The organism is Blautia liquoris (assembly GCF_015159595.1).
In the GTDB taxonomy this organism is placed as follows: Bacteria; Bacillota; Clostridia; order Lachnospirales; family Lachnospiraceae; genus Novisyntrophococcus; species Novisyntrophococcus liquoris.
Window position 1 is genome coordinate 2825686 of record NZ_CP063304.1, and the last position, 115343, is coordinate 2941028.

The 115343-nt window shown below is 41.7% G+C and carries 110 protein-coding genes, 1 tRNA gene and 8 pseudogenes (2 of these 119 only partly in view); 18 read left to right on the forward strand and 101 right to left on the reverse strand.

The window, feature by feature from the left end:
* Together INP51_RS12655 and INP51_RS12660 are read right to left on the reverse strand one after the other, a co-directional pair.
* Nucleotides 1-655: the 5' portion of a carbohydrate ABC transporter permease gene (locus tag INP51_RS12655; RefSeq protein ID WP_193735201.1), read on the reverse strand. 227 nt of this gene lie to the left of the window's left edge; only the first 655 of its 882 coding nucleotides appear in the window; it begins with the start codon at nt 653-655; its stop codon lies beyond the left edge, outside the window.
* 113 nt (nt 656-768) lie between these two features.
* Entirely contained in the window at nt 769-2112 is a 1344-nt protein-coding gene (locus INP51_RS12660) for an ABC transporter substrate-binding protein (RefSeq protein ID WP_193735202.1), read from the reverse strand.
* Between the two features lie 285 nt (nt 2113-2397).
* On the opposite strand from INP51_RS12660, the gene INP51_RS12665 reads away from it, so the two are divergent.
* Both INP51_RS12665 and INP51_RS12670 read left to right on the forward strand, forming a co-directional pair.
* Complete coding sequence (locus tag INP51_RS12665; protein ID WP_193735203.1) at nt 2398-2808, forward strand: relaxase family protein; 411 nt, start codon at nt 2398-2400, stop codon at nt 2806-2808.
* 86 nt (nt 2809-2894) lie between these two features.
* Nucleotides 2895-3704, forward strand: coding sequence for a hypothetical protein (locus INP51_RS12670; RefSeq protein WP_193735204.1), 810 nt, complete (start codon nt 2895-2897; stop codon nt 3702-3704).
* A 168-nt stretch (nt 3705-3872) separates the two neighbouring features.
* On the opposite strand, the gene INP51_RS12675 is transcribed toward INP51_RS12670, so the two are convergent.
* From INP51_RS12675 to INP51_RS12685, 3 genes and pseudogenes are all read right to left on the reverse strand, one after another.
* Nucleotides 3873-4382, reverse strand: a complete 510-nt coding sequence (locus tag INP51_RS12675; RefSeq protein ID WP_193735205.1) for a helix-turn-helix domain-containing protein — start codon at nt 4380-4382, stop codon at nt 3873-3875.
* A 252-nt stretch (nt 4383-4634) separates the two neighbouring features.
* A pseudogene (locus INP51_RS12680) lies at nt 4635-4997 on the reverse strand (lysine--tRNA ligase); the annotation flags it as partial.
* A complete protein-coding gene (locus tag INP51_RS12685) occupies nt 4925-5533 on the reverse strand; it encodes an IS110 family transposase (RefSeq protein ID WP_329602303.1) in 609 nt (202 codons plus the stop codon). The gene INP51_RS12685 and the pseudogene INP51_RS12680, both read right to left, overlap by 73 nt.
* 421 nt (nt 5534-5954) lie before the next feature.
* Between INP51_RS12685 and INP51_RS12690 the strand changes: the two genes are divergently transcribed.
* Complete coding sequence (locus INP51_RS12690; RefSeq protein ID WP_193735206.1) at nt 5955-6275, forward strand: DUF6618 family protein; 321 nt, start codon at nt 5955-5957, stop codon at nt 6273-6275.
* Between the two features lie 171 nt (nt 6276-6446).
* Here the strand turns inward: INP51_RS12690 and allB are convergent, their stop codons facing one another.
* From allB to INP51_RS12725, 7 genes are all read right to left on the reverse strand, one after another.
* Nucleotides 6447-7823, reverse strand: coding sequence for an allantoinase AllB (allB, locus tag INP51_RS12695; RefSeq protein WP_193735207.1), 1377 nt, complete (start codon nt 7821-7823; stop codon nt 6447-6449).
* Between the two features lie 35 nt (nt 7824-7858).
* A complete protein-coding gene (locus tag INP51_RS12700; RefSeq protein WP_193735208.1) occupies nt 7859-8599 on the reverse strand; it encodes an SDR family NAD(P)-dependent oxidoreductase in 741 nt (246 codons plus the stop codon).
* Nucleotides 8600-8607: 8 nt separating this feature from the next.
* A complete protein-coding gene (locus INP51_RS12705) occupies nt 8608-9531 on the reverse strand; it encodes an ABC transporter permease (RefSeq protein WP_193735209.1) in 924 nt (307 codons plus the stop codon).
* Nucleotides 9528-10607 carry an ABC transporter permease gene (locus tag INP51_RS12710; protein WP_193735210.1) on the reverse strand — a complete coding sequence of 360 codons (1080 nt, stop codon included), beginning with the start codon at nt 10605-10607 and terminating at the stop codon, nt 9528-9530. The genes INP51_RS12705 and INP51_RS12710 overlap by 4 nt, the downstream gene beginning before the upstream one ends.
* Nucleotides 10604-12142 (reverse strand): ABC transporter ATP-binding protein, encoded by a 1539-nt coding sequence (locus INP51_RS12715; RefSeq protein WP_207736879.1) that lies wholly within the window; start codon nt 12140-12142, stop codon nt 10604-10606. The genes INP51_RS12710 and INP51_RS12715 overlap by 4 nt, the downstream gene beginning before the upstream one ends.
* A 24-nt stretch (nt 12143-12166) precedes the next feature.
* A complete protein-coding gene (locus INP51_RS12720) occupies nt 12167-13234 on the reverse strand; it encodes a BMP family ABC transporter substrate-binding protein (RefSeq protein WP_193735211.1) in 1068 nt (355 codons plus the stop codon).
* 187 nt (nt 13235-13421) lie between these two features.
* On the reverse strand, nt 13422-14585 hold the full coding sequence (locus tag INP51_RS12725; RefSeq protein WP_193735212.1) for a sialidase family protein: 1164 nt from the start codon (nt 14583-14585) through the stop codon (nt 13422-13424).
* Between the two features lie 218 nt (nt 14586-14803).
* Between INP51_RS12725 and INP51_RS12730 the strand changes: the two genes are divergently transcribed.
* Both INP51_RS12730 and INP51_RS12735 read left to right on the forward strand, forming a co-directional pair.
* Nucleotides 14804-15700 (forward strand): NAD-dependent epimerase/dehydratase family protein, encoded by an 897-nt coding sequence (locus INP51_RS12730; RefSeq protein WP_193735213.1) that lies wholly within the window; start codon nt 14804-14806, stop codon nt 15698-15700.
* Between the two features lie 223 nt (nt 15701-15923).
* Entirely contained in the window at nt 15924-16718 is a 795-nt protein-coding gene (locus INP51_RS12735; RefSeq protein WP_193735214.1) for an FCD domain-containing protein, read from the forward strand.
* 98 nt (nt 16719-16816) lie between these two features.
* On the opposite strand, the gene INP51_RS12740 is transcribed toward INP51_RS12735, so the two are convergent.
* From INP51_RS12740 to INP51_RS12760, 5 genes are all read right to left on the reverse strand, one after another.
* On the reverse strand, nt 16817-17200 hold the full coding sequence (locus tag INP51_RS12740; RefSeq protein WP_193735215.1) for a PfkB family carbohydrate kinase: 384 nt from the start codon (nt 17198-17200) through the stop codon (nt 16817-16819).
* A 373-nt stretch (nt 17201-17573) separates the two neighbouring features.
* Nucleotides 17574-19826 (reverse strand): alpha-xylosidase, encoded by a 2253-nt coding sequence (gene yicI, locus INP51_RS12745; RefSeq protein ID WP_193735216.1) that lies wholly within the window; start codon nt 19824-19826, stop codon nt 17574-17576.
* Between the two features lie 58 nt (nt 19827-19884).
* Nucleotides 19885-20712 carry a carbohydrate ABC transporter permease gene (locus INP51_RS12750; RefSeq protein ID WP_193735192.1) on the reverse strand — a complete coding sequence of 276 codons (828 nt, stop codon included), beginning with the start codon at nt 20710-20712 and terminating at the stop codon, nt 19885-19887.
* Entirely contained in the window at nt 20712-21590 is an 879-nt protein-coding gene (locus INP51_RS12755; RefSeq protein ID WP_193735217.1) for a carbohydrate ABC transporter permease, read from the reverse strand. The genes INP51_RS12750 and INP51_RS12755 overlap by 1 nt, the downstream gene beginning before the upstream one ends.
* A gap of 103 nt (nt 21591-21693) precedes the next feature.
* Nucleotides 21694-23028 carry an ABC transporter substrate-binding protein gene (locus tag INP51_RS12760; protein WP_230406798.1) on the reverse strand — a complete coding sequence of 445 codons (1335 nt, stop codon included), beginning with the start codon at nt 23026-23028 and terminating at the stop codon, nt 21694-21696.
* A 337-nt stretch (nt 23029-23365) separates the two neighbouring features.
* On the opposite strand from INP51_RS12760, the gene INP51_RS12765 reads away from it, so the two are divergent.
* From INP51_RS12765 to INP51_RS12775, 3 genes are all read left to right on the forward strand, one after another.
* Entirely contained in the window at nt 23366-25120 is a 1755-nt protein-coding gene (locus INP51_RS12765) for a cache domain-containing sensor histidine kinase (protein ID WP_230406799.1), read from the forward strand.
* A 4-nt stretch (nt 25121-25124) separates the two neighbouring features.
* A complete protein-coding gene (locus INP51_RS12770; protein WP_193735219.1) occupies nt 25125-25910 on the forward strand; it encodes a response regulator transcription factor in 786 nt (261 codons plus the stop codon).
* Nucleotides 25911-26236: 326 nt separating this feature from the next.
* Nucleotides 26237-26491, forward strand: coding sequence for a helix-turn-helix domain-containing protein (locus INP51_RS12775; protein WP_193735220.1), 255 nt, complete (start codon nt 26237-26239; stop codon nt 26489-26491).
* 89 nt (nt 26492-26580) lie between these two features.
* Here the strand turns inward: INP51_RS12775 and INP51_RS16535 are convergent, their stop codons facing one another.
* The gene (locus INP51_RS16535; RefSeq protein WP_230406951.1) at nt 26581-26850 is read right to left on the reverse strand and encodes a transposase domain-containing protein; all 270 of its coding nucleotides are present in this window, start codon (nt 26848-26850) and stop codon (nt 26581-26583) included.
* Nucleotides 26848-27555 (reverse strand): annotated as a pseudogene (gene tnpC, locus INP51_RS12780) (IS66 family transposase); the annotation flags it as partial. The pseudogene tnpC and the gene INP51_RS16535, both read right to left, overlap by 3 nt.
* A gap of 203 nt (nt 27556-27758) precedes the next feature.
* Between tnpC and INP51_RS12785 the strand changes: the two are divergent.
* The 5 genes and pseudogenes from INP51_RS12785 to INP51_RS16610 all read left to right on the forward strand — a co-directional run.
* Nucleotides 27759-28493, forward strand: a pseudogene (locus tag INP51_RS12785) (IS91 family transposase); the annotation flags it as partial.
* 279 nt (nt 28494-28772) lie between these two features.
* Nucleotides 28773-29552, forward strand: a pseudogene (locus INP51_RS12790) (transposase); the annotation flags it as partial.
* 94 nt (nt 29553-29646) lie between these two features.
* On the forward strand, nt 29647-30258 hold the full coding sequence (locus INP51_RS16205; protein ID WP_230406952.1) for an IS110 family transposase: 612 nt from the start codon (nt 29647-29649) through the stop codon (nt 30256-30258).
* Nucleotides 30236-30613, forward strand: a pseudogene (locus tag INP51_RS16210) (transposase); the annotation flags it as partial. The gene INP51_RS16205 and the pseudogene INP51_RS16210, both read left to right, overlap by 23 nt.
* A 481-nt stretch (nt 30614-31094) precedes the next feature.
* Nucleotides 31095-32408 (forward strand): annotated as a pseudogene (locus INP51_RS16610) (IS30 family transposase).
* A 562-nt stretch (nt 32409-32970) separates the two neighbouring features.
* Here INP51_RS16610 and INP51_RS12805 read toward each other — a convergent pair.
* The 5 genes from INP51_RS12805 to INP51_RS12825 are packed head-to-tail and all read right to left on the reverse strand — an operon-like array spanning nt 32971 to nt 39395.
* The gene (locus INP51_RS12805; protein ID WP_193735221.1) at nt 32971-34491 is read right to left on the reverse strand and encodes a response regulator; all 1521 of its coding nucleotides are present in this window, start codon (nt 34489-34491) and stop codon (nt 32971-32973) included.
* Nucleotides 34488-36266 (reverse strand): sensor histidine kinase, encoded by a 1779-nt coding sequence (locus tag INP51_RS12810; RefSeq protein ID WP_193735222.1) that lies wholly within the window; start codon nt 36264-36266, stop codon nt 34488-34490. The genes INP51_RS12805 and INP51_RS12810 overlap by 4 nt, the downstream gene beginning before the upstream one ends.
* Before the next feature lie 6 nt (nt 36267-36272).
* Nucleotides 36273-37109, reverse strand: coding sequence for a carbohydrate ABC transporter permease (locus tag INP51_RS12815; RefSeq protein WP_193735223.1), 837 nt, complete (start codon nt 37107-37109; stop codon nt 36273-36275).
* A gap of 12 nt (nt 37110-37121) precedes the next feature.
* Nucleotides 37122-38033 (reverse strand): carbohydrate ABC transporter permease, encoded by a 912-nt coding sequence (locus tag INP51_RS12820; RefSeq protein WP_193735224.1) that lies wholly within the window; start codon nt 38031-38033, stop codon nt 37122-37124.
* A 57-nt stretch (nt 38034-38090) separates the two neighbouring features.
* A complete protein-coding gene (locus INP51_RS12825; protein WP_193735225.1) occupies nt 38091-39395 on the reverse strand; it encodes a sugar ABC transporter substrate-binding protein in 1305 nt (434 codons plus the stop codon).
* 327 nt (nt 39396-39722) lie between these two features.
* Between INP51_RS12825 and INP51_RS12830 the strand changes: the two genes are divergently transcribed.
* Entirely contained in the window at nt 39723-40898 is a 1176-nt protein-coding gene (locus INP51_RS12830) for a Gfo/Idh/MocA family protein (protein ID WP_193735226.1), read from the forward strand.
* Between the two features lie 332 nt (nt 40899-41230).
* On the opposite strand, the pseudogene INP51_RS12835 reads toward INP51_RS12830, so the two are convergent.
* The 3 genes and pseudogenes from INP51_RS12835 to INP51_RS16575 all read right to left on the reverse strand — a co-directional run.
* Nucleotides 41231-41578, reverse strand: a pseudogene (locus INP51_RS12835) (trimethylamine methyltransferase family protein); the annotation flags it as partial.
* A 305-nt stretch (nt 41579-41883) separates the two neighbouring features.
* Nucleotides 41884-42171: an IS66 family insertion sequence element accessory protein TnpB gene (tnpB, locus tag INP51_RS12840; RefSeq protein WP_193735227.1), complete on the reverse strand. Its 288-nt coding sequence runs from the start codon at nt 42169-42171 to the stop codon at nt 41884-41886.
* Nucleotides 42168-42398 (reverse strand): annotated as a pseudogene (locus tag INP51_RS16575) (hypothetical protein); the annotation flags it as partial. The pseudogene INP51_RS16575 and the gene tnpB, both read right to left, overlap by 4 nt.
* Nucleotides 42399-42631: 233 nt before the next feature.
* Here INP51_RS16575 and INP51_RS12845 point away from each other — a divergent pair.
* Both INP51_RS12845 and INP51_RS12850 read left to right on the forward strand, forming a co-directional pair.
* Nucleotides 42632-43093 (forward strand): IS66 family transposase, encoded by a 462-nt coding sequence (locus tag INP51_RS12845; protein ID WP_268885831.1) that lies wholly within the window; start codon nt 42632-42634, stop codon nt 43091-43093.
* 252 nt (nt 43094-43345) lie between these two features.
* Nucleotides 43346-43597 (forward strand): hypothetical protein, encoded by a 252-nt coding sequence (locus INP51_RS12850; RefSeq protein ID WP_193735228.1) that lies wholly within the window; start codon nt 43346-43348, stop codon nt 43595-43597.
* Nucleotides 43598-43750: 153 nt separating this feature from the next.
* Here the strand turns inward: INP51_RS12850 and INP51_RS16580 are convergent, their stop codons facing one another.
* The 30 genes from INP51_RS16580 to INP51_RS13000 all read right to left on the reverse strand — a co-directional run bounded on the left by INP51_RS16580 (nt 43751) and on the right by INP51_RS13000 (nt 77878).
* The gene (locus tag INP51_RS16580; protein WP_408610554.1) at nt 43751-43933 is read right to left on the reverse strand and encodes an SDR family NAD(P)-dependent oxidoreductase; all 183 of its coding nucleotides are present in this window, start codon (nt 43931-43933) and stop codon (nt 43751-43753) included.
* 141 nt (nt 43934-44074) lie between these two features.
* Nucleotides 44075-45481 (reverse strand): lipopolysaccharide biosynthesis protein, encoded by a 1407-nt coding sequence (locus tag INP51_RS12860; protein ID WP_193735229.1) that lies wholly within the window; start codon nt 45479-45481, stop codon nt 44075-44077.
* Nucleotides 45482-45566: 85 nt separating this feature from the next.
* The gene (gene menD / locus INP51_RS12865) at nt 45567-47312 is read right to left on the reverse strand and encodes a 2-succinyl-5-enolpyruvyl-6-hydroxy-3-cyclohexene-1-carboxylic-acid synthase (protein ID WP_193735230.1); all 1746 of its coding nucleotides are present in this window, start codon (nt 47310-47312) and stop codon (nt 45567-45569) included.
* A 48-nt stretch (nt 47313-47360) separates the two neighbouring features.
* Entirely contained in the window at nt 47361-47939 is a 579-nt protein-coding gene (locus tag INP51_RS12870; protein ID WP_193735231.1) for a 4Fe-4S binding protein, read from the reverse strand.
* A 14-nt stretch (nt 47940-47953) separates the two neighbouring features.
* A complete protein-coding gene (locus INP51_RS12875; RefSeq protein WP_193735232.1) occupies nt 47954-49063 on the reverse strand; it encodes a polysaccharide pyruvyl transferase family protein in 1110 nt (369 codons plus the stop codon).
* Nucleotides 49060-50364: an O-antigen polymerase gene (locus INP51_RS12880; protein ID WP_193735233.1), complete on the reverse strand. Its 1305-nt coding sequence runs from the start codon at nt 50362-50364 to the stop codon at nt 49060-49062. Before INP51_RS12880 ends, INP51_RS12875 begins: the two co-directional genes overlap by 4 nt.
* 23 nt (nt 50365-50387) lie before the next feature.
* Complete coding sequence (locus INP51_RS12885) at nt 50388-51296, reverse strand: glycosyltransferase (protein ID WP_193735234.1); 909 nt, start codon at nt 51294-51296, stop codon at nt 50388-50390.
* 14 nt (nt 51297-51310) lie between these two features.
* Nucleotides 51311-52306, reverse strand: coding sequence for a glycosyltransferase (locus INP51_RS12890; RefSeq protein ID WP_193735235.1), 996 nt, complete (start codon nt 52304-52306; stop codon nt 51311-51313).
* An 11-nt stretch (nt 52307-52317) separates the two neighbouring features.
* A complete protein-coding gene (locus INP51_RS12895) occupies nt 52318-53178 on the reverse strand; it encodes a glycosyltransferase (RefSeq protein WP_193735236.1) in 861 nt (286 codons plus the stop codon).
* 18 nt (nt 53179-53196) lie between these two features.
* Nucleotides 53197-54354 carry a glycosyltransferase family 4 protein gene (locus tag INP51_RS12900; RefSeq protein WP_193735237.1) on the reverse strand — a complete coding sequence of 386 codons (1158 nt, stop codon included), beginning with the start codon at nt 54352-54354 and terminating at the stop codon, nt 53197-53199.
* Complete coding sequence (locus tag INP51_RS12905) at nt 54354-55505, reverse strand: glycosyltransferase (protein ID WP_193735238.1); 1152 nt, start codon at nt 55503-55505, stop codon at nt 54354-54356. The genes INP51_RS12900 and INP51_RS12905 overlap by 1 nt, the downstream gene beginning before the upstream one ends.
* A 16-nt stretch (nt 55506-55521) precedes the next feature.
* The gene (gene glf, locus INP51_RS12910) at nt 55522-56634 is read right to left on the reverse strand and encodes a UDP-galactopyranose mutase (RefSeq protein WP_193735239.1); all 1113 of its coding nucleotides are present in this window, start codon (nt 56632-56634) and stop codon (nt 55522-55524) included.
* Between the two features lie 511 nt (nt 56635-57145).
* On the reverse strand, nt 57146-58561 hold the full coding sequence (locus INP51_RS12915; RefSeq protein ID WP_193735240.1) for a sugar transferase: 1416 nt from the start codon (nt 58559-58561) through the stop codon (nt 57146-57148).
* 55 nt (nt 58562-58616) lie between these two features.
* Nucleotides 58617-59363 (reverse strand): immunoglobulin-like domain-containing protein, encoded by a 747-nt coding sequence (locus tag INP51_RS12920; RefSeq protein WP_193735241.1) that lies wholly within the window; start codon nt 59361-59363, stop codon nt 58617-58619.
* Nucleotides 59363-60070: a polysaccharide biosynthesis tyrosine autokinase gene (locus tag INP51_RS12925; RefSeq protein ID WP_193735242.1), complete on the reverse strand. Its 708-nt coding sequence runs from the start codon at nt 60068-60070 to the stop codon at nt 59363-59365. The genes INP51_RS12920 and INP51_RS12925 overlap by 1 nt, the downstream gene beginning before the upstream one ends.
* Nucleotides 60071-60076: 6 nt before the next feature.
* A complete protein-coding gene (locus INP51_RS12930) occupies nt 60077-60808 on the reverse strand; it encodes a YveK family protein (RefSeq protein WP_193735243.1) in 732 nt (243 codons plus the stop codon).
* Nucleotides 60809-60817: 9 nt separating this feature from the next.
* Nucleotides 60818-61543, reverse strand: coding sequence for a CpsB/CapC family capsule biosynthesis tyrosine phosphatase (locus tag INP51_RS12935; RefSeq protein WP_193735244.1), 726 nt, complete (start codon nt 61541-61543; stop codon nt 60818-60820).
* Nucleotides 61544-61860: 317 nt separating this feature from the next.
* Nucleotides 61861-63276 (reverse strand): group II intron reverse transcriptase/maturase, encoded by a 1416-nt coding sequence (gene ltrA, locus INP51_RS12940; RefSeq protein ID WP_193734929.1) that lies wholly within the window; start codon nt 63274-63276, stop codon nt 61861-61863.
* Between the two features lie 503 nt (nt 63277-63779).
* The gene (locus INP51_RS12945; RefSeq protein WP_193735245.1) at nt 63780-64772 is read right to left on the reverse strand and encodes an ABC transporter permease; all 993 of its coding nucleotides are present in this window, start codon (nt 64770-64772) and stop codon (nt 63780-63782) included.
* Nucleotides 64765-65865 carry an ABC transporter permease gene (locus INP51_RS12950; protein ID WP_193735246.1) on the reverse strand — a complete coding sequence of 367 codons (1101 nt, stop codon included), beginning with the start codon at nt 65863-65865 and terminating at the stop codon, nt 64765-64767. The genes INP51_RS12945 and INP51_RS12950 overlap by 8 nt, the downstream gene beginning before the upstream one ends.
* Nucleotides 65856-67385 carry an ABC transporter ATP-binding protein gene (locus tag INP51_RS12955; RefSeq protein ID WP_193737372.1) on the reverse strand — a complete coding sequence of 510 codons (1530 nt, stop codon included), beginning with the start codon at nt 67383-67385 and terminating at the stop codon, nt 65856-65858. Before INP51_RS12955 ends, INP51_RS12950 begins: the two co-directional genes overlap by 10 nt.
* 61 nt (nt 67386-67446) lie before the next feature.
* Complete coding sequence (locus tag INP51_RS12960; RefSeq protein ID WP_193735247.1) at nt 67447-68619, reverse strand: BMP family ABC transporter substrate-binding protein; 1173 nt, start codon at nt 68617-68619, stop codon at nt 67447-67449.
* 283 nt (nt 68620-68902) lie between these two features.
* Nucleotides 68903-70198 carry an MFS transporter gene (locus tag INP51_RS12965; RefSeq protein WP_193735248.1) on the reverse strand — a complete coding sequence of 432 codons (1296 nt, stop codon included), beginning with the start codon at nt 70196-70198 and terminating at the stop codon, nt 68903-68905.
* Nucleotides 70199-70217: 19 nt separating this feature from the next.
* A complete protein-coding gene (locus INP51_RS12970; RefSeq protein ID WP_193735249.1) occupies nt 70218-71219 on the reverse strand; it encodes a uroporphyrinogen decarboxylase family protein in 1002 nt (333 codons plus the stop codon).
* A 268-nt stretch (nt 71220-71487) separates the two neighbouring features.
* Complete coding sequence (gene hydA, locus INP51_RS12975; RefSeq protein WP_193735250.1) at nt 71488-72888, reverse strand: dihydropyrimidinase; 1401 nt, start codon at nt 72886-72888, stop codon at nt 71488-71490.
* 195 nt (nt 72889-73083) lie between these two features.
* Nucleotides 73084-73254 carry a hypothetical protein gene (locus tag INP51_RS12980; RefSeq protein ID WP_193735251.1) on the reverse strand — a complete coding sequence of 57 codons (171 nt, stop codon included), beginning with the start codon at nt 73252-73254 and terminating at the stop codon, nt 73084-73086.
* Nucleotides 73255-73466: 212 nt separating this feature from the next.
* Nucleotides 73467-74294, reverse strand: coding sequence for a carbohydrate ABC transporter permease (locus INP51_RS12985; protein ID WP_230406806.1), 828 nt, complete (start codon nt 74292-74294; stop codon nt 73467-73469).
* A gap of 17 nt (nt 74295-74311) precedes the next feature.
* Nucleotides 74312-75244: a carbohydrate ABC transporter permease gene (locus INP51_RS12990; RefSeq protein ID WP_193735252.1), complete on the reverse strand. Its 933-nt coding sequence runs from the start codon at nt 75242-75244 to the stop codon at nt 74312-74314.
* A 13-nt stretch (nt 75245-75257) separates the two neighbouring features.
* A complete protein-coding gene (locus tag INP51_RS12995; RefSeq protein WP_193735253.1) occupies nt 75258-76568 on the reverse strand; it encodes an ABC transporter substrate-binding protein in 1311 nt (436 codons plus the stop codon).
* Between the two features lie 23 nt (nt 76569-76591).
* The gene (locus INP51_RS13000) at nt 76592-77878 is read right to left on the reverse strand and encodes a Gfo/Idh/MocA family protein (RefSeq protein WP_193735254.1); all 1287 of its coding nucleotides are present in this window, start codon (nt 77876-77878) and stop codon (nt 76592-76594) included.
* Between the two features lie 254 nt (nt 77879-78132).
* Here INP51_RS13000 and INP51_RS13005 point away from each other — a divergent pair, with 254 nt between their 5' ends.
* Nucleotides 78133-79059: an AraC family transcriptional regulator gene (locus INP51_RS13005; RefSeq protein ID WP_193735255.1), complete on the forward strand. Its 927-nt coding sequence runs from the start codon at nt 78133-78135 to the stop codon at nt 79057-79059.
* 2 nt (nt 79060-79061) lie between these two features.
* Here INP51_RS13005 and INP51_RS13010 read toward each other — a convergent pair whose 3' ends face one another.
* The 4 genes from INP51_RS13010 to INP51_RS13025 are packed head-to-tail and all read right to left on the reverse strand — an operon-like array spanning nt 79062 to nt 82651.
* Nucleotides 79062-79961 (reverse strand): 1-acyl-sn-glycerol-3-phosphate acyltransferase, encoded by a 900-nt coding sequence (locus tag INP51_RS13010; protein WP_193735256.1) that lies wholly within the window; start codon nt 79959-79961, stop codon nt 79062-79064.
* Complete coding sequence (locus INP51_RS13015; RefSeq protein ID WP_193735257.1) at nt 79958-80962, reverse strand: glycosyltransferase family 8 protein; 1005 nt, start codon at nt 80960-80962, stop codon at nt 79958-79960. The genes INP51_RS13010 and INP51_RS13015 overlap by 4 nt, the downstream gene beginning before the upstream one ends.
* Nucleotides 80919-81851 carry a glycosyltransferase family 8 protein gene (locus INP51_RS13020; RefSeq protein WP_193735258.1) on the reverse strand — a complete coding sequence of 311 codons (933 nt, stop codon included), beginning with the start codon at nt 81849-81851 and terminating at the stop codon, nt 80919-80921. Before INP51_RS13020 ends, INP51_RS13015 begins: the two co-directional genes overlap by 44 nt.
* A 20-nt stretch (nt 81852-81871) precedes the next feature.
* Nucleotides 81872-82651: a lysophospholipid acyltransferase family protein gene (locus INP51_RS13025; RefSeq protein WP_193735259.1), complete on the reverse strand. Its 780-nt coding sequence runs from the start codon at nt 82649-82651 to the stop codon at nt 81872-81874.
* A 159-nt stretch (nt 82652-82810) separates the two neighbouring features.
* Here INP51_RS13025 and INP51_RS13030 point away from each other — a divergent pair, with 159 nt between their 5' ends.
* Nucleotides 82811-83803: an aldo/keto reductase gene (locus tag INP51_RS13030; RefSeq protein ID WP_193735260.1), complete on the forward strand. Its 993-nt coding sequence runs from the start codon at nt 82811-82813 to the stop codon at nt 83801-83803.
* A gap of 80 nt (nt 83804-83883) precedes the next feature.
* Here INP51_RS13030 and INP51_RS13035 read toward each other — a convergent pair whose 3' ends face one another.
* The 40 genes from INP51_RS13035 to INP51_RS13230 all read right to left on the reverse strand — a co-directional run.
* Complete coding sequence (locus INP51_RS13035) at nt 83884-87087, reverse strand: FtsX-like permease family protein (RefSeq protein WP_193735261.1); 3204 nt, start codon at nt 87085-87087, stop codon at nt 83884-83886.
* 364 nt (nt 87088-87451) lie between these two features.
* A complete protein-coding gene (locus INP51_RS13040) occupies nt 87452-88240 on the reverse strand; it encodes a hypothetical protein (RefSeq protein WP_193735262.1) in 789 nt (262 codons plus the stop codon).
* 389 nt (nt 88241-88629) lie between these two features.
* On the reverse strand, nt 88630-88938 hold the full coding sequence (locus tag INP51_RS13045) for a phage holin family protein (protein WP_193735263.1): 309 nt from the start codon (nt 88936-88938) through the stop codon (nt 88630-88632).
* Between the two features lie 2 nt (nt 88939-88940).
* Complete coding sequence (locus INP51_RS13050) at nt 88941-89183, reverse strand: hypothetical protein (RefSeq protein ID WP_193735264.1); 243 nt, start codon at nt 89181-89183, stop codon at nt 88941-88943.
* Nucleotides 89184-89259: 76 nt separating this feature from the next.
* On the reverse strand, nt 89260-90075 hold the full coding sequence (locus INP51_RS13055; protein ID WP_193735265.1) for a hypothetical protein: 816 nt from the start codon (nt 90073-90075) through the stop codon (nt 89260-89262).
* Nucleotides 90076-90098: 23 nt separating this feature from the next.
* A complete protein-coding gene (locus INP51_RS13060) occupies nt 90099-90356 on the reverse strand; it encodes a hypothetical protein (protein ID WP_193735266.1) in 258 nt (85 codons plus the stop codon).
* Nucleotides 90343-90588 (reverse strand): hypothetical protein, encoded by a 246-nt coding sequence (locus INP51_RS13065; RefSeq protein WP_193735267.1) that lies wholly within the window; start codon nt 90586-90588, stop codon nt 90343-90345. Before INP51_RS13065 ends, INP51_RS13060 begins: the two co-directional genes overlap by 14 nt.
* A 14-nt stretch (nt 90589-90602) precedes the next feature.
* The gene (locus tag INP51_RS13070; RefSeq protein ID WP_193735268.1) at nt 90603-93266 is read right to left on the reverse strand and encodes a phage tail spike protein; all 2664 of its coding nucleotides are present in this window, start codon (nt 93264-93266) and stop codon (nt 90603-90605) included.
* A complete protein-coding gene (locus INP51_RS13075; RefSeq protein WP_193735269.1) occupies nt 93267-93983 on the reverse strand; it encodes a hypothetical protein in 717 nt (238 codons plus the stop codon).
* A gap of 2 nt (nt 93984-93985) precedes the next feature.
* On the reverse strand, nt 93986-97387 hold the full coding sequence (locus tag INP51_RS13080) for a phage tail tape measure protein (protein ID WP_230406807.1): 3402 nt from the start codon (nt 97385-97387) through the stop codon (nt 93986-93988).
* Nucleotides 97388-97439: 52 nt separating this feature from the next.
* On the reverse strand, nt 97440-97613 hold the full coding sequence (locus tag INP51_RS13085; protein ID WP_193735270.1) for a hypothetical protein: 174 nt from the start codon (nt 97611-97613) through the stop codon (nt 97440-97442).
* Nucleotides 97614-97622: 9 nt separating this feature from the next.
* Complete coding sequence (locus tag INP51_RS13090) at nt 97623-98282, reverse strand: bacteriophage Gp15 family protein (protein WP_193735271.1); 660 nt, start codon at nt 98280-98282, stop codon at nt 97623-97625.
* Nucleotides 98279-98692: a DUF6673 family protein gene (locus tag INP51_RS13095; RefSeq protein WP_193735272.1), complete on the reverse strand. Its 414-nt coding sequence runs from the start codon at nt 98690-98692 to the stop codon at nt 98279-98281. Before INP51_RS13095 ends, INP51_RS13090 begins: the two co-directional genes overlap by 4 nt.
* Nucleotides 98693-98795: 103 nt before the next feature.
* Complete coding sequence (locus INP51_RS13100; protein WP_193735273.1) at nt 98796-99296, reverse strand: hypothetical protein; 501 nt, start codon at nt 99294-99296, stop codon at nt 98796-98798.
* Between the two features lie 4 nt (nt 99297-99300).
* Nucleotides 99301-99726, reverse strand: a complete 426-nt coding sequence (locus INP51_RS13105) for a hypothetical protein (RefSeq protein WP_193735274.1) — start codon at nt 99724-99726, stop codon at nt 99301-99303.
* A gap of 4 nt (nt 99727-99730) precedes the next feature.
* The gene (locus INP51_RS13110; RefSeq protein WP_193735275.1) at nt 99731-100114 is read right to left on the reverse strand and encodes a minor capsid protein; all 384 of its coding nucleotides are present in this window, start codon (nt 100112-100114) and stop codon (nt 99731-99733) included.
* Nucleotides 100114-100536, reverse strand: a complete 423-nt coding sequence (locus tag INP51_RS13115) for a hypothetical protein (RefSeq protein WP_193735276.1) — start codon at nt 100534-100536, stop codon at nt 100114-100116. Before INP51_RS13115 ends, INP51_RS13110 begins: the two co-directional genes overlap by 1 nt.
* Nucleotides 100505-100915, reverse strand: coding sequence for a head-tail connector protein (locus tag INP51_RS13120; RefSeq protein ID WP_193735277.1), 411 nt, complete (start codon nt 100913-100915; stop codon nt 100505-100507). Before INP51_RS13120 ends, INP51_RS13115 begins: the two co-directional genes overlap by 32 nt.
* A gap of 97 nt (nt 100916-101012) precedes the next feature.
* The gene (locus INP51_RS13125) at nt 101013-101999 is read right to left on the reverse strand and encodes a phage major capsid protein (protein ID WP_193735278.1); all 987 of its coding nucleotides are present in this window, start codon (nt 101997-101999) and stop codon (nt 101013-101015) included.
* A gap of 7 nt (nt 102000-102006) precedes the next feature.
* Nucleotides 102007-102594, reverse strand: a complete 588-nt coding sequence (locus INP51_RS13130; RefSeq protein ID WP_193735279.1) for a hypothetical protein — start codon at nt 102592-102594, stop codon at nt 102007-102009.
* Between the two features lie 82 nt (nt 102595-102676).
* Entirely contained in the window at nt 102677-102952 is a 276-nt protein-coding gene (locus tag INP51_RS13135; protein WP_193735280.1) for a ribosomal-processing cysteine protease Prp, read from the reverse strand.
* 52 nt (nt 102953-103004) lie between these two features.
* Nucleotides 103005-103184, reverse strand: coding sequence for a hypothetical protein (locus tag INP51_RS13140; protein ID WP_193735281.1), 180 nt, complete (start codon nt 103182-103184; stop codon nt 103005-103007).
* Complete coding sequence (locus INP51_RS13145; RefSeq protein ID WP_193735282.1) at nt 103177-104706, reverse strand: phage minor capsid protein; 1530 nt, start codon at nt 104704-104706, stop codon at nt 103177-103179. Before INP51_RS13145 ends, INP51_RS13140 begins: the two co-directional genes overlap by 8 nt.
* A gap of 6 nt (nt 104707-104712) precedes the next feature.
* Nucleotides 104713-106134 (reverse strand): phage portal protein, encoded by a 1422-nt coding sequence (locus tag INP51_RS13150; protein ID WP_193735283.1) that lies wholly within the window; start codon nt 106132-106134, stop codon nt 104713-104715.
* Nucleotides 106135-107895: a PBSX family phage terminase large subunit gene (locus INP51_RS13155; RefSeq protein WP_230406808.1), complete on the reverse strand. Its 1761-nt coding sequence runs from the start codon at nt 107893-107895 to the stop codon at nt 106135-106137.
* Nucleotides 107896-107953: 58 nt separating this feature from the next.
* Nucleotides 107954-108205 carry a hypothetical protein gene (locus tag INP51_RS13160; protein ID WP_193735284.1) on the reverse strand — a complete coding sequence of 84 codons (252 nt, stop codon included), beginning with the start codon at nt 108203-108205 and terminating at the stop codon, nt 107954-107956.
* A gap of 44 nt (nt 108206-108249) precedes the next feature.
* Nucleotides 108250-108636, reverse strand: coding sequence for a hypothetical protein (locus INP51_RS13165; RefSeq protein WP_193735285.1), 387 nt, complete (start codon nt 108634-108636; stop codon nt 108250-108252).
* A 131-nt stretch (nt 108637-108767) separates the two neighbouring features.
* Nucleotides 108768-108838 (reverse strand) — tRNA-Ala (locus INP51_RS13170).
* A 210-nt stretch (nt 108839-109048) separates the two neighbouring features.
* A complete protein-coding gene (locus INP51_RS13175; protein WP_193735286.1) occupies nt 109049-109477 on the reverse strand; it encodes a hypothetical protein in 429 nt (142 codons plus the stop codon).
* Nucleotides 109452-109730, reverse strand: coding sequence for a hypothetical protein (locus INP51_RS13180; RefSeq protein WP_193735287.1), 279 nt, complete (start codon nt 109728-109730; stop codon nt 109452-109454). The genes INP51_RS13175 and INP51_RS13180 overlap by 26 nt, the downstream gene beginning before the upstream one ends.
* 13 nt (nt 109731-109743) lie before the next feature.
* Nucleotides 109744-110046, reverse strand: coding sequence for a hypothetical protein (locus INP51_RS13185; protein ID WP_193735288.1), 303 nt, complete (start codon nt 110044-110046; stop codon nt 109744-109746).
* On the reverse strand, nt 110043-110486 hold the full coding sequence (locus INP51_RS13190) for a hypothetical protein (RefSeq protein WP_193735289.1): 444 nt from the start codon (nt 110484-110486) through the stop codon (nt 110043-110045). The genes INP51_RS13185 and INP51_RS13190 overlap by 4 nt, the downstream gene beginning before the upstream one ends.
* Nucleotides 110487-111200, reverse strand: coding sequence for a Rha family transcriptional regulator (locus tag INP51_RS13195; protein WP_193735290.1), 714 nt, complete (start codon nt 111198-111200; stop codon nt 110487-110489).
* Between the two features lie 12 nt (nt 111201-111212).
* Nucleotides 111213-111773, reverse strand: coding sequence for a hypothetical protein (locus INP51_RS13200; protein ID WP_193735291.1), 561 nt, complete (start codon nt 111771-111773; stop codon nt 111213-111215).
* A 12-nt stretch (nt 111774-111785) separates the two neighbouring features.
* Nucleotides 111786-112658, reverse strand: a complete 873-nt coding sequence (locus INP51_RS13205) for a DUF4373 domain-containing protein (RefSeq protein WP_193735292.1) — start codon at nt 112656-112658, stop codon at nt 111786-111788.
* A gap of 28 nt (nt 112659-112686) precedes the next feature.
* A complete protein-coding gene (locus INP51_RS13210) occupies nt 112687-113004 on the reverse strand; it encodes a putative PDDEXK endonuclease (protein ID WP_193735293.1) in 318 nt (105 codons plus the stop codon).
* A 50-nt stretch (nt 113005-113054) separates the two neighbouring features.
* Nucleotides 113055-113786 (reverse strand): hypothetical protein, encoded by a 732-nt coding sequence (locus tag INP51_RS13215; RefSeq protein ID WP_193735294.1) that lies wholly within the window; start codon nt 113784-113786, stop codon nt 113055-113057.
* Between the two features lie 13 nt (nt 113787-113799).
* Complete coding sequence (locus tag INP51_RS13220; protein ID WP_193735295.1) at nt 113800-114222, reverse strand: hypothetical protein; 423 nt, start codon at nt 114220-114222, stop codon at nt 113800-113802.
* A 100-nt stretch (nt 114223-114322) separates the two neighbouring features.
* Complete coding sequence (locus INP51_RS13225; protein WP_193735296.1) at nt 114323-115294, reverse strand: recombinase RecT; 972 nt, start codon at nt 115292-115294, stop codon at nt 114323-114325.
* Nucleotides 115295-115297: 3 nt separating this feature from the next.
* A protein-coding gene (locus INP51_RS13230) for a DUF1351 domain-containing protein (protein ID WP_193735297.1) crosses the window boundary here: on the reverse strand, nt 115298-115343 show its end. 851 nt of this gene lie beyond the right edge of the window; only the last 46 of its 897 coding nucleotides appear in the window; the start codon falls outside the window, past its right edge; the stop codon is at nt 115298-115300.

The window sequence follows — 115343 nt, forward strand, 5'->3', positions numbered from 1 at the left end:
TCAGATTATATGTTGTTCCGCGGACTAATGGTATTGTAATACTCTTCAATATCTGAAATCCACTTGCACCATCAATCTTAGCCGCCTCATACATATCATTTGAAATTCCCATCATCGCCCCATAATAGAGTGTTACAGAATATCCTGTCCACTGCCAGATATTGATAATAATAATCACAAAAAATGCGGTCTTCGGATCTGACAGCCATGCCCCTGCAAGAAAGTCCAAACCTACAGCTTTAAAAAATGAATTCAAATAGCCTACATTAGGATCCATAATACGGAAAAATATCTGACCAATAATAACGGATGAAAGAACTGCCGGCATGAAGACAATTGCCTTAGCTATGTCTCTTCCAAAAAACTTCTTTCGAAACAGATTTGCAATCAAAAGCCCGAGAACACATTGAACACCAACTGTAAAGACTGCAAATAAGGCAAAATTCTTCAATACTGTTTTAAAAATAGGATCACGGAAAAGCTCAATATAATTCTGCAGTCCAATAAATGTTTTTTCGACCTCAATTCCATTCCAATCATGGAAACTATTCTGTATGTTATAAATAATCGGATAGACCATAAAAACAAATACAAACACGCACAGTGGTATCACAAACAAATAACCTAGTTTTTTACTATTTCTATAGTTAATCATAAATCTCACCTCTTGTTTTTTATAATCTTTCGGGAAGAATAAAGAGATCCCCGAAAACAAGTCTTTCCTGCTTTCCTGACCTCTTCACAATTTTCAAAATTTAAATTTCAGAACTATTTTAACGCTTCACAAGCAGTATCCATTGCCAAAGTAGCCTCTTCAGGTGTAGTTCCGCCTGTTGCCAATAATTGTAGATTATCATACAGTGCGTCACCCATTTCCGGATAGAGTGCTTCTCTGAATCCCACTGTGTTACCACTTGCAATGATAGCTACAATGGCATCATATGCTTTTTGATATGCCTCTGTTGTTTCCGTTGTCATAGCCGGAGCATCTTTTAGAACACTGAAAAATCCCAGACCATCTACTACTGACTGCTGCATATCGTCACACATCCACTTTACAAACTCCCACGCAGCATCTTTCACTTCACTGGAGCCACTGATTGCCCATGATACATCAGGTGCTGTAATTGCCATACTGTCTTTTCCTTCTATTGCAGGAAGTGCAGATACTCCGATATCACGTGCTGCATAAGTTTCATAAAAGCTGTTGTTACTGTTCAATGACCCCAAATCCCATGAACCATTGAAAATCATCGGTACAACGCCCTCACCATTATCATCTTTCCACAGAGAATATCCTTCATTATAAAGTGGTGTTGTTGTTGCTCCATCCTGCACAATACCATCTGTATATAATTTCTGATAATATTCAAATGCTTTAATTACATCTTCCTGATTCCATTCTTCCTCTAATGTAAACACCTTATTGCAGACATCCTTATTCAGGCTTGCCAGAAGTGTGATAAACATATCATAATTCTGCCATGTATCTTGTCCGCCGAATTCCAATGGAATACTTCCATTCTCTCTTAATGTCTTTGTTGCATCTTCTAGCTCATCCCATGTAGTTGGCATAGACTCCACACCGCCGGCCTTCAGCTGCTCACCTGCATACCAAACTGTGCCTGCTACCGACATCGCACTTGGGAATGCATACGTCTCATCTCCTGACATTCTGATATTTGTAAATGCATCAGGAGCAAATTTGTCTAACCAATTTTCTCCCCATTCTTCCTCTGCGTATGGTGCTAGCGGTTCCAACTGACTCTTGAATTGCTCCAGCGTTGCCCCCGCTGCAATACCAATAACATCTGGCGCTGTTCCTGCTGGAAAATCAACTTTTAATTGATTATAATGATCTTCCTGACGTGTCAAAATAATTTCTACATCAATATTCGGATGGCTCTTCTCGAACTCTTCCTCGATAGCCTTTTCGATATCATCATCTTCACTGAAACCTTTATAATTTCCTAACGCATACTGCCATGACTGTACCTTTAATTTAACTTTTTCACCTTCTGCTGATTTTTCCTCTTTTGATGTCCCGCTTCCACATCCAACAAGTGATGCGGTCATGCACAGAACCAATGCCAATGCCATCTGCTTTTTCATACAATATTCCTCCTTGAGACTCGAATTGATTAAGTTGTGAAATCACTTTATTTTCCGGATTTGTTATTAAACATATTACTCTCTTTTACAAGTAATATGAAGAGTTTATTTCTTGTTTTTATAGGGGGTTTTTTTTGGGTCCAACACTTATTCTTCGTTTTTCTTTTTATGAACTGTTATTCAGCCAATTAGTAACATGTGCATCTACCGCCGCATCCGAAGTATCAGTGATAAACTGTGTCAGGAGCATAGTCTATCCGTCATACCGGAGAATCCAATCGGAAAATGAAATACAAAGAATGGCAGGCAAATAAGACTGCGAACAGTTGGAAAACACAGCTTCGTAAGGACATTAACCAAATCATCAAGATCACTTCCACCTATACAGAATTTCTTGCCATCATGCGAGCAAAAGGCTACGAAATAGGCAATGATGCTCTGGACGAAACGGGTGGAAAATACATCACTTTTCTTCCAGTTGGCAGAGAACGTGTAATCGGGGGAAAGGAATTTAAAAAGAATAAAAACATGGACGAAAAGAAACTGATAGACAGTAGAAAATATTTTATTTTCAAAATACGTGATTTAGTCAACAAATTGAACTGTTTGATATGTGGCAGGGAACTAAAAACTGCATTCGTGATGACTTATGGTACTTCTGGCAAGAAAAATCCTATTATCACAGAATCAGTCTGAACAGCATCAATAATGCGAAAATGCTGAATTATATCGACATAAACTATAAGAAACAAATGGAACGTTTCCTGCAGCTAAGAAATGGTATGGGAAATGAAAATACCAGAACCTTAGAACGTGTACTTTATACACTAAATTCTGCCAAATCCTTCACTGTCCAGAATCGTTTTCTTAACTTTTGGTCTTCCCTTGAATATATTTTGCATCCATTTCCACGCTTCACTATTATAGAAAAAGCAAGGGTTGTGGTTCCTGAAGTTTTTGGATTGTTTTACTTGAAAAATAAAATGAATATCTTCTGGGCACGCCTTACTTACTGCATAGAAAAGAAAGGATATTCTGAAAAATATCCTACTTTACAATCATTTGTAACGGATTGCCAAGACAAAAAGGACTATTCCACTCCAAAGATGATTTCATATCTGTGCAGTGATGAAAAGTATAATGATATTTTATCTGAACTTTCTTTCCATATTGTATTGGAACGAGAGTGTCGTGAACTAATTATGCTTTTGACTGAGCCTGCAAAGGCAAATAAGGCAATACAAGAATATTTTGACAGCATTAAGCATGACCTAAACTATATTTATCGTCTTCGCAACCAGTTAATTCACTCTGCGAAAGACATTGACGAATCATTGGAATATATCAGTTTTCGTCTATATCGCTATGTTAATTCTGTTCTCTCCACAATTCTGTATTATGAAGAAAAGAACAGTTTATACAATATTACAGATATATTGGGGTCGATAGATGCCACCTATCAGGATTACAGTGCAAAATGGTCAGAGGATAGCAAAAAGAAAAAAAACAATTCTTCTGAGACTCCGAAAAAAACTGTTTCCACAACAGAAATTTACCGTATTGTAAGACCCAAATACTTGTTTATCGAGTAACATATTAACACTCTTTATCTTTCCCTATGCCTGATCCATTGACAAATCAGGTATAGGCTTTTTATTAAAAGCAAAATGCTCCTTTACTCTTTATTTTCTTGAACCAAATCACGCACTAGTGTGCGTGATTTGGTTCAATACTTAATAAGTGTCAAAGACAGAAATATACTATTTTTTCTTTCGTGTCCAGATAAGTCCAATAACGGCTCCAATCAGGATAACTGGTGCGATTCTGACAAACAGCCACTCTAATGCGTGAAAGCCAACTCCGACAACTGCGGTTTCAGGGACACTATAATCCCAACCTAAATATGGACTTTTCAATACAGTTAAGACCGCAAAAACAATTACTATAATCGTACACAAGGCGATGCAAAAACCGTGAAGTGTTCTTCGTCTTGTTTCTTTCCTTTGTGCGAGCTGTAAGTTTATAATCTCAAGCTTTTCGGAAATTACTTTTAAATCATCAATCTTCGACTCAGCAATTGTTTCTCCAAGCAAGGTGCTTACGGGTGTTTCCAGCACTTCCGAAATGGAAATCAGCATATCAGAATCGGGTACCGACAATCCTTGCTCCCATTTAGAGATTGTTTGCCGTACCACATTCAATTTAATAGCGAGTTCTTCTTGTGAAAGTCCTTTTGATTTTCTGATAGCTTTCATATTTTCGTTTAGCATTATGGATAATCTCCTTCCTATCAATCGTTACCCTTATTTTATGTGGAACTACTCGTTGCTGCAAGCAACGCAAATTAACATTCAGGGCTTTAGCCGTGATTTGCTGTTGAAGAAGGTAAAAAGTTTGTTGTAAAGCAAAAAGGACGATGTCCACATATTCAGACACCGCCCTTATAAATCTTATTGTATCGCCTACACTCCGAAATATGCGATTTTCCACCTCTACACTCTTTTTAAAAAATGCAGTACATTTTAATACAACTTCGAACCCGCCGGAATCCGGTCATCCACCATCAGAAGATTCAGTCCTTCGTGACCGTCAGCCTCATGAACAGCACTAATCAGCATACCGCAGGAATCAATGCCCATCATCGGTCTCGGCGGCAGGTTTGTGATTGCAATACAAGTCTTTCCTACCAGTTCTTCTGGCTCGTAATACTCATGAATACCGCTTAAAATCACCCGATCCATGCCTGTTCCGTCATCCAGTACGAACTTTAAAAGCTTTTTGCTCTTCTTTACTGCTTCACATTCTTTGACCTTTACTGCACGGAAATCTGACTTGGAGAATGTGTCAAAATCAACCATTTCTTCAAAGAGTGGCTCGATTTTGACTTCTTTCCGCCATTCTGAATCTTCTTCTCAAGATAGGCCTTCTCTCTTGTAATGCATTCAGCCAGATGAAGCCGGTGTCTGGTCAATCGTTTTAGTGCAAGGAACTGGCTGCCGCGCCATGCCTCACATTTTTTAATGCGGCCGACTCTTGCGAAATCAGCGATCAAATAGGCATCCATGGGATCGGTCTTGTCCATTGCCACGTAAGACTTGCGATAATTGGCCGTTGCTTTCGGGTTTAGGCAGAAAACATAGGCCTTATAAGGCATAAGTGACTCACAGGTAGACAGATAATTGGCGATATGTATGCTGTAAACGGAAGTAGATTCCAGAGCAGCAACAATCATATTGAGATTGGGATGATCTTTCATACAGTCCTGGATCATCCCGGCAAGTTCATCAGCCCCCGGCTGATTGTTACGAAATGAGGGTGACAGCAGCTTGTTTTCATCGAAATCCATGGCATAAACAACGTTGGATTTTGAACTTACATCAATACCAACAAACAAAGTGGACATATAGTTGATCTTAATCATGTTATCACGCTCCTTTCCGATCTGGATTTATGAAGTCTTAGGTGAAGGTTGATCCTCTGCTGCATATGGTGACCGAAACCTCGCGTAATGAGCATTCACCCAGTCAGCCTTTTTTGCTGGTGCTACGGCTGGGGATGCAACTTCTGTGTTAGCGGAATGTGCCATATGTGCCAGACTGGATGCTCCGGAAGCAGTCACGGACTAAGCCGGCTGAAAGGTGAAAAAGCAGTGCCTTCGGACATCAGACTCTGCTGATATCATACCACAGGATTGACCTTATAAAAAATGTAACTGAAGGCTGTATAGATGGTAATAGAATGAGGGGAGTCCCTCTTAGATGTTCTTACCACTATACTAAAAAGAAATAAGTCTGTAAGCGGATTATTGATGCTTACAAACTTATTATACGAGGTGAAGGCGTATGATCCGTTATCGAGTTGACAGTCAGAATAAACGGATGGATCCGAGCACCTGGGAAGGAAGCATTAATTACATCTATGACAAAGGTTTTTATGAATGCGGGGTAACATCCAGAGGAAGTACGTTTCGACTGATGATTGGAAAGCATAAAGATGAAAATTTTCTGTGTATTCCCAACTGGAATGTTGGAATTGAACTATCAAAGCTGAAAGACAGGTTCTGGAATTATGAACAGCTGACACAGTATGGGAAAATGGGAAAGGTGGACGCACATAGCGTTGCGGATGCACTCGTCACATTGGACAAGTATATTAAACTATGAAATTGTGGCAGGCGCTGCCTGCTACAATCAAAAAAACCTGCTCTTGACATAAACATGAGCAGGTTTGTGACAGAATATAGAAGCAGCTTTGTGACAGGAGCCAAGATCATTAACAAAAGGAATGCTATATCTGTTCCTATTTCACGCGAAAACGGATCAAGATAAGAACTTTTATTTTATAATCTTATTCTGCTTAGGTATATAGGTTCCATACCCCCCTTCTTTTAGAATTTTTCCATTATCATATACCAGCTGCCCTCTTACCCAAGTCTGTTTTACTCTTCCTTTCATGTGCTGATGATGATAAATATTATTTACTGTTTTCGTCTTCGACAGACTCTTTGTACCATCAAAAATCCATTGTTCATTTAAATCTACAACTAAAATATCAGCATCTACCCCAGGCATTAAACTTCCCTTTTTTGGTGCCAAGCCCATAATTTTGGCTGTGTTTCCGGCCGTGATTGCCGAGAGCGTTGTTAATGGCAAATCCCGTTTATGGACTCCTTCCGTCAACATACCAGAAAGCATTGCATCGAAACCGCCAAAACCACTATATTCCAAAAAGAAATTCCCTTCTTTTACTTTTTCTTCATCAGAATATGGCCCATGATCAGATCCTAGAGTATCAATGGTTCCATCGAAAACATAGTTCCATAATTTATCGACATTCTCTCGACTCCGAAGCGGTGGATTACATTTTGCATATGACCCTTTTTCATCCATAATATTCTTATCAAACAATAAATAATGCGGGCATGTCTCAACATTAACTTTAATTCCCTTAGCTTTTGCTTCTTTAAGATACTGAGCTCCCTCGGCTATTGTCATATGGCATATATATAATCTTGATCCCGTTGCCTTAGCAAAAAGAGTTGCTCTCTCTATAGCTTCCAGTTCAACCCACCAGGGTCTCGCTTCATCGTGCATCCTATTTGGAATATTTTTCTGTTTCGCCATGCTTTTACTACCAAAGTCCGCCACTTCTGCATTTTCAGCATGAACACCAATAAGTCCATCAAATTTACTGGCATTTTTCATTCCCTGTACTAGATATCCATCTGTAATTTGTGGATAGTCTGGATTCGCAAAACTCATAAACCCTTTATAGGCCACACAGCCTAATGCGTTCAACTTCTCCAGGTTATCTACGCACCCTGGTGTAAGTCCACCCCAAAACGCAAAATCAACACAAGAATCTTTTTTCGCCACATCATACTTTATTTTAAATCCTTTTTCATCAGTTACCGGTGGAACGCTAAGTGGCATATCAACAATTGTGGTAATCCCACCCGAAGCAGCACACTGAGATCCACATTTCCAGTCTTCTCTATAGTTTTGCGGAGAAGGATCCCACATATGTACATGGGAATCAATTACACCTGGCATTAATATTTTTCCTTCTACGTTAATTTCCTGGTATTCCGAATTCAAGTGAATACCAGGCTGTAATATTCCAATAATTTTATCATCTTCTACAACTAAACTTCCATTTTTAACCTGATCTGGAAGAACTATCATTCCTCCATAAAATATCTTTTTGCTCATATTGCTAACCTCCTAAAAATTATAACTATTGCTTTCTACATGTTTCTTACTCCTGAAATGTCACCACCATCAATTACAAGCTCTGTGCCTGTCATAAATTGTGCTTCATCGCTCAAAGCATAGACAATTCCCGAAGCAATCATGTCTGGCTGAGCGATTCGATTTAAAGGATTAGATTTTGTGATTTTCATTCTAGCATTTTCCTTATTTACTTGATTATCTATATCTTTTTCTAACATTGGTGTTTCCGTAGGTCCGGGACAAATGCAGTTTACACGAATTCCGTCTTTTCCCAGTTCTAACGCCATACTACGTGCCATGATAATCAGACCGCCTTTTGACACATTATATGCCAGACTACCGGTAGACCCACATAGACCTTTTTGTGAAGACACAAATACAATACTTCCTCCTGATTTCATCAATTTTTCCGCTTCTTTACTTGAATAAAAAGCTCCTCGCAAATTCACAGAAATCACTTTATCGAAATGTTCTAAAGTTGTATTCTTAAAGTCATTTGATGATCCAATACCAGTACTATATACAAAACCATCTAGACTTCCTATATCATGTTTGATTTTTATAAACATTTCTTCTATAGAGACAGGATCCGAAACATCACATTTCATATACCAAACATCTTTATCCTTAAATTCATCTTGTACATCAGATGCTATAACGACTGTTCCCATGGATTTGAGCATATTTACCAGTGCATATCCAATTCCTCCTGAAGCACCTAAAACAAGAATTTTTTTATTCTTTAAGCAAAACATAATTATTCCTAGGCCTCCGCTATATTTTTGTGGATTTTAAGCTTTGTTTTAATTTCTTTGATTCGATCCGGCTGCAAAATCAAGATTAAGATAACTGTAATATATGGAATCATTAAAACCAAATAAGAGGAGATCGAGGTAAGCTGCAAAACATTTGCCAATGCTTCAGCAAATCCAAACAGTACCGCTGTAAACATAACCCCTATTGGAGTGGCATTTGATAACATGACGGCTGCTAATGCAATAAATCCTCTTCCGCCTACCATATCTTCGGAAAATTGTGTCAGATTGCCAAGAGACATCTGAGCACCACCTAGTCCACAAAGTATACCCGTGATTGTAATGCTAATCCATCTGTTCTTCGTTACATTTATGCCCACTGCAGTTGCCGCCATCGGATTTTCACCACATGCACGTATATTCATTCCAAATTTCGTGCGTTTTAAAATCAATTGAGTAACAAAAACCATGATAAACGCAATGTAAACCAATAATGTCTGGTCTGTAAAAAAATATTTTATTACGGGAATATCTTTTAATATGGGCACTGATATTTTATGCAGCCCCTGAATCTTGGGATCTGATAATGTTCCACTGGTCTTAAATAATGTACGTAATAAATATGTAGTTGCTCCAAGGGCAAAAGAATTGATCGCAAAACCACAAACAACGTTATCTCCGCCCATCTGCAATCTTAAAACTCCATAAAATATGTTAGTGAATACACCTCCGAGTAACGCACATAAAACTCCAATAATCGAGCTTCCGGTAAAATAGCTTCCTACAACTCCTGTAAATGTTGCCATTAACATACTTCCCTCATAAGTAATGTTTCCTGTGCCTGAACGTTCGCTATATACTCCACCTAAAGCGCATAGTAATATTGGAGTGCTTACCCGTAAAGTCGGCGAAATGATACTTGCTGAAATCATATCTTTTTTCTCCTTTCCTCTATAGAATTTTTTCTTGGCAATTTTATCGGAACATTAAAAATGTTAAATGATTTTATTGATATAAAACAAATAATTAACGCTTGTATAATTACCGCCAATGCTCTGGATATTCCAGCACTTCTTTCCAGAGTCAGTGATCCTGCTTTCAGCATTCCCATAAACAGGGATGAAATCAATATACCAATGCCATTGCTATTACCGAGTAAAGCTACCAGCATGCCATCTGTACCAAAGTCAGGTGAAAACTCAGACAAGAATCGTCCCTGAACTCCCATAATTTCAGAGGCTCCGGCAAGTCCAGCAATAGCTCCACTTAACAACATTACGGATAGTCTCACATGATTAACACTAATACCACTGTATTTTGCAAATTCCGGATTAAAACCTGACACCTTTATTTCAAAGCCTTTCGTTGTCTTATCAAAAAATATTATAAATAATACGATCAACGTAATGCCAAGAATAAAACCAAAAGAAATTGGACTGTTTCGAAATCTGGGAAATTGTGCCGTAGGAAGTAATTCGTCTGTCGTCAAAGAATCACCAAAATCTCCTTTAGTCAAAAAGAACTCTTTTACTAAAAAACTCGTAAAATGAATTGCAATATAGTTCATCATCAACGTTACAACAATCTCATTTGTGTTCCAATATACTTTTAATATTGCAGGCAGTAATGCCCAAGTCATACCAGCTAACATCCCAACCAGCATACATAGGGGAATATGAATAAACACAGGCAGACTCTTCACATAAATTCCAACCAACGTTGCTGCCATTGCCCCCATGTATAGCTGACCTTCCGTTCCCATATTAAATACGCCACCCTTAAAGGCAATACCTGAAGCTATACCACAAATCAGATAAATTGTGCTCCAACGTATTGTAGATGTCAGAGCCGGTAGGCCCCCTAAAGATCCCTTAATCAGAAAGGAATATACATTAACAACATCGAATCCACCTAACAGAATAAACAAAGATCCTAGCAAAAGTCCAAGGAAAACAGCTATAAAAATCGTCGAAGGTTTAATCTTTCTCTGCTTAAATTCAAAATTCATTGTATTGCCTCCTTATTACAGTCGTCTTCTTTAATACCTGCCATTAACAATCCTATTTTTTCCTCATTTGCCTCATTTCGATTAAGCTCTCCTATAATTTCCCCCTTATAAATAATAAGTATTCGATCACTCAATGCAAGTATTTCTGATAATTCATTAGAAATCAGTAGTACAGCATTCTTTGAATCGCGGTGTTTAATGATTTGCTGATAGATAAATTCCTGTGCACCAACGTCGACTCCACGTGTGGGCTGGCTTGCAATCAATAAGGAAGGCTTCAAAAACATTTCTCTGGCAATAATCAGTTTCTGCATATTTCCACCTGAGAGAGAGCTGATACTATCTGTGATTTTTCCTATCTTCACTTTATATTTTTTAATATTCTTTTTTACATAATCGTCTGCTTTAGAATATTTTAAAATTAGCCCCTGTTTTACCTTAGATGTTCTATATATAGTAGCCAGAAAATTATCCCTTATAGACATATCACTTGCAGTTGCAACACCGACACGATCATCATGTATATGCCCCATTCCATTTTTTCGACAAACTAAAGATGGGTTTTTCCCTGTTATCTTTTTCCCATTCAAAACTATCTCACCTGTTAACAGAGGTATCAATCCGGATATAGCATCTGCCAGTTCATGCTGTCCATTTCCTTGTACTCCTGCAATGCCTACAACTTCTCCTTCATGTACCTGTAACGAAATGTTTTTTACCGCAGGCAATCCGATTTTATCAAGACATGAGATATTATGTACATCCAAGACAACCTTTCCCGGATTATAACTTTCTTTCTCTACATCTAAGACAACTTCTCGACCAACCATCATATTAGTAATTCTCTTCTCGTCCGTATCCTTTGTATCAACATTTCCAATAATGGTCCCGTTTCTTAATACTGTTATTTTATCAGTAACCATTTTTACTTCGGCCAGTTTATGAGTAATTAAAATTATACACTTACCCTTGTTTTTCAAATCTATTAATGTCTTCATCAACTGTTTTATCTCTTGAGGCGTCAAAACAGCCGTGGGTTCATCCATAATAAGTATCTCCGCTCCTAAATACAGAGCCTTCAAAATCTCCACACGTTGTTGAAGTCCGACCGTGAGGTCGCTGATTTTATCCTTGGGATTAATATTCAATCCGTATTCCTTGCTCAGCTTTTTGACAATCTCAATACTCTCATCTAAATTAATCAATCCTCTTTTTGACGGAGGCTTTCCTATAACAACGTTCTCCGCGACTGTCATACTGGGAACTAAGCTAAAATGTTGGTGAACCATACCAATTCCCTGCGCTATTGCATCTTTAGGAGATGAAAAAGAATGCTTTTCTCCATTAATACATAACTCTCCATCATATTCTGTGTACATGCCATATAGCACTCTCATTAACGTTGTTTTCCCAGCACCATTTTCGCCTACAAGGCCATGTATTTCACTCCACCCGGCATGAAATTCTACTGCACTATTTGCCACAACTTGTCCAAAACGAACAGTTATATCATGCATATCCACTGCATTTTTCACACTATTTGAACCTCCTATTGAGCCTTATTCTTCAGGTACTTCAGACACATTTATTTTTCCATCAATAATATCCTTTTTTGTGTCTTTTAACAGGTTTACAACCTCATCATCTGTCTTATAGGTTGAATCTTTTGGCAAAACAAAATCTAATCCATTATTATCTAAACCATAGGTATACGGACCAAATTTTAATCCTGTATCATTCTCTTCTTGAAAGCATTGATATACCCAACTACCATAATCTATAACCATAGATCCGATTACCTGTCCCGGAACAAGATCATTTTGATCAACATCACAGCCAACAACCTGCCCACCTGTTTCCTTTGCTGCATCAAAGACTCCTGTAGAAGAAGCTGCCGCGGCAACATAAATGATGTCAGCTCCTTGATCATACAACATCAGAGCCAAATCTTTTGCTTTTGCTGGATCTGTAAAGCTGCCCACCCATGTTGCGTCTATATTAATATCTGGATTAATTGATCGAGCTCCAGCCTCAAATCCAGCTCTAAACTGATTAATAGTTGGATTATCAGATCCACCCATAAAGGCGATATGATTTGTTTTTGTTGTTTTTGCCGCATCAACTCCTGCCAAATATGATCCCTCTTCTTGTTTACTCATTAATGATTTAACATTTGGCAAATCTATTTTTGAATAAACTAGAATAAATTTACTATCAGGGAAATCTGCAGAGACTTTTGAACAGGCATCCTCTAATGCTCCCCAACAGGGCATAATTATGTCGTATTTTTCTTGTGCAAGTGAGCGAAGTGTCTCTTCATATTCTCCCTCTTTCACTTCAATCACGGTTGGATCATAACCAAACTCTTCGCATCCTTTTTTGAATCCTTCATATGTATTATCTGTAACCCCTTTATCCCCCAGAGGCTGAGCCGTAACCATAGCTGCTTTCCTTCCGGTACTATTTGAGCTGGTAGAAACTTTAGATTTTGATTCTTCTTTTGTTCCTGATCCTTCAGGCACAGTTTTTCCGCAAGCAGTCATCGATATAGTCATAATACTTGCTACTAATACAGCCAACATCTTCTTCATTGTAAAACCCTCCATATTGTATTTTTTATTGCTCATCTTTGATGAGTCGCATACATTATAACGTATTCTCTTGAATCTGTCGATATGGCATTTTTAAATAAATATTGTCCTTTTTTTTGTGCCTTTTTACCATATACCAGTATCTTTTTATTATTTGCTTTGCAAATCTATTTTCTATTTTTCTTTTTCATTCATCATTGTTAATCAAGAGCATTTCAAAATGTCAGCTTACATCCGGTTGGCCTTTAGCCTTATTTACAATATGTTTAATCATCCCATCACGGGACTTAATTTTTCCGCAAATAATATCTTCCTCTGTAATTTTTGCTAATAAAATCTCTCTTTGACGTACTCTTTCCCAATCATACGTTATATAAATATACCCATCTTCACATTCTTTGGCGTCTGGATAAGCAGCTTCATTTCTTTCATCCAATAACAGCGTATGGGGCCACGTTTTACCGTCATCCTCACTTAACATTGCTGTCAAATGACTTCTTCCTTTCCATGCTTTAACATTTCCCTGTTGCATAATGTTACTTAGGTCAATTTTTTCATCAAAGTTCAAATGGTTTACCATAAGTAACCTTCCAGACTTTAACCGACGTATATGGAATCTTGAGCAAGGGCCATCTATGTGTGATTTTTTTCCTTCTGTCCAAGTATAGCCTTCATCATAAGAAAAGCTTTCACCAATTCCATCAAAAGTACGTACTAACATCCAAAGTGATTTATCTTCTTTTTCTACAACCATATGCTCATCAAAGCTGCGGTTTGGTATATCCGCAGATCCACGCAGTCTAAAAGTTTTTCCTTGATCTGAGGAAGCATAGATATTAGAAAACTGTTCTTTTTCCAATCCATGTCTTTCTGTTGGAAAAGCTCCACATTCATCGCGCCAGATTGCACAAGGGAATAACCAATCTCCTGTTGAAATTATTGTTGGTTTATTAATCATTATCCCATTTGCAATTCTTCGTGGTGTCGTCCAAACCAGTGTATCGGTGTCTGGGTGCTTACATATAACAGCCCATACTCCACTTCTACAGTCATTAAATCCATGCACCTGATTATAAATCATCCAAAGTTCTCCTTTAGGAGACAGCCATAAGCATGGATCATAGATGCGACATTCCGGATCTGGATGTTCAACAACCGTGACACACGATTTAAAAGTATGTCCTTTGTCATCGCTGACGCAAAGTACTAAAAAGTTACCTCCGATTTCTGCTCCATCCCCTGAAAAGAAATCAACAAAAATACGACCTTTAGCTGTTACTTCGATCGATGGGACACCCTGCCATCTCCTGTTAACATCTCTAAATCGATTATCTACAGGATTTACCAGTACATTGGCTGGTGTAAGTGCTGAGTTAGATAAGTTCATCTTTAACCTCCTATTGTTTGATATTGTTCATCATTGATGAGTCATTAGAGTATAGCATAGTTGGTCATTTCTTTCAATATATTTTGTTTACTTTATGTTTTTTAGTATTAATTTATAATTTCTCTTGACATTCTCGGCTTTTAAAAGTATCATGTTTCTATACACGAATCATATTTGATGAGCTTATGGATTTTAGTTATTAAAAGGAGGATTTCTTAATGACAACATTAATAATCGGAGGGAATGGTTTGATAGGTTCTCATCTGGTAAAGAATATGGCTGGGTCAGGAGAAAGCGTAATCAGTTTCAGCGGCCATGAAGCAAAAGAAAAGATTCCAGGGGTAACATATATTCAGGGTGATGTAACTGAGTATGGAACTCTTAATCAAATATTACATACAAATAAGATAGATCGTATTATACATAATGCAGCTGTTTCACACCCCAAACTTTATTTGGAAAACCCTTATAAGATCTATAGGATTAATGTTCTAGGCACACTTACAGCCTTAGAGGCTGCAAGAAATTACGGTATTTGCCGTTTTATTTACATTAGTTCTGGAGCTGTTTATGGTAACGTTAGTCTTAATTCTGTTGCAGAAGATGTACCGCTTCACGGAGAAAGTCCATATGGTGCATCTAAGGTAGCTTGCGAAGAATTAGTTAGAAACTACGGTCTGGATAGCGCCTCATTACGTATAGGATTTGTATACGGTCCAGGGCGTAAATTCGAATGTCCAATTCATATGCTTCTCAGCGATTGTATAAATAAAGGAGAAGTTAATTGGGAACACGGAATGGATCAAATTATGGACTACATCTATATAGATGATTGTGTTGATGCAATCGCTACAATAGCGACTGCAGAAAAATTGCCACATACAGAATATAATATAGGTGGTGGTGAAAACGTTCCCTATTCAAGAGTTGTAAAATGTATAAATAACCTTTATCCAGATGTACCATTTAAAATTGGGAATGGAACGTTGGGATATGATAATCTTGGAGCTATGAATATGGAACGTTCATTAAATGATTTTAATTGGAGACCTAGGGTGCCTCTTGAAAAGGGCATCTCATTGTATAATGATTGGATTAAATCACACGAAAAATAAATTTAATTGACAGATTGCAATTAAACTTGTAAACAAACACAAAATCAAGTATACTCATAATTGTAGGAGTCCTGCAGCATGAGAAGCAAAGCTTCAGCTGTGGGATTTCTTACTCTAATACTCGCTCTCTGTAAGCCAAACAATAGTATTACACTGGAATAGCCAAATTTAAAGAACCATCAGACTTAAAATTTGGTTTAATATGGAAAAGGATATATAGTTTATGACAGATATTGATAACACTCAAAAGCGCTTAATGCAGACAGGACTTTTTCGCACTGAAAATGATGCTGTTAAATTTATGATAGCACGTATTATTAATGACAACATTTCTCCAATCGGTGCTTGGACCTTAAAAGAAAAGTTAACAAGGCAGGGGCTCGATTACGGTACAGCGACTGTAGGCAGATATCTAAAAGAATTAGATTCACAGAGTTTAACAATTCAGCAAAGTAATCAAGGACGTATTTTAACTGAACACGGAAAGCACTGGTTATCTGATATTTCCAATAATGTTGCGCGAGCACAAATACACAATAAAACCTCTAAAGCATTAAAAATTGATAATTATTCGGATCTAATTGATTTAATACAGGCGCGTAAGGCTATTGAGGTTACAGGTGTATCACTTGCTGTCAATCAGGCCACAGAAGAAGATCTTTCTAGGTTAAAGCAGTCTGTTATTAACCATTATCGTTGTGTGGCCGAAAAGCAGGACCCCACTGAGTCAGCATTAAATTTCCACCTAACCTTAGCCGAAATCAGTCATAATCGCTTTATTAAGGCGATCCTTGATATGCTTGTGTTTGAGGAAGAATCTATTGAAAATAATATGAATCAGCTAATTACCAGAGATAGAGGAGATATTTACGTTGTGGAACATGACGATATTGCCACTGCCATTGTTGAAAGAAATGAAAAAAAGGCCACTTCATTAATGACTCATCACATGGATGCACTTTTATCAGCTGTTCGCGAACAAATAGAGTTAATGTCTAATGAAGACCATGTTTCATAAATCAAGCGTCACACATATTTAGCATATAAAACCGATGGTTAATTTGTCAGGCATTTAATCCATCGGTTTTATGGCAATCTAAGCTGCATATATCTCATTCAATATTCTTTCAAGATTTCCATATCTTCCTCAGTCAATTCTATTGGTTTTCCAAATCCGAATGAACCTTCTCTCAAGCATTGCTCAGCGGAAAATACTGCTGCACAGTATAGGCAGATTTTCATCAGCAAATCCTGATATTCAGCAATTAAAAGAATTCCCGGGACATGACTTTCTTTAAAATCCACGGCCATTTTCATTTCTTCCAAGTAATTGAACAAAAAGCAAGCAATAAATGAATCCCCCGCTCCCATAGTGTCTTTCGCATTTATTAAATACGGACTTTGTTCATAAATTTTTCCGCCAATCATAAGGCATGCCCCTTTGGATCCCCTGGTTGCAAGAACTATTTGTCTGCATCCAAAATCAAAGATAGTTTCCATAACTTCATAAACTTCCTACTTTTCCATGTTTCCACAAGATATCTCGGCACAGTCAGCATAGAGACAGCATTTCTTTAAATATGCAGTATCATAACAATCAGAAAAATCCATTGACAAAAATTTTGATACTTTATGCATCAAAGGTAATTGATCCTCTATGTAGCTATGAATGCTGGTATGAAGCAAATCAAATTCTTGTATATACTGCAAGTCAATATTATTCAATTCCGGAGGATTCGTTTTCGATACTCCACCCCCATTGCCTTTTAAAAACTTTCTGTCACCATTGATCAATAAAACCCGATGTAATTCTCCAGTACGGTTCTTATCATTACAAACTTTTATGTATGTTCTTTTTAAGGATCAGATAATTTTATTCCATTTCTACAGAAATCTCCTGATCTCCCAGTACTTCATAACTCCAGTTTCCATTACCGCCTTCCACATGAAGAAAAATTGTTTCACCTTTTCTTTTTGCATGTGCAGTCATAATTACTTTGCCATTTAGATCCGTAACCTCAGTACTGGCGGAAGCACCCTCACTAAAGACAGAGAGGCAGAACTTCACACCATCACAATAATCATAATCCGGCTTTGTATCGCAGCTTCCCACAGCCAAAATCGAGTTTGGACGTACCAACAGCGGCAATGAGAAGTAATCATGTATCTCTTTTTTCCACTTTCCTCCTATGACCACATCCCCAGTCAGCAGGTTCACCCACCTGCCCTCCGGAAGATAATATTCCACCTCCCCGGACTCCTTAAATACTGGTGCCACCAGAAGAGAATCTCCGAACATATACTGCTTGTCTGGTGTTTCACAGGCCCTGTCTTCCGGAAATTCTACAAACATGGGGCGCATCATCGGTATCCCCTCCTCGTGAGTCTTCACCGCCTGCCGGTAAAGATAAGGCATCAGCGCGCATTTCAGTTTTACAAACTTTCGCAGGACATCGCAGGCCTCCTCGTCAAAAAGCCATGGCACCCGGTAAGAAGATGAGCCATGAAGCCGGCTGTGGGAACTTAAAAGGCCAAACTGACACCATCTCTTGTAGATATCTGCAGGAGCTGTCTTCTCAAATCCGCTGATATCATGGCTCCAGAACCCAAATCCCGCACAGGCCAGGGATAATCCGCTGCGGATGGTCTCTGCCATAGATGGATATGTTGCCGAACAGTCACCGCCCCAGTGAGCAGGAAACTTCTGTCCTCCCACGGTTGCGGAACGGGCAAACAATACAGCCTCGCCTTCGCCACGCTCACGTTCTAACAGCTCGAATACAGCCTGATTATATAACTGTGTATAATAATTATGCATTTTCACAGGGTCAGAGCCATCATAGTAGGCAATGTCTTTTACCGGAATTCGCTCACCGAAATCCGTCTTAAAACAGTCTACTCCCATATCCAGAAGCTTTTTCAGTTTATCCTGGTACCATGCACTGGCTTTTGGATTTGTGAAATCCACAAGTCCCATTCCAGCCTGCCACATATCGGTCTGCCATACATCACCATTCGATTTTTTAACTAAATATCCCAGCTTTGACCCTTCCTGAAACAGCGGTGATTTTTGTCCAATATACGGATTGATCCACACACAGATCCTCAGCCCCCGGTCATGATAACGTTTCAGCATCCCTTCCGGGTCTGGAAATGTCGCAGGATCCCATGTGAAGTTGCACCATTCATACGCCTCCATCCAATAGCAGTCAAAATGAAACACATGTAACGGAATGTCACGATCCGCCATTCCCTGAATAAAGCTGCTGGTTGTGCCCTCGTCATAGTTTGTTGTAAAAGATGTTGTCAACCAGAGACCAAAAGACCAGGCCGGGGGCAGTGCAGGTCTTCCGGTCAGTTTTGTATATCTGGCAATGGTTCCTTTCGGTGTATGCCCATTGATAACATAATAGTCCAGTCGTTCACCCTCGATGGAGAACTGCACCCGCTCTACTTTCTCACTTGCTATCTCATAGGATGCATCACCCTCATTGTCCAGCAGCACACCATATCCTTTATTGGTGATATAGAATGGAACATTCTTGTAGGCAATCTCACTGGCTGTGCCGCCGTCCTCATTCCACATCTCCACAACCTGTCCATTCTTGATAAATGGTGTAAATCGCTCTCCCAAACCATAGACGTATTCGTCAACATCCAGCGAAAGCTGATCCACCATATAGCATCGATTGGTCTTATTATTTGTCATATGCGCTATATTGCGAAATCCCGTGTTTGTAAGTTCTCTCTCTTTATCCATAAAGCGTATGCCCCAGGAATCAGGCCGCTTATCTATGATTGCCTTGGTACTTCCACTCTTATAGATAATACTATCTTCTGTTTCTTCGATTGTCACATGTGGAGCGGTATGGTTCACCTGTGCAAAAGGACCCTTGTAGGCGGTTCCTTCAAAGTGGGACACAGATACCTTGATCACATCCTCCATGGGACTTGTCAGCCGGATGGTAATCATGCCCAGATTCAGGCAGTCTCCTCTGTCGGAAATATGCTTTCCCGGTGCATATACGATCAGTTCATCGCCGTTTATCCGGCTGTCACAATACTCTACTGCATAAAGCGGTGTAATCTCTTTCTTCACACACCAATATCCATCTGTAAATTTCATTGCCTTTCCCTCTCTCAATCTAAGTTAATCATGTGGTCAGTAGATTTTCCGGACGCGCTCATCCCTTAACAGAGCCGGCCGATACCCCTCCGACAATGTATTTCTGTCCCAGTACAAATACCAGAAGGACCGGTGCGAGCGTCAGTATAATGTCTGCAGCAACCAGGTTCCAGGAGTTTTCGAATGCGCCAAAGAAGTTATAGACTGCCAGTGTCATCGGCCATTTTTTTGAATTGTTCAGATAATACAAAGGCATGGTGAAATCGTTCCACACCGCCATAAAATCCAGAACAAACAGTGTTGACACAATGGGCTTTAGCAACGGAGCAATTACTTTGACAAAAAGCTGCCACGGCTTGCACCCGTCAATTACAGCCGCTTCATCAATTTCTCTCGGAATCGTCTCTACAAACCCGTAAGCCAGGAACAAGCTCAGCGGAATATTAATGGCGGCATAAAGCAGTATAATTCCAATTCTTGTATTCACGATATGGAATGACTGCATAACCTTCATAAGTGCAACATTGTTAATCGGCATCGCAATACCTGAAATGATGAAATAATAAAGAAAACGGTTAACACCTTTATTGTTTCTCGAAATCACGAACGCAGCAGCACCTACAACAACAACGATGATGACTACACTACAAGTGGAATATAAAAAACCATTGAGAAATGCGGACACCAGCTTCCCCTGTTCTATGACGGTCGCATAATTTTCAAACACCCACTTTGTCGGCAGAGAAAGAGTCATCCTGTTTGCTTCAGCAGAGGTCTTAAACGAGTTCAGGAATAAAACTACAAGCGGTATAATCACCACAAGGCTGATAAAAACCGATACAATATTACCGATTAGATGTCCAACAATCTTACCTGTTTTTCCCATCAGACTTCCACCTCCTTATTTTCCATTGACTTGATAATAAAATACAAGAGGGCTAGCACAATGAAGAACAATACACTCGAAAGTGTGGTTCCCATGGCCAGATCTCCTTTGGAAAACTCTTTATACACAGCAGTGTTAATTACACCGGTGGCATTTCCGGGTCCGCCATTGGTCAGCGAATAAATCATATCAAATACACGAAGCCCATAGGTCACATTTAATACAGTCACATTGACAAGCACAGGTTTTAAAAGCGGCAGAGTAATGCAGCGCAGTTTCTGAAAGAAGCTGGCACCGTCAATACTGGCGGCCTCGTAATATTCCGGTGATATGGACATCAGCCCCGCAATGACTACCACCATAATGTACCCCATACCTTTCCAGGTATCTACTGTCATAACGGTAGGAAAAACCAGATGTAGGTCCGTAAGCCAGTTTTTTGCCAGCGCGCCAAGACCGATTTTACGAAGAAAATCATTTAAAAACCCTGTGGTCGGATGAAGCATACTCTTAAATACCAGGCCCACCACCAAATATGACATTACCTGTGGGGAAAAGATAATCATGCGATGTAGATTCTTACCTTTAATAAATTTCTGCGTCAGCAGCAATGCGAGTGCAAGACCAAGGACTGTCTTCATCGCAGTCGTGACCACCGTAAAGAGAACCGTGTTGCCTATATATTTTAGATATTCTGAATTACCAGTAAAAATCGCCTTGTAATTCTTAAGACCCACGAAATGTATTTCGTCAGTAAAATTATTCCAGTCGGTGAAGGAATAGGCGATACCAAGAATTCCCGGAAGGAAGCACAGCAAAAAAAACAGAAGTGCTGCACCACTGGCAAAGTACCAGGGATATAATTTCTTTTTATTCATTTTCTCACCTCCAGATTATATGGCGATTCGTCAGTGCGAATCGCAAAAAAGGTGCCCCATAAAATACTTCTTTAGACGAGGCACCTTCCTGTTCATCAGACTGTTATTTTGTCCATGCCGGATCTTTTTGAAGCTCAGCCTGCTCCGTACGCCTATTCATAATTGTATCCAGAACGTCTTTCGGCTTCATGGCCCCGGTATACATGGATTCCAGATCTTTACCGACATCCATCCACTGACTGTCTATATAGTTGACAGACGTCTGAACCACATTTTCCTTTTTCAGTGAATCCAGAAATGCCTGATCCTCTTCTGAATATTTGCTCTTGATTTCCGGCCAGCATAATGCACTTATTTCAGGTTGTCCATCCAGACGTTTCTGCAGATTCTCCGGTTTTGCAAGAAACTCAAAGAATTGCTTTGCTTCCTCAACATGTTTGCTGTCTTTATTGATAAAGTAGGCATTGCTTGCAGGATTTACACCGACGGTCTGATTATCTCCCCAGGGCATTACAAACGCTTCCAGTTTTTCTGTCGCCTTGAAATCAGGATAATCCGACTCTATCTCACCGCGGAATCCAAGTTCCCCTATTGTCATTGCGCAACTCTCCGTAGCCATGGCTTCCTTGGCATTTTCCCATGCATTGCTCAGATAATCATCACCAAAATACCCGGCTTTCGCACACTCATCCAGTTCATCTAGAATTGTCAGCAACGATGGAATCTGATCTAAATCCGTTTCATTCTTATTGAGTTTTTCATATATATCCGGATCCTGCTCCAGCCACAGACCGCCAGTCTCAAATAGAGGCAGAACCTGATGCCATCCATTCGTAGTAGCTTCAAAAATCGGAGTCGTGCCGGAATTCTGAATTTTCTGGCATACATCTTTAAACTCTTCGTATGTCGTCGGAACTTCCAGATTTAACTTACTGAAAATGTCTTTGTTATAGAGGTAAAAGTACATCTTGGCCCCGGGAAATGTAATACCATACACTTTGTCATCCACAGAAACAGCAGAACGTGCACTCTCCTCCAAACGACCTGTCCAATCCTGATCGGTGAGATCTACACAATACTGATCTACATGTAGACTGGAAGCTAGGCCGACAGGAGTATCCGCACAGATAATATCAGGGGCTTCACCCGAATCCAGTTTCACTTTCACTAAGTCTCTCCACTGTGCATCTGGGGAGATCTGGAAATCAATCTTGATACCCGTCTCCTTTTCAAACTCCTTTGCCAGTTCCTGCACAACTCCTGAATTGGGAAGTCCACTCTGGTGACTTCCGAAAGTGAGGGTTACATTCTTTTTCCCACTTTCACCTTTCCCACTGTCTTTTCCTGATCCCGATCCGCATCCGGCAAGTAAGCCAGCTGTCATTGCCGCCGCCAGCGACAGGCCGAGAATTTTTTTCAAATTCTTTTTCACCATCATTTTGCTCCTTTTATTGATTGGCTTGTAATTTTCACCTGTATTTTATCGATAAAATAACTATAAATTTATTATATCACGTCACTTATACACACAAAATAGACAATTCAGAACACAGAACTGCACTTTTCTGAACACACATAATTGCATTTTTTTAACAAAATGGTATAATAGTTCCACGAAAGGAGGTGCATGAACTATAAAAAAATCGAAATATTATTCTCAAAAAATGTACCTTTTTGTAATTTACGGAACTTTTATTTTGATTTTACTCGGTATATTCTTCATCTTTACCTATAGACACTATCAGAAGAACACATTGGAGGAAAACTCACGGGATTTGGAAAATGTATGTTCCTCTGTCGGAAATTCTGTCGAAACACAGTTAGATAATCTTTCTTCGATCTCCATGAACCTGGTATGTTCTAAAGCAATCAGAACCAATTTCAGGGAATTTTCAGATCTGTACCAGAACAGCGATACTTCTCCATCGGATCTGGTCGCTTCTCAGAAGAAAGCTCGGGAAATACATGACATTATTACCTCAATGATTGGTGCCTACCAGAACGCATCGGCAATCAATCTTTATACACTGGATGGCTCCTATGTGGAATCCGGGTATTTTGAACTCACCGATGCTGTAAATCTTGCCAAGCAGCCCTGGTATACACCAGTTATGAAACTTAACGGACATAAATATATCAGCAATCCCACTGTGCATATGGATCTCCCGGCACAAGGAGACAATCAGCATGCTCAGAAGTTTATTTCTATCGTTCGCCTGTTTCTGGACTCCAACAGCCAGCCGGAGGGAATTGTGGAAGTTATTCAGGATTGCGGGAAAATTTTTTCACTTACCTCCCGGCTAGAAAGTCAAAATCCCGGCACTAGTGTATATATCTACAACTCCCGGCACGAACTGGTCTATCCGTATCAGAGTCAGGCTCCAACAGTAAATTTTTATACACTGATCGCAGATAAACATGCGCATGAAAAAGCGAGCCGGATTGTCGCCACTGATGATGGACAGCAGCTATTGTCCACATATCAGGAAATTCCGGATTATGACTGGACCGTAGTACTCACAAAACCAAGAGCGTCTGTCTATGACTCTCTGAACAATTTCCGTTTATTTTTTGGGCTGATTGGTTCCCTGTCCATTCTTCTCACCCTGTTCATCTGTTTTTACATATCGGAGCGTCTGACAGCACCACTGCAGAAACTGACCAATGCTACGGGTAAAATTACTATCGATCGGGTACTGGATGAAAAAAAGGTCAATCTGACCAGTGCAGACAGCAATATAAAGGAAATCTCACAGCTTTGTGAGTCCATCCGGAACATGTATGAAAAGCTGCGTTCCACTTCTCAGGAAGCGCTTTTATCTCGCTCCGAGGAGACCAGGGCCAAGCTGCAGGCAACACAGTTTGTGATCAATCCACACTTTCTCTATAATTGTCTGACTAACATCAGTGTCATGGCGGAGGAGTCTATGAATGCAGATATTATCCACATGTGTGAATCGCTCTGTGACTATTTCCGATATATTTCCTCTTCGCGGGATATGTTTGTAACGCTCGATGAAGAAATATTCTACACACGTTGTTATCTGGAATGTATGCAGATGCGCTATTCCTCTGAACTGGAATACACCCTTGATATTGCAGAGAAAACCAGACAGTATTATATTCCCAAGCTGATCATACAGCCCTTCGTGGAAAATTCCTTTAAATATGCGTTCAACATCGCACCACCCTGGAAGCTTCAAATCTCATCCTCCAGAGAAGGTAACAACTGGATTCTTCGGGTTCAGGATAATGGCGGGACTCTAAGTAATGAAAAAAAGCAGGAATTGATGGACTTGTACAAAAAATTAGATATGAATAAAGAACTAAAGTCCATGCAGGTTGGAGGAATGGGGCTTAAAAATGTCTATCTCAGACTAAAACTTCTATACGGAGACAAAGCCATATTCAAGATTGAAAATACCCTGCCGCAGAGGACGATATTTATTTTTGGCGGTCCGATTATGACTGAACCACCGCACAGCTTTTTAATTTCTCAGAATACTGATACAGGAATGACAGGAGGATAATCAAATGAACCAAAGCTATAATTACCTTGTCGCGGAAGACGAGAGTCTGATCCGGCGGAACCTGATAAAAAAGATTGCCTCTTTGGATCTTCCCCTTCATTTGGCGGGAGAAGCATCCAATGGCATGGATGCCATACTTCTGGCCGATAAGTTCTGCCCGGAACTTGTCATCACCGACATCCGGATGCCTCAGTGTGACGGTCTGGAGGTAGCTGCATATCTCCAGAGAAATCATCCGGATGTCAAAATAATCATTATCAGTGGGTTCGATGATTTCTCTTATGCACAGTCTGCAATTCGATATGGCGTAAAAGACTATTTGCTGAAACCCATTAAACTGGAGACCCTTTCTGAGTCATTACATAAGCTGCTGATTACAGTGCAGAAAGAATCTGAAGATCTGGAAGCCTACTCCACAGACAGCAGCAGCCTAGACCAGGAATCTATCTGCAAACTGATGGAGAAGTATCTGCAGGAAAACTATTGCAATGATATTTCCTTTCAAGTCCTGAGTGACCGTTTTGGTTTTACTCCTGAATATCTTACCAAAAACTTCAAGAAATACACAGGAGAAACTCCATCCAAGTATCTGACCAGATTAAGGATGAACGAGGCAAAACATCTGCTCCTGGGAAATCCGGAACTTGAAATACAGAAAATCGGGGAACTTGTCGGCTATAAGGATGCCTTCTACTTCAGCCGTGCCTTCAAAAGTTATACTGGAATGCGGCCCAGTGAATTCCGCAGTAATTTCAAAGTAAAAGGCAATCCTACTTCAATTGACACTTAGGGCTTCTTTTCCTTATCCTCAACTAAGTATAATGGAACTCCGTTTTTTGAAATGCCTGTAAGAAGCACTTACAATTTACACTATCATTTTACTGTTAAACCTTTACAATTTCGCAAGTCCATGATATTGTATAGATAAAGAAATAACCATCCAAGGCGATTTAGCCTAGTTAAGTAGAAGATCCACCCAACTCGTCAAAGTTTAGGGGGTGGATTTTCTATGTATCTAATGACTAATCATATACATCCAGTAGATGTCATTTCTTGTTTGAGTCTAACATATAATATTCGAAATGACAACTAGTAAATGTCAATTTGGAGGATATTATGTTTAAGAATCTATCTAAAGATGGTAAACGAAATATATGTGGGAAGAAAATTAGAGAAATAAGAAAGAATCTTCCTAAGAAAACCTCACAAAACTATTTATCATCTATGTTGCAGATAAACGGCCTGGATATCGATAAAAATGCAATTCAGCAAATCGAAAGCGGTCAGAGATTTGTTACTGATATCGAATTGAAGGCAATTGCAAAAGCCCTAGATGTAAGCTATGAAGAGCTGCTGGATTATGATGAATAATCTATTCGCAATCAATATTTGAATCTATATGTAAGTGCTTCAAAAGATGACGTCGTGTAATTCTACCGCAATGCTGCTATCTAAACCTATCATTTCTTGAGGCATTTTTTATGCTTATGAATCAACCTACATTCTTCTGGCAATTCTTTTGACCAGGGCAGGTATTTATCCAGTATCTCTGGATGATTCAGATAGTCGTTATTGGGCATGCTTTCCAGGATGTATTTCAGGTATTCATAAACATCCAGATCATTGGCCCTGGCGGACTCTACTAATGTATAGAGAACGGCATTGGCCGTTGCACCTTTAGGTGTGTCTGCAAAAAGCCATGCACGTCTTGCTGTGGCAAAAGGTTTTATATTTGCCTCGCATAAATTATTCGAGATTGGCAGCCTGCCATCTTCTAAAAATGTTTCTAGATATTTTTTCTGGTTTTTAGAGTATCCCAGCGCAGTTGTCAGTTTTTCATTCGTAGTAGAAAGAGCCGCTGTTTCTTCCACTCACGACCAAAAGGCATCAAGGATGGGACGTGACGCATCCTGACGCTTCTGTTTCTTTTCTTCATAAGGCAGATCCTTAATCTCTTTCTCAACTTTAAAGAGAAGATTGATGAACTCCCTGCCTTCCGCTCCCTTGGACCCGGGGATTTCCTTCCCTTGATTATCCAACGGGATGCTTTCTATATAGTAACGCCGGCAATGGGACCAGCATAAATTTCTTTTGATGTCTTCCACCTTTTCATACCCTATGTATGCATCCGTGGTCAGATATCCGTGAAATCCCCCTAATAGGTCTTTTGCAACGTCACCGCTTCTGGTGCGGGAGTAATGGAAGAAGGCGGCCTGAATGTCTTCACAGGCACCGCTGCGAATTACCCACATATAGGACTCGCTGCTTGCCTTTTTCCCCATTTCCTTATTACACTGGATTCGGGTTTCGTCCATGTGCAGGATCTGGCAGTTCAACAGCACCTCATGAATCCTGTTATAAATGGGGGTCAGCCATTCCTCGCTGCAGCGAATGGTCCAATTGGCCATGTTTCCTCTTGGCAACACCAATCCCATCCGATACCAGTCCTTCTCCTGGCGGGCAAACGGCTCGAGGGTCAGAAGACACCTTTACCAGAAACAAGCGCTGTATCAAAGACAAAGGATTGGGGTGATGATAAAGACCTGCTGGGATGGTTGAATTCTCTGGGACGTTGAATTATGTAAAGGGAAGAGGATTGAAAGACCTTATTTATTAGGAATATCCTCCTTCCCTTGTCATAATATCTTGCTTGTCATTATGGATATTATGTAAAGCTTGTCATAATATGCACTGTATTGTTTCTGGTGGAGGGTTGACCGTAAACCACAAGCTTCGAAAATCCAAGAGCAAGTTTTTTATTCCGGTAAAGGTATTGCGTGATAAATTCAAAGGAAAATATCTCGCACTTCTAGAAATATACCATAACAGCGGAAAACTTTCTTTTTCTTCTTCCTGTAAGAAACTTCAGAATTCTTACCACTGGAAGGAATGGAAAAATCATCTTTATGAAAAAGACTGGTGTCCCTATATTAAGGAGACCTTTAACGGTTTTGGCAATGCGATTGAATACCTGGGAAAATACACACATAAGATTGCCATATCAAACAGCAGAATCTTATCTGTCACACCGACAAAAACAACCTTTTCTGCAAGAGGGAAAAGGCCAGATGAACCCAATCGTGAAATCATTCTGCAAAACACGGAATTCATTCGTCGCTTTTTGATGCATGTGCTGCCATCTGGATTTCAGAAGATCCGCTATTATGGATTTCTGAATAAACGGATGAAAACCAGAAATCTGAAAATCCTCTTTAAGCTCCAGGGATGTCAGAGATTTAAGCGACGATATATTGGGTTATCCATGACCGAATTATTAAAAACTGTCTGGAACTTTGATATTTGCCTCTGCCCTAAATGTGGATTCAGATCCATGAAACAGCTCGGAAGGAGGAACTATGCCGCTTCTTGGTAAATCTTTGCTTTTATCATATTTTTTTCAAAAGACCTCCTGGTGGAAGGTCTGCGAAGCATGCCCAAAAATATTTTTTGAGCTAAACATACCTGTGCTTCTTTGGTTTTTACACCCATTTTCCTAGATTGGAGGTTCTGAAAAAAGATACTATCCCCATATACCTCATCGGCTAAGTTACCGCGAACTTGGTACAATCGTGAAGAATCATATTTAGAGCAATTAGAGTTTAATCTCTGACTGCTCTTTTTGATTGCTCAAAATATGATACTTCACTAAAAGATTATAACATGTAATCAGCTTTCATTGGCAGATGTTTTTTCAAATTGTCAGGATATTTATGAATCTGATAAAGCTGAATTTCTGTCTCTTCTTCAATTAAACATTGATCTTGATGAAATTATTCCTGATTCCTTCCGGAATCACTTCTATGCATCTACGGGCAGAACCCGCAAATGCCCTTTACATGCCTTTTTATGGGCACTTATTATTCAGCGGATTTTTTCCATTCCTACTGATTCCTTACTTCTTGTTTTTCTCAAGTATTCCAGACATTTGCGCGAATTCTGCGGATTTACCAAAGTTCCTGATGCTTCAAAAATTACTCGTTTTAAGCAGGATTTTCTGGTAGATTTACAGCTTGTTTTTGAGAACCTTGTAGATATTACCGAGCCAATCTGCCAAGCAATTGACTCTTCAAAAGCAGATATGACAATCTTTGATTCCTCTGGTATGGAAGCTTGGGTAAATGAAAACAATCCGAAGTTTGCTAATCGAATTATCAAACAACTAAAAGCCTATGCCAAAGCGAATCATTTTGATTCCAACTATGATCCATACAAGGCTGCTTATGGTTCCACGCCCACACACGCATCTGCTAATGATCAGATTAAACAACTCTATGTTGATGGTCACTTCTGCTATGCCTATAAAATAGGCATTGTTACAAATGGGCTTGGTATTGTTCGGCATCTTGATTTTTATAATAAGGATTTCCTGAATGCCCATCCCGAGCTTGTGCCTAATAAGAAATCTGATTCGCCAGATGAAGACAAGTCCATCCCTGTCTTCCTGTGAGATACTGATGCCTTATAAGCCTTACGTCTACTGCCTTAACCCTAAGGCTACTGCGAATTATCGCAAGTCTTATGTGGCTATGGAGAAAACAGATCCCCTTCCCCTTGATGCATATCTGATTGCAGATTTCGCAAGGGTCGGGCGTACCAAAAAATGTGAGCCATGGCGAGGTAGTCAGTTCCTGGCTCTCAAAAGACTGACCAGACATCGGCTTCATCTGGCTGAATGCATCACCAGAGAAAAGACCCACATGGTTTCCAACCTCTACTTAAAATTCAGCGAGCTACAGCTTTTAGATGATGGCAGCCAGCCATTCAGTAACATTTATGGAACGACTGCCTCCGCTGTCCTGACAGAATTTATGTCTTTGCAGGACATCATTGACACTCCGGAAGAAGAGCTACTGCAGTTCCTCGCAAAGAAGAGCAGGAACCGTATCACAGATATCTCCAGAACCTCGAACCTTTTAAAGAAGGCAGCCAGAGATTCTTATCGTCTGGACAAGTGCATGTATGAGCCGCTAAATGTGTCACTGGCAAGTTCATTCAACTGCATCCAGACTTATCATAAGGAAATCAAGCTGATGGATCAGGCCATCGAGAGATGCATCAATGGAATGAATCCAAATGCATTTACCATCCTGAAATCCATCCCCGGCATATGCCCGGTCGGCTTCCGGAATGATTGCTGAAATCGGTGATATCTCTGCTTTTCATTCATCCGACGCACTTGCCAAGTACGCAGGACTGACATGGCCGAAAAGTGATTCCGGTGACTTTACCTCTGAGGATAACCATATCTCAAAAGCAGGTAATACCTATCTGCGCTACTACTTAGGCGAAGCCGCTAACAGCGTCAGGCGTCATATGCCTGAATATAGCGAATACTATCTTAAAAAGTATTCTGAAGTAACTAAGCATCAACACAAAAGAGCACTCGCGCTTACATCACGTAAACTCGTACGCCTCGTTTTTGGATTGCTGGCCAAAAACCAACTGTACACCGGCGAGAAGTTGGACGCCGAACTGAATATCGTTTCGAACTAATGTTTGGAATGGCTGGATTTTTTCCATACGTCTATTAAGTGCACCCATTTTTAACCTAAACATCTCGAAATCTTTTTTAAATAGTTCTTGACATATCACCAGAATGCTTAACGCAAAAGGTAGTGTCAAATTACTACCCTGTTTTATTGTTATATACCTTGATTTTATGGGAGTTTGCAATAAAAAGAGCAATGTCCTCCCTTTTTTGGTATAATGTCCTCGACTAAAAATCCAAAATACCAGAAAAGATTTCATTGCTCATGGACATTATACTTTATTTACTTACTTTATTCAATACCAACAGAAACAAATTTGCTGGCTGTAAATTAAAAAAGTAAATTCTACTCTGGTTATCCTAACTGGAGTTTAGTCTTTCACATGTGGAGTTAACCCTTTCACATCCAATTTCTACGAGTATTTGATATTCCCTTAATTCTGTAGTATTCCGATATCTGTTGTTCTGACGGCATGGAGGTACACTATGTCGAAATCAATACCCGGTAATCAGAAACATCTGACCTTTGAGGACAGACAGTACATTGAAGACACACTGAATCAGCGTACATCGTTCAAAGATATCTCGAGGTTTCTCTGTAAGGATCCTACAACGATTTCCAAGGAGATCAGAAAACATCGTTCTCAGAATACCTGGAACAGAGGGAGTTTTAACAACCCTTATAACTTCTGTATCCATCGGTTTCGCTGTAAGAAAACAAATGCATGCCAAAAGGTGATTATCTGCGACAAGCATTGCAGATCCTGCCATAAATGCAATCAGGTCTGCCTGCGATTTGAACGGGAATCCTGCACCCGTCTTTTACATGCTCCTTATGTCTGCAATGGATGCAGTAAGAGAAAAAATCTCTGTTCCATCCCAACGAAATATAATTATAATGCCCGTACTGCTCAAAGGGAGTATGAAGAACTTCTGGAAGGCGCATGATCCGGAATCAATCTTACACGCTCAGAGCTTCATAGAATTGATTCTGTCGCTGCTCCGCTGATTGCACAGGGACAGTCACCTTATATTATTGTAACAAATCATCCGGAACTGGGTCTGTCTGTAAAAACACTTTATAACTACATTGACCAGGGGATCCTTCTTTCTCGGAATATCGATTTAAAACGCCAGGTGAAATATAAAGCCCGTAAATGCCATAAAACACAGATTGTAAATCGTGAGGTATTTCAAGGACGAACCTATTCGGATTTTAAAGTTCTGGGGCTGTCTCTTGGCGGGTTCGTTGAAATGGATACCGTATTATCAGCCCGAGGCTCTGACAAATGCATTCACACACTGTATTTCCCGGATATAGAACTATTGCTGGCACATCGTATGGACCGATCTCCGGGAGCTGTGCGGCTTGTATTTGAGCATTTGCAGGCTTCTCTGGGAGATGCCTATGAATTCCAGTCTCTGTTCCCCTGCCTGTTGACCGACCGGGGCAAAGAGTTCGGAGATCCGGACGGATTGGAAACGGATCCGGAAGGGTTTCAGAGAACCAGCATTTATTACTGTGATCCCATGAGAAGCAACCAGAAAGGCGGAATTGAGAATGTACATACCATGCTTCGAATGATTCTGCCAAAAGGCACTTTGTTTGAATCACTGACCCAATGGGATCTCAACAGGGTTGTGAACCATATCAACTCTGCTCCAAGGAAAAATCTGGGAGACCAAACGCCATATGAACTGGCATTAAAAAAATATGGCCCCGAAGTACTCGGGGCCCTGCAACTAAAACTCATCCCACCCGATGAGGTGATCTTATCACCTAAGCTGCTGAAACACTAGAACCAATAAGAAAAACCGCTGTCAGGACAGACAAATCTTAAATTTAAAGCAGGACCTGTGGAATTAACTTTTTCATACACCAAATCCATAGGTCTTGTTTGCCATACCCAAAAACAGGAAGTTTCTCAAATCTTAGGATCATTATAACATCATTTAAGGGGTTTGTCTTAAGAAACTTATAAAAACTCAAGGTTTTTAGAGGGGGTGTGGAATTTAGTTCTGCATACGGAATTTACTTTTTCAATTCAGGAATGTGAAATTTATTTTATTATATATTTTAATATGTTTTCAAAAAATCCATATATAGTCTACGAAGAAGATATTAAAAAAGGGATCTAATGTTATTAATTCTCAACTCAGTGTGTAAACCTCTGGTTTAGTGTCTTACGGCGTATCTACCGATCCTTTTACAACCCCACTCACCTCATCCGCAATATTACTGCCCGTCCACTTGTGCTGTTTCCGTAGAGGCTCCAAACATCTTTTTCCGTGCATGAAGAAACTGCCGCTTCAAGATTTTTCAATCTCTAAAGCGACAGCCCCTTTTGCGTTATAAGGCCTTTTACCTTGTAATTTTCTCTGTTTGCTTACCAGTTCTACGATACATATCAGGCGATACCCCTTCATATTTCTTAAAAACTTTTGAAAAATAAGTACTGTTCTCAAATCCAAGTGCATCTGATACTTCGTATACCATCTCCCCCTTCTTTAAAAGTTCCTTAGATGTTTCAATTTTCTTTATATTGGTATACTCAATAAAATTCTGTCCAATTTCTTTCTTAAATATAGTACTTAAATAAGCCGCCGATACCCCAATATTTTTTGCAGCATCTGAAAGTTGTATCTGCTGATATAAATGCTCATGTATATAATCAAACGCCCTCTTTAAAATATCAGAATGAGAACATTTATATTGAACAAAAAAATACTTGAAAAATTCATCTTCGAAGTCTAGAAGCCATTCTTCAATTTTTGATAAGCTATTCATCATCATTATCTTTTGATAGTGACAATTATCTCCATTAACATAAATCTCTTCAATCGCACCGTCTATATTCTGTGCCGTAATAGAAAAGATTCCAAGTATATCCATAAAGATACGCCGAAGGACATTGACACTGGTATAGTGTGTATCTCTTATTAGCGAAAAGACATCATGAATACAAGTACTGCTTTCTTTTTGTTTGAACTCATCGACTTCTTTTCTAAGATTATTAATCAAATCTATCATCCCTTTTGGGCTATGCTCGCTTATATTCAATTTACCAGTAAGTCTCCATAGGAATTTTCTATCATCATAATAACAAAGAGCATGAATCTGCTCAACAAGAACCAGGTTATCAAATAATTTCTGAGTATCATTGATTACATGATCGACATACCCCATATAAACATTAACATGAAACAAATCCTCCAGGAAACGACGCCATCGCTCCATAAATAAATTCCCATATATAACAGGAAATAAAAAGAAACAACTTTGAGAGTCTTTTTGAATAATCACAGCATCAACCTGATTGCTACTCAAAAACTCTTCAGATTTCAGTTCTAAACTATTACCTATGAAGTTATCCTCTATTTGTAATTGTACAAATAACAGTAGCTTATAAGAGCAATTGATTGAAAATATATGCTTACCCTCATTCAACAAGTCCTCATACTTAATTTTAGTAACAACAGCTCCCTCTCTTTCCTCTTCTGAGTCATTATGTACTAATTCCTTGATACATTTCTTTAATGATAATAGCAACTCACCTTGAGAGAGATTCAGTTTTCTCAAATAATCATATGCGCCTAATTTCAAAGCATCTTTTACTTTATCAAATTCCTCATTACAGCTAATAATTATAACACGATGTTCATAATGGTAGTTATTCATCTGCTTTAATATTTGCATGCCATCAACTTTAGGAATATTCAGGTCCAATAGTATAATTTCCGGGCATTCACTGTCAATCGTCCTCAATGCTTCTTCTCCATCCTTAGCATCCTCTAATAATTCTAATCCAAGTGACTCCCAATCTATTAACTGCCTAAGACCTATCCGTGATAAAATTTCATCTTCTACAATCAAAACCTTCATATTAATGATCTCCTTCCCTTTCCTTTCGGAACTCGAATCCATATCTCAAACCCATTTGTAACCTTTTCATTGAAAATCAATCCATACTGATCTCCATATAACATTTTAAGGCGTGCATTTACATTTGACAATCCAATTCCGGTAAAAGCGCTTTTATTTCTAGTAGGAGTCGTTAATATCTGATCTATTTTTTCTTTGTCAGCAGAGTTTCCATTGTTAAAAATAGAAATCATAAAATCATTTTCATATTCTATTCCAGACAGGATAATCTGTCCGCCTTTCATGCCCTTCACACCATGTAATATTGCATTCTCTAATATTGGCTGAAGTGTAAAAGCAGGGATTTCATAAAAATAGAGATTGCTTGGTAAAACATCATAATACTGAAAACTGTCCCCAAATCTGAACTGCATAATTTCAACATAAGAGAGAACAATAGAAACTTCTCTTCCTACAGTTGTCATCCCATCCTTATTAGAATAAACCGCATGTAAAATATTTCCCAGCGCTGTCAATGCTCTTTCCGTATCTTTTTCATTTCTTTCCCTTGACATAATTCGAATAGAATTAACCGTATTAAAAATAAAATGCGGTGAGATTTGAGACATCAGCATTTCATAATGAGCTTTCTCTTTCATTCTGCTTTCCTCCTTCACTTTTTCAAGTAGTTCCTTGACCCTTTTGGAGGCATTATTATAACTTCGTATAAATATATTTATTTCGAGAAAAGTGCGTTTTGGAATATTAATATCATGAACGACATTTTCAGAATCTTCGATTTGCATAGCAACGTTTCTGATTGGGTCTGATAATTTTTTTGATAAATGAATTAAAATTATAATTGTCAACGGGATCAAAAGTAAGATCATCTTCATAATTCTATTATTAACTAAGTCGCTTTCAGCAAAGATCACCTCATTAGGAGCGGTATAAACCAGAAAATTATTTGAATTTTCCAGCTTGATAATATTAAAATAAAGATCCCCCGAAACAGATCCGCTAGTCTCACCTTTTTTAAATCTATTAAGTATTTTATCAAGTATATCACTGACATTTTCTATTCCTTGATTATAAACTAATTGAACTTTGTTTTCATTGTTATAAAGATATAAAGAATTATCGTCTGATTGATACATTAGATCAGTAAATCTTCCCCAGATATTCGAGTCCGATAAACGAATTAATACAACCCCCAATTGCCTCCCAGAATAATCCCGGATGCTCCTGGCACTATATAAGGCATTTTGATTCTGAATGCTTATAACCCTCATCTCCTCAAAAGCTTTAGAAATACAGGAAGAATAAATCGGCTCTCTTCCATTACATATGGCCTGCTGATACCACTCGCATTTTTTATAATTTTCTGAGGATTTACTAATATTATACGACCCAACTAAATATCCTGAATCAGTAAGTATTGCTATTTTCCCGCCAACAGCATTTAATGTACTGCTTTCTATTTCCTGAATTTTGGCAGAGATATTTTCTCTCGCCTGGTAACCCTCAAATCCATCATTTTCTTCCTTGATTTCACGCAGATCATCTAAAACATCCCGATTGGTCATCATCATGCTGGAAACATAATTTGATACCTCAATCACCTGCTCAGCATTTTCCTTTATTTGTAACAACAGGGTTTGCTGTTGATTTATTTTACTTTCATAAATAGTTCTCTGAAGATAGATATTTAAAATCATCAACCCAACGCAAAGAGGGAGGATAATAAATCCCCCCAAATAAACGATCATCTGTGTACGTATACTTTTGTTACGCATTCTCTGTCACCCCTTAACAGCACCTGACGATAGACCTTCAACTAGATTATTTTGCACAAATGCAAAGAATATTAAAATCGGGATCAAGCTAATGATTACTGCTGCCATAAGCAATCCCCAGTCTATTGAGTATTGTCCTATAAAGTCTTTCATCCCCACTTGAATTGTCTTTTTCAGTGTTGTATTAATAAATATTGACGCATACATATATTCATCCCATGATGACATAAAACAAAACAGCGAAGTAACAAATAATCCAGGTTTTGCTACATAAAATATTACTGAAAAAAAGGATCGCAGCCTGCTACATCCATCTATCCTCGCTGCCTCTTCTAGTTCCCAGGGTATTGTCTTAAAAAAAGCACACGTATTCCATATTGCAAAAGGAAGTGTGAAAGAACAATACATTAATATCAGTCCTAAATAGCTGTCTATAAGATTCAATTGTTTCATTATAACATAATAAGGAATGCAGAGTAAAATTCCGGGAAACATTTTAGTCATAAGGATTACCATCTTGATATGTTCTCCTCCGACGATATAATATCTTGTAAATCCATACGCAGCCATGACAGACAATATCATGCAAATTCCCATGGTAACTAACGTGATAAATATACTATTTAAAAAATAACGTATAAAATTTGATTTAAAAATTACTTGGTTAAAATTACGAAGAGTAATATGAGTAGGAATAATCTGACCTGGATCATAAATCTGCTCTGAAGTCTTAAATGCAGTCATTAACACATAACTAAATGGAAATATCGATATCACTACCATGATAATTAAGAAAATATAAGCAGCTGCGGAAATGGTTTTTTCGCTATTAGATTTTGTCATTTATCTTCCCTCCTAATCCTCTTCTCTTACCATTCTAAGATAAATGAAAGAAAAAAGAGCCATAAATATAAACAGTATTACCGATGCCGCCGCTCCAGTACCAAAGTTATGATTAATAAAAGCTTCTCGATAACCAAAAGTGTAGATAGTTTCAGTACTGTAAAGTGGTCCTCCCTCTGTCATCAACCATATTGTGTTGAAGTCCGATACAATTCCGATTAAATTCAAAATAGTTGAAATAGCAAGCGGCTCTTTAATTATAGGCAGCGTAATACGCCAAAAACTTTGCCAGCGGCCAGCTCCGTCTATACTTGCACTCTCATATACATCTCCGGAAATCCCCTGAAGAGCAGCTAGAATAAATATCATCTGAAAAGGAATTCCTTTCCAAATAGATACGAGTATTACGCACCAAAATGCTGACCCAACATTTCCCAGCCATGATACCGATTCGGCTAAGAGTCCTATCTTCACAGCAATAATATTGATGATACCAACATTGGCATTAAATAGGAAAGTAAATGTCATGGCAGAAATAGCTGCCGGGATTGCCCATGGAACTAGAATCAAGGTCCGGAACACTGCGCGTCCTTTTATCTTTCTATTAAGCGCCAAGGCTAATAGTAGCGCCACGATTAACTGTGTACCAAGGTTAATCACAGTCCATTTTACAGTGGTTCCCAAAGACTGAATAAAAATTTTATTATTGAATATTTCCCTATAATTCTCCAGACCAACAAATTTATTAAAGCTTTTATCCCATGGCTTTACCAGGTTATACTTCACGAAGCTAAGATAAATTCCTCTACATAACGGATATATACTTAAAGCCAGAACACTTATAACAGCCGGAGCAGTCAACAGGTAGCCTGGTAAATTCTTTTTTAGTTCAAGGCTTCTTTTAATTCTCCTCTTTCTTTTCAAGATTGACCTCCCTTGGTTTTAAAGAACAGCCCCATCATTTGTGGGGCTGTCGACACCCTATTTATAATTCTCAGCTATATTTTCATCAAGTTCTTTTTTTAAGTCCTTTAAGGATTGTTCGGAATCCGATTTTCCATACTGAACTTCTAATATCCTATTCGTTATTATCTTATCAATTGCTTTTTCATTGATAATTGCCGGTCTTGCCTCTGTATACGGAAATTCTTCAGTAAACACTTTTAACTGATCTTTACCTTCCAGCGCTTTTTTATAGTCAAACTCTTTTCTAGCTGAAATTTTTCCTTCTGCCGCCAGTATGGAATCACCCTTTTCAGAATTTAAATAAGAGATCAAATCATATGCCAAATCAGGATTTTTACTGTTTATATTAATATTCCATGTCCAACCACCAAGGATGGTTGCCTGTTTCTTTCCAGATACCATAGGTGCAATTCCATAATTCATATCCGGATTTACTCCTTCAATTCCCGGAGCACACCAATCACCACCCATTAAAAAAGTAGCTTCCCCATTCGCAAAACTCTCATATACTTTGTCCCATGTTGTCGCTTCTTTAAAGGATTCGACAAGTGCACCCTTTTGAACAAGATCACAGACATAATTCCAAGCTTCTTTTCCGGCTTGATTATCAACCACAACTTTTGGCATTTCTTTACTTGTATCGATTACCGGGCAATCATTTTGGTAAAAGAAAGAATAAAAAGCATATGCACTTTGGTAGGTAGTAATTCCTCCATAACCGGCCTCCAAAACTGTATCTAATGCCGTAGATAACTCATCCCAGGTTGTAGGTACCTCCAAGTTTAACTCTTTCAAGCGATCAGCATTATAATATAGACCACAACAGTCCATATACCATGGAACAGAATAATATTCTCCATTAAATTTTCCGGAATTCAATGGTCCTTCCTGATATCTTGAAGTAAGTTTCTCTGCAGAATCATGTTTACTGAGAGGTTCCAGTAGTCCCATTGCCGCCAGATCAATTGCATGTCCAGAATTATCCATAATAACAATATCCGGACCCCCTCCGGCCAATGCAGCTGTTTGAAAATTTTCTTTAATGTCTTGAGCCGATGCCGATTGTAACTTAATCTTAACACCAGGGTTCTCTTCTTGGTATTGTTGTATAACTTTCGTAAATTCTGAACCAATTGGTTTACTTTTATCAAGCCAGTCGTTTGTCATTAGCAAAGTAAGTTCCCCTTTTTCTGAAGCAGACCCTTGCGGTGAATTAGACGGTGCATTTCCAGAGGATGACAAAGCATCCTTATTTCCACATCCTCCCAAAGTTACTGATACAGCTAGTCCCAGAACCAAACCTAAGAACTTCTTTTTCATAATTTATCCTCCATTTCATCTTTATAATTATATTAGAACATGTTTCCTATAATAATTGAATAAATATTTTATCCATAGCTCAATTGTAATTGTTTAAAATACAATATAAATATTTTACTTTAAATTCATATATACTTTTTTTAACCATAATTATAGGGATACATAAAATATTTTCATATCTATTTTTTCATATCTATGATTTTTTTTAATATTAACTATAGAATTTCTTATTTTTATTTATTCAGTTTTTAAATTATTTTATTTATACTAAAATAGAAACAATTAGCCTTAGTTAAGTATTAATTTCATATTTCAAAGGAGGATATCATGAGCAAAATTAACGTAGCAATCGTAGGACTTAGTTTTGGTTTAGAATTTGTTCCTATCTATTGCAAACATCCAGATGTCGACAAGGTATTTATCGTTGACAAAAACGAGAAGTTACTTTCCCTAGCCAAAGAACGCTATAGTATTCCAGATGAACAATGTTTTACAGACTTACAATCTGTACTTGATATTAAGGAAATAGATGCTGTCCATCTAGTAACTCCGCCCGCAACCCATGCACCATTTTCAATTCGAGTTTTAAATGCAGGGAAACATTGTGGGTGTACAATTCCAATGGGCTTATCCATCCAAGAATTAAAAGACATTATCGCAGCTAAGAAGTCTTCCGGAAAAAACTATATGTTTATGGAAACTACAATTTATCAGCGAGAATTTCTTTACATTAAAGAATTATATAATAAAGGAGAATTAGGCCGTATTCAATACATGTCTTGTGCACATTACCAGGATATGGAGGGATGGCCGGAATACTGGGAGGGATTTCCACCGCTTATGCATCCGACTCATGCGGTAGCACCCTGTCTAATGTTAAGTGGGCATTTGCCTGAAAAAGTATATGCCCGGGGATCTGGAAAAGTACATGATGAATTGAAGAAAAAATATAATTGTCCTTATGCTTTTGAATCTGCCTTTATTACTTTGCAGGATAGTGATATTACTATAGAAATGGAAAGATTTCTCTACGGCGTCGCAAGAAGCTATTCCGAGTGCTTCCGCATATATGGAGAAAACAAGAGTTTTGAATGGCAGCAGCTAGCTGATGAAAATCCAGTTTTATATACTAGAACCGGAGCACTTCAGGACGTAGACATAACAAATGAAAAAAATGAGAAATCTAAAAGAGGCGGAGAAATAACAGAAGAAAGAATTCAAATACCTGACTATGCATATCTGTTACCTAAGGAAATAGCTCCTTTTACAACCAATACAGTCTATAACAATGAAAATACTCATCTTTCTTTTAAACAGGGAGGAGGGCATGGAGGATCACATCCACACTTGGTACATGATTTTGTGAGATCTATTATAGAAAATAGAAAACCGACAATTGACGATATTATGGGGGCTTACTGGACTGGAACGGGAATCTGTGCACATAAATCTGCTATGGAAGGAGGAGCTGTAATAGATATTCCCAAATTTGACGAATTATAAAATAAGCAGACTAACAAACTGATCTTAAACCGAGAAAAAGAAACTGTACTAAAGATTCAAATCCTTGGTACAGTTTCTTTTTGGGATGAAAGCATTGACCGTGTAATGAATGGTACAATATCTCCTGTGATTTTCTTTCCATTACTGACATTGCTAACGCGACCAGATTATCTATAGCGACCCGATCATCAGATTTCCGAGAAACTATCACTTCAGCATATATTCCAAGAATCAGATCAAAAGCAAAGCCCGCCTCTACGCCTTCCGAGTATACTGAAAAATAGCAGCCTAATATACTCGGAGTCTTACAAAAGTCTCTACGTCAGATAATATCAGATCGTATCATAAAGATCTCCAATATATTCTCTTAAGACGCTCTCTTGTTCTTTCGTAATATCCTGATACTCAAAAGATTCCAGTCTTTCCTCAATCTTTTCGCCGGCTAACCTGGCTACATCTTTCTTTCCTTCTCTTACCCAGCTCGGATAACCCATTTTGTTAAACAGTCTCGTAATATATAACTCGCTATACATATATTCCATCGTGTGCTCTTCAGAAATATACTGTCCGCCGGGTCCGACATCAGAGATATTCTCCAGTTCCTTATCACCCGTAAAGATTTTCATTCCATTTACAATTTTACGAATCATTTCAATATTTTGCTCATCTAAAAGATATTTTTCATAACTAAGTGTATTAACTTCTTTCTTGCATGAAGAAGTGCCTGGATCATGTTTTCAATCTGTATTATTCTGTTTTTGGATGATCTTATCTTTGGCTTCGATTTCCTTTTGTTGTTTTTCGGCAAGCACTCGAAGTTTCAGCAGTTCTTCATGTTCTGTCATTGGTATACTTATCCTTTGTTTTCTTACTTATAATTATACCATTTTGGAGCATATAATGCCATCTTTTTTGCACATCCCAAACACCGAAAAGTGCTCATTTTACGCCCTTTCCAGAGGCTTTATCCGTCACTTTTCAGCGGTCAAAAACAGGTGGACTTCGCATCCATTTTTACCGGATGGAGCGCTCTTTTCTGTTCGATTTCCAGCCCCTGTAAAAGCCACTGCACTTGCTGGTAGGATATCTCTTTTACTTCCGAGGGATCTTTTGGCCACTGGAATTTCATCCCATCCAGAAGCTTTTTGTTTGCTAAGATAAAACCATTGCTGTCGTACCGGAGCACTTTGATTGCGTTTCTTTGTTTGCGGAAGTCTGTTGCCCCACATGCCATGTAGATGTGTCTTGCATCTTTTACAAAAAGATCCATCATAACTGTTGTACCTGCCGAATGAAATGAATAGCAAGAGAACAGTCCCCTGCATCCGAAAGGGTAAAGGAAAACTCTCCCCAGGTAATCCGGAGTCCCTCTGGATTACCTAATGGTACTGGTGAGGCTAGAAGCTCTAGTTTGGCAAACTGAGGTACTGCAGATTGTATTTCCCTGGATTCTGTATGCAGCTGTTTCTTCCAATAGTAAAAAGTAGACTTTTTTATATGATTCTGCCAGCATCATGCAGCCATAGACATACCGCTGGATGCCTGCTCTTGAATCCGTTCTTTCCATAAAGCTCTATTATCCTGGTCCATTGTGTAACCTCCTAAAGATATTTTAGGTCAATTTTACAGGATTTTCTCAGGAATTACACGACGCTATCTTTTGGAGCACTTACGAATCTGATCCACCAGGATCAAAATGTAAGGTGGATCAGATTTAAACGAAAAGTGGGTCAATTTTACTTGACAATCAACAACGTCCCATCCTCGATGCCTTTTGGTCGTGGGTGGAAGAAACAGCGGCCCTTTCTACTACGAATGAAAAACTGACAACTGCGCTGGGATACTCTAAAAACCAGAGAAACTATCTGGAAACATTTTTAAAAGATGGCAGGCTGCCAATCTCGAATAATTTATGCGAAGCAAATATAAAACCTTTTGCCACAGCAAGACGTGCATGGCTTTTTGCAGACACACCTAAAGGTGCAACGGCCAATGCCGTTCTCTATACATTAGTAGAATCGGCCAGGGCCAATGATCTGGATGTTTATGAATACCTGAAATACATCCTGGAAAGCATGCCCAATAACGACTATCTAAATCATCCAGAGATACTGGATAAATACCTGCCCTGGTCAAAAGAATTGCCAGAAGAATGTAGGTTGATTCATAAGCATAAAAAATGTCAAAAAAAATGATAGGCTTAGTATAACAGCATTGCGGTGGAATTACACAGCGCTATCTTTTGAAACACTTACGTAAGATGCATTGCCTTTGTATGTCTTAGCAAATCCAAAAGTTTAGATTTTTGGAGAAATCCAAACTTAAATAAAATCCAAACTTTGCATTAAAAAAGCCCTTGAATACAGCATTCTTTTGGATAAGAAGTTTGGATTTTATTTTAATCGCCGTCATTGTCCTGTATGATTTAAGGCAAAAGGTGACGAGATATGGAATTTGAAAATCCTTTTTTAAACGCTAACAAGCTCATGAAACACATGGAGGATAATGGCTATTCTAAAAGCTACATTCTCCTGCTAAAAACCGAAATCAACTGGCTCAGAAAAAATGGGGATGTAATAGAGTCGTATGAGGCGACATGTATCATCCGTGAGGGACAAACTATCTCTCCCGAAATGCGCCGTCGTTACAGGCTGGAGTATGGGATACTGAAATGGTTTGATGCCCGGAATTTATCCTGATTATAGAAAAAAGAACCACTGATGAAACATGATACATATCACCAGCTAAATCCAGCGTATAGAGAGGTGGTTGACTGCTATAAGGAATCAGCCCTGTAGCGTGGCTTAAAACTACATACCGTGAAAGGAAATGCATCTGCCGGAGCCTGCTTCCTATACGCTATGCAGTGCAAGGGGCTTGACTGTCTCCCTAAAGCTGTCCCCCCCCAGTTGTTCTACGCAGTTACGCAACTTTCCCTCATTTGTTCCTGAAATAATCACCTTGGCTCCACTGTCCAGGAAAGCTTTCGCCATGGCAAAGCCAATCCCTCCGCTACCGCCGGTGATAAGGACCACCTTGCCATCCAATAACTTTTGTGCGTTTGCAAGCCGCGGAATAGGTACCTGCTTTTCCGTTCGCAAAAAGTTTATTGAGTATTTTATTTAAGACTCATCTACTTCTCCTATTATAAATCCATATATCCACTCCGTGAAATTCTATTTTTTTGCTTTATTGGCAATTTGCTTCACCACAGGAACAATTAATTCCTTATTTACTAACAAGAAGAACATGCATGCAATAACTTCCAACACGATCATAGCAGCCAAGCCAGCTGCATTCACTGCAACGATCACTGCTGCGCATAATCCTATTAATATAATAAATGCCTTCCACTCAATTTTAATATTAAAGTATTTTCGCGTCTGAACAATTCTTGTCACCCAAATAATTGCGTTGCCGACCATGCTTCCGAAAGCCGCCGCATAAAGACCAGCAGTATTGATTAACACTACAGTCAAAACAGCATTTGCAATTGCACCCCACATTGTGGTAGTCAACGCACCCATAGTTTTCTTGGTGCTAAGATAACCAGTGCCATAAAATCCAGCAAACGCATTAAAAACACTCGATAAGTACAATAGACCAATAAACTGATAAGCATCATGATAGGAAGAATCCATAAAATAGATGATTATAAATTTTGTCACTGGAAGTAGAGCAATGATTCCTGTCAAAAGCACTTTAACATAGATATTAAAAATCTTTGTATAATAGGCATCACGTTCCTTGCTGTCATATTCAGAAATTGCTTGCTCCTGCCACGCCTGGTAGAAAAAAGTAGAAAGCATATTCACGAGCGTCGGAAACTTCATGGAGATAGCATAAATACCATTCGCCGCATCTCCCATACCCCAGTTAATCACAATCCTGTTAGATGCCGATACAAGCCACCACGCAATATTATTAGGAACAATTGGCAAAGAATATTTGATTAAATCTTTGGCAAGGTCCCTATCAAATTTACCAGGAACAACATAATCTTTTACCAAATGCTGAACCACTGCCATGAACACAATTGTAACAATATATGCAAAGGCCATTGATAACAACAATCCACGCGCCTGCATCCGCAGCCATATTACGAGGATCACGTTACAAAGTATCAAAGCAAGCGAATAGACAATACCTTGTACCGCATATATCTTATTATTTCTCAAACCTCTCGTGATAAACTGCACTATCGTGTAAAAAGCTGCTGCAGTAACCAGCAAGATAAATTCCGGCAAATACGTATAATTTATAACACTAAGGAAAATCCAGGCAATTACATCAAACCCTACTACTGCAATGAAAGAAGCAAGTAAACCAGTTTTTAGGATATCTTTGTCCTTTGTACTTGCATCCAGCAGCCATCTGTATAAACCCTCGTGCAGGGCAAGGCAAGCCAAAGATGAAAAAAGGCCAACATATGTATTCACGAGATCGTACTGTCCCATTTGCTCCGTGCTGACATAATACGTGTACAGCGGTACAATAATCAACATGAGCAACTTGGCTCCTGCGTTCCCTACGGTAAACAGAAGAGTATTCTTCACCAGATCTTTTTCCTTATTATTAGACATTCCTGCAGTCTTTCCTCCCAATTTTGAGCAAAAGCATGTTGCCAACAACAAGCTCATGAATTCAGCTTATATGTATCCAATAAAATTATTTTCGCCCAATTATTTTTTTCAATTTATACACGCCCTCGTCTCCAAGAACACTTTTTACTTTTGATTTTAATACTCCATTCATGCTGGTATTCTGAAGCGAATAATAATTAAACGCTTCTTTGTCATCATCTATGCCACTCGTAAATACTTCAAGAACGCACTTCTTGTTGTCATTCACAAATGTAGGCATTACCTCTGCCAATTCACTCTTACTTGTCGCTGTATAGTAATGGAATCCATTATCTTCAATCCAACCTTTTGGTGACACATGATGCCCCGCAGTGATATAGCGGCGTACATCACCATGATTTCGATAGCTCCGACGCATCTCAATTCCCTCGTAATTATTAATTAGGAGGATATGTACATTGTCGCCCACATGACGAATCCAGATCGAGTTCATGTCATACAGGAAACTGAGGTCACCGGTTACATGGTACGCAGGCCCCATTGCTACCGATGCTTGCCCCATAAAGGTAGACATACAGCCATCAATACCGTAAGCGCCGACATTCGCATAAACTTCCACATTTTCAGCCAAGGGGAACGTCTCAACGATACGGATAGCATTTAGGATGCTCATATTTACTATTGCCCCTGAAGGCACAAGCTTGCAGAACTCTCGAATGACATAGATATTGGAAAACACATCGAGTTCTGGTCTGGATGTAGTATACTGGTTAACCGCTGTGGACACTTCAGCCTGATATTCGCCGGATCCAACCCAATCTGCATGCACATGCGATATAAAATAATCAAAGAATGTTTCAAGCGGACATTCAAATATATCTGTCAGATGCCTTGTTGGATCTTCAATATCACCATCCTCGTTGACCAGCCAGTGCTTCACCTTAGACTTTCGAAGTTTCTCAAAGTACATCATCTGCGTTGGACCACCGATACTAATCAGAATATCTGGTTCATGCCCTACAAGACAGTTGCAAATATCTGTCCCAGCTGTGATAGGGATCATCTCCGACATATTCAGGTTCGACATATGCTGTCCTACTAAAGCACAGTTGTAAATGTTAAGAAAGCGGCGAAGCTTTTCCTGCATATCAGAAGTCCAAGGGGCATGTGCGCCGCACATCACCATGATTTTTCCAGTAGTATGCAGCAAATCAGCTAATCGGCTTTCATGTTCGGAATATGGACTACGAAGGCTGTTGCGATAAATTCTCTTAACAAGAGGTAACTTGCTCTCTGTGAAATATTCCAAATTATAATATGCTGGCATGTTAATCTGGACAGGTCCACCTTCATGATGAGATAATTCCATCAAAGCTTCATTTACAAGCCTTTCACAATACCAGAATTCATCATCATCATGAATCTCCAATGGCAGATCTACGCTTACACGGCACATCTTTCCATACATACCAACCTGTTCAATCTGCTGCTTTTCAAGTTGTCCTCTAGTATAAGGACTTCTATCTGAAGTCAATACAACAAGTGGAATATGAGAATAATATGCTTCCGTCACAGCACTAAAATAATTACATGCCGCCGTAGAGGAGGTACAGGAAATCACAACTGGTTCTCTAAGCTGACGGGCTATTCCGAGAGCAAAAAATGCAGCACTTCTCTCATCGACAACCGAATAGCATTTGAAGTAATCGTCTTCTTCTAGAGAGTGAACAAAGGGGCCGTTTCGTGTCCCTGGAGAAATAACAATATGCTTAATACCATACTCCTTCAAAAGAGCTATAACAATCTGCGTGTTTTTCAATACTGTGTACATGGTTATAATCCTCCATATTTTTGCGATACTTTGCGCTTTTTCGGCTTTTCAACAGGTGCTTTTATGACCGTGGAAAAGGCTGAGTGTGAGCTTTTCCGGGAAGTTCACGTTGATCTTCCATCGTTCCAGAGCAGAATACAACCCGGCAACCTGACAGGCAGTCCCGCTAAATAATACATATCTATTTTGCTTAAGCATCTCCTGCTGGTACACTTTTTTTGTATCGCTTTGGTAATACTTGCTTAGTCGAAGTTTATTAAGACCGTCTTCGTCATCAATCATAATATGACAAACTTCCTGCGTATCTGTTTTTTTTGCCGCGCCAAACACAACTCCTTTACGAGACAAAACATAATCCGCTATTGCTGTAAAGGCACCGCCAGATGAGCTTTTCTGAAGAACGCTGTCATACTTGTGCCAAGCCATATAAAAGGTAGCTTCAGATGCTTGCGTATCCTTGTTTACCGGACAACTTTTTTGGCAAAGGCCACACTTAACACAACAGGACTCATCAATAACAGGATAAGGGAAGCCTTCACCATCTGCCTTCATTGTAATAGCATTTTTACTGCATACATTCACACAGGTTCCGCAAGCTGTACATAATGTATGATTACAGATTTCCATAGTGAACCTCCAGTCTAACTTTCAAGTGCATTATTTAAGTATTTCAAACTCTCTTTTTTCAATTCATTCAATTTTTGCTCAACTTCACAATAATCTATATCTAATACAATATCACAATCCGAAATACTATTACTAATTCTATTATTAAGTCCAAGACAATTCAACAATTCTGATTTTCTATAGTCTGTATCCCAGCCCTTACAAATAGAATAAAACTTTTTTTGGAATATAATTGAAAATGCAGAGCCATGAAACGAATCAGTAATAACCAATTGGGAAGATTTGATATAACCCAGGAATTCCTCAATACCTGCAGAAATAACATTAATATAGTTCTTGGAATTCAGGAAATAACAAAATGGAGTAATAGCATAAATTGGCATCTGATATTTCACACTCAATTTCAAAAGATCTTTCCTCTGTCTGCTGACCTCTTTGAACCCACGTAACGTATAATATAAAATGAATTTTTCATTATATCGAGGCAATTCTATCAAAGAATTGTAGTCATGAGCGTCTAGTAATAATGTTGGATCAAGCACGTAATTTATCTTCCTGCTTAAAAAATTGGATAAAGTTTCAGCCGCGCTATTCTCTCTGACTGCAATATGAGAATATTTACAAAGAGCACTTTTAATTCTAAACAAATCATCTCTATTCATACTTCCAATAGAGGTAGCATAAGAGATTTTCTTTTTATTCGTGAACACTAATAGGTATGGATTCATCCAGCGCCAATCTTCATGATACAATTCCGAAGAATACTTACTCCAAATCTGATCTCCACCACTAATATAAATATCAAAAAGATTAGCAATTTGCTCCATATTATCGGGATCATCAATTAATTCGGTTAAATTAAGGTTTTTCCCTATAAAAGATTCGAATTTATTTTGTCTTATCCTTTTGTCCTTAAAAGCAGGAAATTGAATAGCATCAAGCAGAAATATTTTCAAACCATATTTGGTTCTTACTATCGTATAAAAGTCTTTTTGTCCTTTAAAGCGATAATTAATAACGTGACATTTGCAGCCCAACCGCTCCAGCATTACCTGCGTAGCAAATGCTTGCAAAACAGAACCATAGTTATACGCAGCATGATAAGTGATTAATCCAGCATTCATACCTTTTTTCTCCTCCGCAGCCCAATTTTGGGAATCGTAACCGTATATAGCCACCAAATCAATAAAGTAAAAATAGTTGAAAGAGTAAACCAATCAAAAAAAGAATTAGCAAAAAAGCTACGCCCAACCATCCAAAGCATATACGAATATACCATTGTAGCAAACATTCCATTCTTAAATTTCTCGTGCTTAAGCCCATTGTACAAACTCTGGACAATAAAGCCCATAATAAAACTCAAAGCAATGACACCCATAAAAGCTCCATCATGGTAAAAATCATAAAATGTAGTTGCCACATTTCCGACTCTTTTCCCATTCGGACTAGACCAAAAGATTCGATCGGTAGTATATATGAACGGGTCAATTCCGAAATTTTCCCCGATTGCAGTATACAATGAATGAAAAGTTTCAGACAGAAAGATAGGATGTTTAAATCCGGCGCGCAATATGCTTGTATTTAAATTCAAAATCGGCGCGCCCAAATAAATAGAAAAATATTCGAGTGGCTCAAACAAATCACTATCACGTCCCATCATAGTGGCAATTGATTGAAATGATAAAGCTACCGCAATAAGTATTAAAAATAGCGTAAAATATACTTTCTTGCTCAACTTTTTTGACCTATTTTTTTTCAAAGCAAACAAAATATATATAACCAGCGTTATGACAAGTGCAACCAATTCTCCTCTTTTTCCATTAGAAACCGACATAACAAGGGTAAGCACAAACAAGATAATATATCGTACTTCAAGCTTATGATTGATTATCCAGTTATTTACAAGAAAATATCCCCAAATGTAACCACCAAGGAGTAAAAATTTGGACGGCAAAGAAAGAAAGACAGGCAACTCCAATTCAGTGTCATCACCTAGGGCAGTCACATAAGAGCTGAATAGTCCTGTAATCGCTGAAGAGACTCCCCTGGAACGAATCACATACAGCATAGATATACCAATAAATAGAATGTAAACGGCAATCATAAAGTTTAAAAAGCTGCGTGAAATTCGGAAATTCTCTTGATAGTTAACTAATGATAAACCTCCTACACTTATGCGAATAAAACGAACATTTTTAGCTAGATATGATCCGATTATAAATGATAAGACACCTATAACTATAATCCACAACGTCACGCTCTGTATTGTGACATTCCAATAGTCAGACATGAGCATAAGGTCAAGAGATGAAATAACAAAAACAAAGCTAAACACAACTGCCGGTGCAAGCACATCCGCCTTGAATAAAAATATCGCCATCAAAAATTCAAAAATCAAGCAAACAACTAATACAGATAATATCAAAGTCAACCTCCGCCTTTTTGTTATTATAATTTCATCCCGGGTAAATATTTCTGATTAATTCCACCTTCGCCCCTATGAGCGGCCTTAATGGCATCTACATACAACTCAAAATGTCGCTTGTTTATAGAACATAACCCTTTAAATAACATTGTTAAAGTTTTGGTAATGTAATACAATTTACATCCATGTTCTTTATACATCAATAAATCATTTCTGTATCCATAATAAGTTTTCCACGAAATCCCCTGGTAATCCATTTGTTGTATTTTATGATTAACAATCATATCCGGATAGCAGATAATTTTCCCAACGCTCGATAGTCTCCAACTATGTTCAACATCATCTCTCCAAATGAAATATTCCGGATGAATAAGTCCCACTTCTCGTAGAAATATTGCTTGCATAAAAACGCCAACATAAGAGAAATGGTTACACTCAAAGGAGGTCCATAAATACTCGGACTTTGGGACATGCATAATTTCCATTTTTAGTGGTCCCATTTTTCTAATACCACGATTACTTGTTGCGGGTTTTCCGCCAGTTTGAACCTGCGCACAAATTGCTGAAATTTGATCAATATCCGAAATCTCACAAATATGCGTCTCTGCTTTTTCAAATGCATCTAATGAAGGGACTGCATCATCATCAGAAACCCATACCCAATCAGCTCCGATCTCAAGTGCTTTCTTAGTACCTGCATAGAAACCGCCACTTCCGCCTTCATTTTTCTCCATTGAAACCACAATGATTTCCATATCTGAGATATTGTGCGAAGCTACCCATTCTCTCAGAAATTCATCAGTTCCGTCTGTAGATGCGTTATTGACAACAATCAATTCATTAGGTCTCCGAGTTTGATTAAAGAATGCTTCCATGCATTCTTTCAGCAATTCAAGACGATTATAAGTAACAATTACTGCTGCTATATTCATTAAACAATTCCTCTCTAATCGACCACATTAAGTGCAAGCGTATCCAGTCTAATTGCAACGATAAATTCCCACAAGCGAACTTTCCTCTTTGCTAACTCAAAGTAATCAGGATTTTTCCTTAAGTTTAATAGTTTTATTAAAGACGGAGACTGATAAAAGTCAATCATCTTGTCGTATAGATCTTGTATTTTCTTAACTGATTCAGTATTTAACTGCTCTCCTGATTCACGAACAATATTAATGGCTTTTTCTCTAAACTTGAAATCCTCTATCCTTACATCTCTCGTCTTTTTCCTTATGCCTGTAACTACTCCATTATTTGCTCCAATAGTATTGTTATTGTGTCTTCTATACCTTATCAGCGATTCATTCAAAAATCCGCATCTCTCATCGGCCGCTGCCAACAAGTTCAAGAACCAGTCATGAGGAAGTTCAAAATTATATGCTTTCAAGAATTTCTCTGCCAATAGCCTAGTAATTACCATTGCACACCCAGGGGAAATATTGTGTTTTGCAATGTACGCCAAGTCAAAGAACTCTAAATGTGCTGGGGCGTCCTTCAAATATAAGAAATCGCAATTGTAGTACCCGGGTTGGCAAATATGGTTTATTTTCTTAGAATCTCCATCAATTAACTCCACAGCGCAGCTCAATGAAACAATTTTCTCATTCCCTTCAAGTACACTTGTCATTTTTTCTAATTTATTCTCACACCATTCATCATCTTGATCTGCTAGAAAGATAACATCTCCTGTAGTTTTGGAAATAGCATTGTAGAAATTTCTCTTATAACCTACATTCGATTCATTTACGTTTAAATGCCACGTAACAAGTCTATGGTCTTCTATGAATTTTTTTATAATTTCTGCTGTTTGATCATTTGAAGAATCATCGCAGATAATCACTTCATCTGGCACTCTAGTTTGATACAAAATAGTGTCCAGTTGCTTCTCTATATAATGTTCGCCATTGTATGTTGCCATCGCAATAGAAATTTTCTTGTTTATCATATTTACATACCTCATCCATCTAAACTTGAATGAATCATGTCTTGCTTTTTAGCCAATTTTGCTCCTTCTTTTGAACCCGCTTGCATCTCTTTTATGTACTCTTTTTTGTTTTCAAAGAAAAAAAGAACCTTAAACCATTTCCAACAGTACCGTACAAAATCCGGAAACTGTCTATACCTTCGAATCAACCAAACCAAACTTCTCGCCTGCATCCTGTATCGCTGCGGAGACGAAACGCCATATTTTAGAATCACTTTTCCAAATATCACCACTTCTTTAGTTGCAGCCGGATAGTGTCTAAGAAGTGCATTCCCACATTCGATTACCTTGTATCCAGCTTTTCTTGCTTTGTAACAGTAATCAATATCCAATCCGTCTACAAAGAGTTCTTCCATGAAGCCGCCCAAAGCTTCAAATATAGAAATGTTATATAAACATCCTGACGTCATGGCCCATTTTAATTCCTTTTCCCCCTGATACTGCTTGGCTTTCGATCTATCATGAATATGAACCGGTGCTAATACTGCGACATTACTGTTAATGTCTTTTAGTTTCTTCCTATAAACGCTAATTATATTTGTAACAAAGCTACTGTCAGCGTCCATCAATAATGCCCAATCACATCCTGATTTTCGCGAATGACTCATTCCAAAATTAAGAGCTTTACATAGACCAACATTTTCAGGGAAATGGAAATACCGTATTTTTTCGCAATCGTTATATTTATCAATTATTGTCCGTTCAACGGATGCCTTATTATTTTTCTTAGAATTATCTATTACATATACGATATCCACATCTCCATAATAGTCACATATATACATATATTCTTCTATTTTAGGTTCGTATAAAACAACAATTGAACTTATCATCTGTTCTTCTCTCCGGATCTATTTATAAATATTTTCATATAATTTTTCAACTTCAATAGCAACACGTTTTGCGTCATATTTCTCATGTACAGTGATGCGACCTTTGCTGATCAATTTTCTCCTCACCACACTATCTTCATAAAGTCTAACAATGGCCCTATATACTCCATTAACATCATCGGCGTCGACGAGCAGTCCATTCTTGCCCTCCACTATAATCTCCGGAATAGCATCCACCCTACTAGCCACAACAGGTTTCCCTGCCAACATGTATTCTGGAATTGCCATGCCAAAGCCTTCCCATCGGGAAAGAAGCAGGGCGACATCAAATAAATCCACATAATCCAGAGCATTCTCCACCCAACCAGTGATAAGGATATTTATCCCGTGCTCTTTAGCATAGCTCTCAATCTTCTCACGGTCGGAACCATCACCGACAATCACAAAATACGCTTCTGGAATTTTCTCTTTTATCTGCTTCGCTGCCTTTATGAACACATCGGGAGCCTTCTGCTCACTGATACGCCCTACCATGCCGACGACAAATGAATTTTCAGGAATATTGCAACTTTCACGGGTCACGGTGCTCAATCCAACAATCCTTCTCTGCTCGTAATCTTCAATATCAACGCCATTGACAATTACCTGCAGTTTATCTTCCTTGCAGATTTTCCTGGCCAGCGCAGATTCTTTCTCAGCTTTTGAGATGCAGATAATCTTGTCACAAAACGGAGCTGCCATTTTCTCGATGGCTGTGTACATCATTTGCTTTTTCTTTCCACACCGCATATTGAAAGCCCAGCCGTGCGGATTGTAGATGCATCTGATCTTCTCTCCTTTTTTCTTCATTCCAATATTCGCCACCCTCGCGATAGCTCCAGCTTTGCTGGAATGCGCGTAGACAATATCGGGATCATAGTTCTTGATGAGCTTCCTTACGGCTCTCATCGCACTAACGTCGGCTTTGCCGATTGATCTTTGCATATCAACATATTCAAAAGCATCAGCAAATCCGTTGTAGTCTTCTTTCTTAAAATCATGGGAACAGACCAGAATGTTTTCAAACCTGTCATGATCCATGTACTTAAAAAGCATCCTTATGTATCTGTCCACGCCACCTGCAGCCTGGGCGACGTGAAGAATACGGATTTTTCCATCCTGATTTACATCCTTCATCACGCCACCGCCTTTTCATCGGCAGCATTTGAATAATCAAAACGCCAATTCCATATCCAAAGTACAACAATTATCTCATTGTTGTAACCCCCCGTATTCTCGGCCATTAATCTATTGTAGAAGCCAATATACTTCTTCTTCATAACTTCTGTATTATATATTTCCAATGCATCCTGGTACGCCCTTTCCGTAAGCTCCGACGGGAATTTCTTCATTGCTGCCTTTATTTTCTCCGCATACTCTTCTACAGTTTCACAGACGTAACCATTAACGCCATCCTTAATAACACTCTTGTTTCGCATCGTATTGCTTACCAGAATAAGCTTCTCGATATACATGTTCTCACTCATAGCGATTGCTTCACGAAGACTACAGAGAATAAAAGCATCCCCCCCCTTTGCCATAGCAAGTGCCTCCTTGCTCGGCTTCCAACCTGTGACTTTCATGTTTGGAGTCGTCAGTTCACCATTGCCTATCCAAACAAACCGTGCTTCCGGCACCAGTTCTGCAATCCGGTTAAAGAGCTGCGGCTGCTTCTGGACACAGGCGCGTCCGAGCGTGAATACCGTAAACTTGTCGTTATGCACCGGTTCGATGCCATCAAGAGAGGCTGACAAATCAGCAAGGTTCACACCAGTCTCTATGTAAGCAGTTCTCTTGCAGAGTGTCTTTGCTACCTCGTCTTCGCTCTCACAGCAGGTTAGTGTCATGGAGCTTGTCTTTCCAAGAATTTTCTCCATCAACTTGTACATAACACTCTTCTTGCCAGGACCCATCAAGATGTGAGCATATCCGTGCGGAGTATAGGCAACTGTATTATTTTTCCCTTTATAGGCAAGACGCCCCATTCCGCCGGCAATTGAGGAATGAAGATGAATCACATCAGGCTGAACCTTTTTTTCAATAGCCTGCAGTTCTCTGATGACTTTGATGTCATTAGGAATGTTCGTAAGACCTTTTTCACTAAAGCTCTTGACCTGAATCAGATGAACACGCTTGTCCAAGAAGTCTTTGTAGTTCTTCGGTATCTGAGGGCGGAGAGAATAGGCAAGATAAACGTCAAAATCATCACACATATCATTGCAAAGCTTAGAAACATACGTAAAAACGTCTCCACCAAACGCCTCGCAAACCATTAGAATCTTTTTCATAAGGCACTCCCCATCCTCAGCCCAGTGCTTTCTTACTCATCTCCAGTGCTGAAGCTACAACGGCATCCATGTCATAGTATTTGTACTCGCCCAGACGCCCGCCGAAGATGATGTTCTCCTCCGCCTCGGCCAGTTTCCTGTATTCGGCATATAGCTTCCCGTTCTTCGCATCGTTCACAGGATAGTACGGCTCGTCTCCTGGTTTCCACTCGGAGCTGTATTCACGGCTGATAATCGTCTTCGGCAGATCATTGCCGTCTTTGTCTTTGCCGAACTCGAACCATTTGTGCTCAATAATGCGGATCCACGGGGTCTCACGATCCGTATAGTTCACAGCTGCATTGCCCTGGAAATTCGGCTTATCAAGGATTTCATTTTCAAATCTCACACTCCGATACTCCAAATAGCCGAGAGAATAGTTGAAGTAGGCATCAATCGGTCCAGTGTAGATGACCTTCTCAGCGAGCTTGTCCAGTTCAGCTCTATTCTCCAAATAGTCCACACCAAGCCTCACTTCAATACCGTCCAACATGTGCTCAACCATCTTCGTATAGCCGCCGATGGGGATACCCTGGTAGAGTGCATTGAAATAGTTGTTGTCGAAAGTCAGACGTACAGGTAGGCGCTTAATGATAAAAGCGGGTAGATCCTTGCAGTCGCGGCCCCACTGCTTTTCGGTGTAGCCCTTGACTAGCTTTTCGTAGATATTACGTCCCACAAGGCTTATTGCCTGTTCCTCCAGGTTCTTCGGTTCACTCGTAATCTCTTTGCGCTGCTCGTCGATCTTAGCTTGCGCCTCTTCCGGCGTAACCACAGCCCACATTTTGTTGAAGGTGTACATATTAAAAGGCATGGAGTACAGCTCACCTTTATAGTTAGCGACCGGAGAATTCGTAAAACGGTTGAAGATGGTAAAAGCTTGTAGGTACTCCCACACGGTTTTATTGTTCGTGTGGAAAATATGCGCACCATATTTGTGGAAATTGATGCCCTCTATCTTTTCTGTATAAACATTTCCCGCTATGTTCGCCCGCTTGTCTATAACAAGCACTGACTTACCTTTTGCTTTCGCTTGTTGCGCAAACGTGACTCCATAAAGGCCAGAGCCTACTACCAAATAATCGTACATAAATTTCTCCCTCGTATTCCTTTATTCTGTTTATCTGCCTTTGTCATAATTTCCCCGCCGTCTTTCACAGCATCACCAACGTTCGCGGCCCGCGCGGCAGACCTCTCACACAACCCATTGTCCACAAAAAGGGGTAAACTACTAAAATCCGTCAGCTTTTAGGGGTACGCGATCCAAATTTGTCCATTTTCTGGGGCACAGTTGACTCTCCGTACCCTAATCCGTAGACACCGGCTATCATATCTGCATGTGACAGGGCTGTACTTAATTTTCAGTGCCTATTTCTCAACTCCTTTGTTTTATCTTGCTTAAATGTTTCTCTATAATCCACACTGTGGTAAATCAGAATCGTGTTTATCACAGCGGCTTGTTTTCTGATAAGAACATCAAGATAGATCTACGCTATATTTCTTGTAACCAGTGACTATCTGATAAGGTAGATCAAAAGCAATTAATAAAATATAGCACTATGGTGTAAAAGAATCTTTTAATCCTACATTATTATATATCTTTATGAAGCCCCATCCCCCGAAACCATCCCCTTAACCGTCTTAAGGATAATCTTAAAATCCAACCCAAAACTCCATGTCCTGATATAGTCTTCATCTAACTTAACAACGTCCTCAAAGTCCGTGATATCGCTTCTGCCGCTGATCTGCCACATCCCGGTGATTCCCGGCTTTGCGGCCATGCGGATTCGATGCCTCGGTGAATACTTTTCCCATTCATCGATGGTCGGCGGCCTTGTGCCTACCAGACTCATATCGCCTTTTAAGACATTGAAGAACTGTGGGAATTCATCCAGGCTGTGATTTCGGATGAAGTGTCCGATTCCCTTGATAATTCTGGGATCGTTGTCCATCTTGAACATCATCCCATCTTTGATCTTGTTTTGTTTCATCAGCTCTTTTTTTCGTTCTTCCGCATCCATATACATGCTTCGAAACTTGTACATCTTAAAGATCCGTCCGTTCTTACCGATGCGCATCTGAGCAAAGAAAATCGGTCCCGGAGATTTGACAAAGATAATTGGAGCTAAAAAAACGAACAACAAAAGAGCGATAAAAGATCCGGCAAGACCTCCGCAGATATCCATCAGACGCTTCAATATCGCCTGGCGGGTATCCAGCGTGTTAACCGTGCTTGTGATGACCGTATAGCCTGCCATACTCTGAACGATCTTTTTCGTTGACTGAAGTTCATCGATTCTTGCAATTCGTAAGTGAACGGTGATTCCCATCATTTCACAAATCTCAATCAGTTCTGTCGGCAGCTTCTGTCTTTCCGGAATGTTCACAAACACCTCATCCACCCAGTTCTTTAAGAGGTACTCTTCCGCATCATCTTTGTAAGCAACGGCCGGAATACCGGAGAAATAATCTCCTACGCAATTGCGGTCGAGAAGAATCAGGCCGGTGATCTTTAGTCCATAGGTATTGTTTTTTTTAATGACGTCTACGGTCTTTGTCGCATACTCACTAGTCGTGACAATAACAAAAGAACGATTTCCATTCTCTGCAAAATATATGGTAAGTACCTTTTTCCAGACATTTCGAACCATATAACTGAATACGATATGTAATGCCCATCCCAACAGGAAGACGGCTCTTGAAAACTGTGGCGCAATTCTCAGTAAATATAATAAAATCGACAGGACTGCCCAGACTTCACTGGTATGTATAATAACTGCTTTTAATTCTTTTAGGTATCCGCGCTTCAATATATTTTTGTAACTTGGAAATGAAACACCAACCAGAATTTCGATAAAGATAAGAACACACGCAACCGTTCGATACTCATCTTCCCCGAACAGCCCCCTGCCATCCCGGAGCAGGCAGGCCAGCCAATACGCGATTTCAACACAGATAATATCCCAGAGAATGAAATCATAATGTTTCATCCAGCCGCTGTTAAATTTTCTATACATAGCAGACCACCGCCCCTCCTCATCTTGCAAGGGTCAAAAGCCTCCCCTTGTATCTTTATTGAACCGTTACTTTCAGTACCGCTACATTGGATGAATTGCCGGCACTGTCCACGACATGGTAGTGTAGTTCATAATTTCCTGCCGCAGCCGTATTTACCTCGCCGTCAATCTGTACTCTCTGGTAAAGACTGTCTTTTTCATCGACATCATCCACAATGCTCTTTACATAGGTCAGCGGTTTGAATGCACTTCCCAGAGGCACCGAGATCTCATACTGTACCAGCTGAATCTCCGGACTTCCATTTGGAAGATTTTTGATCGCCTCCGCATTCGCCGCTTCCCCGTCTGTCTGCGGCTCATTCGCAGGGTCCGGTACTGCGGGCACATCTGCAGGCTGAGTGTCATCGGGCTGAGGTTCCTGTGTCGGTTCCGGTTCCTTTTCATCGGCTTCAGGTTCCGAACTGTCTGCGGCTTCAGCCGTGCGGTAATCGACCGTTCTAGATTTCTTGGTCACATTATTCTTGCTGTCTTTTGCCACATATACAACAACAGCTTTTGTCCTGTCTGCATTCGGACGTACTGCTTCGATCATCAGGGTTTTCGTGACGTCGCCTTCCCGCTTGTCTTTTGCTTTCACTCCCTTCAGCAGATCTTTCGTATCGGTTCCTTCTACGTAAGATTTGTTCCCATCTGGTATTGTAATCTCCGGTCCTTTATTGTCCTTTGTGACATAAATCGCTCCCAGGCCAACGCCCATCAGAACGCACAGCACCGTCATTACCGCTGTTACTCCTCGTCTCATCACTTGCTCTCCTGATTTTTCCCATATTCTCCGTAATACTTGCCATAGTACTGTCCATGACTGTGTTTCTGCACATCGACCTTATTCAAGATCACACCCAGAATCGGTGAATTACTCTTTTCGAGCTGACCTTTGACTTCCTGTGCAAACCGATAGCTGATTAAACCGGATTCGATCACCATGATAGATCCGTCGCAGATATCCGCCACGATCGCCGCATCGATCACGCTTCCAAGAGGCGGCGTATCGATGACAATATAGTCATAGACCTTTCGCAAGGCTTCTATGGTCGTTTTAAATTTCGTCCCGCCCAGCAGTTCTGCCGGGTTCGGCGGGAATGGGCCGGAGTAGATCAGATGAAAGTTCTTCACATTGGTCTGGCATATCGTATCCTGGATACTGCATTGTCCCGAGAGATAATGCGTCAGGCCCATAATTCCTTTCTGAGAGACCACCGTTCTTCCCACCAACACTGATTTTCTGAGGTCCGCATCGATCAGAAGAACTTTCTTCCCGCTTTCCGCAAGAGAGATCGACAGCTGCATCGACACACTGCTCTTTCCCTCGTTTGGTGTACAACTTGTAACCGCAATTACTTTCTTATCTTCCCCGCAGAACTGAAGGTTTGTACGCAGAGATTTGTAAGCCTCCGACACTTGGTATCCCATCTTGTCATGTTTTACTCTTACCTGATTCACTTCTGTCATCCTCCGTTATTTCCTGCGCGCTTTCTTATTCTTTTTCTTTTTTTGATTTCCGTCCTCAAGCGGAATTACACCCATCGTACTCAAGTTCAGGTACCGTTCTACATCTTCTGACGTCTTGATCGTGTCATTGCTCATATAATTAATCAGAACAATCGCGATTGCCGCAACTGCCCCTAGAAATGCACCGATCACGGCATTTTTCTTCATGCTCGGGCTATCCGGCGTATCCGGAATGTTGGCCTGTTCCACCACATTGACAGCCTCGGTATTCATAACCTTTTGTATATGTTCCGCCGCTTCATTCCTCACGGCATTTGCAATCTTGCTGGCCTCATAGGGGTCATCATCAGAAACTTTGATCGTGATCACACGGGTATCCGTTGGCGTGGTGACGTCCATCTTACCCAGCAGTTCCTCATCTGTGATATCCAGATTCAGATCGTTGATGACACTCTCGGTCACCTGACGGCTTTTGATGAGCTCCATATAATCTTTCGTGAGCATAGCACCTGCCTGCAGATCGCCATTCGTCACGGTGTTGCTGTCCTGCTTAGTCAGAACGTACAGTTTGGTAGTAGAGGTGTATTTTGGCGTGATGAAGACCTTTGTCACAAGCATAAACATCAGCATCAGTGTGAGAGCCGACAAGAAGATCATTCCCTTGTTGTCCCACAGTTCTTTGATTAACTCTACCAGATTAATCTCAATTACGTCATTGTCCTGTTGATTTGATTCCATCGCTTTCTCCTAGTGATTTTCCTTTAGTATTTCTGACGGGTTCTCTTCCAGAATGTGCCTTGTATAGGTAGTTCCCATCTTCTTTTGCATATAGGCTGCACATTCCCCCATCCGGGGAATTCTCTGATCGCTTCTGTGAGAATCACTGCCCACAAAATCGAGAAGATTCTCTTTCATCAGCCTTTTACAATATTTCTTTACCCCATGGCCAGATTTTCCTATGATACTCTCGGCATTGACCTGGACTGCTGCTCCCATCTGCCTGAGTTCGTCCACAAAATCCAGATCTTTATATGTCGCCTCGTATCGCTCGATATGTGCCAGGATCGGCTGATAGCCATTCGACAGCAGCTGATAGCATCTCTCCTTGATGTATTCTTCTGAATCTGAATTGGAGAACTCGGTCAGAACAAAAGAAGAACCAGCAAGTGTCAGATGTTTTCTAATTTCAAAAAGCTCTGACATATCCATGCTGGTGTGTAGCTCACACCCCAGGAAAAGTCTCAAGTCTTTCGAAACCTTTCTGGCAGCAACTTGCTGAAGAGATCCAAATTTCTGTACAATTTTCTCTTCGGGTGTCTCAAACATATGTTTTCTGTAATGTGGAGTAAGAATGATAGTACGAACGCCGTCCTTATACTGTTTCTTCAACATCTGAATACTCTCATCCATTGATCTGGAGCCGTCATCTACCTCTGGCAGAATATGGCAGTGAATATCGTATATATTGTCCATGTCTCCTCCCCCACAAATTTTGATACCAGAAAGTGCGTTTTCATACGCAGGTATCACGAAATAAATTTCTACGAAATATGACACAATCGCTCATACAGTATTTCTAGTATAACCCTTTTGGCTATTGTTAGCAACAATTAATTTCATTTTGCGCATATTTTCGTCACCATTTATTCACATTATAACACAATTTGGAAGATTCTGGAATCTGATTTTAACATCTGAATAAAGCTCTGAATATAGCTTAAATCAATCGGATAGGGGGGGATTAATCCCCCTTCCACACCACCTGGCATACCGTTCGGTACCAAGGCGGTTCAATAGTTTACACGTGCTTTCAGATAGTGGGCAGACATACAAGGATAGCCGAGTCTGTCCACTATGATTGTTTTTGTGAGTGCAGAGTTCAGCATTGCCGCCGCTCTCCACACTCCTTTCCGACAATTCGCCATTTCGTGTACTTTCCGTTCTGACAGGTATAGTGCCCGGAGCATTTTGTACCTCGTGCGCACCTTTTTCCATTGCTTCCAGTACACCGCCCGGATTCTGTGGCGCAGCCACTTGTCCGTCTGTTCCATCAGACTTTTCATGTCCGCATATCGGTAATAGTTAATCCACCCATTCACATAGCTTCGGAGTTTCTCTTCTCTTTCCGAATTGCTCCACTTGTTTCCTCTGATCGTCAGTTCCCTTAGCTGGTTCTTCATTTTTGCCACCGATTTGGGATGTACCCTCATACGGCATTTCCCTTTATAGCGGTAAAAGCCGTAGCCGAGGTATTTTATTTTGCTGATATGGCTTATCGTCGTTTTCTGGAGGTTGACTTTCAGAAACAGTTTCCTCGTGATAAATGGCACAATGTTTTCCAGCGTCCGCTCTGCACTTTTCCTGCTTTTGCACAGAATCAGGCAGTCGTCGGCATATCTCACGTATTTATGCCCTCTGCGTTCCAGTTCCTTATCCAGTTCGTTTAGCATAACATTTCCACATAGCGGACTTAACGGGCTGCCTTGCTGCACGCCCTCTGTCGTTTCCTGGAAACCTCCGTCCTCCATTATCCCGGCATTCAGATATTTATGTATCAGCGAGATCACCCTCCCGTCCTTTACCGTCCTCGACAGCACCTCTATCAGTTTGCTGTGATTCACCGTGTCGAAATAGGTTTGTAAATCCATGCTGACTGCATAGATATATCCTTCGTTGATGTATTTCCTACATCTTTCCAGTGCGTCATGCGCACTTCTGCCGGGTCGAAATCCGAAACTGTTGTCTGAAAACTGTTCCTCGTAAATAGGGGTCAGTTCCTGTGCGATTGCCTGCTGGATTACCCTGTCCACCACGGTGGGTATCCCCAACTTCCTCACTTTGTCTTTCTCCTCTTTGGGTATTTCTACCCTTCGGACTGGGTTTGGCTTATATTTTCCTTCCCTCACCTGCCGGACAAGCTCGCCTTGGTGTTCTCTCAGATAGGGCAGAAGTTCATCCACCTGCATTCCGTCGATACCACCGGCTCCCTTGTTTGCTTTCACCTTCTTATATGCGGCGTTGAGATTGTCGCTTCTAAGTATGGTGTCCAGCAGATTGTCCATCCAAAAATCCGTGTTGGTGTCAGGGTTCCCGGTAATCCTTCCTTGGGCGTACACTCCTGCCTGTTCTTTCTGTTCCGCAGATACCATCCGCAGGTAGTCCTCAATATGAAGTTGTCTGTACTTAGTTCCATGTCCGGTTTCCATTTGGAAATAACACCTCCTACTGTTCAGCCCTTCGTCCGGTATTTACAATCACCGGCTTACTATGGCCTCTGCTGACTTCTCACGGCAAGCTTTACTCCGTGGCGGCGAATGTTTTATCACCTTGTCACGTTCGTGAGATCTCCCCGGGTACTCACACGTTCTTTCTCTCCATGTCCCCACCATCTTTACTGTGTCGGATTCCGTGCAGTTATTGGACTTTGACCTGTCTTGCGGTCTTATCCTCCGTGTTCAGCCTGAAATGGTTTCTGTTCGTTGGGGCAGAGGTTTGCCTACACCTTCCTTCAGCCCTCTCAAACCTCACGGCGAGAACCTTGGTGTTCAGCTATATCCTTCCCACTGCTAGGCGGATTCGGGACTTTCACCCGTTAGAACGTGCGCCCGCCGGGCGCACAAGAAATGCCGCAGATCTTATACAACTTCTGCGGCATATCGATTCAATATAACTTTGGGACCCGAGCAAACATGAGAAAGCAGCCCGATTTTTATCTTTCTTCCCTGAAGTAATTCACCCCGCAGCTCTTCGGCTGGGCATGTTCTCTGCTTTGTCTCATGCTAGTCACCACGAGTACTACGATTGTGGCAACGTAGGGCAGCATGTCGTAGATCTGTGCGGGAAGTCCGGGTATATTCACGTACATACGCAGAATGGTGAGTCCCCCAAAGATCAGTGCGACGAGTATTCCTTTGATTGGACGCCAGGTTGCGAATATGACCAGTGCAACTGCAAGCCATCCATATCCGCTGACGCATCCATGTACCCAGACACCGGAGGTAGTCACCATACTCATATACATGCCGCCGATGCCACAGATTCCGCCGCCTATGACTGTTGCGGCGTACTTGTACCTGGTGATATCTATTCCCGCCGCGTCAGCTGCCGCGGGATCTTCACCCACAGCCCGAAGATTCAGCCCCACACCGGATTTCTGAAAGAACCATGCCATGACAAGTGCCAGGCAGACAGCCAGATAAACCATCCAGTTATATTGAAAGAGAAGTTTTCCGACAACCGGAAGATCGGAGAGAACCGGGATATGTAATTTTGAAAATGCTGCTTTTGTCACAGCGCTGACTGCAACGTACCCTCCTGCTTTCTGTCCCAGATATTCCCCAAAAAAGTTCGCAAATCCGGTTCCGAATATGGTCAAGGTCAGACCGGTTACATTCTGATTTGCGCGAAGGGTGATTGTGAGGAAACTATAGATCAGGGCTCCGATGGCTCCGGCAAGAAAAGATGCCAGCAGCGCAATAAGCGCCGACACGGTTCCATTTGGTGTACCGCCTGATTGGATGACGGCCTGTTCATAAGAATAAGAACCGGCCAGACCACTTAACGCCCCCATGAACATCATCCCTTCCACGCCCAGATTCAGATTCCCGGCTTTTTCTGTCAGTATTTCTCCTAGCGCTCCGAGCAGAAGAGGCGTTCCGGCCAGAACTGCTGCTATCAGTAAGCTGTTGATTGTGTTAAGCATGTCCATTCTCCTCCTTTCCCCGAAAAATCAGCCGATAGGAGATGAAGAATTCGCATCCCAGCATGAAAAACAGGATGATTCCGATCAGCAGATCCGATGCCGACGCCGGTATTTTAAAGTTCGTCTGAATGGTATTCGACCCTCTTTGCAGCATAGCGATGAATACAGAGACACCGAGCATTCCGAATGGATTCATCTTCGCAAGCCATGCCACGGTGATGGCAGTGAATCCCACCCCGCCGGCTGTTCCCTCTGTGATCGTATAATCGGCCCCTGCAAACTGAAGCATTCCCGCAAGTCCGCATAACGCACCGGATAAAAACATCGTGCGGGTGTAAACTTTTCCCACATTTATTCCCACGTAGCGGGCCGTGTTCTCGCTGTCACCGACAACCGATATTTCAAATCCCTGCTTTGTCTTATTGAGATAGATGTAGGCTGCCACCACCAGAAGAAGTGCCAGAATCCATCCCCAGTGTACACCCAGTACTTTTTTCAGTCTGGCACCCGGCACCAGCATGGCAATCTTGGGAAAGCTGCTTCCCGGTGCTTTCCATGGTCCGTTCATCAGGTATTTGATGAATGCCAGCGCAATATAATTGAGCATCAGAGTGAATAACGTCTCATTCGTATCCCATCTTGCCTTGCACACGGCCGGAAGAAGGCCGTATAATCCACCTGCAGTCATTCCCGCGAGAAGCATCAGAATTACCAGCGGTATTTTGGGGAAGATATCAGCGGTAAACAGGCCGAAGGCTCCGGCTGCCACGGCTCCCGCAAGAATCTGTCCCTCCCCGCCGATATTCCAAAACTTCATCTTGAAGGATAAGGAGATGCCTATCGCCGTAATCAAGAGAGGCACTGTGAGTTTTATGGTCTCGCGTATCACGGTAGGTGATCCCCATGCGCCGACGATCATCGCCTTGTAAACGGTCAGCGGATTGTGTCCCAGTGCCAGAATGAAGAATGCACCTGTTGTGAGGGAGAGGAGAAATGCAATTGCGCGAATCCCCCATGCCTTTTGGGAAGGAACGGTATCTCGCTTTACCATACGAATCCACGGTTCTTTTCCCTTGGATGAACTTACCTGCATACCGATTCCTCCTCATTTACATGGGTCATCATCAGCCCAATCTCTTCTTTGGTGGTTTCTCTTGGATCCACAATACCACTGACCCTGCCGCCGCAGAGGACCATAATGCGGTCAGATAGTTCCATCAGTACGTCCAGATCTTCTCCGATGAAGATGACGGATACCCCTTTTTTCTTCTGTACATTCAACAGATCATAGATCCGGTAAGAGGAATTAATATCCAGCCCGCGCACCGGGTAAGCCACAATCAGCACCGATGGGCTGAACGCAATCTCCCTTCCGAGCAGGACCTTTTGAATGTTACCGCCTGACATCCTTTTGACCGGCATATCGACTCCCGGTGTGGCAATATCAAGCTCCTCGATTAGATTTTTGGCCATCTTTCTGGGTGTTTTTCTGTCTACAAAGGGACCTTTGTTTTCTTTATAATTTCTGAGCATCACGTTGTCGGTCATATCCATGTCGGCCACAAGACCCATGCCGAGTCTGTCCTCCGGGACAAATGCCATGGAAATGCCTTTTTTTACAATTTCATCTGGTTTCAGGCCTAAGATGCGTTCTCTTTTCACACATTCCCCGTCCTGACACGCTCCGGAATAGAGAACAGATCCGGCTATGGTCGGGCAAAGGCCCACGATAGCCTCGCAGAGTTCCTTTTGCCCGCTTCCCGCAATCCCGGCAACGCCCAGAATCTCACCGCTGTAAGTGGTAAAGGAGACATTGTCCAGAGCATTTACTCCCTCTCCATTCAGACAGGTCAGACCGATGACTTCAAGCCTTGTCTCTTTCCCTGTGCTCCTAGGTCTTTCAATCGCCAGACTGATTGGACGGCCGACCATCATCTCCATGAGTTCTTGCTGGTTCGTGGAACCTGTATCTGCCGTACCTATGTATTCCCCTTTTCTTAAGATCGCGACACGGTCTGATATCGTCATGACCTCTCCCAGTTTATGGGTGATAATGATGATCGATTTCCCGTCTTTTTTCATATTGCCAAGAACAGTAAATAACTTCTCGATCTCCTGCGGCGTCAGTACAGCAGTGGGTTCGTCCAGAATCAGAATGTCTGCCCCACGGAAAAGCACTTTCAATATCTCGACCGTCTGTTTTTCCGATACTGACATGTTATATATCTTCTTTGCGGGATCTACTTCGAATCCGTAACGCGATGCCAGTTCTAAAACTTGCTGGTTGATTCTGCCGCGATTTACCGTGCCTTTTTTGCCAAGTCCCAGTACAATATTCTCCGCTGCCGTCATGACATCCACCAGTTTAAAATGCTGGTGGACCATTCCGATTCCCAGATCGTAGGCATCTTTGGGAGAGCGGATTGTCACCGGCTCTCCATGGATCTCGATCTCGCCGTGATCCGGGAAATAGATACCGGAGAGCATGTTCATCAGTGTCGTCTTCCCGCTCCCATTTTCCCCGAGCAGTGCCAGGATCTCGCCGTTCCTCAATTCCAGGCTCACATCTTTATTGGCGGTTACCTTCCCAAAGGTCTTCGTGACATGCTGCATCTTCACAGCTGCTTTTGCATCTTCACCCAACTTCTCTATCCTTCCTCTGTCTCAAAAATGATTACTCGATCACATTGCATCCATCGATGATGTAACTCCACGACGGAGCGGACTGTTCTTCCTGTTCTTTATAATAGTCGCCTTCGGCAATTTCGATCTTCTCACCCTCCGGGTCTGTTCCGCCAAGCGGACCTTCAAATACATGAAGTTCGCCGGACTTGATCTTCTCCGCTGCCTGATCGATGGCTTCCTGCGTTCCCTCTGCCGCGATATCCGTGTTCAGCGGTGACATATAGACAGCGTCATCTTTTAGTCCCCGGCACCAGTCGACGGGAATCTCTTTTCCCTCGATGACATCTTTTACTGCTTCCGTCACATAGATACCCCAGTCGATACGTGCCGAGATCAGAGAAGCCTTAGGTGCCGCCTCGATCATATCGTTGTTATATCCCACCTGGAATGCGTCATTTTCCTCTGCGGTAGTCGCCGGAGCCGTGGAATCCGAGTGCTGGGAAATCACATCGCATCCGCGTTCCACCAGTGCCTTGGATACCTGGGATTCGACCGTCGGGTCATTCCATGTGTTGGTGTAAATAATGTCCATAGTGACATCCGGGTTGACACTCTTTGCCCCCAGATAGAACGCGGTATAACCGCTGATCACCTCTGCATAAGGAAATGCCGCAACGTAGCCGAGATGATTGCTCTTTGTCTTAAGACCTGCGGCGATGCCGCCCAGATAGCGTGCCTCATAGATGGATGCAAAATAGTTGTGCATATTGTCGAGTCCGGAGTCTTTAGCCTGATTTCCCGTTGCATGGCAGAACTGTATGTCCGGATACTCGGCCGCCACCCCTTTTACGTAGTCCTCAAAACCGAAACTTGTCGCGAATATAATATTACAGCCTGCGTCGACCAGTTCTCTTAAGGCCGTGTCACATTCAGCGCCTTCCGGAACGTTAAACTTATTGACAATCTGATCATCGCCAAGTCCCAGTGTCTTCTGCATTTCCTTAGTTCCAAGATCCTGATTATAGGTATATCCCATATCACTGGGATCCGAAACATGTACGAATCCGACTTTGATCTTTTCTTTGGCAATACCCGAGGATGTTTCTCTCTTTGAGCTTTCGGATTTTACATTTCCTGTTTCAGATGCCGGAGTGCCGCAGCCTGCAAACATACTCACGGCCAGAGCTGCACCCAATAAAGTACTTAAAATCTTCTTTTTCATACTGTCCTCCTATAACAATCCATTGATCGACTTGAATTTCAGCTTTATCGTATAATCCAAATACGATTCTGTCAAGAAAACAGCCCTGGAGAACCCCTTGCATTGCCGTATGTTGTCTCAATTATTTGTCGAATAAATTATGAATATACTTTCAGCATTTATGCAAAAATCATGAGAGAAACTTCCGGTCAAAAATCCCAAAACATTTTGTGCATATATTGGTAGTATCTATAGATACACAGTATACGATATGACAAATTTTAAAAAAGCAAAAAAAGAAGCACTACATTCTTAACTTGCAGCACTTCTCTTTTTTCTCTGGGTTATTCTGTTTCTCCTCGATCAGTTGCGCTCTTTTACGCACTTGCTGCCGCCCTCGCACCTTTGATATGATATCCGATGCGGTGACTGCCACAACCAGACTGACCACCGCATACACAGGGAATACCCTTGCGGAATTGCCGGTATTCATCAGTCCTTTCAGAAACAGGAAAATGTATGGAACCGGGAATCCACAGATGGAATTGATGGTTCCCGTGATCCCGATTGCCGTTCCCGCCATATTTTCCGGCACCACAACCGTACATCGCATCCACCAATATGAATAAGCATTTCCCCAGGCTGCACCCATAATTGTACAGGTGATAAGTGCCATCGGCTTCGATGGGAACAGTCCTAGCAAAAGAAATGATACGGCCATGATCAGATACGACGGTATGGCGCTTTTGTCCTGCAGTTTTTTGTATACGTAGCCAAAGGCCGAACAGGCGATAAAGGATCCTACCGTTCCCACGGTGCCGAGAAGTCCAGTAAACGCCGAAGTTCCGAGCTGATTGTCGGCCACATACAGATCCATCATCGTGATGATGGTATAGTAGCATAGTCCCATCACGAAGAATGACGCCAGAAGTGGTATCAGCGGCTTATACCAGCCTTTTTCACCTTTTGCCTTCGTATCCGTCCCCTTTTTGACATTTTCGCCATCCGCCGGAACCTCCGATGTGTGGATCGGCGGACAAGCCGGCACGAAGAACAGGATCATGAGGATGACCGGCACTGCAAACCAGTTGACCGCCCAGGCAAGTTTCCAGTCTCTGGCTCCGAGTACGCCGGCGATTAACCCCATGACTCCTCCGATCAGGGCCATCGCCGCGTTGTACCATCCGATGACCTTTCCCCGGAATTCCTCATCTGCATAACATTCTGCGATGATTCCCAGGGCAGCCGTACTTGTCAGGCCATACGATATTCCGGTTGCCACAAAACGCATCACAATGATGTAGATCTGGTTATCGACTGCCACCCCGCTGATTGCGGATATGGCATATAGTATGTACCCGACAAGCATGATTTTCTTTTTATCCATCTTGTCACACATACGCCCGGCAAGCGGGCACATAATCAATCCTGCGATACTGGGTCCTGAGATCATCAGATTAACCGCCCAGGCATCGTATTGCTTATATAGTACGGATGTTACGACCCCCACAACACAGTCTCCCATGATGCTGGCTGTGCTGATGAACAACGTAATCATCAACAACAGATTCTGAGTTTTCGATCGCTTTTCCATGTTCATAACTACCACCCCATCCTCATTAATTCGAAGCCTTGATCATCTTTTTACTCATCTGATCGATCTCCTCCGAGACAGCATCGTAGACTCCTTCAAAGGTAGACATCGCAAGTCCTTGCGTGGTATTCGGAATAAAGTACAGGCTACCGTATTCACGGCAGGCTCTTTCGACTTCCTGATGGACTTCTTCTCTTGTCCAGCCCGGATGATCGACGGTCGCCGAGTTGATTCCGCCCATAAATGAGATTTCTTTGCCATAATTTTTTATCAGCTCTGGAATATTATTCGTAGTCATGACGCCCTGCCAGATGTCGACTCCCATATCAATCATATCGGGAACCAATGTCGCCGCATAGGAATCTGAGTGATGGACAATCAGTTCAACGCCGCGTTCTCTGTAGTATCCGTAAATCTCTTTATATGCGTCCAGGAAAAATTCCTGGAACATGTCTCTCGAGAAAAATGTTGACTTCTGGCTTCCCCAGTCATCGTGGTGGAAGATGGCATCGGGGTGCAGATGATCACACAGTGTTCTCGCATATTCCAGTTCCCACTCTGTCAGATATTTGATCAGATCATGCATCTTCTCCGGTTCCTCGTACAGATTGATCAGGGCTTCCTCAATCCCCATCAGGTTATGTGTTTTCTCAAATATACCGGGTGCAATAAATGGTGCAGTGAACTGTTCTTGGCGATTCACACTTTCTGCTTCCGCGATTGCTGTCTCCCACAGACTTTCCGGAAAGTTGAGATTCGGGGCTTTTACGACCTGTTCCCATTCTTCGATGTCTTTCACTACTTTGTGTGCATTATCGTGTACCGGAAACGGCCCCGGCGTTCCCTCCGGCCAGGACATGGTCACACCCCATCCGTTTTTGATGTTTGTCTGACCATATTCCGGATAAGGCTCCGTAATCCCAAGCGGGTCAGCCAGTATGATATGAATAAATTCATACTGATTGACAAATCGATCCGGATGTCCTCCATGAATTGTCTCAAGAAGATTCTGTCTTTTCGTAAGCATATAATCGTCCTCCTTTTCGGCTTCTACGCATCAGATTTTCTTACAATCTCTGACCATATTATTGCCCATATTATGTACTGCTTCTATTATATAGACCCAGAAACTTCATTCCTACATGATGACAGTATAAAATCTTCCTGCTGCAGGGGGGTGATCTTTGTACGAAAGATACAGAACATAAAAAGAAGCACTGCATGAAAAAAATATCCGGTGATGCAAACTTAATTGCATCACCGGATATCTCTATCTCATCAAACAAAAATCTCTGTCAGTCATCGTACTCGGCTAATACGCTCTTATGACGTTTCAGATATTTTCCGTCTCCTCGTTTTCCGAGGAATTTGTTGTCTTTGACAATGACGTTTCCACGCTGCATCACGAGGTCGATATCGCCTTTTACATGGAAACCTTCGTAGCAGGTGTAATCCACGGCACTGTGCATGTCGGCATGGGTGAGGGTGCGTTCTTTGTTCGGATCAAGGATGACAAGATCTGCATCGTACCCGGGAAGGAGGGTGCCCTTCTCGGGATAAAGCCCATACATGCGGCATGGGTTGGTGCAGAGATATTTGACCATCTGAGGCATCGTAATTCTTCCCTTTACTACACCTTCTGAGAACATGACGCGGACTCTCTCTTCCACGCCTGGTGCTCCGGCCGGTGTCTTTGTAAAGTCATTTGCGCCGGCCTGTTTTTCTTTCTTGAAGTTGAATGGGCAGTGGTCGGTTCCGACGGTATCGATGACATTGTCGGTCAGCGCCTGCCACAGGGCCTCATTGTCCTCTTTTTTGCGAAGCGGCGGGGACATGATGGCTTTTAAGCCCTCCTGAGGATCCTGATATATATCATCTGTGAGTGTCAGATACTGTGTGCAGGTCTCTGCTGCAAAGTGTTTCTGGTGATTTGCCTTTGCTTTCATGACCTCGAGAAGTCCCTCTTTGCTGGACAGATGCACGATGTACAGTGGTGCCTCGCCGGCCATTGCAGATATATGCAGCATCCGGTCGATTGCCTCTGCCTCGCAGCGCGCCGGACGGCTTAAGGGATGGTATTTTGGCTGTGTACAGCCCTCCTCCACATACTTTTTCCTGAGATAATTGATGACGCCGTCATTTTCACAGTGAACGGCTATAACGATTCCGTCTTCCTTCGCTTGTTTCAAGACCTGGTAGATTTCATCGTCTTTCAGCATAAAATCATAGGTCATATAGATCTTAAAGCTGGTGATTCCTTCTTTTTTTGCAATCTCTCCCATCTCTTTCAAAACAGAATCATTGACGTGTTGGATCACACCGTGGAAACCGTAATCAATCACGGCCTTGTCATCGGCGAGTCTGTGATATTCTTTCACCTGATGCCAGAGGCTGCAGCCAACCGGACCAAATGCCATATGATCTACAATTGTCGTAGTTCCGCCACATGCCGCCGCAACAGTTCCGTCATAAAAGTCATCCACCGCACGGTATGCACCTGATTGAAGATCCATATGCGTGTGAACATCCACGGCACCGGGCATCACGTATTTGCCGGCGGCATCAATTACCTCATCCACATCCTTCTCGGGCAGATCGTGTCCGACGGCTCTGATTTTCTCATCTTCGATCAGGATATCTCCTTCAAAGACTTCAGATTCCGTGGCTATCATTCCATGTTTCACTAATTTTATCATAAAGAAACCTCCTAGCTTTTGTTCTGACTGGTTTTAAAAAGCAATGATCTCCTTTCGAGCCGCTTGCTTTTCTTTCGATCTGTTATGATACAAAGTATACACATATCTTGCCGCATGCGCAAGACAAATCGGCGCCACACCTCGGGATATTCCCTGTTGTGTGGCGCCTGTCTTTTTTTATTTCTAACGTTTTCTTCAAGCATCGTAGCTCAGATACAGTTTTTCTCTGGATTCCTTATCGGAAGCCATATCCCTGATGTCACTTAAACTAACTGTACTGTCTTCCAGAAGCCTGAGAAGCAGGAGACTGTAGTTTCCTTCCTTCTTTTTTCTATCGTTGTTTAATCCTTCCATCCCTGTATCCATACCAATTCACACCTCCCTGCTATCCGTGTATATTCAGACTTAGCTGTTCTTTTGTTCATCATTCACATACCGAATAAATCTTATATAAGAAAGTATAACAAAAAACAGATGATTTTTCAATGTATTTTTTAGCTTTTTGCAGATAATTACCTTCCATATCTGGAAATTTTTTACGAAAAAAGTAACCGCACGATGGCGATTACTTTTTCTCTTTATCCTTTGATTCCCGACTGTGCCACGCCTTCAACGAATTGTTTCTGGAAGACGAAGAACATTACGATCATCGGTATCACGGCCATGACGGCTCCTGCCATCTGTGCCGGATAGTCGGTGGTATATTGTCCCTGCAGCGTAGAAAGGGAAGGCCCCAGTGTCATTTTCTCCGGTGATGTGTTGACAATCAGCGGCCACATAAAATCATTCCACGCAAATTTTGCCGTGAAGATGATTAATGCGGAGAGTCCTGATTTTACAAGCGGCACCATGATCCGTCCAAAGATCTGGAATTGATTACATCCATCCAGTATCGCTGCTTCTTCCAGTTCTTTTGGGATTGTCATAAAGAACTGACGCATCATGAAGGTTCCGAACGCACTGAACAGATTTGGCAGGAAGAGCGCCGGCAGTGTGTCCAGCAATCCCATCTTCATAATTACCATGTACTGGGGAACCAGGAAAATCTGTCCCGGCACCATCAGGATTGACAGGATCACGATGAAGATTACATTCTTTCCAGGAAATTCCAGTCTGGCGAAGGCATATGCTGCCATCGTACAGATAACCACCTGACCTACAACGGTTACAATCGTCGATATAAATGTATTCAGGTATACTTTTGCAAAGGGCAGGGAATGGATAATCTTTTTGTAAGCATCCATCCTGAATTTCTTCGGGAATATGGTGGGCGGAATTGCCATCGCCTCTCCCGTCGTCTTGAAAGAAGTAAAGACCATCCAGATAAATGGTACAATTGTAGCGGCAACACCGATGATCAGCAGGATGTGTATGATTAGGTGCTGGACTTTTCTTTTATTCTGCAATGTTGTTCACTCCCCTCTCAATCATAGTTGATCCACTTTTTCTGCATGACAAACTGGAAGATTGTAATCAGCAGGATGATTGCAAAGATGAAGATAGATATCGCCGCAGCATATCCTTTCTCTCCATAATCGAACGCATACCGATAGAACATCATCACCAATGTCTGTGTTTTTTCATATGCCAGACTCGTCTTTCCAATCATCATATAGATTGTATCGAATACCTGAAACCCGCCGATGATGGAAGTGATCATAACAAAAAATATCGTCGGAGTTACAAGTGGTATCGTGATCTTGAAAAACTGTTTGACGGGCCCCGCTCCGTCAAGAGCGGCGGCTTCATAATACGTCTGTGAGATGCCCTGCATCCCGGCCAGAAAGATAATCATGTTGTAGCCGACCGACATCCAGATTCCCACAATCATGACCATATACAAGGCCAGTTTCGGATTGGAAAGCCAGTTTTGTCCTTTGATTCCAAATACACCAAGAACCATATTGAGGATTCCGAAATCACCATTGTACATCCATTTCCACACCAGAGCGATTGCCACTGACATCGTAACGGACGGGAGAAAAAAGATCGTCCTGTAAAGAGAAGTCCCCTTGATTTTCGTATTCAAAAGTGCCGCCAGAAACAATGACAGACAGATTCCGACTGGCACCGTGATCACAACATACTTTAGTGTGTTACCCAGTGTCCGGAACAGCTCTTTGTCTTTTACCAGTGTTTTGTAATTTTCAAGCCCTGTAAAGGTACTTACATTGAAGCGATTCACCTCATTGAAACTGAACCAGAAGTTCTGGAAAAACGGATAGATATAAAATATCAGTAATCCAATCACTAACGGAGCAATAAAGATGTAAGCCGCAATCCATTCATTTTTCTTACCTTTTGAAATATGCTTCTTTTTTTTCTGTTTCGCCTGCACATTTTTTATATTATTCATAGACTGCACCTACTTACTTATTCATTTTGTCAAGTACCTCATCTGCCTTTTCTTTTAAGCTGCTGCATGCTTCCTGCAGTGTCTTTTCCCCACTGTAAGCCCACTTTAATTCATTTGCCTCCAGATCGTAAAGTTCTGCGGAAGACTTGCATACGGGAAGGGGATTCGCCACATCTGCATGATTGGTAAATGCTGCAAGATTTAAGTCTTTATTTGCCTCGGCGAAGTACTTTTGTGCATCATTTCTTGCAGAAATTACGGCACCTTTTTCTCCCTGGATCTTCATCGCTTCTGCTCCGCCAAGCCAGATGGCAAAATCTGCAGCTGCATCTTTATTCTTGCTGCCCTCGAATACAGAGTAGCCAAGTCCATTGATCACATTTGGCTCCACACCGTCCACTTCGGGAAATTCAACGACATCAATCTTGTTATTGATTGCATCGTTTGCCTGATATTCTACCAACATATAGGACCCGCCCATCAGCATGCCGATCTTACCTGCCTCAAACATCGCATCCGCCGATGTATCTGTCATTGTGGCAAGACTTGGTGACAACTCTTCGTCAATCAGATCAATCCACATCTGAATGCCTTCTTGTGTCTTCGGATCGTTATAACCGGTCTCTGTTTTATCGTCATTTAAGATCCATCCGCCTTTGGCATAAACGGTGGGATAATAGTCGGTCTGGAAGTCAAGAGGTGCGGCTAGTGCATAAGTACCCTCGTCCAGTCCTGCTTCTTTCAACTTTCTTGCTGCGCTTACAAAATCATCCCATGTCCAGTCGTCTGTAGGATACTCCAGATTGGCCTTGTCGAAGAAATCCTTGTTATAGAACAAACCACTAGTGTCAAAGTCTTTTGGAATTGCATAGACAGCATCGTCAAATGTATAATTTTCAACTAATGCTTCCGGGAAGTCTTTTTCCAGATCCAGATCAGACTTTTTAATATAATCTGTAAGGTCTGCGAGAATTCCGCCCTCTTTGTAATCTTGTGCGTGTAAAGTATTCATCCAGAATACATCCGGTGCAGTACCACCTGTCGCAGAAGCCTCAAGTTTCGTCCAATACTCTCCACCCTTATAGGGAGTCAGCTGAATGGAAATATCTATATCTTTATGTTCCTTTTTGTATGCGTCAATCAATGCCTGAGTTGTAGGTTTTTGCTCTTCGCTCCAGATTCCAATGGTAATCTTCTCTTTCTTTGCGGATGCCTTGCCGCCTTTGCTGTCCTTGCCGTCATTACTGCCGCCACATCCAGTCAGTAACATGGCACTCATAAGAACACCAAGCCCCAAAGATAAAATATATTTCGATTTTTTCATAGCTGTGTCTCCTTCATGATTTTTTATGATCTCAGCGAATCCAGCTTTACAACTTCCCCATTGTTCAGTCGTGATTTTTCCGCTGCGATTGCACAATAGTGGCTTTCCATCGAACGTTCGATGGATGTGATATTCCCCTCGGGTTCTTTTCCCTCGGCAACCATGTCGATGAATTCTTCTACCATACGACTGTCTCCGCCGGCGTGACCCGAAAAATCAGATGCGAGTTTGGAGACATCAATCACCTCGGTTTCGCCGCCAAATGGGGTCACTTTTATGGTATTTTCGGAGAGGTCTGCGATAATCTCACCCTTGGTCCCCATGAATTTCTGATATCTGGATCCCGTCGCGTCGAAGGCACACATGGTCAGCGTCATGGTTGTATTGTCGGTCATGTTCATATTCACAACCTGATGATCAACGACGTTGTTGTCGCACATGTAGACGCATCTTCCATAAGGACCGGTTTTGATGGCCTCAGTGATGTTCTCAACGGTTGGATGCTGTGCCACGACATCTGCCGGCCATCCGGTTTTTCCATTTGCCACACCTGTTCTCTCGCTTGTGATGTAGATTTTCTCGGCATCAAAGGGACAGTCCGCTTTTGCCTTACATCCGCCCATGCAATATAAAGTTGCACCTTCGGGTGCATTTTCTTTTTTAAAATAATACGTATTTCCAAAGGATGACACAGAATCACAGGTCTTTCCGGAAAGCCATAAGAGCAGATCGAAATCATGGCAGCATTTCTGCAATATCATCGGACTTGTCGTATCGGAATTTCTCCAGTTCCCGCGGACAAAGCTGTGAGCCTGATGCCAGTATAAAACATTTTCAAGAGCCATGATGTCGACGATCTCGCCGATCACACCGCTATCTATCACTTCTTTGAGTTTTGTATAGTATGGCGTATATCTCAGTACATGACAGACAACGATTTTTCTTCCGCATTCATTCGCAACTTTGACACATTCTCTGCACTCGTCGAGATCCGGGGAGATCGGTTTCTCCATCAGCAGGTCGTAGCCTTTTTTCAGTGCCGGAATTGCCTGTTTTACATGTTGGCGGTCCTGGGTCGCGATAAACATGACATCCGCCAGCTGATCTTCTTTGAGCATTTCCTCTGCACTGGTATAGCAGGCAGATTCCGGAATGCCGTACTCTTTTGCGACATCAGAAACCTTCTTCGGATCAATATCTGCGATTGCCACAATCTTCATCTTGTCCGGAAACATCTTTGCAGTCGGTGCATAGGTATCCTTTCCTCTGCTGCCCAGTCCCGCAATCGCTACTGTTACTTGTTTGCTCATCTTTGAATCCTCCTTTACACTCCGTATATCGAAATCCGTATATTGAACGATATAGATTAATATATTATCACATCTTTTTGCGGACAAAACTTCTTGAATTCTCTATATTTTTTGCTGTTTTATCCGATTTTTTGTCAATACTGACTTGAATTAGTAAATCCACTATGCTAGAATACAGCATAAGATATAAGGAGATAGGAGAAGGGTTCTTCATAGAGGTCAGCGTCTTACGAAAGGTCAGGTGGCGACTGTTTATGACATACGTTCCAACAGAGTTAAAAAAGGAAATTTCCATTGAAAAGATTGTTACAATTCACTATTTCGAATATATGAAGGAGTTTGAATTTCGGGGAGAGTCCCATGATTTCTGGGAGTTTTTATACGTAGACCAGGGGACAGTGATTGTCTGGGCCGATTCCAAAGAGTATCAGCTGAAATCCGGGAATATTATCTTTCACAAGCCTAATGAATTCCATTCGATTAAATCGGTGGGGCATAAGGCACCGAATCTGGTGGCGATTTCGTTTCTCTGCGATTCGGATGCGATGAGGCACTTCGATGAAAAGGTGACATCTTTGAATTCTCAGGAGAAAACTCTGATAGCAAAAATTGTCGCCGAGGCACGTGTGGCTTTTACCACGCCCCTACATGTTCCCACAGTGGAACAGGTTCTGCCTGCCTTGGATCCTCCTTTTGGTTCTCAGCAGATGATTCTGCTCTATCTGGAGGAGTTTTTGGTTTTGGTGCAGCGTAATCACCCCAGATCATCCAGGGATGGAAGTTATACGGAAGAAATCGTCAAAAGATCAATCTGTGAAGACAACTCCAGGAAGGTATACAGCTTTTCACGGATTATAACGTACATGGAGTTACATATCTGTGAGCCTTTGAAGGTCCGGGATATCTGCAATGCCTTTTATATCAGTTCCTCGACACTGCAGTCTCTTTTTCATGATCAGAAAGGATGCGGAGTGATCGAGTACTTCCATCAGATGAAGATTGAGCACTCAAAGGATATCATCCGGGATGGGAGCATGAATCTGACGGAAATTGCACATTATCTCGGATACAACTCACTTCAGCACTTTTCAAAGCGTTTCAAAACCGTAACCGGAATGTCCCCATTTCACTATGCCTCATCGGTCAAAGGACTCTCACAAGGTATCGGAGGAAACTCTTAAAATCACTTTCCAGCTAATTGTTTTGGTGAAAAACCATCCGTCTGAGGCGGCTGTACCCATCCTGCTATGTCTTTTTCCTGGAAGGTATAGTTCAGCGGTTCGCGGCGGATTTCTTCATAGGCGTGTTTTTTCTGCTCATAGTCCTGTGCACACATGGCAAAGCTGTTCTCCCGCACAGTTTTAGCAGAATCCGGATAGATTGCAGGAAGTACGTGCATCACATACTGTACCTCATGGAACATGGGGGTCTGCAGCTGCTGCTGTGCTCTCATCTCTACAAAGCAGGAAATCACGGGTACCTGAAATTTAGCTGCATAGTAGTAGGCACCCCGTTTCAATGGACGTGGCTTTTGGTAATTAAACCACATCTCCTGCTCCGGGTAAATAAGGACATAGTTTTTCTCATCCAGCTCTTTTTTCAGAAGTGGTTCAAAGTCCGCCGTTATATATCCGGGAATGTCACTGATCGGCAGGATATCAGCATATTTCATCAGAAATCCCACCAGACCAGTCATCGCAAGGTTCGTCACCTGGCTGACGATGGGAAGGCGATCTTTTCCCAGATTCCATGCGAGATATCGCACGATGGTATTGTCTATGGGATTAAAATGATTGCTGGTCACAATTGCACCGCTGCGAATCATAGAGGCATGCTCAATCCCCCGAATGACTGTCATTCGATTGATTTGGCGGGTCGCGACATTTGCCGCTTTGCGCGCCGCAAGGGTTTTCCCTTTAAAATGCAGCGTATTCTTCTCTTTCAGATACCAGCTGAGCAGTTTTTCCTTTTGAACAGCCGCAAGCACCGGATCGCCCACCTCTACCTTTCGGTGGAAATCACCCTCCAGAATCGCTGCTCGTATGTTGTCAATGACCTGCTCTCTTTCATCTTTGATTATCATAAGCGTGCCTCTTTTCCCTCCGTAAAAACGATTCGAAACGTCACCGGATTCTTGCTGGAATTATCGCCTCTTGCGATGATCAGAGCCATATGCTCGCTGTCCGACTGTCTGTCCTTGTCTGTGTACGATGCTTTTATATTCTGGATTTCATCCAGAAACCCCGAATCGGGGGCGTAATGCCAGAAGTATTCTTCATATTGGATTCCATCGTAATACCAGGGCTTGGCGAACAGGTTGTAATGAATCAGTTTGGGAACTCCCGTTTCGTAATTGATTTCGCCGTTATCAATTGCTGTTTCTGGTTTCTTCTTATTCGAAACGGAAGGCATCGTATCCCACTCTTTTGACAGATAGGTGACTCGCCCGCTGCACAGTGCATTGAGATAGTCCTGATCCGGTGCAATTGTATCAAAGTGGTAGCGGCTCAGCATTCGCAGAAAACGCCCTGCCAGGTTCGCTTTTCTGAGTTCTCTTAAGTTCATGAGCAAAACTCCGGAGTTAAAGTACTTTCCGGGATCCACGCCCACGCAAAGTCTTACATACCTTTCCAGTTCCGGGATCTCTGACACCGCGGGATCAACCGCAGCACCCAGCAGATGATCACCAAGTTGCGTCTGATACAGCCGTGAGATATCGCCGGGAACGACAATATCGCTGTCCAGATAGATTCCCTTGTCAAACTGAGGAAACATCTCGGGAATAAACAATCGGAAATAAATAGTAAGTGTAAAATAATCCGCACGCAGGCGATTTGAAATATGGTCCTGTATCATTTCCAGCTTTTCTTTCATCCGCACAAAGTGAATCTCGCTCTGCCCGGTCTTGCAGGAAGCGAGCTTTTCACGATTTTGTCGGCTTAGTTCCTGGTAAATCACGAATACTTCATAATGGTAATCCCGGGAGGCATTTTTCAACATGGAAGATAATGCCACACCGAGAAATGGCGCATAGCCATCGTCAATGGTAAAGAAAATTGGTATCGATTCTTTTTCCCTGTTCATCTGTTTCCACCTGATCTTTCTGCTGATTTTGTTTCTTTCGTGTTTCTGATATCTGCGTGAATGTCTCAAGCAGAGAATCGTATTCATGCAGTTTCAGCTTGCTGTGCATCTTTTCTACCTCCCACGGCTTTACCGTCACTGTGTGAAGCCATGGGAGGATGCGAAAGCTCGTTGTAAAATGCTGAAATACGGTGTTTTCCTTCAGTTTTCGCTGTTCATTGAACCGTCGGGGAAGTTTTTTCTTCGAGCTGCACAGCCGGTTCAGCGCTGTCTGGTCGGGCAAAAACATCTGTTTGTCCGCACAAAGTTCCCTACATTTTTCCATAAGACGGGTTTTTTTGATTGCTTCCATGTTTAGGAGGAGAACCCCGGAATTCAGATAATCCATCCTGCGAATGTCCCTGCTATAGAGCCAGCGGCCATAGTGATCGGGCACGCCTGCAATTTCATATCCCGATAAATCCTGATGATAAAAGTCAGAAAAGTCTCTGCGGCATATGACATCGGCATCCAGATAGAGGATACGGTCCAAAAAAGATGTCGGGCACGCAGCGGCTGATTGAGGCGGAATCGGAATCTTGTCTGCAAAAAGTCTCAGCATGCAATATGGAGTGAAGTGCGTATCCAGATTGGCATACGGCATTTCCCTTGAAAATGTTTCTGTAAGGTCAACTCGTGTGACTTGATTTTCAGAATTTTTCTCCTTGACCAGTCGCTTTAGATCTTCGGCAAACCAAGACGAGATTGGATTGTAATTTCTGGTTTCGGTTGAAAGTCTCATCGTCAGCACGAAGATGTGCAGCGGATCCTCTGTGTGATTTAGGATTGATAAAGTGGAGAGCAGCAGGCCGTCTTCCATCTTTTGGTCCCCGCAATAAAGGATATTCATAAAGTCTTCTCCTCTTCCTGTCAACTTTTTTTCTGTTTGGTTTCCTGTTCATAGATTACGTATGTACAGGTATTTTCCCGACTGCGCCTAAGCATGCATTGATAGATCTCATCGCGCAGTCCTTTCTTTTGTTCTTTGTATTGCATCTGCCCATCCGGGTAAAAGGGTCCGTCGATATAGACTGTGACTTTTGGCTTTTTGTGGTGTCTTCGCTTCTGATAAGTGGTTGTCATACAAAAAGAAGGAACTTTGTACCGCACCGGATAGGTAAAGGATGCTGTCCCGAATGGACGGATCCTGGTGCACCACGGCCAGACATGAGCCTCCGGGTAAAGTACGATGCAGCATTTCTCAAGGATTCTCTGCCGGATGGCCTGCTGGAATTTTTTCATCCCATCCGTACCATCCGGCACCGGCAGAGCACCCAGGTAAGGGAGAAGTGGGCCGAGTACCGGTACTTTTAAATTTGCCGGACTTACCACCGCATAACCTCGTCTGGGAAATACCGCTCGAATCGGGATCCATGCATCCCCCGCAGGCTGTGTATGATTCCCGTAGATAAAGCAGCCCATGCCGCGATATTTTCTTAAAATCTTTCGATTTTTGATCTGCACATGCAGGATGAATCTGCAGTAGAAAAAAGCTGCCGCCTCACCGAGACGATAAATCAGGGCAGATAAAACCCGGTGGCCTGCATGTTCACAGATCCAGGTGTAATCGGGCGGAAGTTTGTAGGACTGATCCCGGCTTGTTACAAAATCATCAAAATAGGTTTTATAGTATCTGATCACTAGTTTCACATAACCTTTAAGGTAGCTTTGTCAATAGATTCTCTTATAGATACTTTTGACAAAAATGCTTTCAATTATACAGGATTTCAAGTATACTTAAGAGTGACAAAAAGATGCTGCGCCGACGTCCCAAGACGCAGGGCAGCACGACAAAAGGAGGGTTTTCTTATGTATCAGGCTTCATCCAAACGTTATGAATCGATGTTTTATCCTCATGCTGGAATCAGCGGGCTTAAGCTTCCGGCGATATCTCTGGGATTCTGGCATAATTTCGGCGACACTGCCTCTTACGATAACATGAAAGAACTGACTTTCACTGCCTTCGACCATGGGATTACACACTTTGACCTTGCAAATAATTATGGACCTGCACCCGGAAGCGCCGAGAAGAATCTCGGACGGATTCTAAGAGAAAACTTCCAGGCATATCGCGATGAACTGGTGATCAGTACCAAGGCCGGTTACGATATGTGGGACGGCCCCTACGGAAACTGGGGAAGCCGCAAATATCTTATGGCAAGTCTCGATCAGAGCCTGAGACGTATGGGGCTTGATTATGTGGATATCTTCTATCATCACCGCATGGACCCTGACACTCCGCTTGCGGAAACCATGGGTGCGCTCTCACAGGCCGTGACAAGCGGAAAAGCACTTTACGTGGGACTGTCCAACTATGACGGAGAGACACTTAAAAGAGCGGCAGCCATTCTGGATGATCTGCACTGCCCATTTATCATCAATCAGAACCGTTACAACATCTTTGATCGGACGATCGAGAAGAACGGACTGAAAGAGACCTCTGTCAAACTCGGGAAAGGGATTATTTCTTTTAGTCCGCTGGAACAGGGACTGCTCACGGACCGGTATCTGCATGGAATCCCGGATCACAGCCGAATCAAGACAGACGGTCGTTTCCTGAACGCTTCTTCGCTGACCGAGAAACGTATGTCACAGATCCACAGGCTGAATGATCTCGCCAAAAGGCGTGGACAGACCCTGGCGGAAATGTCGCTTGCCTGGATTCTACGTGACGGAGAAGTCACAAGTGTCCTGATCGGTGCTTCGATGTCTTCCCAGATCCTTGACAATATCAAGGCACTGGAGAATACGAACTTTACAAAAGAAGAACTGAGAAAGATTGATGAAATATCATTAGAATAAGAAGTTATTGAAAACGGCAACACAGTCAGATAGGTCCGGATATCCGTTCGTTAACACGGGTATCCGGACCTTCCTATTCTTTATTCGTTTGCTTGGTATGTCTCCGGCATATCTGCCTGTTTCACTGCATATTTCAGCTTGTGTTTCACATATATGCCCAGCAGAACCGTGAACACGGCGATCATGACGGCCGGCACCACAAATGGTGTGGCTGACAGTGCCGAATCGAACACGGCAGCGTCCGGCGATACGACTTTTAGAATCGATTGATGCAGGACTTCGCCAATCGCGAATCCGGCAGCGATTCCAACTGCCGTCAGCAACAGAATCTTCCGGGAGCCGATCCTCGGGGCGGAAGATGTTTCTCGGATCCGCTCTGAAACGCTTATGTCTGCCAGATGATAGTAAATCAAGATTCCAAGTATTGTCGCTATGATAATCAGTACTTTCATCATCTGACCGAGAACGCCGAATTGTTTCTCGTTCGTCCCGGCAATCGAAGACCGGACACTGAATCCGGCAAAAAGGAGGGAAACCGTGCCTGTAACGCCGATGATCGTCATCCACATCCTCTTTGGATGTCTCATCGGGTGCCGCCGCGGCTTTTTTACTGTTGCGATCCTCACAGGAAGTGCTGCGCTTATCAGTGCAAGTACAAGGGCAGCCAGCGTGATCCCCGGATGAAACTGCAATTTGATCTTCGGCAGGGTGAATCCGGCCTTATATGCATCGCATACGATCCGTGGCAGAAGGATGTGTCCCAGCATAATGCCAAGAACAGCTCCTGTAAGACTCGCACTCAGACTATAATAGAGATACCTCTTTGTCACATTCCCTTCGTTACAGGCCGGTGCTTTTTGCTTTTCTGTATTCTCATGCTCTTCTTCGATAAAACTGGTGATCGTGGACCATATGAATACTGCCGCAATGAGGTATAAAACGATCGGAATTACCATCGCCAGAGAGTCCATGATTCGAGAAATGCTGTCATAGACTTTATATCCTTCTGCTCCCGGCATCTCTTTACGGCCATTTACTAAATACATGGGGGCCTTTAAACCATCCAGAATCTGCTGTGTCTCATCCAGCTTCTCCTCCTGTTCTCGAATTACCTGCTCTGCATCCGGCTTTTTCTCCTGGAATTCCTGCGTTCTTTGCTGATACTCTTTCTCACTGTCCTCCAGTTCTTTTCTGGCATCTGTCAGTTGTTCTTCGCCGCCTGCCTTTTCAGAACCCATCTGATTTTGAGCCTTGGCCAGATCTTCTCCTCTGCTCTCAAGCTCCGCTTGTGCCTGACGAAGTCTATTGACATTTTTCTTGTACTGCGCAGAGTTTTTGTTCAGAGAAACGACTGCTGTCTTCCATGCGGATAAGCTGTTATAGTAGTTTCTCTTGCTCTGATTATACGTGGCAATCCCCTGATTGTACTCTTTTAAGGCTTCCTGATATTCTGCTTCCTTCTTGGAAAGCTGTTCCTCGTCTTGTACAAGTCCCGCCTTCGCATCCTGAATCTGTTGATTGATCTGATTCATCTGATCTCTTAATTCCTGTAGATGTGTATTGCTTCGATTTAAGGCATCGGAGGCATCTTGTAAACTGCTTTTTTCCTGTTTTAATTCTGAATTCTTGCTGTCGGCCCTTTCCTTTGCCTGATCTGCCTTTGGCTGCAGTTCATCTACCTTTGCCAAAGCCAGATCTCTTGCTTTCACGGCCGCATCATAATCTCCCGCTACGAATGTATGGTACTGCTGACTTAACTGATCATACTGATCCTTAAGTTCCTTCTTTTTATCTGGATCTTCTGTAGTGTCAATCTGTGAAAGGAGACGATTAAGTCTGTTCTCGTATTCTGTCTTCTTGTTGTCCTGCTGTACAAAAGTGGCTTTGGCAGTATCATGTTTCACTTTTGCCTCATTCAGCTGCTTTAAGGCCTGTTCCCAATCTTTCACTAGCGTATCATATTCGGACTGAAGATGTTCGACTTCCTTTTCCCGCCTGCTATATTCCGCCTGCTGCTTGCCCAGTTCATTTTCAAGGAGGGCATTTTGCCCTTGCAGATCCAACATCTGATTCTGGTTTTCCGCTAACTTGCGGTATCGCGCCTTAATCTGTTGTTTTGCCTGTGCGATCGTCTCCGGTGCCACCTGAAGTTCACTGTTGGCCTGGTCCAGATCTACTTTCGCCGATTGGAGCTGTTGTCTCACCATCTCCAGCTGATCACCGCTCTCGCTGACCGAAACTTTCCCGGAATTTAACTGCTTTTTCCCCTTTTTTAGTTGGCTCTGCGCCGTCTTAAGGGAGGATTTCGCACTGGCAACCTGATTCTTCCCGTTTAATATCTTGCCGCTGGCAGCTGCCACCTTTCCGTTTAACTCTCCTTCATTTTCAGCGAGCTGACTTTTCGTATTCTCCAGCTTCTCCTTTGCATCCGTAAGCTGATGTTGTACATCCCGAAGTTTCTTTTTGCTCTCTGCGATCTGCCGGCGTCTTTCATCGATTTGCTTTTGATACTCTTGTGTCATCGATTTCATACGAATCTCAGGCTGATCTTTTAAAAGTTTGCCAAGCTCATCCTTGTGGGTTTGAATCTTGTCCTCGTATGCTTTTGAATATGGATCCAGTTTTGCAGTGTCTTTGAAGTTCATGCGGGCAGCCATATAGACGTCGGAATCAAACGCATTCGGTTTTACTGTGGCGTACCCTTTAAGTTCGCCGGAACCTTCGGTGGAAGATCCCATATTGGTTCTGGAAATGATCTCTCCGGAGTATATGTATCCGGTCACTTTGAACCTGTCCTGTTTCAGTGTTTTCTTTCCGAAAACATTTTCTTTCTCTGTAAATGCTATCGTATCGCCAATCTTATAATCTCCGGCATGGTCATAATCCAGAGCAATCTCGTCCTCACTTTTGGGAATCTTGCCTTCTACGAGGCGAACGTCTGAAATCTGCTCCGGAAGTGAAAACACACGGAAGCTCTTATCCGTATCTTTTACGGTCACATCCTGCTGATATCCATACTCTATGCCCGTCGTCCCTTTTATCTGGTCTATGATTTTCTGGTCCGTCTTGTCCAGTCCAAAATCGCTGACAACCGCAAGATCAGCGACATGTAACCGGTTAATATAATTCCCTGCGGTAGTGCGCATATCTGGTCCTGTAACGGATAAACCGACCAGGATAAAGGAGCCAAGTGCCATGAATCCGGCGATTGACAGGAAGCGCCACTTTGATTCTCGTATTGACCGATGGATATCTCTCCACAGTGTTTTCTTATCTTTATTCATAACCCATTCACCCACTTTAGCATTCGCATATGTAACAGCAGCATCAGCTGCCTAGTATCTTCGATGATAATTATTATAACATTTAAGTTATTGACTTGCCAGTGTAAGGGAAAGTAATAAAAAAAAGTTAATTAAAAAAGGCGATATCAATTCCTAATGAATGATATCGTCTTTCTAACACTGCCGGCGACCGGACTAGAATATGTAGTGACACAAACAGAAATATGATGACAAACATTGGCTATAAGCCACTTACTAACTGAACAAAGTGACATAGTAAGAAACAAGTTGACAATATTTGCCCCATTTTTGCCCCATAAAACCAATACAATATTTAGCCCGGATCCATAATGGTCCGGGTTTTTTATAAGGATTGCTGGTTAAGCCAGCGCTGAAATGCAGAAATACATCTTGATGGATTAGACAGCACACCATCTTCTGGCAGTCCAAACTTGTGTTGCAATCCTTTGATGAATTCCGGCCCGATATACCCGTCTTCTGGCAGGCCTAACCAGTGTTGCATTGCGCGGACAAGTTGTGATCCACCATGCTTTGTATTCGACCACTCTATGGATGCTATAATGCCAGCACATATCGGTTTATATACTGACAGCTGATTACTAATAATACCATCCTGAGGAAGTCCCCAGTGCTTCTGTGCTAGCTTTGTTGTATCTCTACCCCACTGGCCATTCTCTTTAATAGTCTGCTTTACAGCTTCTGGCTTTGACTGTAGTGCAGGTTTAGCGGGTGCATCCGGCTTTGATCTATCGTATTTCACGTAGTTTTTATGCATATACCCCACAGTATTCAGTGCCTTAATATGCACCCAATCGCCATTCGTGCTTCCGTCTACTTCAAATCGATTGCCTTTCCCGAGAGCGAACATAATAGTACCATCAGGCACCATTCTCACATTGACGTTGTTTCCTGTGCATGTCGCTGTCCCTTTGGCTTTCCATCCCAATGCCGGCGCAGGAGATGAATTACTACCTGCCCCATAATCAATAATGCAGAAACAATCAATTTTGCTATCATTGATATTGTAAGATTTCTTTTTTACCTGTCCGCCGTTCCGATCGTAACTCTTTGGGCTTGTATTGCCCTCGATCGTAGTAATAACATTGCCCCTGATCGCAACTACTCGCCCCATATGAGACTGCTTAAATATTACCAGGGCACCCAGTTGCGGTGTACGTGATCTCTTGCCTGCAGGGAATCTGTTTCGGGTACCAAACACATTGTATCCCCAATAGCTAGATCGAGACATGTTCCAGTGACTGAGAGCAGTATCTAACCCAAATTCCTGACACTCCAGCCAAAATTGAAATGTAGCACACCACGGCTGAGCCTGACAGCCCATTAACCCGTGGTTGCTGATATCTCGGGCGTACTTTGTGTAGTTGTTCACCCCCTTGTTTCCCGTCTTACTATCTAAATTAGAATTACTGGCTTTTTCGATGTACCCTAGTTCGTTTTCTGCACGACTGAACAGCCCTTGTAATGATCCCATGTTCTTATACCTCCATTAAAAACGAGGGCTTATTTGCCCTCTATGTGATCTTGTTCCGGTATCTCTGGTTTCTTCTGTCCGTCTCTGTCTAATAAGTTCCGCAACATCTCATATAGACCAGTACTTGCCAGACCGCTTATCATGCCACCGAGAACGACCTCCGCATTGATGCCGGGATAATTCATGACGATGGCAATCACAACTCCCAGAATCAGCGCAGACAACGGTATGTACCGGTTCGGCAGTCTGGGAATCGCAGTTTTAATTACAAATCCTACGAGCAGACAAATACCTAAAATTATCGGGTTGATATAATTTGTCAAAAATGTTAGATCCATATTCATTTCCTTTCTTTTTCCAGATCCTCGATCCGGTGATTAGCTACATTGATTTTTTCTTCCACGACTGGCATACGGCGTGCAAAATTATTATGCATCCGCACTTCATCTTCCAGTGTCTTTAAACGGTAGCTTATAAGGTTTATTGTTTCCATACTGCTTTCTCTGGTTTGTTTCTGCTGATAATGATTGTTAATCATGCAAACCACGAGCGTCACAATTCCAGTAATAAATGCTTCGATCACATTTCCATACCTCTCTTTTCACATTTTCCCACAAAAATAAGACCCGTTAAGGTCTCACACTTCACAAAAATATATTTCAGATATCTAAAAGATAATAAAAACAACAAATACATTGAGTATTTTTTTTCGGATTATACAATTGAATGCTGGTATAATTTCCTTCTTTTCTCAAAATTAACGCCACATTAGAAGGGACTAAATTGCTATAATCAGAAGAATGGCTGGTCATCGCAAAAGCAGGAAATATATTGTCCCTGTACGATAACTTGCGGGAATCATTTATATATCCAATTGTTTGAGCTCCGTTATCAAATTTAGATCCGTCTAGGCTCACTTCAATCATACCAAAGCATAATGGCCCAAAGCTGTAACACTCATAATTCTGATCAGTGACATATGCTGAGTCAAAAGATAGATACAATCCTTCTAATTCGAGTGTCCCGCTTCCAGAATCAGGTATCATATCCTTTAATTTTTTGGCAACTGTGGCATCCAATGCCTTCCCCGGTGTAGTAACATCCATAGTAGTCGCAAGATCATTTAAGGCAAAAGGCTTGATGCCATTTTTTATATTGCTAAATTCTGAATCTCTATTTTTTTCTGCATTAACTCGATTTGTCTCTGCTTCATTCCTTGCACTTTCATTAGACGCCCTTTTATCTTCTGCAGAAATTCGATACGTTTCTCTGGAATCTCTATTTTTTTCTGCATTAACTCGATTTGTCTCTGCTTCATTCCTTGCACTTTCGGCTTTTCCATAATTGTCAATTCTTTTGGTGCCAGCTTCCACTTCAGAATTGATTTTTTTGGATAAGTTAACTTGAGCATCCCTTACCTCTTCACCGTATATAGCATTTTTCCAAGCATCTAACTCTTTACTTATATCAGCCATGTTTTCAACCTTTCTTATTATAATTACTGTTGCGCAGATTCCTCTGAATCCTTTTCGCTTTGTTCCATGTCCTGGATAATCTCATATGCGTCTGATACATTGTTTGAAAATTCAGAAGCTTTCATTTCTTTAATTTGATTTTGAATATTTAACAAAGCCACATCCAAAAGAGATGGTGGGAGCCCATATCTTTTTCCAATATCTGTTATTGCTTTTCCAATTTCATTTGATGCGATTGAAATAATAACCGCAAGTGGTAATGTATGCTTAGATTTCTCCATTTTTTATCATCCTCCCAAATTTCTCAAAGGTTACCGTATGGGTTTCTCCTATCTCGATGTCATCTGTTAGCCTGCCTTTCTCAGGACTGGCTACCAAAAGATCTATTCCCGTCGAGCACTCGTAAATGGAGTAACCCTTTTCAATATACTCATCTATCTGCGAATTGTCGGACAAGAAAACTCCCTCCTTAAATTTTCCTTTAATTGCCTTGATCGCCTTATATTCTTTCATATAAAACATACCTCCTAAGACATTATCATAATACCATTTTTGAATCTCATTGTCTTTTTTTCATATGTTACTTTCTCGTCTTGTATATCTATACTCGAAATATACTCTATCGTTTTATCAGCTGCAGTGGCATATCCAACCTGTGGATTATTTGTGCCTATGGCAAAATGATCCGCAAGTATTAAAATCTTATTACCGTTTATGGAAAGACCATCGTTCGGATACGAACCATCAATACTTCCATATTCTAAGTCTTGGTATCCTGCCGTAAGCCTTCCTTCGCCATCTAAATATACCCACCTTGAATTTTTATCTCCTGACAACACCTTTCCGCTAACTTCTGCATTGCGGCAAGAAAGTTTTCCATCTTCGGTCATAGCAGAATATACTGATCCCCAAGATATTTTATCTGCTTTCATTCGTATACTATCCGCTTTTTGCTCTATAAGAGATTCAACATCCCCTTTGGTTACTTTAGATGTGATTGCTTCCGCTGTCTGAATTATAGAGGAACTCAGCGTTGACTCCGCCCCTTTAGCTCGAACTATCTCAGATGTGATTGCTTCCGCTGTCTGAGTTATCTTTGATGAAAGATTGCCCTCTGATTTGCTCGCCCGAGTTACCTCTGCCGCGATTGAATCTGACACGAGAGAAATCTGTGCTTCATTATGTTCGATCATTTCACGCACATCTCTCATGCAACGAACATTAGTAATATAGCAGATTCCAACATTGCCGCCGCTTACTCCAATATGTATTGCTTTTTTTTCTGCAGTAATCTTAACATCAGTCTTTAACGTATAAAGGGTATCTGGTTTATATCCAGACAATGGATCTGTTATCCACCAGTCCGAAAAGCCATAACTGATTTGATTAGGTCTATAATTCACTCTTCCATTGCTATCAGATGGATAAGCTATTGTAAGTTCAATATGATAATTTCCTGCCGGAAGTGAACCTAAATCCTGCTCCAAGTACATAGTCCCTGAATTACTGAATGTTAATTTCAAACAATTCAATTTCAAAAACTCTTCTTTCGTTAGAGTTGCTTCGCCTGTTATTTTAAAAGAACTAAGTGAAATTGTCTCCTGTTCTCCATCCTTTACATATTCGATACGACTTAGCTTATTTTTTGTACTGAACACATTCATATCAATGCGATTTTCAACATTTTTAATCGAATTCTCCAGTGTTTCGGCAACGTACTGGTCTCCATTCCCTATTTTTGTTTCTACTTCTGTCCGATAACCAATATCAATGCTTTCAGCCAGAATACTTTCGGCCATAATCATTTTACCGTTGATCTCGCCATCCATCGTGATCGCTACCCCATCTGCCGGACCATCATAACCGTAACTATAATGTGCCAGGCCGCCAAGTCCCCACCTCCATAGTTGTGTGGCATCTTCAACGCCTTCCGTGTCTGAAATAATAAACTCATTCGGGGTGTGTATCGCATGCCCTCTGGTCGTATAATCGTTAATTAAGTCTGTAGCATCTCGCATAGCTGCTTCGATAATTTCTCGCTTTGTTGGCAGCATGTTGATGGTATCTAGCATATTTGCTGTAGCCTGATTATTTGAAGACGTATAGGAGGTATTATTGGTCTCACTTCCCAATGTAAATGTATTGTCAGCGAACTTAGTCAGGTTGATTTTAAGCTTACTGACAGGCATCCACTGATCCATACCGTTCGGTTTTGAGATGCATCGAACCTGACTGCCTATATGCAGCCGATTAATTTCTTCATCTTTTAACCCTAAGTCAATTGCTTTCAGCTCCAGGATCATTTTTTCATATTGCGTGGATTTCAGATATTCCTCGCCTTTCTTTTTTAAATTAGAAGGAACCGTGACATCATCCCAGATAACTGTCTTGTAGATCTTACCATATTCTGTAACAGCATTGTCATCTGTCACATAATCAACGCCCCCATTAACACTTGTAATCGTAACTCTCTGCTCCTGTAGTGTTGGATCCTGTTCTTCCTCATCCAGACGCGCACCCAGGGGAATAATGCAAGTGGCAAGGTTTGTGGCATCCATGTTTTTTGAATAATCCAGCAGATTCTTTCCAAATTCTATCGCCTGATCGCTCTTCTCGTAGAAATCAGTATCCGATAAGTAGTCCAGAAAGCGTATACCATTGACCCACCGGACACCCAGGTGACCACCCAAACGATCAGTCAGTTTGTCCTTGATACAAAAACGTGTATCATTGTAATTGGAGTACCGATAAAGGGAATCATTTGAATCCACAACTGAAACCCTTCCCAGTTGAAATTGTTTCCGCTCCTCCACCTGCATATTATGGTTATCCAGTAAATCCTGTAAATATCCTTTTACGGAAATATTATGATATACCTTTGGTCTCTGTACACTATCGCAGAGATAAGCCAGCTGGCCTTCCACAAATACTTCTTTCGTACCATCAAAGGATTCGTTGTCGTACAAAACTCTGCCCCGAAATTCCTCTTTTTCATTATTTAAGAATATAATTTCGGTTGTAAGCTTTTTAACAAGGTCATAATATGGATGATTTGGAAATACTTTAAATTCTGCCTGTCCGTTGATATTGTCCCCTATTTCAAAGTATGGATCGCCTACAATCAAGTCTCTTGACCGTGGATTGTGAAGGGGATACTGCTCCCCATCCACAGTTGCAACAATGGTATACATCTACAGCATCCCGCCTCTCTGTGTAATGAGGACACTTCCAGACCCTTGAAATTGCAATTCATTGATTCCTTCTACAATATCAAACTGCGTCATCATATTTATTCCTTTAACTAAATCATAAGTTATCTCTTTATACTTCAATTTCATAGCTGATGTAGCTTGTATTCTTAGCGGTTCATTGTATGGCCATCCCTTTATGCTTACTATTGTCCATTCAGGGGCATTTTTTATATCTATCCAGATCGACTTTCGTATAAATCCATCAACGAATGAAAAAGGATCCCATAACCACTCGTCCCCATCTGTATAATTTACAATCTTGTATGGGTAGCAACTACAGGTAATAGATATTTCAGCAGCTATTTCATTCGTTTTAGCCGTATCAATCGAACAACGCCCTTCATAAGAGTAACTAGGGTCTATATCGAGCTCAATTTTCTTTTTCCTCCCGTGAATGGCTTCACCTATCTTGCTAATCAATCTTGGCCAGTTTTTGTAGCTACAATTCCTAGCATCAAATACAAACTCCAACGTTCGCATTCCATACACTATATTTGTATTCTGTACCTCAGTAAGGTCGAGTAGGCCGTTCATCCCCGGAACGTCTACATAGGAATCCTTTACATCTGGAAATCCAATCTTCATGCTTTTAATTTTTAGACCCCAATCCTTATAGGAGTGAACTCCATCAAAACTTACTCCCGTTATATTTTCCATAATCAGCCGCCTCTCTTTTTGTGTGTATTAATTCTTCCCATGTTCTGATCAACAAACGGGGTTGTTGAATCCCCGAGTTCTTTTCCATCAAGATCAACGTGTGTATGGATATCTCCTTCGAAGACTGCTGTAATCGGCTTGTCATCAAACGATTGAGCTCTTTCTTTTGCTACTTTGTAAGTCTGTGTGGTAGTCTTATCGAAAGAAATCTTTCCTGTCTCCAAATCGACTGTTTTCTGCATTCTCTTAGCAAGTAGAGCCATTTCATCTTCGGTCTCATCGATTAGCTTCGGCATCGCCTTTTCGACACCTTCACCAACACCCGGCGGGATCCATTCACCGACTTCATCTGCAAACACCCGAGATGGCGAGTGTATACCGAGAGTATCTTTCACACCATCTACGATTCCACCAAAGAAATCGCTGACGCTATCTCTAAACCATCTACCAGCACTCTTGATACCGTTCCAAACACCTTCTACAATGTCAGATCCAATATCCCACATCTTTCCTGGTAAACTTTTAACGGCATCTATGACAGCAGTTACCATGTCGTGAGCTGCTTCTTTTGCTTTTGATACTAAATTTCTCCCCCACTGTACAACTTTATCAATGGTATTTGTAAGCCATGTCCATATCTTACCGGGAAGTTCCTTGAAAAAGTTAATAATAGAATTAATAACATCTTTTGCAATCTTTTTCGCAGAGTTGACCATATTGGAACCCCAGGTCTTGAATTTATCCCAAGTGTTCTGAACCCAGGTCCAGACCTTTCCAGGCAATTCTTTAAAAAAGTTGACAATGCTATCAATACAATTTTTGGCGGTTTCACCAGCTTTGGTGACCATTTTTCCGCCCCACTCAACAAACTTATTAAATGTATTGACCAGCCAATCCCAAATCTTCCCAGGAAGTTCCTTGAAAAATTCTACAATTGCCTGTATAATCTTCGGCACTTCCGTTGCAACCCATTTAATGGCATCTGCACCCCACTTGATGAGCGTGCCGATAACTACTCCAAGTTCATACCCAATCTTATAAGGTAACTCCTTAAAGAAATTGACAATCCCGTCTACAATACTCAACGCAGCCTGTCCAGCCGCATCAAGCATATTTGTGCCCCACTCAACAAATTTCTCTGCCAAGGAACTGATTGCTTCTATAATCCTACCTGGAAGTGCTGCGAACCAGTCTAAGATTCCTGTAACAAACTCTCCCAGTTTTTCCGGAAGGGATGTGAACCAGTCTCCAATTGAGGAAACAAGGTTCTGGAAGAACGGAATCACTGTATCATTCCACCATCCCGGAAGCGTTTCTGTAAAGAATTCTTTGACTGCATCCCAGTTACATATAATCGCAATAATACCGGCTATGGCTGCCGCAATTGCAATGGTCAGTGGACCGCCTAAAGTAGATACCACAGCACCTATCCCAGAAGACACTGTACTGCCTAAAGACGAAATACCACTCAGTGCTCCGCCGCTCAGCTTGCTGAATGCGCCACCGATACCGGAGACCGCCTTCCCTATCTTTGGGAACTCCAATGTAAGGACTTCTGATAACGATCCGGCTCCACCTTTAAGCAGCTGAAAGCCTTCTACTGCTTTCGGAATCCCTTTCGCAAATGTAGAGACCGGACCGCTCAGATTGCCGAATGCTCCAAAAAGATTGCTTACTCCACCAATAACATCATTTGCAATTTTTAGTCCTGCAATGGCCGTTACAATAGTTCCAACAGCTTTTCCAATGGATTCTAACGTTGATGGATCCTGCTTGCCGAGGACATCAAAGATCTTTTTAATAAGATCAACGACACCCTGAACTGCAGGTCCTGCGGTATCCTTAAATCCCTGGAAAAATCCATCTATGAAACTACCAGCTTGCGGAAATTCCTGCTTGATTCCGTCGATAAAGCCATCAACAATATCTATACCAGCTTGAATCATTAAGGGAATATTCTCGATTAGCGAATCTACGATCTGTGCAATCATAGACGCGGCATTCTCACCGATCTCTGGAGCATTGGCGGCAATTCCCTCTAATAGCTTACGAAACAATATAATGCCGGTATTCCAAAGACTTCCTGACACTCGTATCATGCCGTCTACAAGAGATGTAACAAGTGTTGCTCCGGAATCAGCAAATTGATCGGACTGTTCATTGATACTCTCTAAGAAGCCGACTACTAAGCCAGTACCGGTTTCTATCATCTGCGGTGCCGCATTCATAGCCATCTGTGACAGTTGCGCCAGGGAATCTCCAAACTGATCTACCAGTCCATCAAAACCATTTGTCTCAAAGGCATTTAATAGCTCATCAGCCATCTCTCCAATAGCTTTTGTTGTTTCAGTAAGTGGAGTCTTCAGCTTATCATATACTGCAATGCCTAGGGATTCTAAAGATCCGCCAAGCTGTTCAATCTGGGATTTCAGGTTATTCTGCATTGTTGCAGCCATCTCAGCTGCTGCACCATCGCAATCTTCAAAACTTGCTGTAAGTTCCGAAATGCCCTCGGGACCTTTGTCTATGAGAGCAAGCATACCGGACAATGACTCCTGTCCAAATAAAGTAACCAGTGCCTGCTGTTTCTGCTCATCAGTCAGGCCCGACATCTTATCCTGAAGCATGGCTACCATTTCAGAAAGAGACTTCATTTTTCCATTTGAGTCATAAAAAGAAAGTCCCAAATCTTCCATGACTTCTTTCATACTCTTTGTTGGCTTCGCGAGACGAGATAACGCACCACGAAGTGTTGTACCTGCCTGAGATCCCTTGATTCCGGCATCAGCCATGATTCCGATAGCTGCGGTACACTCCTCAAAACTTAGCCCCATGGCATGTGCCACAGGAGCAACATATTTCATTGCCTCCCCAGTGTCTCCTACAGCTGCATTTGTATCTGCCGCATTTTTAGCTAAGACATCGGCAACATGTCCAGCATCAGATGCGGCAAGTCCGAATCCTCGAAGGGTGGAAGCCGCAATATCGGAAGAACTTGCCAGATCCTCACCAGAAGATGCGGCTAGATCTAGCATACCGGGCATAGCTTCCATGATCTCATTTGTATTGAACCCAGCACTTGCAAGATTCTCCATCCCTTGTGCTGCCTCTTTTGCGGAGAATGCTGTGTCTGCACCTAATTTCACAGCTTGTGCTTTTAATTTCTCGAAATCCTCTCCGGTTGCCCCAGATATTGCCTGCACACGAGACATCTGTTCTTCAAAGTCAGATCCTACCTTAATAGCCGCAACCCCGAGGCCAGCAACGGCTGCCGCACCGCCGCCAATTACGGCCGCTGTTGCTTTCATGGCACTACTTGCGATACCATTTATCTTTTTTAGTCCGGATTGAAAACCAGAACTATCAATACTTGTGTCAAATTTCAGTGTGCCATCATATCCCAATCGTTTCACCTCATTTCTGGGGCAAACAATGGATTATCGGCTCATAATGGCACTACTTAATCTGTTGTCCGTCTTTTATTGTTACTTCAATTATATTTTTACAGTGCCTTCCCTTACATGGCACCTTTAATTTTCTGCACTCGGTCTCTTCTGTATAAAAAATCGGCATACGATAACCGCATACCGGACACTGAACCTGTACAGATTTCTTTTTTTCAGTTTTCATATTCATTCCTCAATGTAAAACATCTGACAAGTCACCACCATTCATTAGAGCATTTACTAACTCATCCGACTCCCGCTGCTCTTGATCTGAAACAGGCAGGGCATGGATTTTCTTCATCTTTGTGTAGAATTGCCTCTGCTCTTTCGACATTTTTCCTGTCACCTTAATACTGCGATATCCCATGATCTTCACAAACTCACAATCTTCTTTCAGCGATTTAAAAAGTGCATGAAATTTCCACCAGTGAAGATGCTGCACATCTTGGAGATCAATTCCATATTGCTCCATAAATGCAGCGTAGATATACTCATCATCATAATCAAAGGAATAGATCTGCTGTACAGCACTAGTATCATTGTCTTCGTCTGATGCTCCCTCTCTATCTTCCTTGCTGTCTTCGCTCATATTAATCGTGTTCTCAGTATTTTTTTTTGATAGATCCTTTCCACACCGATAAAACCACAAAATCTTATCTATGGCTTGCATTGGATCTTTTGGGATTCTCGAATAGTACAACTGTAGAGCATTGATAATTTTTTCAGTATCTGATAGCTCATCGTCCCGCATCATCATCTCAAAAAGGACCGAAACACGGAAATCCGTGCGTATGGGATACTCTATTCCATCAACATCCACTGTCTTTGGCAGTGCATCTACTAAAAGATTCATTTATGATAAGCAGAAACATTCCCATGACTCTTCTGGTGTTTCTGCTGATAACGCTTCTGATCCCGATTCGCTGCCCTCTGAGGAGAATATTTGTTGGTAATATTTTTGATTTCATTTCTAATATCCGTTGACATCTGAGATGCCTGTCCGAATGCTTCCATCCGAATCTTTAAGTTGTTCTTTGAAGGAAATATTCTTTCAGAAGTGCCTTCCCCAAACAGCTCATTAAAAAAATTATCTACATGCCGACATTGAATGCGCATTTGCTCTGAACTTGACAATCCTTCATATTGCGTGGGCTCTGCTATCTTATCTGATATCTCTTTATTGGAATCCTCATACTTTTCCATATTGTCAGCATCCATAAGCTCCAACTCAAGTGTGATGCCATTGACTGTAATTTTACTCATATTTCACTATCCTCCTGTTCAATATCATCTTCATCCAATTCAGTGTCTTTCATGGTCTCTGATCCCATTCCCCGGCCAGCAATTGACTGTTGCGCCGGGGGTGTTATTCCCCCGACGTTTCAGCAGTAAATTCTTTTGCAGTTGTATCAAATGTTCCTAGTACAGGATCTCCAACCGCATTCAGGTTTCCAGATATAACCATCTTGTTCTCGCCCTCGAAAGTAGAGACTTCCACCGAAACATTAAACTTTCTGGCCGCAAATTTATTGCCGGATGTGCCGTCTTTGTTCCAAAGTTCCACACGGACATACTCAAATTCTGCATCGCTGCCTACCAGATGATTCCTACCCACCTTATAAATCGCATCAATTGCCTTTTCATCCTGAATCTGCTCTGCTTCAAACGGAAAAGTTGTTTCATAACTGATAACGCTGGAAGAGGAGCTAACCTCATTGACATATTTTACTGATTCTGACTGTGCTCCAGGCTCTTCATCTAGCGTTGTAAACCCTGCGCCCATGAGAACAAAGTCTGCAGTATCCTCCGTACCAACATTTAAGTAATCTGCGTATTGATGTCTTCTAATGACATTCTTTTTTTGCATATATCTATACCTCCTTATAATAAGTTAGTCTTAATTGTATCGTATAACGTGCATTTCTTGCCGATCCATCAAACAGATAACCGGGTGATAATACTTCAATATCCTCCGGATAACATTTGTCCGGCATATCCGGATAGATCTGTTTCCTATTGTTCGATCGGATCCAGTCAGCAAACGTTTCATAGAATGCACTATTCTGTATATTCTGGAGCCGATCCATCCCATAGAACTCCCGGCTTCCAAAAGAAAAGAGATACTGCATCTCAGCATCTCCATTCACATATTGCTTAATGACCGGATCGAAGATACTTGTCTCAATCAAGTATTCAATTGCCTGATCCCCGATAGCATCCACTCGCAGAACACCATCTTTCAATAGAGGGCATGTCATAATATAGTCTGTAATGCCTTGTATAACAGAATCAGTCACATGATCATCCTCCCATCTTCTTTGCCCCATTCAGGATATCTTTCTTCTCAGCAATTTTCATACGCTCAAACCATTTTGCACCTCTGTTAGCATCGTAGGATCTTGATTCAGACGTTTCATAATACTGCCTTCTGGCATAAGGAACAATGTATTCCACCTCACCACTTCCAACTGTTGTGCCGAGAACTCCTGATTTCTCCAAAGTTCCGGTCTGAAATGGAACCCTGGGGCTACATCTACGGAGGACCTCATTGTCGATAAATTTCTGTTGTCTCGAGAACTTCTGATTACGATCAGATCCAAAAGAAGGATCCCATGCAAGAGATGCCTTCCCGTTTTTATTCACGGAAATAGATCCTTTGGGAGTCTTTATTGGTTTAAAAGCCATCACATACCTCCTATTCTCCAGTGTTTAATGGCAGCACTTCCACGGCTTGTGTTGTCGGCATATTCCTTAACTGTAATATATCCTCCAGGATAGGCCCTTAGTTGTTCCATGTTTTGTATTCGCTCTTCTGGATGCCCGCGAATGATATAACAACCCTTTTGCAGTGTCCAATGTTTTCTTACCTCATCATCTGTAAGCGCTTTAAACTCCTCTTCTGGAACATAGCTTTTTCCTTCTTCTATATCTGCGCTGATAGGAATACGAATCTTAAATGTAAGTTTTTCTTTCCTCTGTCCTCCGTCTCCATTCGTCCCATATGCAGCATAAAGGGAAACACCATTTATGTTTGTCTGTGTGAACGCTTCCAGCCGATCAGCATCAACTCTTACATTAAAGATTGTTATATCCGCATTTACAATCACAGTTTTTCACCCCTAAATATAAAAGTCCAGTTCGTGACAAATACTTTCGAATCGTTCCATAAACCTTCCCCCCAAGTGTTCCCATTGATGAATTTCCATTTTCAGAAGCGTAAGTGACGCTGTAACCGTCTGAATTCTCAGCCTGCACGTCCTTGCCTCCATGAGACTCACGGTTCTTCGCATCCTGATAAATCAGTTCAGAAACCTCACACAGACAAAGCTTTACAAGGTCCTCCTGATTGGCATCTTGTATCTCCTGATGCACCAATTGTGATAAGTAAATGTTTGCTTTCATAACGGGTTGAATTAGAGCTTTCTGATCTGGAATGATCCCTCCAAAATACCTGTCTTTGTAAAAAGTATAATCAATGTCAATCATTTACTCACCACCCGTCTTTTACCTTTAGATGTGGAAGCCACTTTAATTGTAACCCCCTTACCCGACATAGATTCTTTACCGGAGTCGGGCGGGGGAATTATTCCCCCGACGCTGTTTTCAGGATGGAAAAGGGACATCTTTTCGCCATATCTGACTGTACAGAATTAATTGGATTCGGAATCTCCCAACCGAGACGCATAACCGCACGCAGAGCAACCATGTCCTGTTGCATAAGGTTATAAGCAATGCTTCCGTCAGTATTTTGCACAATGCCCTCTGTAAACAACGTAAATGTAATATCCTGTCGGAACGCATACACAAGTTGGCTGAAGTCACCGGAGATCATCAATGCCTGTGTCTTGTCGAACGCTCCGTTGTTTGGGAACGTCATGGAAGAGCCATCCAGGCTGTACGATGTACCACCCTGCAGATCAGACTTGAAAATCGGCTGTCCTGTGGTATCTTTTAATCCTCTTAATTTCGAACGCATAGTGATATCTGCCATGTGCCCAGTTACGAAGAATCCGGACTCCTCAACTTTGGCAATTACGCCATCCTCGCCCATGATGCTGTCGTAGAGATCATCTCCCAGAGTCACTACACTGCCTGCCGTTGTTGCAGTAGGAACGACAGCAGCTCTCCAGGAATCCGGTTTGTTTACGCCAAAGAGTACAGCGCCGTCGATAACCTTTCCGAATGCTTCAACGATCCTCGGTCTTACCTCTCCCCAGATATCATAATCGGAATCATCCAGTACTGCTTCTGGAATAGGAACGATAACAGCGATTTCCTCAGCTGTGATCATTTTCTTGTCCCATGCCATTTTCGTAGTTTTCTTCTGTCCACTATCTCCATTTACGAAGTAAGCAAGTGGCAGCATGTCCAGTACGGGCATTCTATAAGTCTTACTGGACATATTCGCCAGTTTACGTCCCTGAGAGAGTACTGCAGACTGTGTTACCACGCCCTGGATAATCTCTCTCGCTCTTTCCTCAGGAATGAGAGCATCAGCTCCTGTTCTGTCAATAATGTTTGTATCGTCCTCAAACATCTCTAAGTTCATTCTTTTTCTATTTCTATTCATTATTTACCTACTTTCCTGCAGCTTTACGAATGGCCGCATTAATTGAATCATTGGCGTTTTCAGCTCCTTCGGCTCCGCCCGACTGGGTTCCGGTGCTCACTCTATAAGTACCCTGCCCCGTAAACTTCGGGTTTTCCTTAAGAAACTGTTCTGCCGCTTTAGTAAAATCTGTTTTGTCATTTACCAGCTTCGAGACTTTGAACATGATATAGTCCATATCATCAGCCTTTACGCCCTTGCCGGATAAGATTTTTTCGTTCTTCATCTGTACAAGTTCTTTCCGCGCATCGTCACGCTCCTGCTCGATTGCAGAGACATTTGGCTGACTGGCGGCTTTCTTGTCCTTGTAATCTTTCAGTGCTTTACTGACTTCATCCTCCGACATACCCTGCTGCTGAAAGTAAGATTTAAGAGCTGATTTTTCCGCTCTGTCCGCTCTTGCATTCGCAATCTCTTCCGCCTGCTCAAAACTGTAAGCGCCATTTCCTCCGGCATTTCCTTGGCCGCCGTTGCCATTCCCGGTATTTGAGCCCTGTCCTGCAGAGCCAGCTCCTGCGCCGTCCTCAAAGAGCTGTAAGTTCATTCTTTTTCGCATTTCTTACCTCCATAATGAGTGTTTTCCGGTGCTTTTAATGCCTTCACGTTTTGGGCAAAATAAAAGAGATGCAGCGCACCTCTTAAATCTCATAAATAATTTTCACATTATTCGAATTGTCATACTGGATATCCTCAAGCGCTGCTTTCATTGCCTTGAACAGGCTGCTGTTCATTGTGACTTCATCTATATCCCACATTCGCAGGTGTCCATCACCACAGTACACGCTCCCCAGCCGGTTATCTTCTAAGTAGTTTGCAGCCATTTGGCTGATTGCTGATATCCCGTGGCACACAATGGGGTTTCCAGCGTGTCCACTTATGCTGATTTCGTTTTTCTTATACACAATCGTTGTCATACTACCTCCAAAAGAGCATAAAAATACCACTCATCCCGAAGAACGAATGGTATCAATAATAATTATGCCATTTACAGTTTTTACAGATTTCCCTCCAATCTTTCTTTTGCTTAAATTTCAAAGGCATCCCCTTTTCTGATAGCATCTCATCTACTATATCCCGGTTCTCAATGCAATCAATATCTTCTATCTCCTCATCTACCAAGGGGCATAAGATTAAGTGATCATTCACTATTTAACACCTCCATCACTCGTTTCACTACTTTTGTAAATTCATCTGGCTTATAAGCTGTTCGTATTTGAAGATTATTTTTGTTTACGTATGCAACACCTTCTGTACTGTAATACCTTTCAAATCTACCCTTCCATACAGTTTCTGAAAACCTTGCATTTTGAATAAACGATTTTGCCTCTTCAAATGTTACTTTATGACCTCTCTCACCGTTAATGTGCGCATCGTCAAAAGTAAGTGATTTCATATCAATCTTTGCAGGTGTGGTATTTATTTTTCCTTTCAGCCCTGCCTCTTTCAGCTTTTCCTTTAGTATAACATTTTGTCGTTCTTTTACAATGGTTTTTTGATATGTACTTTTCCCTGGAGCAACCCTTCCGAGCCCATCCATATATACCCGCTCCATTTGTTCTGGGATCTTCATCTTTTTGGAAAAACCTTGGTATTGTTTCAGCGTATGAAGATATCTGGTCTTCGCAGAATTTATAGCCTCTTGCTCTGCACCACCAGCCTGTAATTGCTTCACCTTTGCTCTTTGCGCACGCATCTGTGTTTCCATCTGGCGCTGTGCTTGTGCTGCCTGATATGCGTTGTACTCCTTGCCCTTGTAGGTATGCGTCTGGGCTTCCTTCTCTTCCAACTCTCGTAGTTCTCCGGCCGTGTAATTCGGAACTGAGACTCCTTCAATGAAAGCATAATAGCTATGTCTGCAATTGGCACCGCATAACCCTCCGACATCACCGAGGCCGCACACTAATTCAAGTTCGTTTCGATTATATATTTTTCCGCCCCACCAGTGCGTAGGTCTATGCCCCGCGTGCCATGTAACCTCGTATTTATCTGTTCCTAAGTCTTTCGCCACCTGCTCATTGATCTGTGCCGACAACTGGGATACTCCTGTCATTACCGCCCTGCGTGCCGCTACAGGTACCCTGTTATTCCATCCGCTGGCATAATTGACAGAACGGATACCGGAATCAGCCATCTCCTTTACTACACGTCTCAGAACTGTATTGTAATCAAAAGCACCGGTTACAATATCCATGCATGCCCTGTCTAAATATCGTTGATAGTACTCTGATAGTGGAGTAAAAGCTTTCTTTCCACCACCTATACTAACGGACATTCCCATAGACCGAGTGATGTTTGCTATATCTCCCTTCGTCTGCCTGATGATCGCCTGTCCCCACTGCTGTATTAAATCATTGTCTGCGAGAGGAATAAACTGCCGGTTGATCTGCTCATAGGCATCCCGATATCTCACATATTCCCAGTTTGCCACCTTATCATATAGCTCCCATATCTCCGGATCACTGGCATCCAGCAGTCGTTTTATCTCTTGCTCGATAAACTCTGTACTGTTCCCTAAGATCTCAAGCTTATGGATCTGATAATCCGCCGAACTTGTAATCTCTCCAGTCTTTCTGATCCGGCGAACCACATCGCTGAATATTCGATCCTGTAAATCATAAAACAGCTTTTCAATCTGTATGGGAAGGTGCCCCTTTTGTTCAGGTGTCATGTCTTATCATTCCTCCTGCGGGTCCGGATCTGGAGTATCATCAATAACATGTTTTGCAGCCTCTTGTTCGGTTTCCCCGTACCATTTAGCCCTGTACTCTGCCAGTGTCATTGCCCCCATACTCACATCCTGCCGATCACTCTGTCGCTCTGCTACCTTATCCTCAATGATAGAATCATCGAAATCAACTACAACCGCTGTGTCCGGATTGACGGGCTGCTTAAGGACCTGTCCCAGCCTTGCAATAATACGAATCAACTCATCAATTACGGATTCCAATATCAGCTCATGCTTGTTGACACTTCGGTACATGTCGCTGTTTTCAGATATCACCTGCGTAGCCGTCTGTACAGAGCCATTGTCAAACTTATATCGATTCTGTCCAAAACCGCACTTCATAGACAGCATGTTCAGATTGTCGTTTATGGCTTTCTCATGCTCCTCTGCTCGGATTGTCATGTTTATTTCTTCCAGTGGCTTACCACCGTCTTTCAATGCACCATCGGGTAATTGGTAGAATACTACATCGTCCGGGTCAAACACGGGATTACCATTTAAGTCCTCACCAAGCATTTCAGGTGCGGCAAAGATACGTTTCTTCCCCAGCACAAATTCATTGATGTATGAATCGTACACGGTGTCAAGCCCCTGCAGAACATCCAGGCTGTTCGCAAACACAGCAACACCCATAGGGCTACTGCTGTCATAGTTGTTGGCAATGTTTAAGCGATCAATTACGAATTGCCGTTCATTAGACCCTGTGAAGATCTTATCTACCATAGATTCAAATCCCTTCAGATTCTTCCATTCTTCTCGTGGAATCTCTTTTCCGCTTCCTGCGGAGCATTCTACAACATGATTCTCAATCACATATTGACTGGATTCTTGTTTATGTATCTGCACATGGACATATTTCCTGCTTCCAATAACTTTAGGGAATACAAAAGCACATTCGGAAATATATCCATTATTCCAAGACAGAGGAAAAATGTTCTCCGCAGATACATAATTAATTTTCACATTGCCCTCGCCTATCATGTTCCCGTTTTCGTCAACTTCAATATTGTCCAGGTATGGTACGTAGGCAACAGTTCCGGTATAAGCCTTACGTTCCTGATATACGCTTCCCATCACACTGAAATTATTATCGTCCAACACCTTCATGACAAATTCGCTTGTATTTTTATCCTGTATGGTAATCTGCACACGTTCGTTTAAGAGCAGATCTGCAATATCCTCTGAAAGTTTCTTAGCCATCCCCATGCTTAGCCTGCGGCAGTTGATTTTATTTTTACCGTTATACATCTTATACCGGTGGAATTTCTTCACATTCCCCTCGTACCAGCTCTGCCAGAGTTCGATGAGGGTGTAAAAGCCGGAACTGACTGTATCTTGTCCAGCTTTATTAAGATATTTGATTATGTTCATTTATTCCTCTCTTTCTCCTGCCGGCAGAAAATATTTAATCTTATCCCAAAGACCCATAATCAGGTACCTCAAGGCATCAACACAGTGATCGTCTATCTTCATCGGCTTTTCTTTTCCCGATTGAATAGATTTAGGATCGTACTCATACGTCCCCATTTCTCTGATAAGATTCTGCTGATCGTCAGAAACAGTCAGCACATTGTATGTCAGACACTTCTGTACCCTCTGTATACCTGTTTCTACCGTGTTCTCGGCATCTCTGACGGCTATGCCATAATCTGTGCACTGCATTGCTAAACGCTTGATTTCCTCGGCCAAGCCCTTCGCAGATGGATCGATGTACACATAAAAAATACTGCACGAATACTTTTCATGCAGCGTATCTGTAAGTTGTATCAGTTCCTTTGCGTAATCGGATGGACTCTTCTGTTTTCCGGTATCTCGTCCGGAGTGGTAAAACTCATCTAGTCCTTCGAATCGTTTCTTGTTTATGTTAAGACCTGCAGCCTGGTACGTGGTAGCGTTCTGCTGGCCGTAATCTACGCCAATGCCAATAAGTTTATACCGTTCTGCCTCAGGCTCCCTGATGTGGGACTCGTTAAACATGTAATAGATTAAATCATCCACACCGATGCACTCGCCCAGCCATACCCAGCGGTATAGTTTAAAGTCAGTCTCTTTCAGGCGGTCAGCAGACTCCAGGAGTTTCTTGCCCAGCCAGCTTATAGGAACGTCCCTGTAGTCTACATGCTTGTGTATTACATCTTCCCGCAATTCCATTTTCTGGCACCAGATATTAATGGCAGCGTTTGGATTCTTTGGGGGGTTATAAAGGTAAACCATCCGGAAGCCTTCATCATTTCCTCTCACAAAAGTTGCCTCGATATTGGTCAGCTCTTCTTCCCCCTCACCGACATCAAAGAACTCTGTAAGTTCATCCAAAATAACCAGACGTATCGGTTTATCCTCATCAATGATACCCTTTGTATCGTCAATCGAATCGGATCCGGCGAAATAGATTACATTGCCTGTCGCTTTGTGCCTGATCTCCATCGGTGTAATACCGATTTCAAAGTCGCTCTTATCCATCCCCAACCTCGTAATCGCCCGGATCATCTCTTTATAGACCGTCTTACGTATCTTGTTATGGCGCTTGCGCAAAACAACCACGGCCGCAGGCTCTTCGTTTACAATTGTGCTGATTCCCAAAACACCAGAGAAACTTGACTTCGTGCCGGCACGACCAGAAGTAATGATCTGATGCTCGTGCTCTGTATCATCCAGGATATCCCAGAACTCCGGAATAATCACATCATGCGGATCATTCATACCATATTCAAGTTCTTGCTGTTTTTCCGGCTCTTGCGATGCTTCCTGACTTTCCTGCTCTACCTTGTCCCTTTGTGCTTTCAGGAGATTTATCTTAGCGATCTGTTCTTTTAGATCCTGGTCAGTTCTATCGTTCTGCCCGGCGTACTTCGCAATGGCTTCATAGGCTTTTACATTGCCCGAAAGTGCCTCTTTTATCATGGCCCCGTTAACAGCTGATTCAAGTGTACTGTCAAGCCCCAGGGCCTCCAGAATCGGTGTCCATTCAGGGCTATCTATTTCGGCGGTAAGCAGCAGGTTTAATGTCTTACGAAAGTTTGCTTTTCGACGTCTTACCTCTCCTGATTTTTTCCCACCTTTTGATGTCATTCTGCGAAGTTCTTCCGGACTTCTTTCGGAGTTTGGTATTAAGTTTTCACGTCCATTGCTCATCACCTCACCTTCCTATCTGGGTCGTTTTATATACGTAAAAAGAGGTGCCGAAGCACCTCTACATATAATATCCAAACTCTTTTTTAAATCTCTCCATATCTAAGTATGGAATTTCACCTTTCCCCACTTGATAAGAATTTGTAATGACAAAACTGTCACGCATTCTTACAACCATATTTTCAACTTCTTCATCGCTAAATCTATTAATGTGTAAAGGAATTTCTTTATTATCCCTCACATATACTGCTATTTTATATTCAAGATTTTCTCTATATCCATCTGGTCTTTCAAAACTTGTTTCAATTATCATTTTGATTTCTCCCTAAACTTCGTTTTTCAATAAACAAACTTTATTCAGACATAATAAACAGGTCCATCAGTCTCACATTTAAAAACCTCATTTTTACATTCAGGGCACCTATTATATATAGATCCTGCATTGTTATTTCGCTCAACCATTCTTACTTTTATTCTTCTAACATCATAACAAGTAGAACAGAAAGGTCCTTCACCATCAAAATAATAACAATTGTCCCTAAATTCTTTTACTTTGACATTATCAATAACCTCATGAAGCTTTTTATTCTCATCTTGTAGTTTTTGATTTTCAACTACAAGATTTTTCATTTCGGTTTCTAAATTCCAAAGATCATTTGCTAATTCTCCTTTTCCAGAATCTTTTAGAAATTTTGTTGTATCTTTTATAACTTTTCCAACAGCTCTTATTGCTTTAGCAGCCATTTATTTCCTCCTACATTTTTCTTTGATTATATCCCAATTTTTTACAATTTGCAAATATAAAAAGCACCCGGCAGCGCGTAATGTCTGCCAGATGCCAAAAAATGGGGAGGTACCTCCGCATAAGCGGAGAGTCGGAACAACAGGAATCGAACCTGTAACCACGGGCGCTACCCGTTACACCTGCCATTGGTGTTATATTCCGATAAGTGACGGCAACACGTCTCGGGGGTGTTTATTCTTAACCGCCACTGTCAGAGTTCTTACTTGGCCCCATCAACTCTAACTAAGGAGCAGACAACTGCCAGGATCTGACACCTGGCAATCGTGATCAAACATTTAGGAGAATTTCACAAGAACTATTTCCACTGTTCTCACTTTACACTATATCATAGTCCTATATGTCTTTATATGTCTACTTTTCGTCAAGTGGAAAGTTTCGCAGTGATCTTCCATGCATTCTGAGCACATAACCATATTCATAATGCATCCGTACTGAGATCTCTGCAAAGTTCATCCCTTGAATATATCTCAGCCATAGAAGAGTCTTTTGATTTTCGCAATGCATAGAGTTGATTCTTTCATTGATTTCATGCCTCAGCTCTGTCTTGTCCTCCAGCTTACATTTTAAATCAAGCATGAGAGAATCAAGCCGTGCTGCATATGCTGATAGGTCTGTCTGGTTATGACTGTGCGGCATATCGTCCAGGATGACTGACGGACACATTTTATCTAATCGCAGTTGTTCTATCTCATCTTTAATTCTCTGCTCTTCTCTAACCGCTTCCTGATAAGATTTCAAATACTCTTTTTTCCTGTCATTTTCCTTTCTTACTGCTTCCATAGTCGCCTCCTGATGTCCCTGACAATATTCCGAGTAACTCCCCGTATGTAAAGCTTTCATACCCACCTCTCTTGCAATCTCGAAAGAAAACATAACTAGGATAAAATGTCAGCGGCTGCATAGGTCTTTTACTATCGTCATTTGTGTCCGCACATCCAGATCGGATCATATAAGTCTTCCCTGTATTCAATCGTTTAGTAACCCATGCCTTCGCATCTTCTCTTGTAATCCCTGTCAACTCTTCACTCGTCATCTGCTCATCCCCCTTATATGTTATATGTTGCACGCCACATAGGCACCCATGCAATTACTTCATCTCTTGGTTCTGACAGGATCTCCACGCCGTTCCATGTACAACTTACAACTTCATACTCGCAATCCCCATCCCTGTAGGTCCATTCTCCATCTAAGAAGACTGCCTCGCAGATTTCTACATACTCCTCATGGTATCCCTTTTGGTCATCGGGTAAAAGCGAATCAAAATCCGATACCCACGCATGGTGCCTGATCTTTGCAAGTACTCTTTCTCCAGTGTTCGGGATCCGCTCGTCTGTTGATATCCATTTCATTGCTCTTCCTCCTCTGGTCTATATGGATCTGGTAGTTGCATCCACGCTACAACCCCACTCATGCTTCCGGACCCATGCCAACACCCGGCACTATAATAAGCGCGATTAACAGATTTGAGCCCCTTTTTCGTCTTGCAAGACACAAGCATTATCTTGTCCTCAGGTGGAAGCATCTCCGACACTGGAGTCCACCTATGCTTCCGTTTCTCCGCCTGTAATTTCACTGTTGCCTGCACCGCCTGGCTCCCGTCCCATTCATTTAACCGTTCTACCTCTTCCGGGCTAAGATCCGTATCCTCATAATCCTTTAGCTTGCACAACGCACCATATATCCTCTGTCTTGTGTGCTCGGATAGTGCTTCCCCCACATGCAGATCTTTCCACTGCAAGCCCTTTAATCTCCAGTTGCCCTGATCATCACATTCTATCAATCGTCCCATTTACGCCACCTCCCTGTTATTCTTCCATATCTCCATTTTCAGATTTGTATCAGGGGCCCATGTTCCCAGGTACTCAATAGCTTCATCAAACTGAGTTGTAGGAGTATCTTTATACGACGCGATCTCAAAGTAATCCTTGTAATCCCTCCAGATCGTACGGAATACCCTGTCTCTGAGCTTTCTGTTCTTATATGCTGCGGAACGTTTGCCTCCCATTGCCTCAATGCCTACACAGTGATGTTTGTCGTTGATAGCCTTCTGTTGACCATAATCAATGGTCATTGTATTTTCCAGGTGATCAATCCGCCGCTCATGTGTCTCCATGTGGCCCATAACCAGCTGAATCTTCTTGTCATGGGCAAATATAGCCTGAAGCTCCGGAGATAGCTGTGAGAGGTCAAATCCGTGCGATATTGTATCCTCCATCTCATGGAAACGATCGATGTACTTAGCCGTGAACTCTGTACCTTTGATTCCGGTCAATTTATGTGCTATAAATTCACAACCTTTCTTCGTGATCCTGTAGCACGGACGCTCTTCACCTTTTCCATCTGTATACGACGAAGCAGCGAAGAAATCAACGAATCCAATATTGGACTGGTTAAATTGATCAGTGTAATTCCTTATATCCCGCATCAGTTTGCTATGTTCTTTTCCTACCATTTCAGCCACTTCTCGGCTGTCAATATATTTGCTCTCTAATCTCTTAACCATAATCTTTTCCTCCTAAATAAAATCAAAAATACTAAGCTGGCCTAGTTTCTCAGGCTCTTCCGACTTTTCTTTTGTCAGCAGTTTCTCTAACTCTTCACGGCATTTTATAAATGACTCCTGATAAATCTGTGGACGTTCATGCCTACGCATCCCCACCAGGTCATCGCTAAGGATAAACATCAACAGTCCATCCACATAGTTAATTACATTTGTCAATCTTATATCACGGGCATCGTTACTTGAAATATCATTACGGTGCTTAACAAGAAACTGGTAATTTTCATCTGCCTTATAGATCTCAAAAGACTTTTTTGCATGCGCTCTAATCTCATCTGCCCTTGCCATATATTTGCTATCAATCTCAGGCGGAAGTTCCTTGTTATAGATCTCAGGAAAATAATCAAGTTTTTCCATGTCCCTTTTATAACTGATAATATGATTCCGAGTGAGATCTAAATTGATACCATCTTCATAAAGGGGATCTTGTCCACCATATCTATATAGATTTCTCCAATGTTCGTACTCATTGATGCATTTCATTTCGAGTTCTTTTCTCTCGTCTTTTTTTTTCATTATCTGCATCCCCTATTTGTTCAACAACTGAGACTCCAATTTTTCATAGTCATAGTCTCGCTGATGAAAGTTATTGAATTTATTATTTTTTGATGGCTGCTTCTTTCCGGATGACTTTTTCTTCTTTGTAGGTGGATAAAATTCCTTCCATCCTTTGAGTGCTGCCTTATTGACGATTGCAATCTGCTCTTCCGGGTTGTCAGTCAACCCAAGTAATTCATTCTTTAATAACTGAATCTGCTCTTTACAAAGTGTAGTACCATTGTTCTTTCTGACAGCCAGATAAAGCTTGAAAGCATCATTCAACTTCTTATCCTCAAAATAGCTGTCCGGCGGAGCCATATATATATCTTCTTTAGTTTCTTTTTCTTTTAGGGTGCTTCTTTCCGAAGTTATTCGATTTAATTCGGAATTAATTTGATTTTCTTCCGAAGTAATTCGATTTTTAGGTGAATTTAATACAGGATCGCCCTTTTTCTTTTTTTCGAGGATCCAATACTGATCACTATAGAGTTGTCTCTTCATCAGCTTCAGAGCTATCTTCTGATAACGTTTTTGAATTCCTTCAGAGGTGATAACATCTCGCTGCAGGAGGTCCTTATCTATAAGTCCTAAATCCGCACAATAATGTATCACTTGCACGACAACCTTTTGATTCTTTATCCATCTATTACCTATTTTACGAGTGACCATTCTTGACAGCTTGGCTTCAGATAGTTCGGCATAATAGCCCTGGCTGTAAACGATGGTCAGGATCACATCATAGATCGTGACTCCCAGCGGGCCATATTCATCCATCAGGTCGAATATCTTGTCATCTTCGTAAAAGTTTGTCATCTTCGGAAAGTAGTCCAGTCCTTTTTTGTTCGGGGCACCTCGTCCCACTTGTGACCACCTACTTTCAATTCAATCCTTAATGCTGAGCTTTCTTGTACAATGTAACGAAATCATCCAGCAGAAGGGTTACCTTCCATTTTTTCCGGTCCTGCCTATGAAATACTGCGGGGATCTCATCTTCTCTTGCATCGTTGATTGCCTGCTGCATAGCATTTTCAAGATTCAGCTTTTGAACTCTCTTACACTCGATATGTATGCCTTGCAGGCCTACTACATCAGCGTCACCGTTGCTTCCACAATACTGCTGCCCTCTGCGGCAGTCTGTGAATCCTTTTTCTTTTAGTATATTAGATAATTCTCGTTCTCCTTTTGCACCTTTATTTCGACTGTTCATGTTATTTCCTTTCAATTCCCTGCCACCCAAAGGAAGCAGGGAAACAATGTTTATGCAATAATCGTGATTCTCTTCTTTAAATCTTCTGGGATCCGTTCTTCAAAGTAAGTTTTGATGTTCTGCATAGCCTCATTCTTCCAGAGACCGCCTTCTGCTTCTACGATCTTAAAAACTGGTTGTCCATTCTGATCTTTTATCCGAAAAACAAACTGGCTGGAAGGCTGCTCAACCTCCAGGAAGGTTCGATAAGGGACAAGAGTCACTGGGTTAGGAACGATAACATCAGCTTTCGAAGCAATACCTTGATGGATCGTGGTTTTCTGGCTGACGCCATCGTCTCCATAGTTTGCTGTTGCATTGGATTCTACGTTGCCGGCAACCTGTAAAATAATATTCATATCTCCGGCCATTTCAAAGTTCGCCTGGGCTTCAATTAGAAAACGTTCCTGATCATACCACTGGTCAAATTTAAATCCAGGAAGCATCGCACCGCATTCAAACAGGCATTCTCTCCTCCGCTCTTTTGTAAGACAGGAGTATAATTCTACTCTTGCCGGACCTTGTACATGTATAATCATGCGATCCCGTAACTCAAAGCTGCAATTCTTAATATAGTCAATCAAGCCTGAGAGTGTATTGGAACAAATCCCTCTAGCCATTGGCTCCTCATCATAGCGAATCAAATCCTTATTACAATAAGTTTTTTCGTTAATTTCAACTACCTTTGGATCCATCGACATTTCTTTTAACTTTGCCACATACTCCATTGCTTCTTTAATCATCTTTCTTATCCTCCTATGCTTGTTTTCTATCTCTCAAATTAATAACGTCACTGGTTGTTTCATAGATCTCACCCGTAGATAGATCCACCTTTTTAACATCTTCTGTCTGATCCGATTCGACATCTTCAATTGACATCTGCCCAGGGATCTGACTCCCAATTTCAACAGCTTCCACTTCTCCCGTCTTGATATCACGTCCCATACTTATCGCAGTGACAGCACCCAGAGCCGGTGCAAGCGTGGCTTTTGCCTGTACTCCCGTGGTAACAAAGTTTCTATCATCATTTGGTTTAAATTCGATTACAACTGTAATTTTGCGTTTCGCAGTAGCATCCGTATTTGGATCCTGAATGTTCTCGGTCACTTTCTTTAATTCACGATTAATTTGTGTTGTAAAAGCTCCTCCTGCGAAGTTCTCCATATTAATATGTTTCATAAAACTCCTTTCCGCCTGCCGGCACTCGTGATCCGGCAGACATAAGTGTATTTTCCATGATATATAAAGAATGATCTTAAAGATCAATTACGAGTCTGAATCAACCAAAGAACGCGTCTTCCATGCTTACCTGCTGTCTCTGATTTTCTCCCTGTGGTGTCTGTACGGACTGTTTCTGTGCTTCCTGCGGCTCTGATTCCTTGTATTCCTGATCTTCTACCACATCATCCTGTGGTTCATTGTCGACGTAATCAGGCTGCCCATCATCTTTGATCACTGCCATATCCTTTTCAAATGCGTTCTGGAGATCAATACTCATAATGCCCCATTTACTGATCAATTGTCTCAACATCGTTTTCTTTGCCATTCCATCAAAGTCCTGGTACCAGAACGATGAATACTTCCATTCATCACCTTTTGGAAAATTCCCGTTCTCGAAATCTTCAAAGGAAACCCTGCTGCGCTTTGGATTGCTGTTCTCTACGGCGTTTAGGTGGAATGCCTGGCTGTAGCGGTCCGCATGTGCCAGCATCTTTTTCTTTGACCAGTACATCGTCTTTCGAAACCCGTTCGCATACTCGAACATCGCATAGTATCCGATAGTTGGCATTTCCTCACGAACCACATCATCCTCGATCAGATCCACCTCAATTTCTTCTTCCAAGGGATCATACCGGATCAGCTCTCCATCTTTGATTTCCAGAACATTCAGCTTCTTGTAGTATCCGGATCTCTCGGCCAATTGCAGATACCCTTTATATCCAAGTTGAAACTGTGCTTCCTTCTGCCCGGTTTTGCGGTTATTGTATGGCACCATGTAAAATTGCCCCAGCTGTGGGGAAGGGGAAAGGTTTAATGCCTCTCCCAGAAGTGCTGCTGATAAGATACTGGGGTTCGTACACTCCTGAAGCGCTGGAGTGGTCTGTACTGCTGATACAATACTGGAAATAAAGCGTGTCCCATTCTTCCCACCTACCACACTGTTGATCTGTTTCTTTACCGCATCCGTAGTCAGATATGCGGTCATGCCCATCTTCTTTGGCCTGTTGGCCAAACTGTTTCCTACTGCCATGTTCTACTCCACCTTTCCAAATTTGATGTTGTTATCTAACATGTACTGA

Excerpts from the sequence above, each read along its gene's own strand:
- INP51_RS12660 (WP_193735202.1), bottom strand. The coding sequence starts at position 2,112 with ATGAAAAAGCAGATGGCATTGGCATTGGTTCTGTGCATGACCGCATCA.
- INP51_RS12665 (WP_193735203.1), top strand. The coding sequence starts at position 2,398 with ATGAAATACAAAGAATGGCAGGCAAATAAGACTGCGAACAGTTGGAAA.
- INP51_RS12670 (WP_193735204.1), top strand. The coding sequence starts at position 2,895 with ATGGGAAATGAAAATACCAGAACCTTAGAACGTGTACTTTATACACTA.
- INP51_RS12675 (WP_193735205.1), bottom strand. The coding sequence starts at position 4,382 with ATGCTAAACGAAAATATGAAAGCTATCAGAAAATCAAAAGGACTTTCA.
- INP51_RS12685 (WP_329602303.1), bottom strand. The coding sequence starts at position 5,533 with ATGATTAAGATCAACTATATGTCCACTTTGTTTGTTGGTATTGATGTA.
- INP51_RS12690 (WP_193735206.1), top strand. The coding sequence starts at position 5,955 with ATGATCCGTTATCGAGTTGACAGTCAGAATAAACGGATGGATCCGAGC.
- allB (WP_193735207.1), bottom strand. The coding sequence starts at position 7,823 with ATGAGCAAAAAGATATTTTATGGAGGAATGATAGTTCTTCCAGATCAG.
- INP51_RS12700 (WP_193735208.1), bottom strand. The coding sequence starts at position 8,599 with ATGTTTTGCTTAAAGAATAAAAAAATTCTTGTTTTAGGTGCTTCAGGA.
- INP51_RS12705 (WP_193735209.1), bottom strand. The coding sequence starts at position 9,531 with ATGATTTCAGCAAGTATCATTTCGCCGACTTTACGGGTAAGCACTCCA.
- INP51_RS12710 (WP_193735210.1), bottom strand. The coding sequence starts at position 10,607 with ATGAATTTTGAATTTAAGCAGAGAAAGATTAAACCTTCGACGATTTTT.
- INP51_RS12720 (WP_193735211.1), bottom strand. The coding sequence starts at position 13,234 with ATGAGCAATAAAAAATACAATATGGAGGGTTTTACAATGAAGAAGATG.
- INP51_RS12725 (WP_193735212.1), bottom strand. The coding sequence starts at position 14,585 with ATGAACTTATCTAACTCAGCACTTACACCAGCCAATGTACTGGTAAAT.
- INP51_RS12730 (WP_193735213.1), top strand. The coding sequence starts at position 14,804 with ATGACAACATTAATAATCGGAGGGAATGGTTTGATAGGTTCTCATCTG.
- INP51_RS12735 (WP_193735214.1), top strand. The coding sequence starts at position 15,924 with ATGACAGATATTGATAACACTCAAAAGCGCTTAATGCAGACAGGACTT.
- INP51_RS12740 (WP_193735215.1), bottom strand. The coding sequence starts at position 17,200 with ATGGAAACTATCTTTGATTTTGGATGCAGACAAATAGTTCTTGCAACC.
- yicI (WP_193735216.1), bottom strand. The coding sequence starts at position 19,826 with ATGAAATTTACAGATGGATATTGGTGTGTGAAGAAAGAGATTACACCG.
- INP51_RS12750 (WP_193735192.1), bottom strand. The coding sequence starts at position 20,712 with ATGGGAAAAACAGGTAAGATTGTTGGACATCTAATCGGTAATATTGTA.
- INP51_RS12755 (WP_193735217.1), bottom strand. The coding sequence starts at position 21,590 with ATGAATAAAAAGAAATTATATCCCTGGTACTTTGCCAGTGGTGCAGCA.
- INP51_RS12760 (WP_230406798.1), bottom strand. The coding sequence starts at position 23,028 with ATGATGGTGAAAAAGAATTTGAAAAAAATTCTCGGCCTGTCGCTGGCG.
- INP51_RS12770 (WP_193735219.1), top strand. The coding sequence starts at position 25,125 with ATGAACCAAAGCTATAATTACCTTGTCGCGGAAGACGAGAGTCTGATC.
- INP51_RS12775 (WP_193735220.1), top strand. The coding sequence starts at position 26,237 with ATGTTTAAGAATCTATCTAAAGATGGTAAACGAAATATATGTGGGAAG.
- INP51_RS16205 (WP_230406952.1), top strand. The coding sequence starts at position 29,647 with ATGGAGAAAACAGATCCCCTTCCCCTTGATGCATATCTGATTGCAGAT.
- INP51_RS12805 (WP_193735221.1), bottom strand. The coding sequence starts at position 34,491 with ATGAAGGTTTTGATTGTAGAAGATGAAATTTTATCACGGATAGGTCTT.
- INP51_RS12810 (WP_193735222.1), bottom strand. The coding sequence starts at position 36,266 with ATGCGTAACAAAAGTATACGTACACAGATGATCGTTTATTTGGGGGGA.
- INP51_RS12815 (WP_193735223.1), bottom strand. The coding sequence starts at position 37,109 with ATGACAAAATCTAATAGCGAAAAAACCATTTCCGCAGCTGCTTATATT.
- INP51_RS12825 (WP_193735225.1), bottom strand. The coding sequence starts at position 39,395 with ATGAAAAAGAAGTTCTTAGGTTTGGTTCTGGGACTAGCTGTATCAGTA.
- INP51_RS12830 (WP_193735226.1), top strand. The coding sequence starts at position 39,723 with ATGAGCAAAATTAACGTAGCAATCGTAGGACTTAGTTTTGGTTTAGAA.
- tnpB (WP_193735227.1), bottom strand. The coding sequence starts at position 42,171 with ATGATGGATCTTTTTGTAAAAGATGCAAGACACATCTACATGGCATGT.
- INP51_RS12850 (WP_193735228.1), top strand. The coding sequence starts at position 43,346 with ATGGAATTTGAAAATCCTTTTTTAAACGCTAACAAGCTCATGAAACAC.
- INP51_RS12860 (WP_193735229.1), bottom strand. The coding sequence starts at position 45,481 with ATGTCTAATAATAAGGAAAAAGATCTGGTGAAGAATACTCTTCTGTTT.
- menD (WP_193735230.1), bottom strand. The coding sequence starts at position 47,312 with ATGTACACAGTATTGAAAAACACGCAGATTGTTATAGCTCTTTTGAAG.
- INP51_RS12870 (WP_193735231.1), bottom strand. The coding sequence starts at position 47,939 with ATGGAAATCTGTAATCATACATTATGTACAGCTTGCGGAACCTGTGTG.
- INP51_RS12875 (WP_193735232.1), bottom strand. The coding sequence starts at position 49,063 with ATGAATGCTGGATTAATCACTTATCATGCTGCGTATAACTATGGTTCT.
- INP51_RS12885 (WP_193735234.1), bottom strand. The coding sequence starts at position 51,296 with ATGAATATAGCAGCAGTAATTGTTACTTATAATCGTCTTGAATTGCTG.
- INP51_RS12890 (WP_193735235.1), bottom strand. The coding sequence starts at position 52,306 with ATGATAAACAAGAAAATTTCTATTGCGATGGCAACATACAATGGCGAA.
- INP51_RS12895 (WP_193735236.1), bottom strand. The coding sequence starts at position 53,178 with ATGATAAGTTCAATTGTTGTTTTATACGAACCTAAAATAGAAGAATAT.
- INP51_RS12900 (WP_193735237.1), bottom strand. The coding sequence starts at position 54,354 with ATGAAGGATGTAAATCAGGATGGAAAAATCCGTATTCTTCACGTCGCC.
- INP51_RS12905 (WP_193735238.1), bottom strand. The coding sequence starts at position 55,505 with ATGAAAAAGATTCTAATGGTTTGCGAGGCGTTTGGTGGAGACGTTTTT.
- glf (WP_193735239.1), bottom strand. The coding sequence starts at position 56,634 with ATGTACGATTATTTGGTAGTAGGCTCTGGCCTTTATGGAGTCACGTTT.
- INP51_RS12915 (WP_193735240.1), bottom strand. The coding sequence starts at position 58,561 with ATGTATAGAAAATTTAACAGCGGCTGGATGAAACATTATGATTTCATT.
- INP51_RS12920 (WP_193735241.1), bottom strand. The coding sequence starts at position 59,363 with ATGAGACGAGGAGTAACAGCGGTAATGACGGTGCTGTGCGTTCTGATG.
- INP51_RS12925 (WP_193735242.1), bottom strand. The coding sequence starts at position 60,070 with ATGACAGAAGTGAATCAGGTAAGAGTAAAACATGACAAGATGGGATAC.
- INP51_RS12930 (WP_193735243.1), bottom strand. The coding sequence starts at position 60,808 with ATGGAATCAAATCAACAGGACAATGACGTAATTGAGATTAATCTGGTA.
- INP51_RS12935 (WP_193735244.1), bottom strand. The coding sequence starts at position 61,543 with ATGGACAATATATACGATATTCACTGCCATATTCTGCCAGAGGTAGAT.
- ltrA (WP_193734929.1), bottom strand. The coding sequence starts at position 63,276 with ATGGAAACCGGACATGGAACTAAGTACAGACAACTTCATATTGAGGAC.
- INP51_RS12945 (WP_193735245.1), bottom strand. The coding sequence starts at position 64,772 with ATGCTTAACACAATCAACAGCTTACTGATAGCAGCAGTTCTGGCCGGA.
- INP51_RS12950 (WP_193735246.1), bottom strand. The coding sequence starts at position 65,865 with ATGCAGGTAAGTTCATCCAAGGGAAAAGAACCGTGGATTCGTATGGTA.
- INP51_RS12955 (WP_193737372.1), bottom strand. The coding sequence starts at position 67,385 with ATGCAGCATGTCACGAAGACCTTTGGGAAGGTAACCGCCAATAAAGAT.
- INP51_RS12960 (WP_193735247.1), bottom strand. The coding sequence starts at position 68,619 with ATGAAAAAGAAGATTTTAAGTACTTTATTGGGTGCAGCTCTGGCCGTG.
- INP51_RS12965 (WP_193735248.1), bottom strand. The coding sequence starts at position 70,198 with ATGAACATGGAAAAGCGATCGAAAACTCAGAATCTGTTGTTGATGATT.
- INP51_RS12970 (WP_193735249.1), bottom strand. The coding sequence starts at position 71,219 with ATGCTTACGAAAAGACAGAATCTTCTTGAGACAATTCATGGAGGACAT.
- hydA (WP_193735250.1), bottom strand. The coding sequence starts at position 72,888 with ATGATAAAATTAGTGAAACATGGAATGATAGCCACGGAATCTGAAGTC.
- INP51_RS12980 (WP_193735251.1), bottom strand. The coding sequence starts at position 73,254 with ATGGATACAGGGATGGAAGGATTAAACAACGATAGAAAAAAGAAGGAA.
- INP51_RS12990 (WP_193735252.1), bottom strand. The coding sequence starts at position 75,244 with ATGAATAATATAAAAAATGTGCAGGCGAAACAGAAAAAAAAGAAGCAT.
- INP51_RS12995 (WP_193735253.1), bottom strand. The coding sequence starts at position 76,568 with ATGAAAAAATCGAAATATATTTTATCTTTGGGGCTTGGTGTTCTTATG.
- INP51_RS13000 (WP_193735254.1), bottom strand. The coding sequence starts at position 77,878 with ATGAGCAAACAAGTAACAGTAGCGATTGCGGGACTGGGCAGCAGAGGA.
- INP51_RS13005 (WP_193735255.1), top strand. The coding sequence starts at position 78,133 with ATGACATACGTTCCAACAGAGTTAAAAAAGGAAATTTCCATTGAAAAG.
- INP51_RS13010 (WP_193735256.1), bottom strand. The coding sequence starts at position 79,961 with ATGATAATCAAAGATGAAAGAGAGCAGGTCATTGACAACATACGAGCA.
- INP51_RS13015 (WP_193735257.1), bottom strand. The coding sequence starts at position 80,962 with ATGAACAGGGAAAAAGAATCGATACCAATTTTCTTTACCATTGACGAT.
- INP51_RS13020 (WP_193735258.1), bottom strand. The coding sequence starts at position 81,851 with ATGAATATCCTTTATTGCGGGGACCAAAAGATGGAAGACGGCCTGCTG.
- INP51_RS13030 (WP_193735260.1), top strand. The coding sequence starts at position 82,811 with ATGTATCAGGCTTCATCCAAACGTTATGAATCGATGTTTTATCCTCAT.
- INP51_RS13035 (WP_193735261.1), bottom strand. The coding sequence starts at position 87,087 with ATGAATAAAGATAAGAAAACACTGTGGAGAGATATCCATCGGTCAATA.
- INP51_RS13040 (WP_193735262.1), bottom strand. The coding sequence starts at position 88,240 with ATGGGGCGAGTAGTTGCGATCAGGGGCAATGTTATTACTACGATCGAG.
- INP51_RS13045 (WP_193735263.1), bottom strand. The coding sequence starts at position 88,938 with ATGGATCTAACATTTTTGACAAATTATATCAACCCGATAATTTTAGGT.
- INP51_RS13055 (WP_193735265.1), bottom strand. The coding sequence starts at position 90,075 with ATGGCTGATATAAGTAAAGAGTTAGATGCTTGGAAAAATGCTATATAC.
- INP51_RS13060 (WP_193735266.1), bottom strand. The coding sequence starts at position 90,356 with ATGGAGAAATCTAAGCATACATTACCACTTGCGGTTATTATTTCAATC.
- INP51_RS13065 (WP_193735267.1), bottom strand. The coding sequence starts at position 90,588 with ATGAAAGAATATAAGGCGATCAAGGCAATTAAAGGAAAATTTAAGGAG.
- INP51_RS13070 (WP_193735268.1), bottom strand. The coding sequence starts at position 93,266 with ATGTATACCATTGTTGCAACTGTGGATGGGGAGCAGTATCCCCTTCAC.
- INP51_RS13075 (WP_193735269.1), bottom strand. The coding sequence starts at position 93,983 with ATGGAAAATATAACGGGAGTAAGTTTTGATGGAGTTCACTCCTATAAG.
- INP51_RS13085 (WP_193735270.1), bottom strand. The coding sequence starts at position 97,613 with ATGAAAACTGAAAAAAAGAAATCTGTACAGGTTCAGTGTCCGGTATGC.
- INP51_RS13090 (WP_193735271.1), bottom strand. The coding sequence starts at position 98,282 with ATGAATCTTTTAGTAGATGCACTGCCAAAGACAGTGGATGTTGATGGA.
- INP51_RS13095 (WP_193735272.1), bottom strand. The coding sequence starts at position 98,692 with ATGAGTAAAATTACAGTCAATGGCATCACACTTGAGTTGGAGCTTATG.
- INP51_RS13100 (WP_193735273.1), bottom strand. The coding sequence starts at position 99,296 with ATGCAAAAAAAGAATGTCATTAGAAGACATCAATACGCAGATTACTTA.
- INP51_RS13110 (WP_193735275.1), bottom strand. The coding sequence starts at position 100,114 with ATGGCTTTTAAACCAATAAAGACTCCCAAAGGATCTATTTCCGTGAAT.
- INP51_RS13120 (WP_193735277.1), bottom strand. The coding sequence starts at position 100,915 with ATGATTGACATTGATTATACTTTTTACAAAGACAGGTATTTTGGAGGG.
- INP51_RS13125 (WP_193735278.1), bottom strand. The coding sequence starts at position 101,999 with ATGAATAGAAATAGAAAAAGAATGAACTTAGAGATGTTTGAGGACGAT.
- INP51_RS13130 (WP_193735279.1), bottom strand. The coding sequence starts at position 102,594 with ATGCGAAAAAGAATGAACTTACAGCTCTTTGAGGACGGCGCAGGAGCT.
- INP51_RS13135 (WP_193735280.1), bottom strand. The coding sequence starts at position 102,952 with ATGACAACGATTGTGTATAAGAAAAACGAAATCAGCATAAGTGGACAC.
- INP51_RS13145 (WP_193735282.1), bottom strand. The coding sequence starts at position 104,706 with ATGACACCTGAACAAAAGGGGCACCTTCCCATACAGATTGAAAAGCTG.
- INP51_RS13150 (WP_193735283.1), bottom strand. The coding sequence starts at position 106,134 with ATGAACATAATCAAATATCTTAATAAAGCTGGACAAGATACAGTCAGT.
- INP51_RS13155 (WP_230406808.1), bottom strand. The coding sequence starts at position 107,895 with ATGAGCAATGGACGTGAAAACTTAATACCAAACTCCGAAAGAAGTCCG.
- INP51_RS13160 (WP_193735284.1), bottom strand. The coding sequence starts at position 108,205 with ATGATAATTGAAACAAGTTTTGAAAGACCAGATGGATATAGAGAAAAT.
- INP51_RS13165 (WP_193735285.1), bottom strand. The coding sequence starts at position 108,636 with ATGGCTGCTAAAGCAATAAGAGCTGTTGGAAAAGTTATAAAAGATACA.
- INP51_RS13175 (WP_193735286.1), bottom strand. The coding sequence starts at position 109,477 with ATGGAAGCAGTAAGAAAGGAAAATGACAGGAAAAAAGAGTATTTGAAA.
- INP51_RS13180 (WP_193735287.1), bottom strand. The coding sequence starts at position 109,730 with ATGACGAGTGAAGAGTTGACAGGGATTACAAGAGAAGATGCGAAGGCA.
- INP51_RS13185 (WP_193735288.1), bottom strand. The coding sequence starts at position 110,046 with ATGAAATGGATATCAACAGACGAGCGGATCCCGAACACTGGAGAAAGA.
- INP51_RS13190 (WP_193735289.1), bottom strand. The coding sequence starts at position 110,486 with ATGGGACGATTGATAGAATGTGATGATCAGGGCAACTGGAGATTAAAG.
- INP51_RS13195 (WP_193735290.1), bottom strand. The coding sequence starts at position 111,200 with ATGGTTAAGAGATTAGAGAGCAAATATATTGACAGCCGAGAAGTGGCT.
- INP51_RS13200 (WP_193735291.1), bottom strand. The coding sequence starts at position 111,773 with ATGAAAAAAAAAGACGAGAGAAAAGAACTCGAAATGAAATGCATCAAT.
- INP51_RS13210 (WP_193735293.1), bottom strand. The coding sequence starts at position 113,004 with ATGAACAGTCGAAATAAAGGTGCAAAAGGAGAACGAGAATTATCTAAT.
- INP51_RS13215 (WP_193735294.1), bottom strand. The coding sequence starts at position 113,786 with ATGATTAAAGAAGCAATGGAGTATGTGGCAAAGTTAAAAGAAATGTCG.
- INP51_RS13220 (WP_193735295.1), bottom strand. The coding sequence starts at position 114,222 with ATGAAACATATTAATATGGAGAACTTCGCAGGAGGAGCTTTTACAACA.
- INP51_RS13225 (WP_193735296.1), bottom strand. The coding sequence starts at position 115,294 with ATGGCAGTAGGAAACAGTTTGGCCAACAGGCCAAAGAAGATGGGCATG.